The following is a 115,343-nucleotide window of genomic DNA, read 5'->3' on the forward strand; positions in this document are numbered from 1 at the left end:
TTGAAGAAGCGTTTGGATCTGACCGCAGTGCTCTAATGGGTATCGGTGAAACATTGATGGAACGTGCGAAATGGGATGCTTGGGAAAGTTACCAAAATCGCATTACCTACGACGAACAGTAACAAGGTAATTCGTATGAAACAGGTGGCTTTCTTAAATCGTATCACTTTATCTATTCGAGGCGTCGAGCCTGTCATTGTCAGTGCGCGTTCAAGACTGAGAAAGGCAAGTGATTTTAGTGGATTAACCCCGCTTATGGCGGCTTATGTTAATGCTGGAATGGCTGAAGTTTTAAACTAGGGGGAAAAATGGCTTACAAACAATCTGTTTTCGTCTTTACATGTCAGCTTGGGACTCTATCAATTTTTACCTATCTATATTTTACGGGTTTTTTCAGTAGTGGGCATTATGCAGATGCGGCCAAGTATGTTGACTGGTTTTTAACTTTCGGTGTTTTGCCAATGGCGTGGCTGGTGATTGCAGTTCAAGCATGGCAAGTTTACAAAACGAGGGAATATCATGAGTGATTCTTGAAATTCATGTAAGCGACGCCCGGTATTGAACGGGCTGTCGCTTGCATGCTTTAGAGTGTTATCCTAACAATGATGCTAATTTACTAGCAACGCTATCAAGTGTTAACAGCATACCTATCCAACATAACTTGAATGATGTGCTGACAATCAAATCAGGGTGAGTGCAAAGCCAAATTTGTCGCTGTAAAACACTGGCTTTTTTAACAACCAGTTTTACATCTTGCTTAGTTTTTAAATTCAATGCATCAATACCATCATAATCAATACTGATTGCATCCAAGGTTAACCCTTTAACTAAACCACCAGCTCCCATGACGTATCTCAGAATCCATTTACCAGACTCTACATTCCGTATTACGAGTGCCGTTCGACGCTTGTATTTACCCTTCCCTTTTCCAATGTGCATATTATTCAATCGAATTATTGAATGAGTAATACCGCTATCACGCTCTGGTAGGCTTACTACCTTGCTAAACTCTTTATTCATAATTATCTCCTAATAAAACCCTTTCGAGCTTGGTAAATGCTATATTCCGCAACTGCACAATAGCAGTGTCACCCAAGCGGCAGTGACGTTTGTACTTATGTACAAATCTCAACAGCTAAAATTTGCTTAGCTCTTAAGACTCATTTTTGTTTCCCAGAATGGGATGATATATACAACCTAGTAACCGGTTGCTGGGACTATCTTATCGTATCGGATTGGTTGCGCTTCAGTCCAGCGCTGGTATTCAACAATCAAACCTCTGCTGCTATTTTTTATTTGGCTAGGTAAAACCCAATGCTCTCCGGTGTTTGTAACTGCGATAACCAGTGCTTTTTTATCGCGTACCAGACTCATTCTCCTATAGCTAATAACTGACTCTATTATTGTCTGAGCTTGATATCCGATCACATCTGAATCTATTGATTGTTGGATTATGACGCTTTCAAATGCATCTGTAGCCATGGCAAGCTTTGTCATAAATTCAATCATCCCACTTTCTGCCGCAACTATTGCCACTTGTTGTTTTAAGTTCATATTAAAATCCTTTTGCGACTTATTGCTATCACGAAAAAACCGGCAATATTGCCGGTTTTTGGTTCAACGCTTTCTAGCAAGACGTGTATCGCTCAGTTATTTGAGGTTCATCATGCTTTCCAGCCATTGCGATTGATGTTTCAAAGGTACAAGCACGTAATTACTTTCTTTAAGCATTGCTGCTTTTTGATTCGTTTTTAAGGCTTGCTCCGGTGAATAATTAGTGTTCTGCGTATAACTACGCACGCACTCTAAATGTATCACCGTCCAATCGCTGTACTTTAGTGATTCTTCTATATCTGATTCGCTTTTACCTGCGGCCAGCATCCGCGCTCTCGTTTCTTCAACGATTACAGGGTCAACATGACTGACGTACTCGCCTAGTTCGACACGCCGATTGCCAAACTCACAATAATGCTTAACTTCCTCGGCTAAGACGACGGAAGGGGTTGTTATTGAGGTGGCTAGTAATACACGATACAGACAATTTTTTAGTACCACTTTTGTTTTTTCCTTGGTGCTTTCCTTTTCGGAATTTGATTTGTAATTCGCATTCGGTTTGTAAAATGTAGATGTTTGATTTATCAAACATCTATTTCTACAGATAATCCCGTCTTCGCAGTTTGCACATGCCATGAAATTGCCCCTAGCTGAATTTTAATTTACTAGATTGATGCTTAATTTCCATGGAACGCAACACAACATACAGCCGTTCGATTTTAGGCATTCTGTCGAAATTTGCTTTTACTGCGGGACTGAAATTTTGAAGCATTTTGTTTTTATGCTCAACAATCTCATCCCGATGATTATTTTTCCACGCGACACACATCGGACAAATGCTGAGGGATTGTTCGGCCTCGGCACCTTCAGTGAAGTTTTTTTGACAACATACACAAGTATTGATGTTCATAGTTTTCTCCTAAAAATTGCCCTTTCGAGCATTGATGATTGGACCCGCAACTACACTATTGCAGTTATCACCTAAGCGGTGGTGACATTTTCTACTCATTACTTGAGTAAAAATCTGTAATGCCTGAACCAATTATCACAGACGCGAGTAGGCGCATAGGCATTCTATTTGTCTATGTGGTACTTTGTTTCGTTGTTGGATTGACTCAAGCAGGGCGTCAAAGGAGTTGTGTGAAGAGAGCCATGTCTCTGAGCAATAGTATTCATTTAATCGTCTTTTAAGTCAAGTTGACTAGGAATAAAGGCCATATCACGAACGCGATATAATGCCCCAGAGTAACCTCGCCCTTTCGTTTTCGGTTAAACAAAAAGCAGGCTATTACTGCGAACGCTAAAGCAGAGAACGTTTGAGTAAAGCCAAGTGCTATCGAACTAGCCGCCACAAATTCAATATCTCCACCACCGACCATAACGTGTCCTTTATATTTGAACGTAAGTTTATTGGCAGAAGATAAGATCGTATAAGCCGAGATAGCCGACATTAATCCCTCAATCATTGTTGTCTCTACGAGCTGGAAGTGCACTATCAGGATGCAAAACAAAGCAAGAAGCACACTAAATATTGTAGGTATAAGCTGATACTTGAAATCAATGCACCCCACAGTAATGAGTACCGCTGTAACTCCACAAAGTAGCAATAGTTGACTATTACCTACACCATACAGTGCCACTGAAGCCATAACGGTGGCCATTGCTAATTCTAAGATCAAATACCTTGGTGATATTTTTTTTTCACAATAGCCGCATCTACCTTTTAATAATAACCAACTAATAATGGGTATATTATGCCACGCCTTGATTTGCCTGTTGCAGCAGGGTGTTACAGAGCGACCACCAAGGCTAACATCGTTCATTAATTTCTCAGCTTGACTAAGCTGAATTGAATTTGGGTGCATAATCATCATATCTGCGACAGCGTTGTTTGCTAAAATTTTGGGATATCTATAGACAACGACATTCAGGAAGCTTCCGATAAGTGCGCCCCCGATAAAGGCATATATCGCTCTAAGCATTAAGTTATCATTAAATAAACGCCATAATTGATAAGCGGAATCGAACAGTAATGTTTCCATATGAACCCTATTTTGAGAATTACAATCCATCCAATGTAATTCGTCCGATCGGATGTTTAGGTTTGTTATAGCCTTGTGGGTAAGAGATACCTACTTAAGCAACCAATAAGCAAGTCGGGTCTTCCAAGTCATTCTTACACCCCGGCATCCGTAGTTTTTAGCTGAATCATGTTTGTAACGTAAGTGGATAGGTTCAAAGTGGCTTACTATAGATTCAGCTTCTTCGAGTGTAAGTTCGTATTGGTTATAGAATCGCGATTCCTTTATGGTGATATCGTCGGCAGGAATAGTTACAAGACCATTTGGTGATCGGTTAAGTATCACCCATTCGTTGCTTTCAATGAGTTGGTTGTGATGAGGACTCGTAATGAGATTAGAGCTGAACAATACATCTACAGCATCGATATCCAGATCCACGATTATGTCGCCCAAATGAGAATATTCACCGGTACTTTCTGTGAATGAATTTAATACATCCATCTCGAACTCAACTGTTTTATGCCCTAAAAACTTTTTGGCTTGCAAATATCGGAAGAGTGAATGAGCGTAGTTAGAGTTATTATTGTCGCTCCGTTCTTTTATGGAAATGTTACGTCTCAATCTCACGCTTTTTATGTTCATCGATAGTAGTTGTGTTTGAGTGTGTTTATACATCAACCTCACATCATTAATGATCGACTGTAGCTCATGTTCATTTAAAGTTTTCAAAATCAACTTTAGATTACGAATTTTTCCATCAGATAAATATTCGGCTTCAATCCTGTCTTTACAAAAAGGTAAACGATTTACGCCTAAAGCCAATGACACAAAATGAACAAGCAATGCGTACCCATCTGATTTTGAAACATTAAAACCAGTTATTCTATCGGCTTCTGGAATGTCAACATGGACGGCACATCCCATCGTTGCTGCAAGTAATGCATTTTGCACATTGAACTTGCTCACTTTATTTGGCCAGATTTTATGTTGTTTCGTTAATTCTTTCATGTGAACTTACTTCTAAAATTTTACTTTAGTTAAACACATACGTGACCAATTCAAGTATACCGCCAACTCCGATTCTGGGCTTACTTACCCGTTCTTTACCCGTTCTCTGAACCAACATTTTAGAAAAGATGCCCTTGCTTTTGCATTTTCGCTGCTATCTTAGAGAGGTTTAGTTATCACGTATGGAGTTATAGACATGATTTTTCGAGCTTTTACATTGCTAACAATAAGTTACACTCTCTCCGGTTGTGTGATCACTTCGCTTGATGAAGTGGCACAGAGACAGTTCACCAATCAATATCTGGATTTGCGTACTGATAATTCGCAACCGACATCAGTCATTGTTCGTGAAAGTGAATCGCTATACAAAGAACTGAATGATTCGCAAAAGGCAAACTATCAATATGACATAGAAAATTCTCCTTACGCCCGAACCAAAGTTAAGGGTGTCGTCATTAATGGTGATAGCTCCTACCCGTTTGAAATTGAATATCGTATTGAAACTCAAACGTCATACATCCATGGTTATCAACGTTTTGATAAATTTTCGAATCAAGACCGCATTCTGCTTAACTCTGGCCCTGTCTTTGTTCACACTTATTGTAGCCATGTCAATGCTCGACGCATTTCTGACTGGCCCATTACACAGGAAGGTACAGCTTTTGCGGTACTAGAGCCGAACAAATGTTATCAAGCAATAACTAAATTGGATAAACCTCATATGGGGCATGAAATAGTCATTGCTAATGGTGCGTTATCTGAAACGATCTACGAAGATGAAATTGACTGGTGGGGGCAATGCTTTTACGAAACGGTTCTAGAAGAAGTTCCTTGTGAAAGCATTAATGAACAACAAAATAACGGATAGGTACGATAGTGGCCAGCTCAAAAGCGATTATTGCTTGCATTAAACAAACGATAGAGGGTCTCAAGCAAGAGATTCCTCACTATCATCGTCGTGAGTCTCAAATGGCAATGGTTAACGATGTGCGTAATATTCTAACTCGTTCGTTGCCTAGCAATGTCATTGTTTGTGAAGCTGGAGCGAGCCTAGGAAAAACGATGGCTTACCTAATGAGCGCAGTTCCTTGTGCTCAATTGATGAATAAGAAAGTCGTTATATCAACGGCCACTATTGCACTACAAGAGCAGATTGCTCATAAAGACTTGCCATTATTTCAACGGTTATATCCAGCACAGCTAAAAATTTCCTCGATTAAAGGAAGTACGCGGTTTATTTGCAAATCAAAGCTCAACCAGGTGCTCGATCTAGCGAATGATAAATCAGACCTAGGCTCGACATTATTTACAATCCAACCGTCCAGTGATGATTTGTCCATATTGCGCTTAATGGATCAACAATTAGCTAATGGACTCTGGGACGGTGATATCGATTCGTGGGCTGAGTGTGAGTTATCGCATGATATTTGGTCCCATGTTTGTAGTGACTCATACACATGCAATCCATCATCAAGCCAGCATGCGCTATGTCCGTTCCATCGTGAATGGCAGGAGATGGCAGAGGCTGACATTATCGTGACTAACCATTCTTTAGTTGCAATGGATTTAGAATTCGGAGGTGGCGTTTTATTACCAAGCGTAAAAGAGGCCGTGTATGTTTTTGATGAGGCGCATCGGCTTGCTGATATCATTAAAGATTCAACTACCTCCGTCATTTGTATTGATGATTCCGTTTCTCTATTCGATTCTTTGCTTTCATTAACTGATACGCAAATATTTACTCAATCGCTAGTACCATTGATATCACCAGAATTTTTACGCACATTTCGAGTTAACGTCCGTGACGTGTTGTCTATTTTTATTGCTATAAAAGCTTGGTTGGACTCGAGTCAAAACATTCATTTTAACAGAAATCGATTTCATCGCTTCGAAATGGGGGTGCTGCCAAAATCAATTGAGATGCTGTTATCTGAGTTGCAGTTGGCGACTGCGAAGCTATTAAAATCAAATATTACGTTACTCTCAACACACCAAGCCATTTTAAATAACTGTGGGGCGTTAATAGCTTTCAAGGATCGCGTTGCTTCTATCGCGAATGCTGTAGCATTAATGCTTACGACTTACAGACATGGCATGCCTCTGGTTAAATGGGCGGTGTTCGAAAATGGTAAATACACTCTTTCCGTTGCTGACGTTAATATCCGAACCAAACTTAGCAAGTACCTCTGGAAGAATAATAGCGGCATTATATTAACGTCAGCAACGCTAAGGTTTCTCGGTGGTTTTGACAACTTCATCAATTGTTTAGGGCTGAATGAATGTGGAAAGTCCTCCCTCTTTTGTCGTGTTTATCCCTCCCCCTTTGATTACACAAAACATGCGGATCTTGTATTGCCCGATGTGCCTTTTGAACCGACACAAGAAGAATATACTGTCTGGTTGAAACAGAATCTCTTTAGTTACATGAATCAGGCTGTGAGTAGCTTGGTGGTTTTTACCAGTAGAAGCCAAATGCTTTTGATGAGAACTATTCTTGAAAGTGCATGTACAAACAACAATATATTGATTCAATGCCAAGGGGATGACTCAATAGAAATGATGGTGAAAAATCACGCACAGGCGATCTCGAAAGGCTTGAAATCTGTGCTGTTTGGATTGCATTCGATAGCTGATGGTTTGAATTTACAAGGTGAATTGCTCACAAACTTGATCATCGTTCATCTCCCTTTTTATGCGCCAGACTCTCCACTTACTGAGGCTAATGCCGAGTTTGAGCGGCAAATGGGAAATAATCCATTTTTTACAGTAACAATCCCCAGAACCAGTGCGGCTCTTGCTCAGACCGTTGGTCGGCTAATTCGGAGTGAAAGCGATAAAGGGCAATGTGTGATCTTAGATAAACGAATAAGAACGAAAAGGTATGGAGTTCAACTACTCGATGCTTTACCACTGATGCAGAAACGATACTAAAAAGGAAAGCTATATGTCATCAAACACAAACTTAACTTGGAATATTCCCAAAACTATTATTTTTTTCTCCCACAATTTATTTGCTCTTGCGTTCGCTTTTGCACTTTGGTTGTGGGCGTTCGATAAACTTGAGTTAGACGGACTGCTTTTTGTGGCATCATTGATGGCCTTAACAATCGCAGTTTGGGTGCCTATTGTGGGAAGTGCCATCATTGCACTCATTTCATTTGATTACCCTGGCTTGCCTTTTAATGCCGCGCTATTGGCGTTTTTACCAGTGATCATTATCTTTGTGATTGCCACTCTGTACCATAGCAGAATCATTACTGAAGATTAGGATGCGAGTCGCACTAGCTAATGTAAAAATCTAATGACTCGTCATTAACGAATTTGAAATATGAATGCTTTCTTATTGTTGAGATTGATCTTTCTTTTTTTGAACATTAGTGGTGTATTGATGTCTCATTTTTACGAAACGAATGTATACTAACGTTAGCGCCGATTCAGTAACTGTTGCTCATCGGCAACAATAAAATAAAAGATTAAAGTGTATTATGTTATCTCTCGATAAAGCCAGAATGAAACTCGCTACATCCCTGATGGTTCATGCCGTTGTTCAACGTGAAGGTCACGATTGGATTGATTGTTTTCAAGTTGGTGATTTTGATAAACTCGATCTTGAGTATCATTTTTTTCTGCTTGTGAAGCAAAATAAAGTTCCCAATGTAGATTTTACCAATCTCTCAACTAAGCGTTTAGAAAAATTTAAAATGCTATCTCAGCACATGGATTTCGACCTTGGGGCTTTCATTCTCCAAATGTGGGATGGTTTAAAATTAAATGACGTACAACCTGTCAAACGAGCCGGTATCGTTCAAAATGAGCTAAAACGCCTATTTTTTTTAAATTCGACCAACAGCACAAAGTCTAGGCCAAGCTCATTTATGCACTAGGCAAGTTCCTTCAATAAGTGATTTATATTCTTCTAATTTTCTATGTGTCTTAAACTCCGACTCATCTGCTTTGTAGCGCTGTAATGATAGATAATCTAAAGGCAGCAGTGAATTTGTAATAATGATTAGTGGTGAGTGTGACTTCTTTGCTATGTGCCGCTTTTTGTTACCATCATCATAAGCTACAACATATTGTGGATGTAGACGCACATTTGAACGCTTATATATATTTTTAGCGGTGGCCACTTTCAGCTCTTGTTCTTTGATCTGCCAGTCTTCTAGGTTTCTAAAGTAATGCTTAACAAATGCTAAAACCTCTTCTTTGGTCATTTTTTTTAAACCGCTTTGAGATTCACACCACGATGAACGGACGCGATACGTGTTCATGGGTGTGAGAGGTATGAGTCGGTGTAAGGTTTGCATTAGTACATTTGGAAATAATATTGATGTCAGTGACGCTCGCTTTCTCGATTCTGGTTCAATGGCCTTCAGCTTTTTAAAGAATAACTTCCTTAACTGGGAGTTTTTATCTATCAAGCGAGCGATGCTGTAATGCTGATCGTCATTACCGTATAGTTGAACGATCCCTTCATAGCGTTTTGGTAGATTAATAAGGTGATCATTCACATTCTGAGGTTCAATCGCCAATTGAAGCGCTGCGAACGATGATATAAATTCAATTTTTGGCTTTATTTCATCCGGCAACTTAGCTCCACGAGGAAACTGAGGGAGTGATTGCACCGATGTTTTGATGGGCTTTAATTCTTTAAGACGTTGTAAAATCAGTGCGTTACTTTCCTCTATTTCTTGAAAATGACGCTCTAACTCCATTTTTTCTTTCATTGAAACCATAATAAACTCACTAATAATGCTGCCATATTAAAGTATATTCATATTTAAATAACGGTGACAACGTTAATACAAATTGAATTAAATCTTTTGCTTTAGATAACAAAAAAGCTCCGAAAAGGAGCTTTTATTATTGAGTGAGCTGAATCGTTAGTGTTTACGGAAAAATCGTAAGCAACCCAATGCTAATACTGCAAACCAGTTTAATGAGCCACCAGAGCCACCAGAACCACCGCCTGACTCGCCACCACCAGTGTTGCTATCGTCTTTTTGGGGCACTACATAGCTAATCGGGAAGTTAGTGTCGTCCGTATCAGATAGATACAATGTCGCTGATTTCGTTTCAGTCATTGCTTCTTGAGCTGCATTAATCGTTACGGTTATTTCACACGAATCTCCACTAACTAACGTTTGATCGCATCCTGACACACTAAATAAACCGGTGTTATCGACCAGATAAGGCAATAATACCTCATTATTTTGCGTTAAATTCTGCACCGTAAATTTATGAACTTTAACACTATTACTTCCGGCATTAACGTCCAATTTAATCTCTTTTGGTGCGGTAACTTTATTGATCGCTAACTTAATGCTCGGTAAATAATATCCGATGCTCGTAAAGCGCGAGTTCGTGTTGTAATCGGTATCTTTTGCCAACCCAACAACATTGTCAGCATCGTTTAAAACAAGTGGTGTACCAGAATCTCCGTCACTGGCAGTCGCCCCAACAGATGGTGGTGTCGTGGTTAAATAATCCATCGGTTTATAATTACATTGGCTACCATCATTTAAACATAACCCTTGCTCTGCATCCCCTAACGCCACATTGGGAGTATAGATATAATCAGCAACTGAAAATGTTACCACTCCTTTTTGCATAGTTTGAGGTTGTGATTCAGATTCAGTCGCTCCCCAACCTTTGAATACAAGAGCATCATTCGCACCAACCACAAATACACCAGTATTTGGATTGTAAATTGGCGAAATGGCTGCATGGTTCGCTTGTGGTACGCTTTTCGTGAGTTTAATTAACGCGATATCACGATGCCATACGCCTTCTAAATATGAATGTGTTAAAAGTCCATCCATAAAAGACCAATCCCCACCCGCATTGTCATTTTTTACCGCAGCATATTCTTGCAATGCCTCAGCATACGCATCCTGTTCGTCCGAAAGGGTGTCAAGTAGCGGTAAAACTTGGTATGTAGTGTCGATGTGTTTATCACTATAGGTTTGTACGCCTTGATAGACACTAATGGCATTTTCAGCACCATTATCAATGTGCCACTGATATTGGACACTAGAACCATTGTGGCTATATGTGCCAACACAATGCCCTGCTGTAAGAATATACTCACCACCAATCAACAATCCGCCACAAGTGCTCTTAATGCCACTCGGTGAAGGGACTTCAATGCGAACGATGTAATCTTTATATTCGGAAGCTGTAACATCTTCGCCAAATTTCACAGCGTAAGCATTCGCTGAAATGGCAAGTGAAATAGCAGTAATTAGCGTGGTTTTCATGGTAATTCCTTCTTTTTATTTACGTTACTGCTAATGTATCTTAACTTTTTGAAATGCAAGGGCAGTAAGATAATATTTCACACAGTAGTGTATGGGATTTTGTCAATTTTGAACCAAGTTTTTATGATCGATGGTGACTTTTTTGTGAATCTAATCCCATATATTTACTTATCCACAATTTTTGTAGATTAACTGTGCATTGATTGTTGCGGTCTTTTTTATCTATATGATTTACAATGCTTAATTGTTAGAATCATTCTTGACAATGATATCTTCCGAAACAAACCCTAACTGTAGACACTCACACACGTCTAGATTGGAAATTTCACCTTTCATCCAACCATCCAAAAGGGCAAACCAACGTCCTTTATACTGACCTGCACAGGCTTTTTGTTGCAGCTCCGTCCTCGCTTTCGATAGTGCCGATTGATAAAGTTCTTCCGCTTCACTCGATACTTGATGTTGGATTAACTGATAAATATCTAACTGCTTTTGCTCTGGTAGGTTTGCGTAATATGCCATTATAGCGATCTCTTAAAATTCAGTGTTTATTTTGAAGCACTGCTAGATGGGTTGTTAATTCTTGGTGTATAGCCGTACATAGCCCAAACCGACTCGTCAACGAAGATGGGATCTACATGCAATGTTTTTGCATCAAAGTAAGCACCATGTGATTGAATCTTGCCATGACGGTATAAATTCCAAAGAATTTGAGCACCAATTCTTGCTGCAAACTGATTAACACCAAGTTCTTGCCTATTGATAGACTGCTCTGCACTGCACGACTTAATTTCGGCATCATCGTCCGTTAAAGTAGAGTAATCGTAGAGATCGCAAATGTTAGGCAGATATTTAGTCGAACCCATTTCTCCTAACAAGACCTGCCCTTGTGTTGCGTTATTGCCCATATCAAGCCATAGCGTGTGTCCCCTTGGAGTGAGTTTACTCAATTGATAGCGAACCGATGGGCGATCTAAAGCGGTAATAATCAAGTCAAATTGATGGCCGAGCAACTTTTCCACATTGGCGTGTACGGGATAGGAGTGCCAGTGCTTGCCATGCAAGTTATTTGCAGTCCAAACCACCGCCTCTGCTTTATTCACACCCACTTGTGTCGGAAAAAAGGTTTGGCGCGTAATGTTGGCCTCTGTAACCGTTCCACCATCGTAAACATGGACATCTAAACCACACTGTGAATCTAATGCTAGAAGGGTGGTATCCAGACGTATAATCTCCTGCGCCAACGCTGACCCCGTTCCCCCAACACCGATTAGTGCGACTTTAACTGGCTTGCCTAATTTGTGTATCGGTAGTTTGTACATACGAGATCCCTTATTTGTTGTTGCCAATAAAATTATTTAATGTTCCATAAACCGCCAGTTCGCTGACCCTAATTGGTGTTTCGACTTTTGATTGTAGCCACGCATAGTAGTCCGTATTTCCAAGGGATTTTTTCTTACGAAATAGGCCATTAGAATTCATATGTGTTTTAGTAGAGTTGAAATACGCTTCACTTATTTCATCAATATTACCAGTGGTTGGTAACTGACAGGTTCCCAAGCAAATCTTCCCACTTTGATAAACGTTTGGTAGTGGCGCACAGTAAACGCGAGTGTTTACTGTTGGCCGTTTTCCATTGGGAGCAACGCATACTGATAACCGTCCCTGATGATACTTGAAGATAAAAGTACACCACAGAATAGGCTTAGCGAAGGTGCGATTGTTGTGTCGGTAATACAATGGTTGATATTTACTCGGTTTGTATGTCCAAACCATCGTTGATGGTGTGCTCACAAGTATGCGAGGATCTAAAATATCCAAACCGTTACTGTGATTTGCCGTTTTGAGTGCATCTATTAGATCGTCTCGGTTAACCACTCGCGCATTAGATATTTTATTTTGCAAATCAATATCGTATGCGGTCACGAAGGACTCTTTATCGAAATGCTCTACGATAAATGCCTCTCTTCGGTATGTTTTACCAATGAATGCGTTCTCTACGGGTTGAAAGCTAAACATAAATCACCTCTCTGTTGAGTTATTCTGTTTAGCTTAACGTGGGTTCTAGGAATGCAAGTCTCGCCTTAAAATACCTTAACCTCCGATTTGATAATATTATGCTTGATAATGAAATCTTCCTTTACTTCATCTTCGTAACCAATCCATGATAGTGCTTCTAAAATCTGGAAAAGGGCGCGATTTACTCCAACACTGACCAACGTATCTATCGCTTGTAACGGTTTGAGAATTAATCGACTGTCGCATTCTTCCGAAATCATATCGTAATGATTATTGAGTTGAACTTGCACTACTTCGTTAGCAATAACGAAATGGATTGGGTATCCATGAGAAATACAATCAATCGATGAATGATCAAGTGGTCTTATTTGCGATTTGAACCACCGACTCAAGAAGGTTTCATCTTTGGTATCAAGTGCCTTGATTTTTTTGATCTCTGAGATTAACCCCATGAGTTCGTCCTTTAATTCATCGGGTTCGCCCATCCAAAATCATTGATATAGTCTTGCTCAACTAATTCCGTAAAAATCTCTTCCACATCATCGGTGGTATCGAATTTATGTCCTGCATACTCAAGGATGTTATAATAGTCTGGAATTATGTCTAAAATAGCTTCTGTGCTTGCTATCAATAAAGCATGGTCGCTTAATTCAAACAAAGCAGATGTAGATGTTCGAGCTAGTTCGCTTTCCCTTTCGGGTAGCTCTAAACAAGCGGTGTCAACGGCTGTAATATTTAGAGCAAATTCAATACCACAATTAAAATTGGGATTGGTCGAATTATTAATCCCAACTTCCAACGTCCCAAAATCAGAGTTGGAACTTGCTTTAACCATGCTCTGATAAGATATGTAGTCTAAGTTAATCCCGTTATTCACTAACGTGAGAAACAAATCGTCCGTGATTTTTGCTGTTGCTTCACTGATATCTAACTCGACTTTACATTTTATTTGGTTGAGTAGTTTAGTCATAAATGGAGTAAGGTTCTCCAAATCTGACGAATCAAATAGCGCATCAATGTCCGTTCCAAGTCCTAATGAGTCAGCCAGTTGAATTAGTTCAACGAAATGATCTTCTTCAAAGAACTCTGCGGTCAGTGATATTTCACTGACACACTGAATGGACTCTTTAGCTAGTTTGTTGGCCAACTCATTTTTATAGCCATCAAGCATAATGCTTGGCGTTGATCGGCTTGCACTACTCTTTGATTGCAAAGGAATGGATGTAGTCTTTTGGGTTTTGCGACTAATTTTTTCTGCTGCTTGTGCCATTTCTCTGCCCTATCTGCCAAGGTAATAGTGGATTTAGCCATTTGTTTTTGCCGGAATTAGGGGGATCACGTACAAGATAGAGCCATCTTCTTGTGCAATCCCATCTCCAGAGAACATTTGCGTATGGCGCACTTGAGGATTTGTCTTGGCAAGCATTTGGAATGACTGCTCAAATGGCAATGCTGAAAGTGGATCTTCTATTTTTGTTGCACCGATCTGCCAATAGCGAGTTACTACTTTATTTACCATGATTATTCTCCTTAAATACCAAATTCTTCACTAAGATAGCTTTGTGTAGAGCGATCATCGTCATTTGTTCGCTCTGACTCACTCTTAAGCTCTGATCGTGCTGTTGATGTTTCTGCGGTTGCAGATTGCTTGCAATATTGTTTGATTTCCTGTTCAGCTTGGTAAGCCTGTTCTTCACTAAACGTTAGTGCTAATGGGCTTTTACCTTCACCAAAAACCGCAACGTTAATTTGACCATTGGTAGATGTAGTTAAGGTAAGAGATACCGTTTTTAGAGCGATCAGTTCAGTAAGCATAATGTTCTCCATTAAGAGTTATTGTTGATTTGAGTTAATGATAACTGGCTATTAGGAAATGCAAATTTCTACTGCATCTCCCAATAGCTTAAATATCAGTAGTTATACTTCTGTGTGGTGATCGCGGTGGTGTAATAATCAGGTGCAAAATTCGACCAATCGAAAGTGAAGCCCATGATTAATGCAACTTGCACCTCTGTTTTACTATTTAACAGGGCTGCATACTCTTTTTCGCTATGAGCCTCAATGTACGCTTTTTCAAATCCCGATTGCGCTAAGACTTTCTGGCGAATGGTTTTTGTCATGTCTGTTAAACGCTCTACAGTTGGTGTCCACGCTTTGGTCGCTTCGACAGTGAAACTCTCAACATGTTTATTAGCAGCATTAATTAAAGTACGTTCCATGTTCAAACTCTCACGACCACCATTCTGAGTTATGTTCTCAATCGTTTGTAACGTTTCAGTTTCAAGCTGTTGCGGAGACATTGCCATGAATTTAATAATGTTTTTCTCTACATCTTCCCCTGCCTTTTCTTGTGCTTTCAATGCAGCAAGACAAACCGCAAGATGGTATGTTTGAGTGGAAAGTAATAACGGTTTAGCTACTTCCGATAGTGAGGTTTGGGATTCCAACACTAAGCGTTTTGGTGCAACTTCAACTGTGTTCGTAGTCGCTGATTTGGTTTTGGTTGGTGCGGCTTTGGTTGCTATAGAATCTTTCTTTGCTGCATTTTGAGCAATAACAGCCGTTTCTGTTGACTTCGGTCGCTTCGCTTTTTCTACATCAGCAGCGTGTTTTTGAGCACACACAGAATCAAGGCATTGATCTTTTATAATCGCCCCTTGATTCAAACCCTTATCCGATAAAATTGCACAATGCTTTGCACAAGATAGGCAACCATTGTTGTATTGTTCTTCTCCAACGCTGTTTTTGCTTACTACTACTGGATTATCCACTGTTGAAAGCAAAACCACCTTCCCGTATTCCTTTTCCAGTTCGACAATTTGTTCTTCAAAATGCTTTTGCGTTTTTTCTTCAAAGCAAGAAGGATTGGTACAATCCGCACTTTTGGTGTCGTCCATAAACAACGTAGTTTGAACATCAGTATTAAATGGACAAGATACGCAATCTGACTGGCAGAATGTTGCACTATTTAGTGGGCGCTTAACGGCCTTTTTAATCTTGTCATTCAGAATGTTCACTGTCATTTTGTCGCGGATTACCGCAACGACAATGGCGTTTTGTACATCTTCTGGTAAAACCGATAATCTAGCCGCATGTCCCACAGACAAGACAAAACCATTGCTTTGTTTTTTTCCAATCAATGATTGAACGTGATCACTGGCTCGTAGCAATTGAATAGCTCGGTTAAACTTAACTTGCGACCATCCCATTTCACTTGATGCAGCTTTGAGATCACCATTGTGATTTTTGATAATATTTTTCAAAGCCCTCGCTTCATCCATAGCTCCCATAGCTGTACGGTCAATGTTCTCACTAGCACTGAGTTCTATTGCTTCCTGAACAGTCATGTGGCGAACAAGACAAGGTATCTGAGGTAATAGAGCCTCAATTGCAGTTCTGCGCCTTGTGAATCCTGCCACAATCTCAATGCCAGCTTCGACATAGCGACCTGCCACTGGTGTATGCACCCCTTTAACTTTCACAGATGCCAATAATTCGCTGTAATCAGCATCGGAAATTTCACTGCGTGGGTTCTCCCACTCGGTAGGAAGCAATAGTTTATTTGGATCAATGTAGATTAGCGTTGCTTCTTGATCTGCGTATGTGGCTGTGGCTGTAGTCGCTGCTGTATTCATGGTTTGTCCTCTTTAGTTAAGTTGAAACCAGATTAGCGCGAGTTTTAAGAATGCAACCCTTATAAAGAATGGTTAGTACCAATAAAAAAAGACCCAAACTGGATCTTCTTTATTGCCGCTACTAACGATGGGTTAGAGCGATATTAATTTTGCGAGAGCATAAAGGAGTATATCGCCCCCAACGAATGGCTGACATCTGTTACCTTTTGAGCTTGTAAATCAGTAATCAATTGTCGTGTTGATGATTCAGACCATACACCTTTCATTCTAGTGAGGTAATGTAATTTGAAATTAGCCATTGATTGACTTTGAAATAACGCAATATTGAGCTTATGTACAAATTGAATTGCGTCCCTGCTATCTCTATAACTTGAACCACGAAGAACAACATTATCAACTTCGCGTTGTAATATATCGAAGGTCATATGTTTGTCTTGCTCTATGGATCTAATCATACCGCTATCACATACTGACGAAGCTTTCTTTTCAGCAAGCCAATTAATGTGAATTCCTCCCTTACAGTCCACATAATCAACTTCGCCTATTTCTCCAACACCTAGAGGAACTGGATGGGCTAACGTAACAGAAACCAATCTCACCCTAGTTCCGTTCATAAATTGTGCTTTCAATTGCTGCAATTGAAATTCAGATATAAGCATAGAATCCCCCACTAAACTTAATGCGTGGCTGAGCATCATCTAAAGGATTCGTCCCGAATCCAAAGGGTTTGGATTTGGGACGAATTAGTGCTTTTTAAAATAAAAAACAATTAGTTAACCAACATTTGTTATGTTGGGATTTTTGCAATTATTAACCCCATTAAATAACACTATTGGTGTACCTCGGAACCTCTATTAAGCCAAGGCTTTAAATTCGGCCTCGCTAATAACCTTTGCCCCTTTTTTCTGAGCTGCTTGAATTTTACTGTTGCCAACTTTTTCGCCACACACTAAATAATCAGTTTCCCCATTAACGCTTTTCTGAGGAACACAACCTAAAGACTCAGCGTACTGGTTCATTTGTGAACGACTCATACTGCATGTTCCAGTGAACACAACATTTTTCCCTGCTAACGATGATGTTGAAGACGCTGTAACCATTTTTTGCTTAATGATTTCTTCTTTCGTATGAACCAAATTAAAACGACATTCGTTCAGTAGGAATTTCAACGTATCGCTATTTGCTAATTTATCGGCGACACTAACGGATGTAAGACTTCCAAAACCTTCAATTTGAATCAGTTGGTCACTAGAAATTGTTGGTAACGCAGAGATGGAGTGCTCTGCCAGTAATTTTTTGGCGCTGCCTCGCCCTAAATTACTAATACCCAAAGCACCAACTAATAAATAATCATTTAGTGGCTCTGAGCTTACTCGGTCAATTTCAGCAATTAAATTAGCCGCCTGTCCATCACCAAGCCCACAACCGACCAATTGGTGGTGTGTGATTTTCATGACTTTTTCAATACTGTCATAACCATTGTCCACCAACTTTTGAACTGTTTTTCTCCCAAACAGTAGTGCTTTGATTGTGGAGAAAAAATGAATAATTCGGCTTTCGGCACGACCGATGCAATCATCATTGATGCAAAACAACTGATCGCCATCTAATTTAACGACCCCATCGCAGCATGGGCATACCGCAGGAATGTCAATATAAGTGGCAGGAACAATAACTTCATGCAAATACGGAATAACTAAACCTGCTCTATATAGCGTTACAACCGCCCCAACCCCTACCTTTTTGGCTAATATATTACCTACGTGATGTCCAGTGGCCTTGCTTGTCATCGCTCCAGATAGATTAACGGGTTCTACATGAACTGTTGGTGTAATAACGCCACTTCTTCCAACCCCATATGTTACCGCTACCACTGTTGTTTGTACGGCTTCCTCATTCTGCTTTGCTGCTATCTGCCAATTATGATGGTGACTGTTGCTCCCCATTAATTTTTTAATTTCTGGTGATACAACTTCAAAAACAACTCCGTCAATTGGGTATTCGCAATTTCGCAGCTCTAATTCCACTTCTTTATGCTGTTTAGAAAACGCTGTTAGCGGCATTTCAATTGCTTTCATGTCTCTATAAAGCACGAGTTGTACCGCCCCTTCATTAAGTGCTTTCAAAGCGGCCTCGCTGTGATCGTTGGCATTAACAATACCAGCAATAACATTGCGCGGATTAGAGAAATCTTCTGATAGATGTTCGTCAAAGTAGGCTTGTGGCATCACAATCTCACCAACAGCCTCGGTGCTTTCATCGCCAATGATTCTTAGACCTTTGCTCAATAACGTCGTTATATCCGTTCCTACAGCTCCATCTCCTCGCGTGGCGAGTAAAGGTTCGGGGAGGTATTTACATGCTACGCCATCTAATTTACTGGTCGAGCGTATGATTGGATCTGGGATACCGCACTGCTTTGCGGCTTCGCCCACTTTCTTTAGCCAATTAGCGACATCTTCTGCCTTGTATGATTTATTAGTGCTTAGCATGGGAGATTGATGCTTATAAATCTTTCCCGATACAGCCTCGGCTTCCACTTGATGAAGAAATGGGTGGTTAGCATCAATAGCTCGAAGTTGTTCTAACTTTTCATCGTATTGTGCATCATTAATTGTCGGCAGCCCTTTTCGGTACTCCTCGTTGCGCAGGTGAAGCTCTTTAGCCAATGTATCTGCTGCAAGCTTTTTGAGATTTTCTTGAGATAGAAAGTTAAACATAGTGTGCTCCTTATTGGATTTGTAATGTCATCCTATGCGCTTATTTTTAAATGCAAGGCTTTCTTCACGATTACTAAATGATGCTATCGATGATTTGATATGAGTGGGCTTACATTCAAAAAACAGTCACATCGGTGGCTAATGCGATACTGCGTGGGTGTCAATTCGTTCTAACCATGCGGTCGCCATAGCTAAATCCTGATCATTTCGAAAATTGAACACTCGAATTCCATAATTGCTTGCGAGTCGTAAAATGAACTCGAAACTTTTGTTTTTTGTGTCTATGTGAGAGGTGGCTCCATCATCGGTATAGCACAGTAAAAACTCACTATGTTGCTTTAGCTCTTTACCTAAGAGTACATAAACTTGCCTTGCCACAATAAGGCGCTGCTCCGGCTTAAGACGATTAAATCCTTTTAGGTAACGCTTCGCCATTTGCTGTGCCAGTTTTTGGTTTCCGACATAATTGCCTGAGCCAATCCGTTGATCTCCAAATCCATCCCAAGGAAGCATTATTTTAGATTTTTGTTCCGAGCCGGATAAAATTGTAGCTCCCGAAATAAAAGGTTTTTCTACGCTATTCCCCCCTGAACGTTGAACGTATCCCTTGTCAGCTAATGAAGCAGCCACTCTGTACATGACCGTTCTAATTTCCGAAGGGGCTGTAGTGTTGGAAAAAATTGAATAATAGCGATGATCTCTTTTCAAAACGGCATCCTCAGTAACTATTCATGTATCGAAGAACCGCTTCGCAACAAGAGCTGTATGTTGCTTCTCGACCTGTTTCAAAGACAGTTTGATCGTTGACCTTAACGACTAATGTCCCATTTTCTTGTGGCTCAATAACTAGCTTGGCCGTACCGTTTTCTAAAGCAAGAGCGTTAGCCTGTGTGATGATTGATATAATGCTCATGTAAACCTCTGCCTAGTATGTGAATATTCCTCACTAGCGTTACATGACTTAAAAAAATGCAAGGTGATGGCGCAAGGTGATGGCGCAAGAAAAAAGGACTCGCAATGAGTCCTTTGTCTGTTCTAGATAAAAAGATTGGCGATGTCGTGATCAATACAGTTTCTTAGCACTGTAAAGGCCAGCATTGTTTGATAGTAATCCAACGTATCCATGACATGCGTCATATCTGTTGATTTACCTTGCGCTTCCAATTCACCCTCCACCATATCAATAAGTTCCATTGATTGATCTCGATATTGTTGGAAATGCTTACACTCCGAGTTATCTTCGTCAAATTGAATTGTTTCTAGCAAAATGCAGTTTTTATAACGTTGCTTGATTTTTTCAAGATCGTCATAAATCCCGTAAGCGTCCATATACAATTCATGCCCTAGCACCATTAGTTTCACTAAGTAATGAGCCGGTGCGCCTTGTGCATCGTGAATAACGAGGTTATTGCACTCAAAGCGAGAATCTAAACGAAACATATATTCAAAGCCATCCAACAGCACATAGCACGCATGATGTGCGTATGTTTCTTTAAAAATAATATCCCCATCATAATTAATGCAGGTTCTACCATTTTCTATCAGATTGTACAGTTGACTTAAGTACGGTTTGATTTGAGATTCTAACAATGCCATTGCGTCCGTCACGGACGAATGTGTGTTGTTTGCTATTCCTCTCGAAATTTGGCCGTTAAGTTCCAATGTTCTTATAGAAGTGTTTGACACAATTTATCTCCTAAATATTTTCCTTTCGGAAGTTGGTATTGGGAAAGAGAATCAACTCTCTCCCTTATACCGATTACACAACTTAAAGAATAACTTCTACGATAGGGGTAGTGACATAGCCAGTTACCACCCTAACACCTGTATCTCTTACTACGTTAGCAGCTACAAGCGCATCGAGTATTCCTTCGTTTTCGCTATAATCGTGAAGGGCTGTTTCAGACTCCTTAAATTTATAATTAGGGAGGCCAACAGTTACCAACGATATTGGCATACCTGGAAATAGGTCGGTAGTTTCAGGATCTACGGTATCAGCAGCTACCAAATCAATGCGTATCTGTTTGTTTTGATATGTAGATATTTTAACTTCACAATCATATCCTTTGAACGTCAATTTAGTCATTATAGTTCCCCTTTCAAAGTGTTTACTTGTTTTAAAGGAGCCAAAAAATGCAATTGAACGTCCAGTTCTTTCATCTTTGTAGAATCGATGATCGCAACATCAGGTCTTTCTAACATAATCCGATTTGCTTCATCATCACTACTACATACGTGTGATACTTGGTAAATCGTCATGTCGTAAGCCTCAATGTATAGATTAGAAAATGGTTTATCTTTCGTACTCAAATCTGACAACGTTTTAGCATTGTCTCCTGCGTACCGATTTGCCATTAGCTGAATATGATCATGTCCAGGCATCGTTGACACACAAATTCGATTATATTTATCAAATTGATGCTTGTGTGACTCTTCACTTAATGCAAAGTGTGATATCTGGTGAACCTTGCTCATGCTACGCACGAAGTAGCGATTACTAGAGTTTTCAGTTGTAAGTTTCATTGTTATCTCCTTTTAATTTGCTCTTTCGAGCTAAGTAAATATTCCGCGACTGCACGATTGCAGTGCCACTAAAGCGGTAGTGGCGCTTCTGCTCATAGAGCAAGAAATCCATATTAACAATAAAGCAAACGCTCTTTTTGGTGATATGGACTTTCAATGTAAAGCCTACTCAAGATAAATCTTGAGTAGGGCAATGGTGATTAGACTTTCAAATGGCCTATATAACCATCATGAACACCAAATAAAAATAGGTTGGTTTGACTTGAATCGGCAGGCGACCAATTATTAATGTCCAGACCTTTTAGTATGGTTTCCATGTAACCGTTGCCGGTTTCTTTGGCTTCTTCAAGTGCATTACTTTTTAGCCAAGCGTTCATTTTTTTGATGTTCGCTTTTGCATATTTGTAATTTGTTTTAGGGAATGGGGATGTAACGCGCCCAGACTTAGTTCTAAATACGTCACCTTCCAATAAAGGCATTTTTTTCATAGTGTTCATCATTTCTCCTTAATTAACGGCTCTTTCGAGCACTAAACTGGGTATCTTCTTTCCAAGGTTTCGTTATCATCAAAACCAGCACACCAAACAGCGCTTTCATGTGAGAGAGCGTCATATGGATTTGCTTTTCTGCTTTCTCTGCTTTTAGATGCCAGTTCGCCACTTAGATAGATTTTGAAGTAATATTGTTTTTCAACATCTGTTAGTGCTTCTCGCATGTTATTTCTCCTAATCAAGCCCTTTCGAGCTAAGTAAACATCCCGCAACTGCACGATTGCAGTGCCACTTAAGCGGTAGTGGCGCTTCTGCTCAAAGAGCAAAAATTCAGTACTATTCTTTATGTCCGTATTTTAACAGCAATTTCCGAGCTAATGTTCGATCTATATTGGCCTCAATCTCTACAAGAAATGAGGACATCGAAAGAATTGCAGACTCTAACGACGTTTGATCTACAGCTCGTCGATAGTTACGCAATGGATTGTCCACACTAGATAGGTAACATGGGGCTAGTACAAAATAATCATAGCCACTTTCACTACATCTATACTTATTAAGCCAAACAATTGCATCTGTTGGGTTCAAATAAGTGTCATACGTTTTGATAGCTACAGGTGTTATATGGTTATCCACTTGCCAGCCATTTTTGGAAAAATACTCCATAAAAGAGTCTTCTATCTGTGATAGTTCTTGTAACATGGTTATCTCCCAGTAAAGCCCTTTCGAGCGAAGTAAATATCCCGCAACTGCACGATTGCAGTGCCACTTAAGCGGTAGTGGCGTTTCTGCTCAGGGAGCTAGAAATCGTTATTACGAATGCATAGTTAACTGCATTGGTGATAACGACTTTTAAAAACGTTGTGATTGAACTTGGATGGTTTACGTTGATGTAGCTACAGATAGCTTGGTGAGGTGAGAGCTCGAATGGCTCCCACACAAGATATATCTATTGATAAAATCAGTCAAACATAATCACAAGACAGCTCTCATATCTCTATCATCCTCTTCCTCAGTCGTGGTGCCTTTTATTACGATAGACTTCGGCTCTTTACTTGGTTTAATCTTTTGTTTTCTAGGTTTTATATCGGTACTGTTTTTGGGGGAAGTGGATTCACTCTCTCTCGGTTCTTGCTCAGTATCACGAGCATCATCAACAATAATATCGCAATCCCACTTCAGATTTATTTTCTTTCGATGTTGCTTCTGGAGGTAGTTCCCTTTCTGATAGTTAAGCGTCAATTTACCGTTTTCAGACGATAGTGATAAGAGGCATTTTGTTAGGCGCATAATCGATGTTAGTCCTGCACCAGAGGCCATTGTGATTTTTTGATGTCCGTGAATTTCATTTTTATTCACATGATGAACTAACAAGATACTCGCGCCAGAACTTTTAGCTAAACGAGAAAATGTATTTTTAATAATTCGATCATGCGTTACTTCATCGCAATCACCAATGGCTTCGGTAACTGTGTCAATGATCACCAACTCGTAATTCTTAAACAGCATTTCTAGTTGGATTAAATAATGCTCGTGCTCTAGAACCCGTTCGTGAGAGCTGCCCGGTTGAATGACGAACGGGGTGGTTTCAAAAGTGAAATCCAAATACTGATCTAACTGTTCTAAGGTTTTTTTATTTAATGACCGGGCTTTTTCTTTCAACCGTTCGGTCAGTATTGATTCGCCATCCTCGGTACTTACGATGAGCGTCTTGCTTGGAAGTGGATTGGCCGTTAACCCTATTAGCGAAGTGCTACTAGCATTTTCAATAGCGATACTTAGTGCAAGGTGTGACTTTCCTATACTTGGTACAGCAATAAGCATCCCTACATGGCCTTTAAGGAGTCCATGTAAAATATGCTTCGGTTTATCAACCTCGGCAGTTGAGTTGCATAATTTTCCAAATGAAAGGGTTTTAGTATTCACTCTTCATCGCTCCCCACATAAAAGATCTTAATGTCTTCTTCTGATTTCCTAAATTGTACTTGAAAGTCCATTTCGATTTGACTGGCCATTGACAGAATATTTTTCTTTAACAATGCCTTAAATGTTCGGCCAACTTCTGTTGGTATCGATTGAACATACTGATCGACTAACCAATCGAAGCGTTTTCCATGAATGAATTCTGATTTATGAGTTCTCATGTATTTGAGAAAAGATCGAACAGTCGGTTGGCTATAGTTTCTCATCATTTGCTGCTCTAAGCGCAAAAAATACCCATGATCTCTTATGGCCTTAAGTAACCGTCTGTCTGGAACGACAAAAACATGGTTTGTTTTTCGCTCAATCGCCTTACCGTTTTTATTTTTAGAGTGATCATAAAGCAATCTGAAGTCTTCAATGAATCGGATTGGTGCTCTATCTATAATTTCCCCATCATCATCTAATTGACTTGCGGTGATATATGCAGAATGCAATTGGGCTATTCGTCTTTCGATTTTATCGTAAGTATCTCGATGGGGGCGTAATCCCATCTGTGTAGCTAAGTCGTACATGCTCATAGAAAGAACCACTGAGCCGCTATCTAGAACATTAAATGCATCCTGGGGGCTTTTGCTTGGTTCGGCATTGGGAAGTGTTCCATAGATTTCACTCCATGTGAGTTTTTTCCCTTTATTATAGGCTTCGTCGTCAAGAGTTATCATTGTGCCATACGCTAGTAACGTATCTAAGACATCTCTATGTCCTTGTAATAAATAATCTACGAATAGCTCTATTTTGTATTGAGTTCCATAGCTAGAGATCACCTGACTTTCTAGGGGAGTGTTGAAATCGGTCCCACCGTTTTTGGCTATTAGCTCCAAACGGGATTGCATGTAACTGTTCAGTCTTTGGGCTGGGTGAAAAATGGTCAGTCGTGAATAGAGCAGAGATGATATGAAGTTGTTTTTCCGATTTTCCTCTTTCGTCACTCTCAATGATCTGCGTGATTTTTCATTTGATTCTTGATCTGTCACTTTGCAAAACCTTTTTTTAAAACGCACAAAGATAAGTAGTTTATTTTGATTTCCAAAAACGGAGTCAACTGAAAACGATAAAAAACTAATTTTGAGCATTTGATCACATACAGAGGCATGATCCTTTAAGTTATTGATCGCCAGTTGCTGATTTATTGTTGCTACTGATATTTAAGTCAACTATGGCGTAGTTTGGTGAATTAAGGTGGCCATAGTCACCAGATAACTATATATCAAATCATCAGATAACTATACAGCGTTTTAATGCGTTCAACAGATAACTATACTAAAAACAAGAAAAGCAACAGATAACTATATATCAAATCAACAGATAACTATAAAAGTGCAACAGATAACTATAAAAGAGCAACAGATAACTATAAGTAAGCGACAAATAACTATAAAATATCAACAGATAACTATATTTTCAGCGTCACCCTAAGATCTTTAAGACTATAAGATCCAATAGGATCTTGTAGTCTTCTATACACTGCTCTCCACAGGTCGTTTGTGTGCACATAAACATTAGATTGGATTTTAAGAGCATCCAATCCAATGCTTATGCGTTAGTTGTAACCGTGAACATTATGCCAGACCTTAAGGTTTCTATGTCGTTAGCCAAAAAAAACCACCAGCGAACTGGTGGTAAATATGAGATCTACTATCTTTGGAAGGTTTTATTATATTGCCATAGCAAGCCGAGATACTTCTTTAAGCTCACCATGTTTTAGTTTCAATGCCACGTTGATGTTTGATGTTACACGAGCGTTATCAGCGATTCCTTGTTCAATCAAATTACGCTGTTCAAGCCAGTTTGCTACTTCATACCAATCATACAAAGGTGTTTTTGAAATCAAACGTAAGTAAGGTGACGGAAATGTGCCATCACCACGATTACCTTTAGCGAATTTTGATAATGCTGATCTTGTTAGGTTTGAAAGTTCTGCTGCATCTGATAGGCCAACGTATTGACCGGCATCAACGCTTTTTACAGTGAGCCCTACTACCTTGTTAACGTCTTTGATAGCGGAAATTACAGCTTGCTCGTAACTTACTGCTTCACGGTTAAATTCGATTAAGACAGTATTGCCCTTGTTCATTACGGTGCTGTCATCAGCTCCTGATTCATAGATTGAGTTAGTCAATTCTAAAAACACATCGTCATTAATGTTCTTGTCATAACTTGCTACTAACGCAAAATCGTATTCTTTCATATCTCTGCACTCCAATTAATAGCCTTTGAATCGGAGATCTAAACTGGGGATTAATAGAGGCCGCTAAGCGGCCTTTCTTATTAGCAAGAATGGCTATCAACCATTTTCTTTATCTTTTTAGCGTGGTTCGTAGGGTTTTTGGGACTACCGAATATTGCGATCCTGCAATCAACAATTTTATGTGTGCCTTCTGACTTTGTTGTGCAGTACAGAAAACCCACTGTGTGACCATTTCCCTTCGAAACAAACCGCCAGCCTTTATGAATTGCATATTCTATTGCAGCATTCACATCTTTTTTTGAGTGGTACTGTATAGGCATTCCTCCCGTGGATGTTTGTGTTTAGATCTCATTGTCAAAGAACAAATCACTGTTACCAGTGATCGATAGGAAAACTCCCATCTGTCTACAAGTGTAGACATGCAATAAAACCATGTCAACAAATGTAGACAAGTTCTTACGTTACCGTTAAGGGTTGTGGGTGTGCTGATAAATAGACTCAGGCTTTATGTGCGAGCCATTACGCCACTTTACTTGTAGTGCTGACCTACCTCCCCCCAAACACTTAATATTGTCGGTTTTAGGCGTTTGGGGAGCTTTAGTATTAACTAGATATGAGATATTGAGTCGCTATCATTTAGATAAATGAATATGAGCCATACGCCTGAGTTACGCACATTCCTCATTTCTTGTATGCTATGCGCCACTCTAACCTCTCCAAAAGATATACAGGAAATGAAGACCCATAAGACCAAACTGGTTTTGTTGAAATGTCATGGAATCTGTCCTTTAGGTTAGTGACTAATTCCATCGTATCTCGGTTTTTGAAAATGCAAATTAACCCAAATAACAAAAAGCAATAAGATATTGTTTTTAAACAATAAAATGCTAAATTCGTCCCAAATCCAAAGGGTTTGTTTTTGGGACGAATGGCGTTAGGCTGCTTGTTTTTCGTTGGCTAATTCTTTTTCTAGCGCATTAATGTTTTGTTTGAGGCTAACTATATCTAGCTCGTATTTGAATGGCTTTTTAAGCTCGTTATTGATCACTAGCAACTGCGCATTACTATTTTTAATTTTCTGTATTGCTTTGGTGTGGCAATTAGAAACATTGTCCATTGATTCAAATATACGATTTAGCACTTTGCGGCCAGTGCTATTTTCAAAGCTACCGAACTCACAAACGTAATGATTTGCCTTGCCTTTAATTTCAACTTCCCATGATGAAAAATATTGACGGGTAGCTGTGACCTCGAACTCACCAATAGATAATAGTGTTATAGAGAAACCTTTGCTGTATCGATATGAGCTCTTGATAAGTTCTTTTATTTGTTGATTAAACTTGTCGATATTATGGTTTAGAGCCTGACCTTTATAAGTTGCATCGTTGGTTGTTAGGCTGCTCATAGTTGCTGCGTCATGTTCGAAATTCTGCATGTTATTTGTCATATAGTTAATGTTGTTTTCTTGATAATTTTTATCATCTTCCAATCGGAATATCTTTTGTTTGTAGCTGCGTTTTAGCAGAGATAAGCGTTTTAACTCTTGTTGTGAGCGTACCAGTTCTAGCAATCTGCTATCACCGGATACTAATGCTGATAGTGTGGCAAAATCGATTTGTTCATTTTCAGCTTCATATTCTCGCGTATCGAGAGTGCCATTATTGAACTGTGCGATAAAGCGAGCCTTTCTATCTAGTAGGGCCGCAAACCAAGAATCTAATGTCCGTTCTGTGGAGTATGTGATCACTTCAACCTCTGAAATCCAATGGTTGATATACGCTAAGTTTTGTTGACGAATGATCCGCCCAATTCGTTGCTGTAGATCGCCTGGGCGCAAGGGTAAATCTGCGTGATGTTCAGCTACAAGTCTCTCGTTTAAATTCCAACCAGTCCCTAACTTGCTTGTAGAGCCAAGCAATACCTGTATTTTTCCTGCGTTGAAATCGGCTTTAAGCTTGGTTTTTTGAATGTCAGTTTTGTAATCGTGCACAATAGCGACTTTTAGGCCGTGTTCTGTCGTTAGTATGCGTTCTATTTCGTCATAGATAGAAAAGCTGTTTGCTAGCATGTTTTCTATGCTTTGCGCATCCCCGTAGCTTTCAACTTCTTTTTGTGCTTCCTCATTCCCAGAGGCGGCCTTGTCCATCAAGATCTTAAACGATTTTAACTCACTACTTTTATGGCGAGATGGACAGCTTCTATCTGAAAATATTAGCTGTGTACCGTTAAAATGCTTTACCTGTTCATTAATGGCGACCACTTTCTCGCAAATGGCATTTACTACATTGTTAGGGTTGCTTGCTTGAGGTTGAATGTGGCGAATATCTAATGATGTTTTTCTGGCTCTGTCTATGATGGCAAGCATATTGTTTTTCTTGCGATCTATATGTTGAGCGTCAATGACAATACGCTCGAATTCATCATCTTGCTCTTGTGATATTGGCAAGATGATGTTGGTTATTTTGCCGTTCTTTAGTGGTGGCAATGCAGGGCGACCATCAGCGAGACGAGGTAAACGCTCGGCTAGTTGTTCGCTAGATAGTACCTCTGCAAAGGTGCGATAAATCGACAAAAGTTCACTCAAGTTCTGGAAGCGTTTTAGTGTTGTTGTTGATTTTAACGTTCTCCCAGTTGCGGCTAGGCTGTATTCCGTTACTGGTGCTGAAAATTGGCGAATAAATGCATCGACTCTATGTAAGCCTGTGTATTCCAATTCAGGAGCGAACACTTTCAACCATGTTACCGCTTCGGTTATAGAATTGCTTAGAGAGGAACCCGTACCACCCAACACTCGACCACCGATTTTTTGCAGATGTCGTGCTTTCACAAAGAAATCCCATGCTTTTTTCGAGCCCTTGGCCGTCCCCATACCACGGACATTGCTATAGGTTGTGCTGTAAGGTTGATTTTTGAAAATTTGGATTTCATCTACAGCTAAGGTCGTGATGTTGAGATCTTCCCAAGTAATACTATTTAAACGTGGCTTATTCATTATTTGCTCTAGCTCTAGCTCTCGCTTTTCAATTCTGTTTTCAATTTGTTTTATATTGAAATTTTTATCTTCGCATTCATCTAATGAGAGTCTTAAGTTTGCTATTTCCTCTCTTATCAGTTCCATTTCAGTTTCTTTAGGGGTTTCTAATGCCCCAAATGTTGACTCTGGGATGATCAACAAATCAAAATCGGTAGTAACGGCTGTATTTAAAATCGATTCTCGTTTCTCAGCAGACAATTCTGATTCAAGTGTGATCACGTTTGCTGCTGGAAATGTTGAAGACATTGAATTAGAGAATTGAGCAACTAATGCATTAGGCATTGTGATCACTGGCCTTTCTGCCGAACCATATAATCTTTTTAGTATGGAGAACACACCTTGTAATATCAGGGTCTTGCCAGAGCCAACGCAACAGTCAAAGAGTACGTTTGAGTTTTGAACGCCTCGCAGAATTGCGCTTTTTTGATAGTCGAACGGTGTCATAGAGCACCCTTCGAGCGTTAGGTTTTTACTGATTTCACTATAGTCAGGAACAACAAATGAATTGTAAGTTTCGTTGTAAATACGAGTTAACTCTTCACGCCTTTTTGCACCACTCCAGATCCATTCATTGAATTCATTGGTGATCTCTTCAAGTTTGGTATTGGCTTCGGCTGTGGCTTCTTGGTTCACTACTTTTTTGCCATCGGAATCTAGATAAGTAATGGTGATGGGGGTGCCATTCATAGCACTTTCAAGTAATTGATCAAAACTCCGCTTATCTGTTCCCCATGTTGTATTCGAAGCCCCGTAGTAGCCATAGCCACCAGCTTTTACCAACCAACGTTCAGCTTGATACGTCACAATGAAGCTCGCTGTTTTACCCATTAAATTATTAGCGAATTCTTGATAGTATTTTTCTGGAACCCAGTTCGCGCCTAAAGACACGGTAATATCTTCGGCACTCAAATCATCAGGTATAACCTGTTCTAGAGCCGTTATATTTCTTTGATAATCGACATTGTTTTTAGCGATTGCTGCTGCCAGTTTTTGACGAACGTTGCCGCATAAGTATTGGGTTGAGTCTACGTCACGACCGCTTTCTGGATCGATAAAGGTAAGGTTGTTTTCTTCACAGTGATTTCTCGCTTCAACGGTTGTCACTGCCATTAATTCGGCAATACGATCCATTGAAACATCACCAGATTCATTTAAACATACTGAAATAGCTTCTTCGTAAGTGTTAGTGTGCTCTACTGGCGTGAATGGTTTGAATACTCGTTTTGTTAAAATAGCCGCTTTGTTATAACTTTCTTTTACTGACTCTTTGGCGTTGGGAGCAACATAATCAACTTCTAATGCTTTCACTCTTAAATACATTGAGCATTGGCTTAATACTGTTTTGTTGCTCGTTCTTGACAAGGCACCATAAGCTGCGACAAAGCCATTGTGTAGTAAGTTTAACGTTTCTCTGAGTTGTGATAATTTAACACTGCTTTCATTCGCTTGCTCTGCTTCCAATAGTTCTTTTAATGCATCTTTCACATCAATATAAGCTAAGGCTCTACGCTCTTGCCCTTTGTTTTTAAACCCGAGCTCCTTGTACACGGCTGTCTCCTTGCCGTTATCATCTAAGGTGTTTTGTACTCGTTGGTATACGTTGTGGTACTCAGAAAATAATTCATAGATGGCGACATCTGTCGCAGGGGTTATATCTACAATATCGCTGCTAACGTTGAGGGATTTTGCTGTTTTGCGATAACATGGTTTTTTGGTTTGGTTATCCAAGGCCGCATTCAATTCTGCTTCTAAATCGTCACCATCGAAAGCTATCTCGCAGCTATTGAAGCTAAAAGGGTTTGGCGTTGATATTTGCCCTATAACATGCTCTGGGTTATCGATGAAAAATTGATTGATACTAGCTCCGCTAGAGTGGTTGCCAACGTTTAGCCATGTAGGGGCTGTGTTCGCGTTGCGGTTCTTTTGAAAAATAAGGATGTCTACAGGTAGGTTGACCGATTCGGTTTTGAATGCGGAATTAGGTAAACGAACGGCTGCCACGAGATCGGCCATCTCAGCAATTTGACTGCGAGTTTCGTTATTTTTTTTGTCCATAACCCACGTAGAGACGACATAAGCGAGTAATCCACCTTCTTCTAGTTCTGATAGACCTCGAAGAATAAAGTAATTATGAATGCTTTGTTTTCCAAAACGCTGATCGTGAGCTTTGAACGCTCCAAATGGAGGGTTGCTGATAACGAGATTAAACTGTCCAGCATTTGGCAGCTTTGCATGCTCTAAGCGTTGATTGATGTAAATCTTAGCTTCTGGATTGGTGAGTCGCGCAATTTTCCCCACGGTTGGATCTAACTCGACCCCAACAAAGCGGCCTGTAAAGAACGGGTTGGCTAGCTTGATGAATTGACCACTACCACAACTCGGCTCTAGAACTCGGCCCTCTGTGAGTCCTAGTCGGCACACTGAGCGCCACAATGCAGTTACGATGAAATCAGGTGTAAAGTATGAATGAAGTACACCTTTTTTAGCTGTGTTAAATTCTTGCTCTGAGCCAAAGGCGTTTTTTAGATCGTTGTTTCGGTCATGACCAGATTCAAACGCTTTTGCCGCTTTTCCGTAACCAAAGAACCCATTCAAAATGGCAATTTCTTCCGTTGTTGCCGTTCTGCCTTGCTCTTCAATTTTGGACGTTAAGCTAACGGCATTGATTAGTCGATCAATATAGCTTTTGGCTAAATCGAACGCTGGTTGTGCTCGTTTGGTTAGTGGATTTAAAAAACTAAAAATACTTGTACTGTTCATGCTTGCCCCCCTAAGAATTGGTTTAACTTTCTTAGGTTAACGCTGATTTTTTTAATGCAAGGGCAAGCTTGAATGAATGATTTAGAGTGTATCTATTGCATGATCGGGGTGAGAGATTGCCAGTTTTCTAATTTGGTTTTATCAACATTAAAGTCAAACCCCAGCTTTTCGTAAGCGTGTTGCTGCTCTTCGTATTGAGTGAAAATATAGTGATCGCGCACAACGGGGAATTGCGTTCTGAACATCAGATCACCAAAATCAAAGCCATGTTCTTTTTTACGGTAAAACTGCATCCACAATGAGTTGTTGTTGAAAAAATCACGAACATTAAAGAGTTTTAATTTTTCAAGTTGGCTTTTGCTTTTAAACAAGTCTAGAGATTGCCATCTGTGCTTGACTTTAATAACGCCATGCTTAATTAAATGGTCAATGGCCTTGTCTTGGATATTCTCTGCCGCATTGGTAATGGATGTGTTTTGATAATTATGTAGCTGTGCTGATATGAATAACAGCTTGCCATGGTCTTGCTTGGCTTGAATTCTCAGATAGCAATATCCTTCATCGTCCCAATTGGCAGGGAAGTTTAAAGGAACAATTTCGGTATCGTAGTCTTTCAGTATTTCTACGGTTGTCTTCATAGTTTCTCTCTCGTTGCTGTCGATTGTAAAAATAAGAAAGGTGATCATTGAGATCACCTTATCTGTAGATCTATTTATCCGTAATATGGTTTATTGGAGGTTAGTTTCGCTAAGCCCTTTATCACTCGATATGCGGCCCAAAATACGCTCCCAATGATAATGATCTGCGAAAACGGTGTCTTGAAATTCATTCTTCTTCACCATTATCCAGATAAACCCAACAAACCAGAATAAGCCTGTAAATAAGCCGATTCCCATTAATATATAACCGATTAGAGCGTTGGTTTTTGCCTCTGATTCATGCGGTGTTAAAACCGTTGGCATTGATTCTAACGCTGTGTTTTCTGTGTTGCTTCAGACATGTAAACTCCTATGTAATTGCCTGATATTTAAGATGGCTTGGTGCCATCGCTTTTCTAACCTAGCTTTTAATTTTGCATAAAGGTTCGAATTGTTTCCGCTACGGTGGTAACGGCTAAGTAGCAGTTGCTATCGAAAGCGGTTTGCTCCCCGTTTTCTACGTTCTTGTCTGGTTTTGACATTTCTATCGTGTATTTGATTTTCGATAATGCAAGAGGACTAATTTCGTTTATTTCGAAGTTAATGTCTTCATTGGTGAGGCTCATTGATTTAATCGTATGCCCCGATAAATGTTCGACAATTTCTTCTTGGCTGCGATTTTTAAATCTAATTTCGCTGCTGTCGCTGAGGTTTTCTAGCGTACAGTTACCACCGAATGTAAAAGTGTTACTTTCCTCTGTTGTCAGTATTTTTTGTAATTGCTGTGCTGTTGGGGTGTCTGTAGTAAACGGTGTTACCGGAAGTGAGCCGAATGCCTTGCGGAGTATGCTAATGATATCTTCGGCTTGTTTCTTGGTCGCTTCGATACCAATGATTCGACAATCTTCGAGTTTGAGATCGTTAAAGAAAACAACCTTGCAGGAAGTTATTCTAGAGAATGCTTGCTTTGCTAACTCTTTTGTCACGGCCAGCTTTATTTGATCTTTTTCGTCTTTGCTCAGTTTTCTCTCTAACTTCAATTGTGCTTTGACGATTCGGCTTTGTGTCTTGCGTTTTATTTTATCGGAGGGGATTATTTTTTTTTCGGTTTGGTACTCTAGAATTTGGTATCTCCCGTTCTCAACGCTATAGCATAGTAGGCTTGATGGACCTACATTGATAAAGCCGCTTTGACTAAGATCGGTTGAATTACAGGGTTTAAAAGAGGCGTTTTCTTGCAGGTGTCGCTCGATGCTTTCTGTTGATGGGAGAGAAGCGTCTTTATTTAATCGGTATAGAGTCAGCTTTTTAAGCATTGTCGTGTCCTTATTTGACTGTTTAATCCAATAAGGTACTCAGTTCCGAAATAGGGCGCGTTATCGTGCCCTATTAATGGCTTAATTAGTCAGTTGTAAGTAAAGAGACTTTTTGATCACTGAAGCATGCGGCTCAGATGTTTGTGGGGGTAGGCGTGTGAAGAAAGGCGGCGAACCGCCCAATGATTAGTCAATTAGTTAGCGACCACTAAGGAAGCCATTAACCTGTTTAAATAAGCGCCGTTGTGCTCTCTCATAAGTGGTGCTAGTGACAGTGGCTTCTCTTATTGCACGCTTCTCTTCCATCACTTTCGCTGCTGCTGTAAGCGACGTAGGCTCACCAATACAAGGTAGGTCGGCTCTTTTCACATAAAGAGCGTTAACTTTTTCTTTCTGCTCTCTCCACTCATTCAACAGCGGATAGTAAACGTCTTGTCTATCACTGAATTCTGGCGTTCCTGATGCTTCCATCATCCATTGTGCCGTTTTTTCTAACTTAGAGCCCAAGGAAGCAAGCTGTTCTTCCTCCATTTTTAATTGGCTAATAATTGGGTTGATAGCTGTGTCTGTCATAGTTACTTACCGTTGTTTGCCTAACCGATAAGTAAATAATAACAGACATGCCAAATATTCAATGGCATCGCCCGTTGGTTTGCTCTACCAACATGGCCATATCTAAATGAATGGGCGCATCCAGGTTAGGAATTCTCCCAGTAGCGCATATTGCGAGGCCGAATAATGCACAGAAAAACGAATTTAACACATTCGAATCCTCAACTATGTGGTGAGGGATCACCCTTGCTAGGTTCTCAAGGTTGCAGCTGTTACAGGCATTTTGATTGTCTACACAGAATGCAGTGTAACTACTCAGCATATCCTTAATAAATTCTTGCTCATTCAGATACATCAATTCAAATTCAATGATATTAGGCATTGATTTATTTAGACTCTGCCACCCAGAGATGGTTGCTTTTACCGCATTGGAATTCATCATATTCTCTATTTTACTGGATCTGTGTTAATAGACTTGGCTTGCCAAACTGTCTAAGTTGTCCGTTGTTTTTAGCGATCACCGAACGCCAAAATATTTCCAGCTCATTAACGGATTTCTGAGAGGAATAACGCTTAGCCCCCTCGATGAATCCGGCCCCAATCACATAGATGTCACTGCGGTCAAAATCCCCTTTAAATCCGGCTTTATCTATCGTTGCCAGCGCATCACTAGCACTCGGGATATACACGCTACCCTTACGATAAAAACTAAGGCTGTCGCTGTTTTCAAGCATGTCTGAAACCACCAGAACAATTTTTCGTTCGGCATTTGAGCGCGCTACGAGATCCGTTGATAGGTTTAAAATCGTTCCCACCAATTCTGTCTTTGGGTAGCTATCTTGCTCGGTTGGAAAGGCACTGGCCAAGAGTTTATGCGCTGAATTGATGGCTCCACGTTGCTGATTTAAGCAGTGTTCTAGCTTTTTCAGTTTCATGCGGTTCATGCTATTACGTTGCTCTGAAGACAAGCCCGATTCAAATAACCCAGAAAATACGATATCGGTATAATCACCTTGAGCCAGTGCCGAAAACGTAACAATCGTGACTTTATCCCCACTTTGATTAAAGTGCTGCAATTGTTGGTGTACCGATTTTTTTAAGTTGGTGTCCAAGTTCACCGTCTTATCAACAATCACAAAGATCTCTCTGTTAGGCTGACTTGGTTTGTATTCACTCAACTGCGCGTAGTCGTAACAGGATGGAATGTCATTACGTTCACTAGCGTTACCAACGGCTGCAAACGCAGCCATTGTTACCGCCAAAGCGATATTTTTAATCATGAATTTAACCCCATTTCAGTCATCAAACGGGCACGTTGCTCTTCTTCAGTTTCGACAGGCTGCTGTTTAGCGACCCTAGCTTTGTGCTCTTTCAATAATTGGTCTCTCATTTCATCATCGCTTAATGATGATGCTTTGCGAGTTTGCGACTCAATTTCTGCACTTTGTTTAAGGCGATCGAGATTATGACGAGCACGCTCTAACCCTTGATCACGCTCCCACTCTAAAAATTGGTAAAAGCTACGGTCGGTCGCACTTTCGATTAGCTCATTGACCGTTGTCGATTGTGTAATATCCGGCAGTTTCTTAGCCATACGTGCTTGCAAGCGTGTTAATGTTTTTTGAGCGTAATCGGCTACGTTTTCTGCCTTTCTTTCGTAGTAAGCTACGAATTCATCACGAGTCGAAAACTTATGCGTATATTTGTAAGCTTCAGCACTGTGTTTACCTGCAAACCCAAAATTCATTGATACCCACGTTGCGAACGCTTGTAAGAGTAAAAAGAGAATAGCCATAACACCAAACGTTGCCCAACTCCCTTTTTCTGTTGCATCACAGGCTTCATTTTTACCTGCATTCACCGCATCTTGGTTTTGCTCAGCAACAAAGTTAGGTTGCGGTGTCCCATCGCCACTGTATAAGTTATTAAAATCGATGCTACCTTGACTAACCTCACCACCTTGAACAGTACACATCGCATCTTGAGTTTGTGCTGACTCCAAAGCTTTACCACGAATGTAAGTCAGGGTGATGGCAATGATTGATACCACTACCACGGTCGCAACGGACCAGTTATGCTTTTTCGAGGAGGCTCCAAGTTGCAAGCGGTTTAAGCGTTGAATGTAAGCTTTCTCATTTAAGTCACTTGGAGAGTCAATACGGCCAACACGGTCACCTACTTGGGCGGTTAGCTCTTTTACAGGCGTTGTATCAGCTTTCCAAAGCGATCGGATGCTGTTGATAAGCTTATTTCGATGCAGTTCTGCACCCATTGAGTGAGTCACTAACGCCAATGCAACGGCAAAACCGAAAGCAAGAATGTAGGCCATGCCTTGACGGGTATTTTCGGAAGCGGTTAAGTCAATAAAGCCCGACATGGTGTAACTGAACCCCCATGCCTCAAGAAATAATACGATCATCAAACCAATGACCATCAATGTCGTTAATGGTTTACGGCCATCTTCCCCTACAATATCAAGGTGGCGTTTACACTCGTCATAGTAGTCACCTGACTTATGATTTTGCGAATAGTATGGCTTGTAGTCCTGGCAAATTTGACGTTCGGAATGAAACCAACCATTTTGCGTTGTGCTGTTTTTCGCAAGTTGATTTATCTTCCCAAAGAATATGTTGCGGTGACGAAACCCTAACCACCATAACCCCAACGCTTCCCTGTTTTTATGGAGAAATAAAACCACTAAGCCGGTGGCCACGACCGCAACGAGCAACCTTTGCCAGTTCATCAGTAGTGTGTCGAGAATATCCATCATTTTGTCCTTCTTATAATGTTAGTGATAGCTGTAAAGATTTTTGGTAGATATGCCCATTACTTTCATAGAACACATCTACGCGCTTTGTCTCATTCTCTCCCGAGTTATGGAAAAGCAAGTCGGCACAAAGCACTTTGGCATTTTTTTCTTTTGGATAAAGCCGATACAAGACCGCATCCTGACCCTTGACCGTTTGAACTTTCATTGAATATGTGTAATCCGGCTTTTGTTTCGGATCGTGATAGTTCAGTAAAAATGACATGGTTGGATCGGTAGATGCGCGGTAATCGCTTCTTTCAATTTGAACAGGCCCAACAACCACCAGCGTTTCCTTGGTGCCTGCATTCGCTTTACCGAACCACGTTGTTTTAAATAACGCAGGTAAAGAGGCATGCACTGGAGCTGATTTTCCTTTTGATTCCGATTTGCTCGGGGGCGGTGTCGAGGCACATGAGCTCAATGGAGGCATCGCTATCGCTTCATTCACAAGACCAAACCAACGCTCTTCATGATAGACGCCCAATTGTGTCATTAGGTCGGCAGAGGCTTTGTTTTCTACGTATGGATCCCCCTTTAATTTCAAAGGGTTCGTATCACGATGTACGACTTTCTTCTGCGATTTACGTGTGACTTGTGAGCTTTCACTTCTATTGAGGGCTAAGTGACTTGGATTAACTGTGGTTTGAGCAAGTTTCAGGTGTAATACCTTCTGCATGTCCTCATTCGACATCATTTTGATGGGGGTAAGATTAAACGCCTCCACAATTTCAAATCGACGATTTTGCTGTCTACCTTTTGGTGTGGAATTCGGGGCGATCGGCTGTGTTTCTCCAGCACCAATCGATATCAACCCAGTATCATTACCTCGCCAATCAGGTTGGTCGATTTTTGCAGAAAAGACCCACATACTGATTTTGTCTGCGCGTTTTTCGGAAAGCTGTTGGTTGGCATCCTTATCCCCAACCGCATCAGTATGGCCGATCACAATCAAGTTAGATTTTACATCTTTGGTTGACACGAAAGCCTTTAAAAATGTCTCTAAGGCTTCGTAGTTCTCGCGTGTTACTTCGTAGCTGCCTGAACGAAATAAGTCCTGCCTTGGAATGATCGACACGGTAAGACCCAACACATCTTTGTTTTGCCCATCATTAAGATCTTCGATGGTAGATAAATGGATTTGATAGCCTGCCGCTGCAGCCGCTTTCTTGAGTTCTATTTTACGATATTTGATATAGTGCGCTTTTCCGCAAGATTCAATAATGCTACTGCCTACCGCCAGTTCACAATGCCCAATCTTATAGGTCGAAACGTCAGGTGCGCTACTACACCCGACCATCGCGAGTGCTGTAGCAAAAAGTAATGCGCGTTTTATCATGTAACTCCTCACTTAAGGGTGCAACTCCGCGATACGAACGGATTGTCGTTGCCCTGCCATGTTTCTATGTACTTATTTCTTTTGCATTCCCAAGCTTGGGGAGCGTATGTATTGTTCCACGCCTCAAAGAGACGACGATCAGCTGATGATAGCTTGATGTCATAACGCTCAGATATGTACAGCTGGGCTCGAGCGACTACACCACGAGATCGCTCTGGCGGCATCGCTTTGCGAGCTTTGAAATCGATTTGCATTTCACATTGGCCGTAAGTGGCACCTTGAATTCCATTCCATTGGCTAAAGCGGTAATTTGAACGATCGCCATTCACCTCTCCGATTGAGGTGAATAAGTTGTGTGCATCGGCCTCCATTTCCTTAAACTTAGGATCGGTTGCAATGCAGTTCTTGCGACCACCATCTTTCCAACACTGCCTCTGGTTACCCATGGCAAATGCAGTAGTCGCATGCTCAAATTCAATTCGGTTTGCTCTGGTAGGCTGCTTTCGTACTTCATACCCACATGATGTTAGATCTGGAATACCCTTCTTCCCCTTCCAAGTCACATCACAACCACAGTACAACGTTGGCACCGGATTTTGTGCATACCATTTGGCTAACTTCTCTTTGCTAGCGGAAAAAGAAGGTGCTGCTTGAGCCACTGTTGAAAACGTCAGTAGCGTACCGATAATGACTAATAACCGCATTTTTACATATCCTTGTTTCATAATGTATTTCTGATTTGAATTAATTCACACCATCTTTTCGATAGCATGTAACGATCACACTATTGTTGGCCACAACAAATACCCAGTCTGAATTGGATGAGGACCAATACTGGCTGTTATCGCCATACTTTTTAAGCTTCGCTTTCATTACATGTGCCGGTAATGCGACCTGATGTATGGTGGTATTTAATAATCGCTTGATAGCTTTCAATGGAAACGACACTTCTCCATTCGAATGAGCTTTCATTTGATCCACCGCATGAGAAGTTACTTTAACCTCGCCCATGATTCCGTGAACCGGGAGGTGTGTATTGAAATAAAGACTGGACAACTTCAGTGTCATTGTTGGTGTCATCTCGAACCATGCCGGTTGTCGATTATTTACCTCAACGGAACCATTATCGAGAACCATTCGAAGTGATGCACCCAACTGATTTATTTGTGACATCGCACTTCGACGCTGGATGCCCTTCTTGCATTGGCCATGACTGACCGTTATCGAAATGCTAGCACCGCTTAGCAAGCCAAACAGGTTGGCATGTAGCAAAATATGCTGCAATGTGATTAGCTCGGCCCTGGCACGATTAAACTTATCTGTGCTTAAAGGTAATTGGACAAGAAAGGTTTGGTTGAAGTCGGCTTTTTCAGGTTCGCGTATCTTTACACCACAGATATAGCTTCCCGCTTGTGACGCTTCAGTGGTGTACAACTGAACATGGGCATTCATGGGTTTACTCCTTGTTAATCTATTTCCTTCAGATTAACCCCACTTTAAGTAATACAAGCCCTAGTCTGTATGGACACCGTATTCTCTCCAACTCGATTTTCGTGAATCACTGAAAACGCAAGTTACGGCATCTGGTGTGGTAATGATGGGATGTTCGAAGTCACAAAAGATAGCGCTGACAATAACCGGAAGGTTGTTGGCTGTGCCATATGCTTCAGGCAGGAAGAGAAATACATCTTTATTGTTGCATTGCTTACCCGCAAGAGCTGGATTATCCACCCGACAGACCTTTTCTGGAGCCTTTGCTCGCGTGGCCTCTGCCGATGCATTCAAGCTAGGTAATACAATCAAACTGATCAACAACAATCGCTTCATGGAATCTTGATGCCTATTTGGTTTTCGATATCTGCCTTTAATCGAGCAATTGCTTTGCGCTTAATTGATCTCACTTGGTATTTTGTGATGTGGAAGTTTCCTGCAATCTGTTCATGGCTCAAAGCCTCATCGTCGTGAAGTCCAAAGCTGGCAGAAAGTATCCGCTCCTCACTTTCAGAAAGAGAAGTTAATGCAGCGCCTATTGATTGCTCCCTTCGTTCCTGCTCGATGCTCTCAATTATATCTTCGCTAGTGACGAGGGCAGGATCTGCTTTGTTCCATAACCTCTCATTGTCACTATCCATTAGCGAACTGTCGCTGTCGATTAAGTGGTTGTTGTTTTCGTAACGAGGTTGATTTAAATGCTGAATGATAAAACGCAGTTTATTTGAACTGATATTGAGCTCTTTCTGTATGTTGTCGAACTGAGAGGCAGAAAGCTTGTTTATGGTGAGTTCTTGCTCGTTTAAATAAGCATAAAACCGCATAGCGGCATAATGAATGTCTGGTGTCACACGAACGTGATAATTGTTCATCACGCAGTACATCTCTAGGTATTTCTTGATCCAGTGCTCAGCATAGGTGGAAAAGCGGTATCCGAGCGAAGGATTGAATTTTTGAATGGCAGATGATAAGCCAACGTTCGCTTCCGATATCAATTCTTCATATTCAAAATGAGGATATTTTCGGTGATAGCGGTTCGCTACTTTTATCGCAATCCGCAGATTCGACTCAACCAATTTTTGTTGAGTGGCGACGCAGCCCATAATTAACTTTGGATATAACGACTCCTCGACCTCTCTCGATAAGATGCCGTATTGTCCAATTTCACTAAGATATAAAGGCTTAGTCATCGATTGCTGCACGCTGTATTCCTTATTTCTACCGCTCTGTACTGTCTAAGTAACGACCATGAGTATCAATACTACACCATTTACCGCCCTTTTATTGGTATGTGCAATGCTTTGTTGTAAGTATTGTCATCCATATTAATCGTTCGGACCATCCTTTTGAGTGATGATCTGCTTCATCATGACGTGCAACGGTTTACCATTATTTCTAGTCGTTTGGTAAAGAAACCGCTTAACATTACCAGTTCCTTGCAACAATAGCTTGATATCACGCAACACTTACCAGTGTGGCTAATGAATGTTTACCGCCACACCCGTTAACATTACCATCATGAATTACGATAATAACGAACCATCTCTGTTAGATTGATAAACCGCTTGCCCACATTAAGAAAACACAGCGATTGCACAGTAGTCCCTTCCCCATTGTGCCAGGTTGCGTACCACAACAGCGACACGTTGACTCCGTTTGTATCGTCTCGGTTGCAGCTAAATCAACTTGTGGGGCTATCTCCGTAATGTCATCTTTTGGCGGCTCAACCACCCTTACCCACTCATCCCAATTCTCAATGAGCAATTGAAAAACACCTTCAGGCGTATAGTTCTCCCTGTTGGGCTCTAGGCCATAGAGTGCATTGGTCATTTGACGGGTATTGATGCTCAATAGGCAATCCACGTTTCTCGATACCGTGTCCAGACAAAAACCAATGTTGTTTGCAAATGGGATCTCGATAGCTATCGTGTATTCTCCGTCCTCCTGCCTACCTAAGAGATCGATTGTCTCACCAAATGCCCGTTCATCAACCGACCAAACTAAACCGTCTATCACATCAAGATCTACTTGTATCGATGTCAATAAGGACAATTGTTGGCGTAGGATTAATGCCATTGCTGTTACGGGAGAGTAATCACACTCACTTTCGATGCTAGTTTCATCGGTCCTATGTCCAAAATGCCATTGATTGGTATCTCCTTGCCGGGCGCTGACTGGTGTTTTACAGGACAGGCATACACATCGACATGCCGCCCCTCGCTCAACTTGGCGAATACTAACAATATTTCCCGTTTCTACCTCTTCAGCAAAAGGCATCAATACGCTTAATCCCATACTTTCCTCTCGTTCTGTTTTCAATCAAACGACCGCATCATGAAATGACGAAGTGCTAGGCTACGGCTCTGATCTTCTCTTTCAACTCTTTTCGGATTTCTTCCATCTCTCCAGCGCTACCACCGGATGCATCATGAAGGATTGGGAATCTCAGCTTCACTAGCTTGTTTCGGTTGATGTAAGCGAACGCCTGACCTTTTGGTAGTGTCATGATCGTTTCCGGTGAAATGATTGGCTGATGAGCTTCAACTTTGATTGCCGCCTGAGTTCTCGTGCCAAAGAAACCCTCTCCTGGCGATTTACCATCCTCGTTGTCATTACTGAATGTGCTTTTCGGTGTAATAGCTCCACCATCACTTGTTGCTCCACCCACATCTAAGCCCAACACATCTGCCGTTCGAACCATTTCAGTGAGGTATTCGGCTGTATATTGGTTGGCCACTCGCATCATGAATACGTTGTTGAAGTTTCCTAACACAACGTCAGCCTTCGCTTTGTCGCCTAGCTTCGCCTCAATATCCGCTCTGGTTTGTGTGTAAGCCGTGACACGAACCCCTGCTGAGCCAGAACGGTTTAATAATGGAATAAATTCATCACCCATTAGGGATTGGAACTCATCACAGTGCAACCATATCGGTGTAATGTCCTTCGTTGAGGCTCCCGGTATGCCCTTGTTAATACCGTAGTTGTTGATTTCACCCGCTTTAGCCACTAAATCAGCAAAGAATTGATTACCTACGGCCTCTGCGACCAATTCATCCTGCATTGAACTGAAACCAGCGTAAAAAATACCTTTGCGTTGAATGATTTTGTCCCAAGAAAACGTCGGGCGCGTATCTTTCATGTCGTTAAAGTTAGGGGAGATAATGTCGGCTAGCTGTCCCGATGTGAGCTTTGTTAATAACGGTATGAGCGATGCAGTAAGCTTCGATGTATACTGACTGTCCGATTTCATCGTTGCTCGTAAACCTTCAAAATACTGATTCACCAATCTTGGGTTACGTTCATAAAAATCACTCGTTATCTTATCGGTGATAACGGTTGCATAATCCCTCCCCTTCATTGCCCCGATCTTCAATCTTTCTTCAACCATATCGCCTTTCGCGTTCATCTTGAATTTTGGTTTGTTTAAATCCTCATACTCTTCCTTGTAGTTAGGATTATCTCTACGCATCAAGTGTTTACCGTAGCGATTGAATAGACCCTCTAAATTCTCAATGTTTGCTTTCATTGACTTGAAATCCGGCTGTTCACCCATCTCCAACAACGCTGCCGACACATACACCATGAAGTTAAACGCAAAGTCTTTAAATACCTGACCGTCTCCACCTCCTGACATTTGGTTGGCGATTCGACCTGCAATGGCCGTTAAGCGGCTGAAAGACGATATAGCATTGTAACGAGCACTAATTTCTGGCTCACCCAACAAGAAAACGTAAAAGTCTTCCTCTCGATTTAAGCGCTTGGCTTCCGACCACATGATCCCCAATAACTCTAAATCGCCTTTGGGATCAAATACGCCTGCAACACCATTGCGTCTAGCAATGTCTTGCGATATCTGACTTCTCAAAAAGACCGTTTTACCCACCCGACTCTGACCAAACATGATCGTGTGACCCGCCCTGTCATCCAATGGCATAAAAATATCAGTCTCTCGAACAAAGCCTGTCGCATGGTACAAAGGGTTGCCACCTACTGGCGGTAGCGGTTTGTAAATATTCCGTATACTGATATTCAATATCGCAATAGTGAATTCTTGTCTTTTGGATATCGTTGCAATAAAAGCGCCTATGCGCTCTTTTAAGCCCTTATTTACCCCTCGACGTAGCTCAACACTGATTTCATTAGCTCTCAGCTTCTCAACGAAGCTAGGGAGCTCATAGAAGGGTTTTAGGTTCTCTTTCTTGGCATCCCAAACCTTTTGAGCGTCCGAATCCAAATATGCAAAACCTTTACCTATCCACTGAAGCTTATCCGTCCATGGGATTTCATCTGCCTTCAAATGAAATGCGTCTATGACATTCAACGACATTTGATATTTCTTAATGTAAATGAGCGAGTTCAAGCGGTTACCCACTAAAACCAAGAAGATCATACTAAATACAATCAGCCATTTGTCGCTCAAACCAATCCACGGCGCAAACATCCATAAAAACAAAACCGCTACCACCGAATATACAATGGTGCGCCACTCAAATGAGGGGCGTAAGTAACCGTCCAGCGTCCTTTCTGTGCTCATTGAATTGCACCCTCTTGCGTTATGATGATTGGATACACGCTAACACCTAGGTTCTGCAAAAACTGTTTAGCGTCCACTGGCTGCATCTCAATGTCTGGTGCGTACTTCTTGATAGCTAGAAAGTCTGTCATTGAATTTACTTGTGTGACTACAATACCGGCTCGGTGACGACGAATCGCTCCAACATTCAACTTTAACCACTCCAAGGAATAACTATCAGCACCTATCACTGCTATTGGGCGCTGAACCCTTGATGCCTGCTCTGGACTTAACTTTATCAACCGCGATGGCAATTTCGTTGGCTTTAACGTGGTCGTTACTGGGAAAATGCTTCGAAGAGCGGCCTCATGAAGATCTTGCTTGGATATTTCGCCATTCTTAAATCTCTCCAGTTGCGCTAACTCGCTTAACTCTCGTTTACGGTTCTCGCCCACTTCCAATTCATCTTGCCGTATCACCTCCCTTATCGGTTTTGACTCAGATGGATTGCTACCCAAAACCACCATACTAGGCTTGCCTGACTTAAAGTCTCTAAGTACGTTCATGGTGCTAGTGCGCAAAATATGGTTCAGCCTCAGCGCTTCTTGATCTACCAGCACCCCCAACTCTTGCTCGGATATCTCTGGCCTATCATATACGAGCTCTTTTTCTTCCAGTGGCTTTGCCTTAGTTTTCGTTACCACCGTTTTCACAGTGACAACATTTGCTGATGCTAAAATAGGTAGTAACGATAATAACAATGCTGTTGCTGGCTTTTTCATCCCTTCACCCTTTGTTGGTTCTAGATGTCTTCAAGGACTTCTTCTGGTATTCGCCACTTTGGATTAATAGAAACTTCTCTCTAAACTCTCGAGTGTATTTATCGGCATGGCCCTTGCTGTTCGATGGGTTGTGATATCGACCTGCAGCTAAAAACCAATCGCCATATTTGTTGTATTGTTCGATGAGAATTTCTGATGCGATGATGCCGTTTCTGTGGGGATTGCCCAAATCTTCTATCGACTCAGCCCTATGACCATTCCACTTCCAATTTACTTGGAATGGTCCTATGTCAAACGCAGTCTTACCTTCTGACAACAATCTTTTGGCTGCAGTTATCATTGAGTTATAGTCTTCGTATCTAAACGCAACGCCCTTGTAGTTGATTGTGTATGGCCAAGGACTCACCGTGTTGTTATTCATCTTGGAGTTTGACTCTTGTACTGACAGCGCATAAAGAATATCGGCAGGTACACTCGTTGTTTGTGACAGCCATACAAAGTATTTTGGAACCTGAATCGCCTGTATTTCGCTTCCAGTTACAAATTGTGTGCTGCTTACAAATAAACCCGGCACCATCACAAACAAACGCAGTAAATGTCTCACAGCTTAGCCTCGTTAATTGATGTGGATTCTTTTGCTGTTAGTGTCGGTTTTTATGATGTAGTACGGCACCTTTCCACCACCTCGATACTTCTCGACCAATTCATTGTCGAGGGACGCATTTACGCTAATAGCTTTTGACTTCTTGCGCTCATCGGTTACCCCAATGCTTTTAAGAAATGATTCCGCTTGCGCCGCTGTCGAACGAGTAAAGTGAATGTCCAGTTTTGTAGTCGATGGTGCCGTTGCTATCGCTAACGTCGAAAATATCTTGCAGTCGGCATCGCATGCTCCAAGATCGATAAATAAACTTCTTAAAGTGTCTCTGCTATCGGTTAGCTGAGTCGCTAGACCAGTGACCGGTTTTTTTATGCTTGGGTCTGAGCCTGGCACCATTTGATAGATTGCCTTTATAGCCGCTTCTTGAAACGCCAATTCCCTACCTCTTCGAGCTAATTCCAACTCGTTCATGATCTTGGCGTAATGCATTCTCTCAGCTTCAGTCGTTGCGTAGTTACCCAAAACAATGGGAGGGTCTAAATCTGGCGTCCATGTTCCTCTCGGTGTGTATTCAATAATGTATTTGTACTTTGCCCAATCAGCATCATCCAAGTTCCAGTTACTCGCAAGACGCTTATCTTTTTCTGATAAGACTATCTCCAATCCTTCGATCAAATACTGTCTTTCGCTATTGCCGGTTTTACTATCGATAACCTGCGTCTTTTCAACACGAAGCGCTTTGTGCTCGTAACTGTTAGCGACCGTTGCTATCGATAATAAGGATACTGCCAATCCTATCTTGGTTTTTATTCTCATTACTTCACCGTTATCTCTGGATTTGCATGAGGTATTCGCGCCCAGCGTAATCCTTTAGCACGACGCCATCGTTATCTATATTTTTTACAGTGTAATTGCCTAGTCGGTCCTCTTTTATGATTGGCATTGCCCCTGACAAGCCATCAGAGAGTTGGGCTACAAACTGAGAACCAAACTGTGTGATGTTGACCAGTCTTAAATTGCCAACGCTTTTTATTTCCGTTATGGCCGTATCGGTGGTTTCAGTTTTATTGCTAGTGCTCTTTGGCGTTGATTTGGCGCTGGTACTTTTGGTTGCTGCGTCTATTTGGATTTTTGACTTATCCAGTTCGCTGAATTTATTGGCTATACTGTCCAGCAATTTCTTGGTTTCTTGTTTCTGATCGTTTTCGATTTTTTGGATCTTTAATGCCAGCTCTTGGGTGTTCAAACTTGAACTGTCTTTTATTGCTCTTACTTCGTCTTTTAGTTGAAGAATCTCTGCTACTCTCATGCTGGATTTTTCACTATACAATTCAATTTCTTCTTGGAGATCATTGACCTTACGTTCTAATTTACCTTTAAGAGCTTCTTGTTCTTCTTTCATGCTTTCGATGGTTTGTTTGATGTTTAATTCATTTAGCTGTGATGTGATGTCATCAATCTGCAGAGATAGTCTGCTAATTTCTTGTTGGGATGCTGCTGTTATGCTTTGGTTTTTGTCGCTGTTGTTAGTGAAATTAATCAGGTTTGGTAATTTTTGCTCGTTGGTGGTGTATAGGTAGTACCCTGCCCCAATCGTTGCTGTAGATACTAGAATGGCCAGAATTGCTTTAATGATTTTTTTAGGTTTAGTTTTCTTGGATTCGCTATCTGGAATATCTTCATCTATTGCCTGATTTTGGTCTTGTTCTGGCATAACTTCTGCTCCTTGCAGATCTTCATTTGTCACCACCTTTAATTTCCCTTCGGTTTCAGTGATTGATGGATCTTGTTCGTGTTTCTTGATCTTGTTGGTATTCATATTTTCAGCTACCTATTTGTGATTTTCTAATTCTAACGATGCGAGAAGTTTCGTTTATATCGATTGTGTAGCCATTGCCAATAATCACTTCGAGAATCTGTTTAGTCGTAGAGCGAGTGAATGAGCGATTCACTATGGGCAGCTTCTTTGAATACAAAGCCAGAATTTCGTAGCTACTCTCGTTAATGTTTTCGAGTTGATAACCGGACAAGGCCAGCGCAAAATTCATTGCTTGGCCAACGTATTTTATTGAGAATGGGAATTCCAGATTTGTAACTTGAAGTAATGGGTATTTCTGTTCGAATTTCGTGTCTACAACGATTTGTGTATAACCGCCATTCTGATACAAAAGTTCTGATTGAACTTCGTTAGTTTCCGTCCTGGCTATCGCCAAATCAGACAACCCCAAAACCAGCACCCCAGCGATTAATCCGCGTTGATAATTTTTCATGATGATTCCTTTTTGGTTCACTGTTATTTAGTAACCAAATCCACCCGCCACACCACCACGACAAGCAACCACTTTCAGGGCACAAAAAGATAAGCTATACAATCACCTGCCAGCAGGCGCTTATATAGCTTATCTTTTATATATTTATATATAGTGAAAATCGGGACTCCAAACCCTCCCAGAGAAACGTTGACCGGGTTAGGGATAACCGCATTTTGGGTTAGGGTTAAAACTAATTTCGGGTTAGGTTTTTACGACTTTCGTGGTGAAGGAAAACTGTTTTTGGGTGAGGTTTTTTGTGGGTGTTTGAATCTTTTGTGTGCGAGTGAGGGTAATGAAGTTTATGTTAATACTGGAGCATTTAACAATAAAAAGCCCCTTTTCACGATGTGTCGTGGGGGCTTTTTATTGGGTTTGATTAGGTGAAGTTGTTTTTTAACATACTTAAAATTTCATCATTAATAATGCCATTTTTCCAATCGTTAATTGCTGGTGCTGTCGATGCCCTGTTTTGTAAAAAAAGAACCTCTTGGCTCAGATTTACACGTTCATTTATGCCAAAAGCAATGGCTACCCTCGCTGTGTTTTGGGCGAGATCTACGCGTGTTATCGATGTTGGTTTCCAAGCGTTTATCAGTCCAAGTGTGCGTCTAAATGCTCGCTTTGCATCACTCCACTCGTCATTGTACGTCTCTCTATTAATGACATTAAACTTGTCTGCAAGGTGTAGGTAATACATGTAATTATCGAGTTCTTTAGTTAACCATAGAAAACTATAAGCCAATCGATTATTGAACGAAACTTTGCATTCAGATGTGTGGCCGTTGTCTGGAAACTCAATGCTCGATGATGCCATTTTTAGGTTGCTACTAATCAAGTTCCTGATGTTCTCTTGCTTGCTTTTATACATATCACCTAACGTTTCAATTCCGTTTTCTATATCTAAAAGCATTTGGTCTGCAAATGGATCATCGTTTCTTATTGCATTAAAAAGCGGGGCTAATTTTGTATCAAACCAATCTACACCAATAACAAATTTGTTCTTGTCTTTTGTGTCGGCATTCTTGATTGAAAAGAGCATTTTAGGAGCTACTTTGGTATAAAATCTGATTGTTACATATGTCTGGGATGGTTTGTTTTCTACCATCGTTCCTGCAACATCCATTGGAGCGCCATGTTCAAATGGTGTGTTTGAAATTTCTTTTACAGATTTGTTTTTACTGTTCATGTTAATCCTAGCCTCGAATGTTTATTGCATTAACGATGTTTTCTAAAACGTCATTGTTTAAGTGTCTAATCTCAAGGTTTCCATGTAACGCAAACGCTACCAATGCACTCGTTATGGGGTAGGTTTTATTGGAGTTTTCAAGAATAGAATCTAGCTCTTTTAGAGAGTTGTGAATTCTGAAATTATCAACAGCCCTGTTGCTTTTGGTCTGTGTTTTTCCGCTGCCAATAAAGCTGTGTTTAGATTTTTCTAGCTGTATAGATGGAGCTAAAATCGCACGTAATTTGGGTGCATTTCTTCGTGAGATATTCATCTCCGCTTTTATCATTGTGCGCTGCTCGAAGCTGATATTTAGAGCTTCTACTTGTACGATTAATCGATATTTATCTAACGTTTTCTGGATTATATCTTGACCGAATTTTGTTTCTGAAACCGCACGAAGAGTTGTTACATCATCAAGATCTTTTGCGTTTTTATTTACTTCTGATGCCGCTTCAATTAGGACAATGAATAACTTCATAAACTCAATTTCTGACGCACATTCTTTTGATAGATTAAACCATTCCATCAACATAGGAATACGCTCTTTTTCTGGTTTTGAAGCAATAGAATTGATCGCCACTATGTCTGATTGAACTGCATCATCTATCGCTGAATTAATTAGTAATTCGTAGCTAAATTGATGTGACTTAACTCGCATGCTCACCCCCTATGTAATGCTGGCATTTTTTTATGAAAATACGTGTTTCGTGCATGTCCTCTAGCACCAATCCAGCATTCGAGGAGTGAATTTCTGTCAATACTTTCTCTATATCCATTGAGCTGTGAATTACCTTTGCTAAGAGGATTTCCGCACTCTCCAGTTCATGTAAATTTTCTTTCATATCTTTCAAATACAGGCTCCAAAAATTAGCGGGCCTTGTATTGTGAATAACGTGTCGGCTTACTCGTATTAGCTTTCGCCAAGCCATGTTATTTCGTATGGTTATGCTCATGACTCATCTCTCATTAGTCGTAGATTTGCGTTAGCTAGCGATGTGGAAACGAAGGCATATAGCTCATCCTTCGGGTTGGATAGACGGCACATTTCTTGGTGTATTTGCCCGACCTCACTACCCTCAGAGGCTCGTGTTAATGCCACACCAATAATGGAGGCAAGTAGGTTGATATAGTCAGCGGATAATACGCTTCTACTGTCAATTTCCATTTGGTGGTTTCGGCTATAGCTTTTTAGTTCCTCGGCGTGTAATGGAGGAATTAGTCGTGAGTAATCGATAAAGGATGTTATTTGTAACTTAATGAGAATGGCGAAATGTCTTTCTAGCCTTTCAAGTAGATCGGCACTTGATACGCTGTCATTTTGCTCAATGATTGAATCAAATTGACCAGAATGAAATTCATTGCTCCCCAGGGTGCTTTTACAATATAGCAAGCTACTTAAATGTTGTTTGTAGCTGATGTTTTTCAGGCCAAGTTTTGCAGCAATAAAGGCACCACATTGGCTATTTTTAAGCTCAAGTGCGATTGTTCGGATGGCCCGGTAGTTATCAAATGGCTCTTCAAGCGCATTTATAGCGCAGTTCTTAACTCGTCTTGTGTAATGAGCGCAGTTATGAGCATAGGAAAGCGTGGTTAAGTCATGCTTTACCGTCTTTGGATCGTCAACCATTCGAAGTGCATTCATGTAATCTAATGCATTTGTGATTGCCATTTCTTTAACCTTTTTAAATTATTCGACGTTCAAAGTAGCAAAATGCCCGTACACTATGACTGTGAGAAATGCTCTATTATGAGCTCGGTTGGTACACCCTTGGAGTTTAGCTCTGCCTTGCATTGCTCTATTAACATCTGATATGCCTTGCGTTGTTTTTGTTCTTGCTCGCGCTCTGAAATAATTTCTTTGATCGCGGAGGAGAATGTTTTTTCTAGTTTGACGTATTCGCGCTCTGGTAGAGCTTTTAAAATTCGTTTTAGGTTCGTTTTCGTGCCAATTATATTTATAAAGTGTTGCTGCTTTTCAGTCAGTTCATGCTTCATAATCTTTCCTATTTGTGGTGAGTTACATGCAAAAAAGCTTATTTAGAAGTATATTTTCGTTTGGAAAATCGGGGTCAAAAAAAAATGATGATTCGACCGCTGTATTGCCTAGAAATATCGAGAAACACGATAATGGTTTGGTTACCAACCGCCCTGCTCCTATAAGTCAGAATGGTCATTTTTTTGAAGATGCACGTTCAATTTTGTCTAGTGAAAAATGCCAATATTTGGTCTCTCAAATCAAAGAGGTTTGCGGGCTTTCTGATGAATTATTTGAGCGTTACTACTTGCCAGCTATCCACTCTTACTCTGTGCTGTGTCAAGATATTGGAGCATCTGAACGATATCATCATGCACAGCGTTATGGTTTGATTGAGCACTCTCTGGAGGTTGCGGTATATGCGATGCGCAAATGCCAAGGAAGTGTTTATTTCCCAGACAGACAAATAGAGTCAATACAGTGGTTAGAGCGTGTATTTATGTATTGCGTTTTCATCGGTGGCTTGTTGCATGATTCTGGGAAAATATTGACCGATGTTCGGTGGTATATCAAAGCCAAGTCCGGTGAGTGGGAACAGTGGAGCCCTTTAATTCATGTCACGCCAAGTGAAGGCGAGCGTGTTGAGTTTAAAACTGTTCGGAATCGCAATAAAAAAAATGCGAACGTTTATCTTAAGCATTCACATGAACTGTTTTCAACTTCATTTTTGTCTTCAGTTGTACCATTGCAAGGGCTGGAATGGGTTTTTCAATATAGTGAAGAGTATTGTGCGGAACTTTTTATTCATCTAATCCATACCATTGCTTCTGACTATGATAATGGCTCGGACATCGGTGCTAGTGTTAAGGCTGCTGATATGCTTTCCACGGAGGACGCTGTGAAAGCCTTCCACCAAAATAGTGGCGCGACCAATTATGTCGATTTAGAAGACCCTAATCTTTCCATTCATGAAGCCTATAATCACGTATTTCGTTCCATCTTTGAGAATCCGAGCTATTACAATTTGAATTGCAATCAAGCTGCTATGGGTAAATTCTCACACATAGAGCGATTTGGTAATTTGATTTTTGTTTCAGCAAAAAGTGTTTTGCCAATAGCTAATAAATACCTTAAAGAAAAGAATGTTAGCATTCCCAATGCTCAGTCGGCTTATCTATTACTAGCTGACAATGGCGTTACTCTTAACGCCCCAAGCGGTGATACGCTATGGTGGGTTGAGTTTTTTTCCAGGAACAACAACAACAAAACTCGCGAGATTAGTTACCTAGTATTTGATGCAACAAAGTACAAGACTGTCCAAATTGAGGATGTGCGTTCGTATGGTGTCGAGGTTAATATTTCAGATAAAAGCTTGCATGCAGATGCTCTAAACTTCGAAAAAGAAGCCTACCCTGAAATTTACAGATTGCTTCATGAGGTTCCATTTGAGCTTAAAATTAAACAAAAGAACGCCCCAACTGAATCAACCGAATCAACTGAATCAACTCAAATACGAGATATATCAACGGACAAGGATCAAAAATCAATATGTCCAATTCCCCCACTGGTTAATTCAGAAGATTTAACCCATAACCAAGCGCGGTCAAAGCCGCCTGTAATGGCTATGGAGAAGCGAACTGCAGTTAAAATCCCATCTCGAAGCAATGGAAACAATGCAGAGTCGTCCAATAACGTGGGCGGCACAGTTAGCGCTGATAGTGACGCTAACCAGCGTAAGTCGCAAGGCAAAAAACAGAGTAAAGCGATAGATAAAAAGAAAGCCCCGAGTGATTATGAGTCTCTGACAGATAAAGGTTTTGCGGTTGCTCTTGGAGGGTTAAGTGCTGGCCGAACACCGAAGAATCAAGGGGTAACCAAACGACCATCGGTTACCGTTGAACCACAATCGAGTTCGAGCGATGGGTTAAAGGTTGAAGATCGGAAAGTTGAAATATGTTTTATGCCAACGGACGATAACTCCGCTCCAGATGAGACGCCATTTGGCCCCGTTAAAATAGTTCATTTGCCGAAAGAAATCTCTTTTAGTGATGATGAACTATCGAGACGTTCCGCAAAGAAAATGATAATTGGTCGTCCGTTCTGGTTGTCTCATTTATCGACAGACCTTCTGGGATCTCCACAAGTTCAGAAACACTCTCATTTGATGGTGTCTATGTATATACCGTACTTAGAGGGGTTATTTGAATCTCAAGCGATCAGTTGGAATACTCCCAAATCAACAGTATTCATGACTAAATTCGGTTTGTTCTTCAAGACTCCTGAGTTTTTCGATTTATTTTCGGATTCTATAAAGGGGGCTATGTTGGAGGTGTTTAGTTGCAATGATTACGTTTTGGCGTTAAATGGGGAAAAGCATTTAATCTCTTTCAATGATTTAGGTTCAGGCGAGATATTGACAGGAGTGTTGCTGGCAATGAACCCCCCAAAAGTGGAAGGTGAATTTATAACAAACTACCCAAGCCTATCGTTAATAGAGCCTGTCTGAATACAAAAGAGGCGCAAGCCTCTTTTTTATCTTAAAACAAATCTTCTTTGTGAATGTTAATTTCATTCAATAATGCATGAAGGTCATCTAATCCGGCTTGTGCCTTTCTTTTAACAAATTGCGCAGTTAGTCTGCATTGCTCAGCTCGTTGATTCAGTTCGTTTGCTATTTCTTCTGGTGACAGATCTTTGAGGTAGATTCCATATAAAATGCTTATTTTATCTTCATCGATGAATTGACTTAGATCGGAAATTTTTTGTAATGCTTTTTCATAACAGTAGCGTTTTTCTAAGCTCATCTCATGAAAATCAGAATCCAAATTGTCAATTAAATCCTCAAAAGTTGCAGAACTACTTACTTTTGATGGTGATGCCTGCTGGTTGTTAGAGGTGGCAGTTTCATGGCTAGAGATGAGATTTATCCAATGTGATTTGGGTTTTTTTACAACCTCAAGAGCTGCGTTTTGGTCGTATATAGCGTGCTTCAAGCAAGTTTTACAATAACGAATCGCATCAACTGGACTCAAATTCTTCTCATTTAACACATCAACCAGTGTAAAAAGTTTGACCCTAAGAGCTTGCTGTAATTCTTTGACATCATCTTCGCAATGAGTTATGCCATATGTAGATATTCTTTGTGAAATGTAAACCCTTAGCTCACTTTCAAGCCATTGGTATGTGATGCAAGCCGTTTGCGTTGTCATTGTAAACTTGGTTCCCGTTCAGTGAGGTTTGTGTGTTTTTATTGGTTAATGGGAATACCTCAGTATTCAGGTGTTACTTCTAGTTGCCACATCACTTAGTTAAAGCCGCCCACATTATAATGTGAGTCTGATTCCATAATGTGATTAATTATTCTACATACAGTAATGGATAAATCAAAGAAAACTGCTGCTAAAAAATGCGATATTCAGGTTTATTTGATAAATGTCATCATAAGTAGCACTTATATGTCCAACCTTGTTGAGTTAATTTGATTAAGTTAATTTCCCACTTGGTTTGAATTGTGGTGTTTTCCTGTTGATTGATGTCATTTCAATAGTGTGGACATATAAGCATAGTAAATGCTTTTCCTTTATACGGCACTTCATCTATTGATGAAGTGCCGTTAGTTGTTGTTAAATTATGGATTGATAATTAGGAGATGTGTTGATTATTGGTAAGACGATTGATTTTTCGTTTTCCTCAATAACCAGCTCATTATCAGATGTTGGTTCTTCGTACGGCTCGTTACTGTAATGCATCACTTCATCGCTAGCTGTCATGTATTCATTGACAATGGCCAGTTCTGAGTGAGGTTCTAACTCATTATCTGTCGCTAATTGGCTTTCATTCGCAACCTGTTGACCTTTGCTAGATTGATATTCTTTCACATCATCTAGCGCTTTCTGGAACAGATTAACGACAGAAACCTTTATCGGGTTACCATGTCCATCACGCTTAGCATCCCCTCTGCTATCTGTCTGAAATATGCCTTTTCGGATGCATGTTGGCACCGCCATGTTTGCATCATCCTCTCGAGAGCTCTTTAATTTAAGCTCGCTTTCGAGTAGTTTGGCCTGTTTCATCTTGATAGTTTTTATGGAGGCTGTAGCTTGATAGAAATGTGAATCGTAAGCGTCAGCTGCCTGTTTAATCATTGATGATCGCGCTTCTTTTTGCTTCATCGCTGATTTAAACCGGTTTTTTTTGGCTTTACTCTGCTTGGTGGATTTGTAGCCCAATGCTGCATTTTTAAACCAAAAGTGCACTGCTTTGGCAATTGTTACTGCCAACCGAATAGGACTTGAAGCCAGCCAAGATATGAACTTCATAACGTGAGCGAGCATTTTGAGTATTCCTGAAAAGACATACTTTAGTGAATCCGATAGGCCCGCCACTATATGCCCCATCATTTTAGGAATTGCCAAAATTAACCCCATAGCAAGAACCCACATAACCAATGTTCCCATAATCATTTTCTCCTTGTTTACCCTTTCGAGTTGAGTGTAAGTATTTCGAACTGCACAATTGCAGCATCACCTAATCGATGGTGATCTTTGTACTTAGTGTACAAATCTTGTTGAGCATCAATGGAGATGCAGAAAAGTAAAGGGAGCTATGAGCGATAGTTATTATTTTTCATGTGGTTAGCATTAACTTCGCATAACTTAATTCATGGCACAAATATCTATTTGTTCTATGAGTAAGTATTTGTCGCCTTTCGGTCATGAAAAACCAGCATAGTTAAAGTATACGTCCAACTACGCTGACCTATTAGAGATGTGGTTATCGTGCACAGAAAAGTGCGAGTGCTTAACATTCTAACACCGCTACAAATTATTTAAAGAATTTTCCATTTCAAGGCTTGCATTGTGTCATTGTGTGTTAATTTTTATATTGCTTAGTGGAAATCATGCAGCATATTTTATTTTTGTGTTTTGTGTTTTGTGTTTTGTGGAGGGATGTATGGTTGATTTGTGGTCTTCATTGGTGGCTGACTATGGCTACATTGATATATTTTTGGCGAGCATCTTTACATTGCTTTTGTGGTCGATTGTTACTCGTTTTATTCCTGATAACTCATTAGGTTGGAGTTGGGCTTCGATAGGGATATATTTGAAGGGTATCATTATTAGCAATTGTATGGACAAGAAATAAAGGCCACTTGATTATTAGTGGCCTTTATTTGGTAAATGTGGCTGCTAGAGCCAGGTCTTTTCGACTTGTTAAGACCCTTTCGGGCATGCTGTTAGTAGCGTCCACCTTTCCTGCGAAAGTGCTATCTGAGGACTGATAGCTTCATAGCGTGTGGCTATAAAATCACTTTAAGTATAGATCTTAATTATTAATATTCTATATCTTTTAATTCTTAGAGCTCTGGAAATTAAACTTTACTGGTGTGTTAGTCTTGTTAGGTTCTTTTGACTCTTTTTTTGCAAATTCAAGCCCATAGCCCTTCGATTGCATCTCTTCTAGCTGTTCCTTTTTGATGCGCTTCTTCATTCCTATCATGTGGTAAATTTCACTTGAGCCGTCCTTGGTTGGTTTAATGGGGAAAGCTGTATGGGTCTGAGGGTCGTATAGTAAAAAGCATTTATCTCCGAACTTGCGTCTGATTTTGTCTAAATATGAATCATTTTCATAGATAACCTGTGTAGCTGATTTAACCATTTTGCTAACACTATCAAATGCTCTCGGTTCAAATTGCTCTTTTGTTTCCATTTGATAGCGAGTCCATGGGTTGGACATTACCTCTTCAACACTTCGGTAGTTAATGATTACTTCACCTATTGAAGTGAAAACCGTTTCTGCTGAGCGGATATCTAGCTCTTGCGCACTGTTGTAGTAATCAAAACTTGCTCCAGGCTCTAAGTGCGGTTTTACCCATTCAGGGTCCAGTTCTTCAACAAATGATGCGCCATAGAGATAACCAGCGGCTGTCGTTGTCATGTTTGATATCGCGTCATAGTCAGTGAAGAATTGTTGGTCCACATTTTTACGATGTAAGTGTTTAACTGCATCTGGTTGGCTTAATTTGAACAGTAATTGATCTCTTCGAATTGTCATTACCATGCCATCATCGCTGTACGTAAAACCAAATACATTGACACCACTGTTGGCGACTAAGTGTTTAGCTGCGATAGCCTCTGCATAGGCCAATAAATATGCTTTTGACTTCGCAATGTATTTTTCTGATGTGTAATCAGGGATTTTTATCTTAAGTTGGCCCACGCCATTTTTGAGCAAATTCAGATCGTGTTTGTATTTGCGCTTGTTAAAGTAATGGGCAAGATCGAGGTTAAAATTAACAGTCCATATGATGTTAACGATTGTTTCGCCTGCTCCTTCGGTTATTTGGTTCAGGTCTGTATATAAATTGACGATATGTTGCTGCATGGATTTATCTCCTTGTTGTGGATATCCTGCCGGATGGATCATTTTAAACGACTCTCTTGGAAAGTAGTTTAAAATGGGGAGCTATCACTAGCACCCATTAATTAGTCTACGCGACTTTTGAAAACTCACGCCATTTTTTGGCTATTTCAGGAAAACCACTCTCGCCAAGTTCATTAAGAACATCTAGCCAGTCGATGGACTTCCTTCCATTTAGTTCTATTGGTGGAGTTAGGCGAATTACAGCAACGCCAAATTCTTCTATCAATCGCTTTTCAGCGTCGATAGCTGCCAACTCACCTGTTTTTGAAAGATCTTTATCTTCAAAAATGAACACCAGTTTGGTGCCAAATTTAGGTATGTAGTTTTTTAAGCCACCCGCATTGATTGTGCAATCCATTGGCATGTCTGTAACCTGTTTTACTGCAAGTACAGTTTCCAGACCCTCACCAATACCAACCACTTCACTTGGGGGATCGATGTGACAATAACACCCTGTCACCTCCAAACCATACCCACCAGGCATCATTTTTTTCACTTCAAATCCAGCTAAATGAAATGAGGCTTTGTTGCCATCATTATCAATGAATATTCGGTGAATTCGACGTGCTTGGCCATCATGCGTTCTTACCATAATAAGAATGCAAGGATGGTTCCCCATGTTGGCCATTGTCGGTTCGCCATCTCTATAACGAAATTCTTTGAATGAAGGATGCGCTTGGCAATACTTCAATAAATGTTCCCGTTCCATTTTATCTTCTTCATTAACATCTTCCGATGAGTGCGATAAAGGAATATAAAATGGCATGCAAGGATGAAACTTAACATTCCCTTTCATTAGGGTTTGCAAGCTTGTTATTCCTCTCTTGGCAAAATACTTCGCTACGGGTAAAGCTCTTTCGTCATTTAGATATAAAGCTTCTGACCAAGTAGTGTTCATCGCTTTACGATTTTGCTTGGCTTCCAATAACTCCGATTGGCTTGGACCTTTAGGTACATACTGCGTAACCTTGCGTTCGGATGGTTTATAATTGGGATCGTTTTCAAATCCAATTAATTGCTTGATTTCTTTTTTTGCAGATGGGAAATCCCAACCGTTAAAATTCATCACGCTATCCATTCCGCTATAACGCTTTTGGCACTTATAACAGTAACCCGCACCATGTTCATCAGCATCTTTGAAAAGCTCAAAATTACCTTTTGATTTCCAAAGTTGATGTCCTGAGCATTTCGAATCCGGGCAGATATCGAGCCTTTTCTCTTTTCTTGTGCCGATATAATCGATTGCTCCTACGAGCGGAGTAAATGCCCGTAGAATGTTTAACCAACCATAGCTGGCGCATGCTTGAGTAAATTGTTCGTTTTCTGCTGTGTAGTCTTTTTCCATTGTTCTCTCCTTTAAAGTTCCTCTTTCGAGGTTAAGAGGGCGACAAGCGCCCAATTGTTAGATAACCTCTTTGGCCACACGGATTAACTCATTGGGTAATAAATCGAATTTTTCAACTTTGAGCCATCGATTGATACCATAAACATAATCCAATATAGGTGCTGCTATTATTGCTCCCCGTCCAACACCAAGACAAATAACAGTTATGCCATTGCGTTCTAGTGTTTCAACCATTTCTTTAGCTGCTTTTGGTGAATCAGGTTGCCCATCGGTAATCATGACGACAATCTTTTTCTTGCCTTGCATTCTAAATAATGAGTGAGCAGAGCACCAATAAGCTTGTGCGGCTGGCGTTCCTCCATCAGCTCTTAGCGATGCTATCTTGGCTTTTACTAAGTTATCAAATCGTTCATTGTGGTTTTTCAGCTCTACTATAGCGTCATCACTGACCCCGAAAGCATACGCTGAAGTATTTGCACCTTCGATTCTATCTAAGCAATCTAGCAGTGCATAAGTCGCGATTTTTACATCCTCAATATTAACCCCCATAGAGCCGCTTGAGTCTGCAAGTACCACCAAGTCGCAATCAACTGTGTCTCGTTCGCGCCATTTACGTTTAAAGATCCTCATATCACCTACAAGTAGGCGGTGTGATTTACCTTTCGCTAATCTGCGACCCTTTTTGGTTACCATTTTCTGGTTCCGAGTTTGATCTTCGATTAGTCGCAACAGGCCGTGTCTCAATGAGATTGTTGTCTGGATTGCCATGCTTTCAAAGCATTCTAATGTCTTGTTCGTGACATTAGGCTCCATGGTTTCGCCAGTACCAACGTTGTACATCTCTACTTCAGATAGTTTATCTTTTGCGTTATCTTCTGATAAGAAAGCGGCCACCATTTTACCGGTGTCACTTTCGCCCAAGTCAACCTGCGTTGCTTGAATAAACTCTTTCAATAACGCTTTACCAGTATTGGATATTGAGCTGTTTACTGATTGTTCATTGCCTTCATCAGAAGACTCAGCGTCTTGACTTTCACCTTCATCAGAAGACTCAGCATCTTGACTTTCACCTTCATCAGAAGACTCAGCATCTTGACTTTCACCTTCATCAGAAGACTCAGCGTCTTGACTTTCACCTTCATCAGAAGACTTAGTATCTTGACTTTCACCTTCGTCAGAAGACTTAGGATCTGCGTCGTGATTATCATTAAGGTACTCATAAATTTCTATTGCTAGTTCGGCACTTTCCACTGTGTTTCTTAAGGTTAGTGTTTTATTTAACAATGAAATTAGCCCTTCCATAAATGACGAGCCCAATTCGCAAAACAAGAACTGTTCTATGGCTATTAGGTTATCATCCCAGTTAGGGTAATTATTGAGTTTACCTCGGATATAATGAAAGCAATATATGCTGAGAATACCGTCAATATCCGCTAATGGTTCACTGTCTTTGAAGCGTAAGATGTGATTAGCTAACGCATGAAAATATTTCACTGCACCGGGAAACAGTTCAATAAACAGCTTCTCGATGCGGGTATCTTCAATCACATTGATTAGGTGTGCTACGACTGGCTTGAACGTGTCGAGTTCAACAGAAAAATCGGTGAACCGTATATGACTAGCTTCGTGCGCACAATACCCCCACGTTAAATCCAGAAATTCTGGTTTTGGTTTGGGAATGTTGATTACTTTACCGTTAGTGGATGCTTTACCGCGATTATTAACCACAATCTCACACCCAAACTCTTCAGCGTAAACGCCCGACATTATCACGATTGATTTTGCTAGGTTTCTCTCTTTCATTGTTATCTCCTTGATTAACGCCCTTTCGAGCTTAAGTTGTTGCCCCTTGCCCATTCATGAATGGGTAGCACTTTTAAAAGGGGATGCTATTTTTAGCTGATTAGCTAAATTATTAAAGACACAAGAATTTGTGGTAATATTCTGGGCCATATACACCTTGACAGGCCGTTTCATTAAAATTCCAATTACTACAATTTGTCGGTCCTGGCACAAAGACCGCAGTTCCTTTTTTGTGACAGGTTTGACCTTCTGTAACTTTGCTTTCTACAGCACCGGAAGGTTTATCATCAACCTTACCGACTCCTAAGTATGTGAGTGCTTGTGTTTGATTATTTATTGCATTATTTATACTAGCATTTAACCCTGTAGTCCCCCCCAAGCTGCCATTCGCTCTTGACACATTTATTGCCGGAGTACCAGATGCATTATCTAAGTTTATAGACGTAGGCTTGCCGCTGGCACCGTTGAGGCTTATATTGGGGGTCCACGTACCACCTAAACTGTTGGTTTGATAGCCAGGGTTATCATTTGACTGGGTGTAATCGTCCTTAACTTGCGCTAGGCGCTTGGCGTTGCTGGACTTTTGGAGGTCAGCGACACTCGCTGATGCATGACTGAACACCAAAGAAACGCAGAGTGCTGATATTAACTGTTTTTTAAATTTAGCCATCATCTATATCCGATTTTATTTTTAGGTACGCAAAAACCCCATTCAAAGATAATGGGGGAAAGTAAAAACAGGTAGATGAGCATAAGACATGCGTGTGTTTGAGATTATAACGATGTTTGGTTTTTATTTCATCAATTATTTAGGACGACCGATAGAGCCCGGCGAGACGACATCAAATACTTTATTACCATTTTTTCGGCAGCACCTAAATGGCCTATAAATTTTAAAAATTGCGGCTTTATTACCATTTTGTTCACTAAACTTTGCAGTTAATTCATCTTCTTCTATCAAGGCTTGGTGTGATAAAGCGCCCTTATACCATGCTTCATTGGCATTGTATCTAGTACATCGTTCCCCTTTATATGGATAGACCATATCAAGTTTAAATGATTTCGCATCTTGAGGGGTTTGGTACTGCGGGCCAGTAAAGCTACTAGAAGCATATTGTGGTAATGGGTTGAAAATATGTAAACCAGCCAGTCCAGAGAAGGTTGCTCGATTTTCTGCCGCGATATTGGTACCTCTAATGGCTGATACAACGGAAGTTCTGAACCGGTCAACAGATTCGACATATCCTGTACGGGGCATTGTGCTCCCATACCCACGACCAATGTCATTCCATTCTAAATATTTACTCTGATATAACCCCATCAAAATCACTTCGGATGTTGCTAACCATCGCCATGAAAATTGATCTAAGCTGGAATTAAAATATGTAAGCGCAGGTATGGTTGGTGATTTGCAATAGCCAACTAAGCCGATCAGTGAGCCGCCGATAGCATCAAAGAATTGGCGCTCTATATTTCCTGAAACTTGGACATCTGAATACAAATAGCGTGTTTTTTTTGTCGGTACGGTTTGCCCTTCTGCATCCTCTAACACCGAGCTGATTGCATCAGTGAGAAGGCTAGATCCTAGAGCTCTATTTATTTTCCACATGTAGGGATACATCATCGCAACATCACTCTCGGTATCATTCGAAGATGGTAATACGGTATTACTTGGCACGTTGGTGATGTCTTCGGTTGGCGCTTGTGGGATAACTTCAGCATGAACATCTCGAACGAAGTGTTCCACCGCAAGTGCAAATGTGTATTTCGGACCAAACATCGTCCATCTTACTGATAAACAAGAACCAACCACGGAATACTCCATGCAGTCCATTAAAGTCCCAAGATCGCCATAGTCGTTCTCAAAAGCGTAGCTATATTCGTCACCAAGATTCCAAGCATCTCGTTGTTTTAGATTATCAGCGATCCCTCCCTGCAATGAATTCATGCTTCCGTCTTGGGTTTCTAGTTTAGGTGTACTCGCCTTCCCATTAGCCCCTTGTTGTGTAAGGCCCATGACACTTTGAGCCATATCTTTCCACTCGCCCAAAGAGCTTGCAATATCGATACTCTGGCTTACCTCTGTGATTTTTTCTAACCCAACATCAAGAGAGGCGTGCGTTAGTGTAGATGCTGTCATGCCCCCTAAGATCAGCAATAAATTCAGTTTCATGCTATTTATCTTCTCTAGTCTTAAGGTAAAGATCTATAGATTCATCAACGGATAAGCCATAGGTGATGTATTTGTCATTGATGACAACTGCGGGTATTCGCTTTAGTTGGTAAAGTTTAGCTAAGCCAATTCCCATTTCTGAGCGCATCATTTCTGGCGCATAAGCTTTTAATCTTGGCGCGATATTTTTTTGAACGTATTCGTTTCGTTCGCTTTCTGTTTTATCTAGCATTGATGATGGGAATGATTTTTCAAAGTGTTCAAGTATGTTTTGTGAATAATCGACATGGAAAACATCAAATTGGGCACCTTTTGATGCTTTTATTGCTTGAGCAACCGCACCATCGTTTGTGGTTATTGTAGTAAACCAAACTACTTTTGTTGGCCAGGAATTCATTTGAGCTGACATTATTGAGCTACTAAAAAAGCACAGTGCTAGGCAACAGAAAGTTTTCATCTCCACTCCTAGAACAATTCTGGTTTATCTAGTGTCAAAATAACTTCGACTCGACGGTTACACTCCCGGCCTTTTTCTGTTTTGTTTGTGCATAGGGGCACTTCTTCGCCTTCGGAATGCGTACTTAATCTAAACTGATTAACATTGTTAGATAGCAGAACCTTTTCTACGGAAATGGCTCGGTTCAAGCCTAATGTCATATTGCTTTGCGAGTTGCCAACATTATCCGTATGTCCATATATTGAAATAGTAGATTCTGGATAGGTATTTAAGAAATCAGCGAAAACCGCTAATTGATCTTTCATTGGTCTTCGTAAATCAAATTTTCCGGTTTGGAAACCATAATCGCTAGGGATCATAATCCTAATTTCACTATTATGGCGCTTGGTTATAGTAAGGTTATGGAAAATTCCTTTGAGCATGATGTATTGATTATCAATGTATTCATGAGGGGAATATGTTGATATTGATTTTGCATTTACAGGCAGGCAAAAAAATAGGCTTGCAAAAATAATGATCGTTTTTTTCATTGTTAGATATCCTTGTAGTTCAATTTGCCTTCAATTCCGCGAGCTTTGTCCATTCGGTTGGCCATTTCATATACAGCCTCAAGTTCATCATCCGTCTCGATTTCTTGCATCAATTGTCGTCGTTCTGCTTTTTCTGAGCTATCTGTCATTGCAACCGCTAATAATAGAGATGGAGGGCTGATGCGGAATAAAATACGATGCTGCTTGGTCAACGCGACACCTTCGGTATAGCAGCGATCTAATTTACGAGTGCTGATCAACAGATGAACGTCTTCATCCGTTAGGTTTTTAATTTCCTTTACTATCTTAGCCTCTTCTAATCCAAAATTTAGGCAGTAAAACCATTCGATATTATTTAATATTTTTTTACTTTCACCGGCCAAATCCGCTAAATCCTGAGTAGCGAACCATGGTATATGGCCTAGTTTGCGAGCGGTTTTTACGACTTTGGTTAGAACCCTGCCCAACATGTTATTGTTGAGTAATAAGTGAGCTTCATCAGTTATTGATACGATATCTCGCTCATCGAACTGATAAGCTTCTGACATGCTATTGATGTGCTGCATTAATGATAAGAAGGCAACGTTCAGTTGTGATACGTTGCTATCTTGAGATAGTAATCCAAGGTTAAATACGGTGACATCAGTATCTGGCCAGCTATCTCCAGCAGTATTAAATAAAGTGTGGTTGATACCGGAAGTGAAACTATCCAATGATAAAGCCATATCCTTTAGCATATTACGCTTGAATTCGGATAAATCTCGTTCGGCATCATTGGCAAATATGGTGAATGTATCAATAATGTCACTAACAATGGTCGGGCAGGCTTTGCCTAGTCCTTTTTCGAAACCTTTAGTCCGTTGTCGCTTAGCTGTTTCTACCAGTGCCTGACGTACAAGCGATCGATCTGCTCGAGTGTAGCGTTCAAACTCAACTTGCTCTGAGCCTGTGATCATCAGCATTAGCAGCAACTCTAGCTCACCTAAAATATCCGCTTCTTTTGATACCTTACTCTCATCATCGTTAATGTCAGAGTCATCTTCATCAGCTTCAAAGTTTTGAATGAGATCGGATTCATCTAATGTGGTGTTATCTAGTATTTTGTCAATATTGGCAAATGGCGCTAATGCAGGAGCACTTTCTGGCATTACTTTGAGGTAGTTGACGGTTAAGCCTTTCTTCTCCCAATCTTTAGCGGCCATAGAGAATGAATCACCATATTCAATGATAAACATTCGTGGGCGTTTCATGGCCATGATTGAGTAAACTAACTGTGTTATCGTTACGGACTTACCCGCACCAGATGGTCCAGAAATAAAACCAAAGCTATTATTCGATTTATCTTTTTTGGACATTGGATCGAAAAAAACTGGTGCACCACCTCGGTTAAAGAATGATAAACATGGATTGCCAGTCCCCTCTCCACGCCCAAAAGCAAAACACAAGTTTGCGCTGTGTTGAGCCCACATGCTTCTGAGATACATTCCTTTGTCTTTTTCTGGTCGAAAGTTCATTGGTAAATGATTGATGAAAGCGTCGAGTGATAGGCCATCAACAGCGTCTTTATAGACCATGATGTTATTGTTATTAAGTGTTGAAATAGCGACTCTTTGGTTTTCACCTAATTCATCTAGGTTCTGTCCTCGAACATACACCCCCATGGTGACCATGACTTTTTTGTAATCATTTTGTAAATAATTATCGAGAACTTTGAGGTTTTTTGCGGTTTTCTTGGATTCATTATTACTTCCATTGGCACTTTTCTTTGTCTTGGCAAATCGCTTTTCAAACTGAGTTTGAGGGGTTATTACAGTGGTTTTGGTTATGATGGAATTACCAGGCAGTGAATCCATGGCGCAAAATGTGGTCACGCCATTTCCTTCACCTTGTGATACCTCACCACTTAATGCGCCAATGCGTGGTTTTTTTCTTAGTCCACCAAAACGTAAGAATCGTGTCGGTGCTCCATTGAAATACCAGCAGTTATCATCAACGTCTGATTTGGGTGGCTCGGAAAGTAAAGCCTCACACAGCGAATCTCCAATGAGTAGATCACCATCTACATCGCACATTCGTTCGTAATATTCTTCTTTATTTTCGAAACAATTCAGCTCTGGGTTTGGGTTAAAAAATCGAAATAACCAGCTAAATAGATCCACTTCATCGTCTATCTGGCAGCGAATATTAGCTTGACGGAACTTAACAACGAGATCTTTCGCTATTTCACTGATTTCCATTATCGGATCGTGTCTTGCGCCATTAATTTTACGGATGTCCGATGCGCCCTGACGACGATAGATAATGAATTTTGTACGCGGGGTTTTGAATCGCCAAGGTCTTCTGGTCACTTCTGTATCTTCGTATAAACCCTCGTCTTTGGCTATGGTGCGATAATGCCGCTCCATAAGTTTGATATACTCTTCCGTGAACTTGGAGCCTCTTGCGTGAGGGAGAACGTAAGACCGCATTTTATCGATGATTCTTTCTACTGAATTATCTTCGTATGTGAATTCTTGAATCACCCACTGCCCATCATGAACATCACGCTCTTCAAAATCCCGATAGATGTCCTCGATTGAATCACGAATCGCAGCTAAGCTTTCACCTGTTTTACCTTCTGTGGATATTGGCTCAATTGTAAATACGACAGCTCGGGAGATTAGATCTTCAAGAATGAATGTTTGTGATTCAGGATCGTAACCAGCATAAGGCAGTTTTGATGCAAAACTAGGAATATTCAATGTGTACATTTGTTCCAGTTCGTTTTGACTGAAAAGCTTATCAGTGCTAAATGCTTGTTGTACTTTTGCTATACCGTTAAGAACAAAATTCATTGACGATCTCCTAGATTAAGCTCTCCTGGTAAAGCGTACTCATCTTTGTCATACATTTGGAATTCTGTCATCCATGCAGGGATCGGCATTCTGCCATCTTTTGAGAGTGTCGGAGCGAAATAGATATAAATAGTTGGATTGGGTAGCTTTCGAAATGTTGGGCGCTCATTTAGCCTGTTTTGCTGATATGCGTCTAGGGATAATTCCGCACCATTTGCCGGACGACTTACCACCAGCTTTGCCGTTTGATGTGCGCCAGATGCACCAGTTCCATGCCTGTCATAAACATCTTTCATCGATAACTCTGAAGGGGGGATTATTTGCTCTTTTTTGCCAACGGTCGTCCCACAACCTGCGATGAGCAGTATTGAAGCAATAACGGCTACCTTTACCATTGTAGGTACTCCTGTGCATTGTCTTGGTGATACAGTTTTCGACCGTCTAATTCATAGTCAATTTTGAGAGTCTTCTCTATGTTGATAACTAACTCATTACCTGTGCTGACGTACACTACATCAAAGGCATTTTGCTGACGTTCCGCATACCACTTTGTAATTTCACTAGCCCCACTCTCAAAGCCGTCTCCTAATGCTTTTTGAGCGCTATCATTGACGACGGAAACTGTAACTCCATCCGTGTTTGTCGAGGTTGTTACTGCGGATTGAGCTAGAGAAGAGGCAAAACTTGACAAGGCCGTTAATCCTCCTTGTTTGGTGATATAGTCAGGGAAATTCGTTATATATTGTCCCGAGATGCAAGGCACACCATCTTTGTCCGAAATATATCCCAATGTTCCAGAGTCGCTTTCTTTGGCGTCAATGACTCGGACGGTTCCATCCATGAAGGTGAATGTAACTTGGTCGATATCCCCGCGAGCGCATTCCAAAGTAAAGTCACCTTCAGCATCACCACTAACCACCATTGAGTCTAAGTTGGGTATGTAAAGCCCATTAGTTGCCAAATTTTGGCCACCGACCAGAACTTTGAAGCGAAATGGATTGGTTAACTGATTGTTGATGGGCACTCGCCCCAGTATGGCAGACATGCTTACACTACCAAAAAAGGTAGAGTTTGCCGGGACCGTATAGATTGGCACTGAAGTAATTTTATTATCTTCACCGAGACCTGTATTCAAACCTAAGTTGTTACTGATTGTATTAGGCTCATCATTTGCATCTTTACGTTTGTTTGTATCAGGAAATGAGGCGACAACACTGCCATCATCGTTGGTCACTTGAATAAGGTCATCTTGTTGAATCCAGACGATGTTGTTATTGCTTTGACTGCCAATTGGTTGAACATTGGCATCAACTGAGCCATAACCTGTCACTTCATTAGCCGGTTGGATGAATTGATCTAAGATTACATTGCCAGTTTTTCCAATCGGTGCGGTATCGACTCTTTCGTTGTTCGAATCGATTGGTGTAATGTCGGTTGGTTTTATATCACCGTCAATGAAGGCTGGAGGCTGTGATTCCTTGGATTTTAGTGTTTGTATTTGTGAATACAGATCTTCATATCTTGTTTCGAGCAAACTGTAACGAAGATCTAAGGCGTTATCATTGCTCTGATGCTTTTTATTTTGAATCTCTGATTTTAATTCTTCAACTTTATCTTCTAGAGCCGAAACCTTTAATTTGGTCTGTGAGTCTCTGGCCACCAGCGTCTTTAGTGTGCTGTTCGTATTATTCAATGGGTCACCACTAGAAGGTAATTGACTATCCAGTGATTCATTCATTTGTGCTAATTGTTCATCAATACTTTGTGGTGTTTCATCATCTTTAAAAATGATGTAGAGCCCACCGAGGATAATGATGATGGCTATCCCTGTGTTTAGGCTTAATTTCATTGAGCGCTCCACTGTACGTTTCTATCCATTGAAAACGTCACATATTATTAAAATGCGCTTTTTAGCTGCCCTATTTCTGGTATCGATTTATTTAGGCAATAAAAAACCCCGACCTAAACTAGATTGAGGGTTTTGTGTCGGAGAGTAATAAGTTTGACACAAAATTATTCATCTCTTACATTTTGTTTAGGTGTCAGCTAGCTTTCAGATGGCATATACACCGTCATCTGTCATCGGTTTCTCCGTGACAAGGTAGAGTATAGTAGATTGAGCATCGCTCCCCTTTGGTCCCACATCTAGGTGTTGGGAAGAGGCGGCTATAAAATTAGGATATATGTCTCTGTGGATAATTTTTTGGTTATCTGATGTTCTATTAGTGATTAGTATGGCGGTTAGCGTATATTTTGATGTTCGGTATTGTTTTATTGGTTTGAGATCAAAAAGGGATGCCGATCTGCCCATAAAGAGAATATCCAAGCGAAGTTGTTTTTTTATCAGACTCTCAACTACTGGCTTGGTAAGGTTTTTCAGTCTAGGTGGTGCATAAAAATCATGACTTGCGTATTGTATTAGCTCTTTAATCGTAACTGTCGATGATTGAGCTAAGCGTGCTTGTTGTAACTCATCTTTCGATTTTTCGGCTTCTTTCGTGATAATCCTTACCATTTCTGATGGGGCTTCATCTTTAGTTTCTACAGCAAACAAGTCAATATAAACAAGCTCATTTGTTTCCTCTAGTCTCACCTTAATCCTTGTGGCTGGGAACTGCGCGATAGGCGTGATATACAACACACCGGCTGCTGCCGAGAGGCGCAATCTGGAATGTAATTTTTCTGGGATGCCTAGGCTGATATTATCAGGGAACTCAATAATTTTTTCCTTGTTTACTTCCAGACGGATCTTTAGCGGCCTTTTATCCCAAACCAACATTTCGGTAGCGAATGAGGATGTGGCGAGGATAGACAATGCAAACAGTAAACATATCTTGTGTATCAATATCTTCATCGATTACAACTCCGTAATTTCCTTTGGATGACCTTCGAATCCGGTAATGATGATTCCTAGGGGGTTTTGGTCGTAGTTGGTTTCTATTCTTTCGACTTTGAGTGGGTATCTAACTTTTACGTTCTGAACTCGCTCACCAAGAAAGAAATCTTCAATAACAACATCGATAAGTACAATCCATGATTGGTTCTTGCTTTGTTCTATCACTCGCTTATCAAAATTGAACATAGTCCCAGGAACGAGAGTGATGCGACGACGACGATCAAGCTCTCCTTTTAAATCCATATCCTTATACTGTACTTCTAGCTGTTCACGGAAGCGATCGCTAAAGTAGTAACGATATGCATCTAGATTGGCTATCGCGTCTTTCTTGCCATCTTTAATCCATGTATTTAATTCTATCCATAAGTAGGATGTATCGGAGAGGATTCTCGATTTAGGAATATCTCCGATATTCATAATGGCTCCGTTTGCAGTATTGGGTGGAATGTAAACGGTAATCTTATCGGGAGCCTTAATGAGAGCGTAGAGCGAAAGACAAAGAGCTACGGATAGCATCAGTATCGTAATCCTTAGTGACACGATATGATTGGAATGTTCTTGCAGCATGGATACCATTTTTTTTGGCAGTTTTACGCCGTTCATTTAGTTTTCCTATTGTCTCTCCCGGTATGCCAATGCGTTGTGCCGACAAATCCGAACTTAAGTTTGACACCCAAGATTCCTCTGAATTGAATATGACGCTTTAGATCAACCCATAACATATAACTAGGACGCCCCTGTTTAGCGATGTATGCTCGATGAGAGCCTGCGGATGTAATTATTCCGCTAAGCACTACACTGCCAACTATGCCAAATGCATAGTGGCCGAGCATAAATTCACCGATAGGGATGAAAATCAAAGCAGAACCAATCATGGTTATCATAAAGCAGGTTATTAGTTCTTGATGCGTAAACCCACCAATGGCCGGAGCCTCGTAATCCAGAGAATCCAACACCACATCAATTGTTCGTTCGTCTCTTTCTGACATACGTTAAACTACAAAATCTTTTCTGCTTGAGTAAGCAAAACGATGCCAACCACAGCAACAGCTAAGCCACCAACGGCAACACCAGTAAGGTCGGCCCATTCCTTTTTACCTTTGTGGATTTCCCAGAAGGTTTTTACCATTGCCGCTGCAACCGCGATCAATAGACCTGCCCCAAAAATTTGAGCGACGAGCTCTATTCCAGATTTACTAAACTCTCGCCCCATTTCGATATAATCTCCCTTGTCGGCACCTTGAGATGGCGCGGAAGTAGGAAGTTTCGCATAGACTTGTTCGGTAAATAAAATTGCACCAAGTAAAATTTTCTGTTTGATTTTTTTCATAAATCCTCGGGGTCATAAACTGAGTAAAACGATAAATGCTGTGATAATGGTTAGTAATCTAGCGCTTAAGATTACCGCTTCTTTATTGGTGATCTGCGATTTGACCAATGCTGCATCGTAAATGCCAGCTAATGCCCATGCCGTAAAAATCAAGCTGATGGCTGCTGCTACTCCTTTTATCAAAAAGGCTAGATTTTGCCATGAGCCACTGCCAATCACGTCGTTAAAGGCCACCTCTGGCGTTTTTGTATTTGGATCGGGAGCAAATACTTGAGCTAGGGCTGGAGTTGTTATGATCATCATAACCACACCTAGGGCCATAAAAGCCAACCAAAATTTGTTTATCTTGTTTGTCATTTAGCCTCCACCTGTTGAGTGTCAATATCTAAAGTAATGCTTCTATATTCTTCAAGTGGAGCGTCTAAATGATGTTTTAGTTTTTTTACAATCTCTGCCGCATCTCTTTGTACCGCTCGGTAATTCAGAGTAATCCTATGGTTTGGATCTGCAGCATCTTCAGCATCGATCAAGAGCGTTTGATTTAAGATTTCGAGTTGCTGAATATATCGTTCCAAGAATTCCCTTTCTTCCCAGACTCCAGCCATTGCACTTGTTGCAAAAAAACAGAGTCCAAAAGTGATCAGATATTTGTACATTCGCCATACACCATTTCTTTGTATTCTCCCTATAGAAGAAATACACCTTCGATACCAATCAATTAGAACTGCCCTATTACTGGCATCACTACCAGTATTTCTTATAAGACGCGACGACATTACGTGTAAAGAAAGCCGTGACCAGCGCACTTGGTAGCATGACAACCCCCGCTTCTAACGTATTAGGAATGGCCACATATAAAAATAAAACGGTGTATGAGCTACTTTTGAATGCAAGAAACCACCACTCAATTTTGTCTTGTGAGTCTCGAGCACCTTTATACGTGTTGATTTTTCTCTCAACAGTACCGTCCACAAAACCCGCCCCAATAACTACCAAGCATGGAATAACCATTGAAATTATGGACAGTAATTTAGCAAACCAAGTAAACGTGACGATAATCCAAATTGACATGAGATCTGGGATCGCAAGAAGAACACTTACTGCGATATTTTGTATTGTAGCGAGGTGGTTATCGTTGTTTTGAGGTTGTAGCTTTTGAGCTATTGTGTCGGTGAACAGTTGGGTTCGACTAACAATCGTTGGGATATCAAGGAACGTTAATACGCTTTTTTCGGTATATTCCATTATATGGTTACCACCCAACCACTCACCGGTATTTTTAAATGCAGTGATGGTTTGATAGCGCTCTAAACTACGATTCATTGCATCGTCGTGGATGAAATACAAACCGAATTCAATCAATAGGCACATTCCACCAGCCACGATAGATACACTGATTATTTTGAGAAGAATTCCTATCAAAAAAGAAACAACCGGCAGTTTCACTGAAGACTTCCGGCCTTTCCCTTTGGATTCAGGTTGTTTGGTGCTTTCGCTCATTGTGCCGCCTAGTTAGCGTATGCCGCTAATATTTGCTTAGGCGTTAGATATCCCTCAAATGGATACCCTTTAATGAAAAATGCTGGGGTTCCACCTACGCCTAAAGCGCGGCCTGCTTTAAAATGCTCTTGAACAACTGGCGATATTTCACTTCCGGCAATGTATTCACCTTTAAAAGCGGCTTGCAACAGCATGTATGGGGCTGTACTTTCCGCTATTGTTGACATCGTTTTTGCTGTCGTATCGGTCAGGCCATATCTAGGATACAGCATGAACTCTATCGTGATCCCGGCTTGTGTGTAATCATCTATATTTTCATGGACTTTTTGACACCAACCACAGCTAATGTCAGTAAACATTTGAACAACGGCTTTTTCATTTTCGGCTTTGTGTACAATTTTGTTGGGGATGGTATCGATATAACGCTTGAAGTCGGCTTGGCTGACGAGACTTAAGCTGTTATCTGTTAATTTTAGAGGGGTAGCACCAGTTAAGAACACTCCCTTTTCTTTATCAACGTAGATAACACCTTGGTTGGTGATTAGTGTTGTTAGATTCAAAGAGCTTAACTCAGCGTTTTGGGAGCTCTGATAGACCTCCACCCCTTCTGAGTTTAAATATTGCTCTATGTCACTCGCTAATGCACTATTTGCCGTGAGCGTGAAAAGACCCGCAATGACTAGGCTATGAAAAATCGCACCATGTCGCATAACCGACTACTCCTTGATAAAAATATGTTCTCGTACCCGAGCTGTTTTCTGCTGTTGAACGGAAATAGACTTTCCAGTTGGCACCGCTATTAACATCCCATGCCGCAAAGTTTTTGACGTTATATTGCAAGTCAGTCGTACCTAACGATACCGTCCAGACTTGTATTTGAGGTGAGTATCCAACTGGGCAAGAAGGTTTGGTGATCGTCTTCCCACTTGAATTTGTGACGATTGTCGAACCCATTTTTATGCTACCAGTGAGCGCGGTTCTATCTGTAACACCTTTGAAGCTAATATCATCGACATCATTGATATATTTGACGTTATTGAGGTCGAAATTGCCATAATCCCAATCATTCGTCATTTTTGTCGTGCCATCTCTTCGCACTAAATTGTCTTGCGCGATGCTTGAGCCAGGGCGAGTGAACTGCATGGTGACATTGCCCGATGCATCTTCCGTATAACTCGGTAATTGGCTAATTTCCTTTCTAATTATCATCTGTTTTTTTAGCGGCTGAATTCCCGCCAATGAGAATGTAATTCGAAAAGCTGGATAGTTATCGGCAGGATCGATAAATGGAGCGATCGTCATTAATTGATCGGCATTTCCGGTGGTCACCCATGGTAACTTTACTAAGCTGATGCACTGACCTGCATTTTCTTGAGCTATTGTGCAGTCATTTAAATAACCTTGGCTAATCAGCGCGGTGGCATCTGCTGGATAAGTTGCTATTGATGTTGGAGGTGTGCCGACAGTAATCCCATCAATATATGCTCTTTGCATCGCTTCGTGTACGGTGTTAATGCGCTTAACGGCTGTTTTGGCTATTAATTCATATTGCCAAACTCTCGCTGCCTTAGCGATCATAATGGAGATAACAATCAATATCACCAGAGCCATCAATGTTGCCAGAAGCGCATCTCCACTCTGCTTTCTCGTTTTGTATATCATCGTTATCCTTGGCAATGTGTTGATGTCATATTCTGCAATACAATATTGGAGTTGTTACGACTGAAATATTGCTCAAAGCGAATGTTGTTTGACGTTATGGAGGCTGTATTGGGTAGATTGAATAGCGATCTAGCATCGTAGTGTGGAATGGCAACAGAGATAATCATGAGCTCGACCCTTCCTGTAGTTGAATTAGCTCCATAACTCAACAAAGCACTACTGCTATCAAAGAAATTAGCCTCCAAGTACCGACTGTCTAGCATCCCTTTTACAACTAACTGCATAGGGGTTATAGGTGGAGGAATGACGTTATAGCAACGCGTCGTTGTGTTTACATAGTCGTAATAATAGGCTTGCATGGCAATAAAACTGTCTGACTGAAATTCTTCAATTTGGGCAGTTCTGATTGCCGATTTTGTTAATTTCGCTCCTGCATTGGCGGTAATCAAAACCAGTGTGATGATAACAACAAGGCTAGCGGTGACCCCTATCGCAGTGATACCGCTTTGCCTTTTGATTCCGATGCGTCTCACAGGCATTAGTTTTAACTACAATGTGAGTGTTAGAGTGGTGCCTGCGACCGTAACAGTGCTACAGCCAGTGACAGAGGTACATTGATCTGCCGTCATTCCCGCCAAGCCATCTGCAATTTCATTTACTCGAGCGGCTGGCAAATTCGTAATTTTCAGTGACTTCAAAGAAACGTTGCTAGCGGGAGCTAGTTCAAAACTACCACCAAATGCATTGGTATTGGCACCCGTACCACCAGCGCCACCACACGTTGTCGCCCCTACAGATTGCTGACCTACCGCACATACAGCGGTCATACTAAGACCCGTAAAGTTACTTTTTAGCCCTTTCCATGTATCTGCTCCAGAGCTTATCTCGGTTACCTGATTGGTAAGTCTCCATTTTTTCAATCGGAACATACCTTCTTGAAATACACTTGTCAGAACAATGGATACGAGAATTAAAATAATAAAACCCAAGGTAATTTCTACCCAAGTAAGCCCTTTTTTACGATTGAGCGCTAATGCTAGAACTGATTTTTTTGACATGTTTAAACTCCGAATTTGTTTGTCACTTATCTAACTAACTCATCCGTTTTTATGAGTTAGTTGATGTGCCCTTTTAATGGTCTTTACATGGTATTAATGCTTAACACCAAGAAAACTACGGCAGAAAAGAATCCAAGTAGAGATGAATAAAGCAATACAAGAAACCCTGTCGTGGTGATGGAATTGATTTTATCTATTTGACGTTTAAGCTTTAGATTATGCTCATTTGCTGAGGCTTGTAATCTGTCACCGACAGTGCTTGCGCCACTAGCGCGTTTTAGGCGGTTGTTTTCTCTAGCGTCGATTAAACCGGTATCTAAAATGTAGCCAATATTACCTTTACCAACGTTATTGGTTACATTTGATTCCATTAAGGCTAGGTGGTATCGACAATAACGAGTAGTCCTCCCCTTTAAGAATTGAAGCATCTTTAATGTAGATAGGTTGGCATTTAGCAAGGTAGCCATTGTTGATAATGTTGCACCGGCACTCATGAGTCGGTATTGCTTAAAAAATGGGATCATGTCAATTCGATTCCGAATTGGCCCATGAACAAAATTAACGACCACATAGACGACTATTGGTAGGGATAGAGTTCCCAATATTATCGCTATTGAGTTTTCGTACAAAAATTGACTGTAGTGGTAGTACATTTGCGAAATAGAAGGCCATCGGCCGAGCGGTGTCATCATCGTTAACTGGGAAAAAACATAGTTTCCGATAGCGCCCGTAGCAAGGAAAACACACAGAAGCTTTACGCCAGGAATGATGAATGCTTTAAGTAATTTCCCTATCAATCCTTCACTCGCCTCTAGCGCTTCTTTTGCTCGAAGAAAACCAGAGGCGAGGTCGTGAGACTCCTCCCCTGCTTTAATGGTTTGAAGGGTGATTTCACTGACGATACCTTCAAAGGCGGTATATATTGGCTTGGTGTTCCGAATGGCGTAGTACATTCTTTTACCAACTAACTTTTCGATTGGTTGTCCAAATTCTGACAAATCTAGGGCCACGTCGATAATCGCCATATCACCCGACAATAGGTTGGCTATATCTTCTAAAAGATTTATTTTGTCAGATACGGCTGTGAATTTTATGCTTAGATTCTCAAGAAAAGATAACTTCATCGCTGCCTCACAGTACCGACATTTCTTTATAAATGGTCCCGAATTCCTCTTTAACCAGCCCATCTACTTCTTCGATTACCGAACGATAATCAACAATCCCGGCTAGCAATTTTAATTCAGCGTGCTCCCTGATAGATGGCCACCCCTGCTCTATAAGATAATTTTTCCATTCGTTTAATCGCAAATCTCTGATAAATTCGCGCCCTTTATCGTCAACAAGGATCAGTTCGAACAATGCGGTTCGACCTTTCTCACCTCGCCCATTACATTCGTCACACATCTCTCCAGTTGCATTCCTATACGCCACGTCATCAACAGATTTCCTCTGTTGCTCACTTATCGTATTTACCGCGTCATAAGCCGCTTTCAAGCTTGGATCTTGGGCAAATTTTTGTGGCGCATCTTTATGAGAGATTTTGCATTTAGGGCAAAGCTTTCTTACTAAGCGTTGATGCGCTAAAGCGGTTAGTATTCCTGGTGCTGCGAGTTGAGTGATTGGAACGTTTAATTGTTCGGCTACGGTCGTAATTGTTGCTATTGCAGAGTTGCAGTGGATCGTACCAACCATCACTTGACCGGTGGATGCTAAGCGCATAAAGCATGCTGCTGCTCCCTTAGTTCGAACCTCCCCAAAATACAATACGTTTGTATCGTGACGTAAGAGAACGGCCCCATATACTTCAAAGGTTTTTGTGTGTTGTTTTGACTTAGGGTCGATATAACTTTCGTTTATTGAAGTAGCAAAGTGGTTTCGCCCAGAACGATGAAACTCAACGGGATCTTCTAAGGAGTGGACTACCTTAGAGTCTTCAATGGTATTTAGTGCGCAGTTGATAGTCGTTGTCTTACCTGAACCTGTTGGCCCACTCACCAATATTGCACCTTGAGCGGCATTCACTACGTGAGTGAATCCTCTCACATGGCCCTTCGACAATCCAAGCTCGCTGAGCTTTGGTAGTTGGCCAGAGCCGGTATCTAGATTTCGGATTGTAATCTTTGCACCATCATCAAGAGGGATTTGGCTAAAACGCCATTTAATTGATTTGGTAATTTTGATGGGTGTTCCACTAGATTGGACGTGGTTTACTGCCACGTCCATTTTAAAGGTTTCATCTATCTGTGCATTTAAAGAGTATTGTTGTTGTTTTCCTAGCGCCATAACAGCACCAGCACCAATGTTTCTACCGTAATCGATAGACTGATCTTCAATCATTTTTGAAAACCGACCATCAAGACGATGGTTAACTTGGGTTATGGCTTTATCTTCAATCAGCTTTAAATGGATATCTGAAATGCCACCATTAGCCGCGAGTTCTAGCAATCGTTTTAGTTGTAAGAGGGATTCCGTTGTCTCTGTATTGTTATGTTGTGACGATTGTGTGTTGTCCATTTTGATATTTTGAACAGCATCCTCAACCAGACTCTTATCTACATGGATAATTTGAGGTTCAATACCAAAGTATTTGCCACCAAATGCAGTTTGGCTTTCCTTAAACTTCTCAATTACGTCATCATAATCACCGTCTTGGTACGTGCATAGATTACCATCAGTATTGAAAAAACAGTCGCTACGTTCAGATAGAATATTGCGAAGAGCCTCGTCTAGCTTAATACCCTCAATGTATTCCATCGATTATTCCTCCACCACGCCATCTACGCTAAAACCCGTGTGCCCAATGGTTCGCGTGACATTGCCTTTGATAAGTGTCATGGTGACTGCATCTGGCTTTATTGAGTCGAAACGAAAATCGCCAACCCTAGCCCCTTGAGTTGCCTTGATTAATTGGCCATCAATTCTTACCCATGCGTTTGTCTTGTCACTCTCAACAATGATTGATGCTACTTTGACTCGAGAAAATGAATCTTCTATCTGAGAGTCAGTGATCCCCGAAGCAAGCAAGGTTGGCTTAACGGTTTCAAACTCAGTAAAACCTTGATCTACGCTTGGCGTTTGATTTGCATAGTTAATCGACTGAGATGATGAAGGTGCATTATTGACAGGGGCACTTGATACTCCATTTTGTTGATTCTTTAGGGCGCTATTCTCATTTTTTAATTTTGTCAGCAGGTTGCTTCGCATTAATTGGATGATCTCTTTATCTTGCTCCGTTAATACTAAGCTCCTTTTTACGCCTCTTGGAACAGGCTCAGGTTCAATAATTGCTTTCACAATATTGCCGTTTGCATCGGTTGTTTCTAGAGTCTCAAAGGCAGTGTTCGTTCTTGGTGCTGCGTTTGATGCAATGTCTACCGTTTCTATTCTATTGGTTTGGATTGGAACCAAGTCAATGCTTTGAGATTGTCTGTTTCTTGCTTGATCTGCAACAGCCATTGCTATTTGTTGATTTGGGTTTGTTGAAATTTCAGGAGATTCATAAAAAAACTGATAGTACCCGGCCCCTAGCGTAATAAAGAATAGTACGGCTATAAGTGGTAATTTTTTTTTGTCTGAGTCAGAAAGTGCCATTATTTATCTCCCTACGATGGTTACAGTTATATCTATGTTGATTTTTCCAAGAGAGCTGTCCAGTGGACGAATCGTTAACTCATCAATGAAAATTGGGCGGTCATACATCGTGTGTGCGAAAATATCCAAGTAAGCTAAAGAGACATCTTCCAATGTAATGTTCATTTTTTGTTTTGTGTAAAGAGGGGCGATGAATGCTTTATTTGACTTCACCTTTGCCCCCATAACTATCATTTCATCCATAAAGGAATCGCGTTCCTGAACAAAGTCGCCAATATCTTTTGTCCATCTAAACCAATCATTCGTCTGTATTGGGAAGATAAAACTCGCTTGTTGACCATCGATAGTTATGAATTCTCCGTTCGCATCTTCTTTGCGAAATTGTTTGAGTGCTTGAGTTTGACCATTCGAGTTCTCTATCTCAGCGACTAATTGCCCATTTGTTAACGTTATGGCGTCAATGCTCCAGCCAATTGGCAGCTTAAATGCCGCCAATGTCATGGCTATCAGTGATTGATGTATGTTGTGGTACTCCACAGCGTGACTAATGTTTTGTTTGTATTCGTGATATTTATCCATCTTAATCGTAATGATTTTTTTTTGCGGCGGCGGCGGCGGTGCTGAGCTTTGTTCTGGCCACAACAACCAAAGCAAAAATACCAACGCAATAGCCCCTCCACCTATTGCAAGCGTTTTTTTTCTTTGGATCGATTCTAGGTCAGTTAATCGATGGGGTGTTTCTTGTAATTCAGGAGTGGTTAGTTCATTAATTTGATAATGCGTAATGCCACTGCGAGCTTCAAACAAAGAGCCTTCCGTTGTGAATATGGGCTTATTATTAAACTCAAGTTCACTTACTTGCTCTTCTAGGAGTACATCAATTCTAGTGATCAACCAGCCTTTAACGGTCATTAGCGTGAATGTTTTATGATTTTCACGCAGCAATAGATAGTAATTGCCACCAGTAATAGAATTAGCATGCGCTTCTTCTATCTTATCCGCATAAACCTGAGCGGTGATTACACCAGTTTCATTAGAGCTGAATCTCGTTAGTCGCTCATTTTTAATTAGGACATAATCGTATTTTGCGGCATTTGCATGTCGCATTAGTTGTAAGTTGTCTTTTTCACTCCGAGAAGTAAGCGACGCCACCTGAACCGTTATACTTAGCATACGACCCCTTACTTGTTGTAAGTGATTTTTCTTGGTGTAAGCAACACTAAGGTATCTATCACTTTGTTTGAGCCTGCATTACCAGTAGGGACATCTAAATAACTATTTTGTACTGATTCGTTTGTTTCTTGTCGCATGTGAGTGACGATTATTGTGTTGTTATACTCATAAGCACCACTAATATTGAACCTTGATTGGCGGGTTCGAGGTGAGCGAATTGTAACGCCATTGATCTCTTGATCATCCCACTTCAACAATTTTGATAGGACGCCATTGAGCTTTAAATAAACCTTGTCACGTTGGATGGATGGAATCGCTAGCATTTTGACTCCATCACGAACCTCTGCCGTTTCAATGGATGTCGTCGGTATATCGCTGTCAGCACCCTCATATTTTGTTGTTGTTGTTGCTATGTAAGATTGGATAGCACTAAGGTCAATTTCTTGGACCATATGGTTACTGGCTTTTACTTTTTGAGAAGTACGGACACTGACTTTACCTGTCACACGAAGAGCGTTGATCATAGCTGTTGTGCCATCCCACGCTCCTTTTGTTGCCGTGTATACCAAACCTACACCTTGTAGGGCATCGGAGAAGCTAGGGGTTTTTACACCTAACGAAATATTTCCGCTTCCCGCAGCTCTCTTCAGTTGAGCGTCAATGCCAAATTCTGTTCCATCATCAGCTTGATATTCAATTACAGCAATTTCTAATTCTACCGATTGAGATAGAACATCGACCATTCCTTGAACGTAATCGTCGATTAAAAGCATCATTGCTGGAGATGTTCTTACCACTATTGATGAAACTGCTTCAATTTTTTCAGCATAACCCAACGTTTCTTGCTCTGCTGTTGAGGTGGTTAATTGACCGCGATCGCTGTCTCCAGTCGTAATGTTGGCTTCACCATTGAGAATTTTATTGATGCCTTTATAGATTTGATCTGTGAGATTGTATTTATCGACAGCTGTACTTGCGTATTGACCATCGCTTCCACCGGTTTTGGATATTTCACCGCCTAGTGCTTCGCTAGCTGATGCACTTGAACCACTAGAGCCATCTGACCCCAATTGAAATGAATTATCCCCCGCAGTTGTTGGTAACACGTATGTTTTGGTTGTGAATTTATCAACCATTATTTTGTCTTCTGTTGCGGTAAATCCATAGTTTGACGTTAAGGCCAGAATGTTTAGAGCCTCTTTCTTTGTACCCTCAAAGGTCGCGCTGATCGCTTTATTTGGATCAACAGCAAACCCGTACTCCAATTTGACGTTTTGGCTTACAACATCTTTTAAAACGATCGATAGGGGCATGTTTTTAGCTATGATTTTTGTATTTTCTTCATACCAAGTTGGATCTGTACTCACCACTATCTCTTCAACTGACTGAGGTGGACGGTCGAGAACTATGACTTTTTGATATTTTTCTTTATCAAGCTGTTCGGTAATTTTCGCGCCATCCACTTCAGTCACTCGTTTGAAGTCATCATGTCGAGTTGCTGTTGTACATCCGACAATTGCAACTAACAGAGCAGTAAATGTAATAATTTTTAACTTTGCCATTTGTTGCTATTCCTCTGTTAATACGTAGGTAGTGCGTGTGGACGGTACAACTGCCCCTCTTAAACGAGGAAAGTCTGTAAGTAATGTTTCGATTGCTTGTTTTACATTCCCTTCTTCGGTAACTATTGGGTATGGGAATGAAACCTTGTAATCCTTGGCCAAATAGTGTTCTTTAGTCGCCTTCCATCCGTATGCATTTGTAAGTCTGAGGAAGTTGTCTCGTAGAGAACCTTCAGCCACTGAAAACATATAAGTTGGTTGTTTAGTGGTGGTTAGTATCGCTTCTTTTTTAATTTCATTTAGTCGCAAATAAAGGTTGAGATTTTTTTTGCTTTCATCAGAAATCCAACCTTCTCTTTCATTCTTCTTGTTAGCTATTGCTTGTGCCAGAGCTAAGTCCATTAATTGAGTTGCAACTGCTTCGAACTGGCCATAGAAATCTTGGCTAGAAGTGACGAGCTGACTTAATACTTTGGTTTCATCGCCATTAATTAATTTCCCAACTTTTTCATAGCCTTCAGCAGCTAACCATCGGAAGATCACTTGCTCGTAGGTTTCACTTTCATATGCACTATGAAATTTCTTTACCTGGTCGGGGTTGCTGCCAGTAATTCGAATTGAGGGCGGTTTACCTATAATGGTCGCTGTTTTCGATTCATGATCGAGAATTAATTGATAGCCAAGTTCTGATTTGGCCACTTCGCTTAACCAATCTTGATTTCGAGCATTCATCGTTGCGTTTTCTAGCAACGCTTTACTGGCCTTATCAAATTGAGAGTATTTAACACTATCTTTATCAACTTTCTGTTCGAGGGCTCGATTCGCATTTTTATCTAATGATTTGATTAATGGGGAATAACCCTCTCGGTCTAGCCAACGAACCAATACTGCGCCATAGGTTTCACCAGCAAAGATCTCAAAGGCTTTCGTTGTTGAATTTTGATCTATCGATGTGGTTTGTATGGCGACACCGTTATGCGAAGGTAGCGTATTAGGCGTTTGAGCCATGACCTTTGACGGCTCTTTGGACTTTTTCTCGATAGGCTTCACCGTATTACCCTTCGGAACCACGTTGCTGCTTAAACTCGCATTGTCTTGAGGCGCATCTGACTCGGTGAGCTTGTCGATTTGCGGTTGGTTCATAGCTCCATTCTTTGCCATAGGCTTTGGAGTTTCTGTGTTGCTACATCCGAAGATCAAGCTCGCAAGCATTGTGGCTAAAATGGTTGTTTTGGTTTGCATCATTATGCTTTTCTCCCGCGCACTATGATTCGTTTCGTTGAGTCAATGACCTCAATATCTAGTGGGTATTGTTGGATAACGGTTTCCATCGATGATTTCGCGTACTGAGTGAGTACCGTCGTGTAAGGGGTAAATATTTGGTAATCTTTCGCTTTGTATTCCAAGGTGTAACCATAAAAAGACGCAATTCTCGCAAGGTTTAATCGAGTTGTGGTTGCTTCAACATCAAAACTTCTCACAACTTCATTTTTACTGAATGGATGCAAAATTAACTTGTTTGTAGTTACCTCATGTACTGCCGTTACCGTTACATGACTATTTTGACGAATCAGTTCTTCATTGATAAATTTGGTGATCACGCTCATGGGTGTTCCACCTACAACAAAATCTGTCTTTGGGATTTTTTGAAGCAAAAAATTCTCATGTGCAGTATCTTTGAAGTACCACACCACACCATCAAAATTGGCGTGATTAGCCCAAGCGTCGATTGTGTCCTTTACAGAAAAATCCTTGTAATAGTGGTATTCCAATGCTCCCTGCTTCTTGACTAGCTCTAAGTCATTAGCTTTTTCAATTTCTTTGCGCTGAGCTTCAGAACGGTCAAACTTTGGAGTGAATATGTGTGGTTGCTGTAATCGTTCATTTAGAGAAAATGGATAGATGGTAACTGCGTTATTTTTTTCATCGTAAATAGGTAACAGACCGGAACGGTCAAATAGCTCTAAAAATGCAGACTGTGGGTCACTGAAATTAAGATTGATACGCTTAGATCGTAATTGTTGGTACTCGTATGGATTGAGCTCTTGCGTCCATTCTACAAATTCGATTCCTAGCTCATCAGCTAATTTATTTGCGGCTGTTAGGGTTTGAGAACCTGCTAGCACTCGGAGTTGAGCGAATTCTACCGTGGGGAATTCCATTGGTATTGACTCGCCAATCAATGGTGTATTGGTGTTGGCTACTTCTTCGTTTTTACTATCCGTGGATGTAGTAGTGGCACATCCGGTTAATATGCCCCCCACCAAATACAACAACGCTAATTTCTTCATCGACCATTATCCTTGTGTTTCTTCCACTAGATAACAACGATTCGTAAACTCAGCGATAACTTAACTGCCCTAAAAATGGTCAAGTGGTTCTTTGTGTTGGCACGTTGGATAGTTAGTGCAACCAATGAACGCTTTACTCCTCCCTTTTCCTTTTATGATCCTCATTTGAGATCTACATCGAGAACATTGCTTGTAGAAAAGCTTTCCGACCAAATCTCCGAATATTTTTTCACAAGATTGGCATTTCCAGAAAAAACCATTTTTACCTTTTATTCTAATCGCTGACTGCTTGCAAAGTGGGCATGTCGCTGTCGGTCTTTCCGCTTCCGTACTTGAGCCTTGTGTTTTCATTCCTTGCGGGATAGCTAATCCACTAATTTTCACCTTATTGACTTCCGCACTAATAAATTCATCAACTACAGACCAAAATTGCTCCACGGTCATCTGCTTTTGTTCTATCTGTTTGAAATAATGAGACCAAATTGCTGTCGTGTTGGGTGACGTTAAGCTAACTGGAAGAAGATCGAATAAAAGCTCCCCTTCTGGAGTTGGTAATATTTTTGCTTTTGCGATTGGGCCTTTACGATCAAGAAATCCCTTATCAAACAATCCTTTTAATATACTGTCTCGAGTTGCCGCTGTACCAATGCCACCCAATTCATCACCGCCCGCATCTTTATCGAGCATCCATTTTTTTAACCTTTCATCTTCGATATATTTAGCGGTTGATTTTAGATCTCGAAGCAAACTAGCAGTTGTGTAGTCTCCCGGTGGTTTTGTTTCTTGTGTCTGAGCCATAACCAAAGAGTTTGGATAGATTTGTCCTGCAACCAATGCTTCAATCGCAATATCATCATCTTCATTGTCATCATTCACTTCAGACTCAAGGTCATTTCTAAATACAACGCTCCATCCGTATTGAACGACCTTTTGTACTTTGCCCTTAAACTCATGATGCACGCCTTGGTCATTGATTACATCGATGATGTAATCGGTCACTTGCCGTTCGCGTTTCTCTATGAATTGAATTAAGTAATTCCTTGCAATTAAGAGAAAAACTGCCTTTAGCTTATCAGGCATTTCTTCCCACCCCTCAGTGGAGCCAGTCGGTATGATAGCTCCATGCGCTCCGGTCTTACTGCTATTGAATGCCCTGGATTTGATTTGATGATTTGTTAGTTCCACTAGCCCAGAAAAAAGGTCTAATTGTCCCAAATTGCCAATAACTTCTGGGGCATCATTGAAACTTTCGTCAGGGATGTATCTGCAGTCTGAGCGGTTATAGGTGATCGCGTAATACGGAGCCTCACGAAGCTTTTGTGTTAAAGCTAGGCATTCATCGGGGGGGATACCGTATAGGCTTGCCGCATCACTTTGGAGCGCTAGTAAGTCATATGGTAATGGAGGGCTGTCGTGAGTGATTTTTGTGCTAATTGATTTAAGGACAGCGTTCTGACCTGATAACGACCTAGCTAACTGGACAGCTTGAGATTCATTGTTGATGCGGCCCTTTTCGTCAACCTCGTACATATGATTTTCGGGTAAAGTATACCGCCCTTTAAGCTCCCCGACTTGGGTGTTAAACGTACCAACAATGTTGTAATAGGTCATTTTTATATGTGATTTTCGTAAGCGCGTTCTCCTCACAACTAAACCTAATACTGCTGATTGCACTCGACCTACGGTAAATAGTTGTTTTAATCCTTGTGATTGGGCTTGGCACGTCATTAATCGAGATAGGTTATACCCCACTCGCTGATCAGCAACAGCTCGGCTTTTTTCCGTAAGATATAGACCTTGATAGTCGCTATTATTTTGTACATTGTTTAGCGCTTTGGCTATTTTGACCGGGTTATTATCATTGATTAGCAATCTTTTAATGTTTGCCGTGGGAATGCCCATGTATTCAAAAATTTCGTCAGCGATGGCTTGCCCTGCGGCATCGATATCTGTTGCGCAATATATTGTGGTTGCTTTGCGTATAAGTCGCATTACCGTATTGAGCTGAGCTTGAGTCTTTGGATTTGGTTTGTATTCAACACCCCAACTCATAGGGAGTTGATCTATAGACCACTTTTTATATCTCTCATCGATATCTTCTGGATCTTTCAGTGAGAGTAAATGACCAATACACCAAGTTACGATCGTATTTTGGCCGCAATCAATATACCCTTTATGTTTTACCGAGTTGGGGTTTATTACATTGGCTAAATGAGTCCCTACTTCCGGCTTTTCCGTCAAATATAATTCCACATCACTACCCTTTCTAGTTTGCTCTATTTAGTAACGAATGGGTTATGCGCGATGTTACGTTTCACTGCACTTTATCTGGTATCAAGAAACACTTAAGGCAGATAAGTAAGCATTAAAGCGTCCTCATGGCTTAATTCATAAGCTGCCACCAGCTCTTTTCTATTGTCTTTTGTGGAAATTACCGAAAATTTGTTGGGTGTTAAGTATCGAATTTCTATGCTTTCAATATCAAAAGCGTCGATATCCATTGAGTACACGTTTAGCTTGTTAACATTGAGGTTCTGGTGCTCGCTTTCTAAAATAAACTCTAGGCGAGTTTTAGCGTAATTGGTGATCTCTTCGAATAGAGAAAGTTTATCTTCAATGGCCACGATATACTGATTGTTCTTGGATTTTTTTATCACGCATAGTTCTTTCCAGCGCTCAGTTGCCGAACCAAAAACAAAAACAGGCTGGCTCAGGTACTCAATGGCTAATTCGGCCTGGTATCTTGTCATACAGATAATGCCTCGAACATTCAGGACTTCTTGTACCTGCTTCTCTATGAATATAGGCATGCCGGTTAAACCGTATTGGTTTGCGGTAATGGTGTACAACATTTTTGATTCCTTAGCTCAATGCTTTCATAAGTTAGGATACGATCATATTGTAAATTGGAACCCATAAAAAAACCGGAATAAACATTGTTTATTCCGGTCTGGTTTTAAGTGTATTGTGCTAAAAACTCAGGTGCTGTCAACGGAACATTAATAACTTCAATCTTTGTTCGGCATCGAGAGATGCAGTCAGAAATGAACTTTATTCGTGTTGGGTTTCCATTCTTAAGTTTTAGTTCTCGCAGTGTAGCTGTTAAATTATTAAATAGGCTATTTTGCAGTATTTCAGTGCGTACACCTAGCGTTTTGGCGCAGCTTTGAACGGTTAAGTCGTAGTCATAGTCTTCACTAAAACACCAAACTAAACATTCATCAATGCCACTTAACGATGAATTATGCCTACGCAAAATATCAAAGGCATCTTTGACCATTTTAATGTGTAGGAGCTCAAGATCTGCAGCGCTCCAGTTAACAAATTCAGATTCTAAAAGCCATTCCTTGTACTCATCAGGAAAGTCTTCAGGAAAAAGAAGCATCATTAAATCGTTATTAACAGTGCTTTTCTTTACTGATTTTTTGCGTACTGATTTTCTAGGTGTCTTCTCTGTGTTGCATTGTATGTCAACATTTAATGTTAGCTGATTCATGGTTATCTCCTAATTTAAAACCCTTTCGAGTCGTGATGTAACTTAAGTAAATTGGTTTTTATCTTCTAAGATTTAGCCTGTCGGCTTTGTTTATATACCGCACCCACTCGTTTGTGGGGTCACTTTGACGGTGGTGACGTTTCTGCTCTAAGGGCAAAAATTTGGTTGATGCTTTTGGTGTGTGGTCAATTATCACAAAACACGCACATCTAAGCAATGTAACGACCTTAAACCACTAGGACTAGCCAAGCTAGAAACCTAGTGGTTTATCATCTAAATAAGTTCATCCAATGTTTTCAAACACTCTGGAAGGTATTTTAATACGAAATACTCAACTTCTGGATGATCTGGATTTTTCCGTCGATTGTCTAACTCGATTGTTAACTTCTTAATAACATCCGAAAACTCTCGATTGCCATCGTTGTACTCTCCAGACGCTTTAATGAACATAGACAAGTAATCTGCCGTTTTGACAATAAAACGTTCGCTATCGCTATTACTTCTTTGGTTGATCATAGGAGTAATATAATCACGAATCATTTCATCAGACTCAGTATTTAGCAATGAGTTTTCAATGCTTTCCTCAATCTTTTTTATCATCGAAGTCAGTTCTGGATTGGCGTATTTCAATGGTGAAGGTAGATCGGATAATCCGGCAGCTTCCTGAGCCTCATGCATTACGGCCAATGTACAAACTCGCTCAGGATTTACATCCATGGAGAATCGTACCTTGGCTATTACTGCTAGTTTATAAGCAATAACTGCCACCTCAAAGCTGTGTTGAGCTACGGTTTCATTTCTGAATGTATGCATCAATGGCCAGCGTGTTAGGTTGCGTGAGCGTAGTAGCCATGCGACTAACGTATTCTTTTTATGGGTAAACATTGTTTTCTCCTTTTTTAAATGCCCTGTCGAGCTGAGTAAATATCCCGCAACTACGCGATAGCAGTTGTCACCTTAGCGGTGGTGACGTTTCGCTCTAAGAGCAAATCCTGATTAGAAATTTTATTTTCGAATCAAGACTTTTGACTTGGTGAATTGCACACCTTCAAATGAAGATGTGCAATTTGGTTACAGTGGAATGGTTATTTGCTTGCTTGCAAGTTCATAAGATGCGATGTCATGTAAAGTCCTATTTGGTGAAGACTTACGTGATTTGGATTGAGTTTGTAAATCCATTGCTTCAACAATAGAGTCAACCCCCAATAAATCGTTTTCATATTCGCTTTCAAGTTCAAGTTTATATTTCTGTGAAAGTATTTTCCGATGCTCATCATCACTTATAGAGTTGGACTGTAAAAACTCATCCACACTCATAAGTTTCGTTTCGCCATCTACGTCCTCTGTTTGTGGGCGAAGCGATTGCATCAATTTATAGATGTAATCATGGCGACGAGCGATGTGTTCATAGCGGAGTAAATCAGCTTTTCTCATCTGAATCCAACCATGATGTATTGCAGCACGACACACCTCTTGATGGCTTACATGATTGAGCTCGTAATAATGATCACGAACACAATTTATGTATGACCATCCAGAAGCTGGAGTTATCGTTAGCTCATCTGCATGCTCAACATTGAGCTCTTCCATGCGTCTTCCGACAGGAATCATTGCAACCAATAAGCCTTCGCACTCCTCATCATGCGGTAAAGCACTTGATACATCAAACCATCGACGTTGCGGAATGCTAATCCGAGGAGATTTGGGGATAGATGGTGTATGGTATCTGTAACCCAACTCTCTAATCTCGATCCAGTCTTTCGCTGCTGCCGACGCTTCGTTGAAATCACGCTGTAGAGACCATGCAAAGTCAATGAGCAATATGTCGTCATAAGTGACAAATTGGAACATTGGTCCACACAGCAAGCGATTGTGCTCAGTATGCGGGATTTGGTTTGCGTACCATTTCGCTTCATGCTCACGAGCTCTGTCAAGCTCTATAGCATCAATGGTGATGAGATAGCGGAGTAATTCCCGCTTAGTTCTAGAGAAAATAGTCAGGCACCACTTTCATATGCTTTGCTGGACTTATATTTCGTCCACGAAAATCACGCCTGCTCATGTCAAATCTAATACTAATAAGAAATTCACGAAATTTAAGTAAGGGGTTCATAAAGCCATACTTCTCTTCATCTTCCTTTACCATACTTTCCAAGCTCTTATCTCTATCTCCAGATACGGTGCACCATGCACAACCAAATCTGCTCCCACATGCCTTTTTCGATGAACCATCGATTAAAACAGCACACTGGCCATCGTTGGCATCCCTGTAAAGCCCAACAAGCTCATCAAAGTCATTTCGAAAGGTTCGAAACAACTTTGGCGGTGACGTTTCAGTGCCACTGCAGCCAGTTATTAGCTCCCAGACATCATCTAAATACCAGTCGGCTATGATCGAGTAGGTTTTTCTACCATCAATATCAACAATGGCTAACTCACTCATCTGGTACTTATGCATTGATTCCTTTCTTGCTTGACTCTCTTCATACCTAGAGCCAACAAGTGATACGATTTGATTACCAGTCTCCCGTTCCAAATCGCGAACCTTCCGCTGCATTGGGATGATTTTTTCGTCAACGCTGCAATCGTTCGATTGTCCTGGGAACCGAGGTAATTTACCTCGACCCAAGCAAGTCCAAGTCCAACGACCACTAACGCTAGGCTCAACCTGAATAACCTCTACAGGTAGTTTGTTGATTGCAATAAAAACCTGTATGTCAATCAACGCCCCTGCCAAATAATTATCAATCATTGGCATTTCTCTGCGAGTATTCGAGTTCATAATGTAGCAGCTCGGTATATTTGGTATACCCGCTTCAACTAATCTCTTTAATGCCTCAAGCATTAAAATGACCACACACGAGCTGTCTTTCCACCGCTGTATGTACTCAGAAGTGAGATTCCTGATTTGGCTAGTACCGAAATACGCTCAATAGCAACTTCCCATTTTTCACTGTTTTGTTCCATGATTATCTCCTTTAAATATGCCCTTTCGAGCTAGGTAAATGTCCCGCGACTGCACAATTGCCGTTGTCACCTTAGCGGTGGTGACGCTTCTTACTCGGTGAGTAAAAATCCGCAAAGAAAAAGCTTAATTTTTTCTTTGAAGACTCAAATAAAGCGCCTTACCCGAAGGTAAGGGCGACTTTAAAATGGTTAGTTAAGCAAAGTACGATTCATCTTCATATTGATCGTCCCGTGATATAGCATCGAACAAAGTGAGTGCTTGTTGACGTTGGTTTTGTATTACTCGATTCTCTATCTTATCGAGGTCTTTCCGATTTCTGATTGCGGAAATTCGATAAGACGGTTTACCAATGCTCGTGAATTTAGCTCGTTCTTCATCAGTAATTTCAACCCCTTTACTTGCAAGAAATTCATCGTAAAGAAATGATTTTTTGCCTTTTACGGTGGTTATCTTTACTCCGTGAAGTGAGAGTTGCTTAAACTCACTCGCGATCCCCGTCAGTTTTTCAGCTAGTTCCTTTTTTTCGGTGCTAACTTCTTTCAAGCGTTTTCGAAGGTCTGATTCTTCTTTTTGTAGCTCAAAAAACGTAATCGTTTCCTGATCCCACTGAATCAGCTCTTTTTCGCCTGGTTCGTAGTAATCCATGTTTGGATCTTTTTCCGGTGCTGTTGCGTTTTGAATGTTCTGAGTGAAGAAACGATCTACGCTGTCAAATATTGATGTCTGTATATCTAAATCTTTAACGACTCTATATATTTTTAACGTGTTATTTTCTTCAAAGTAGAACACCAAATATCCGTAAGGAGCATCCAGCAAGCCCATTTGGTAGTGGAGTTGCGGCAAATGCATTAGAGCCAATTTTGACTTCAGTCCATTTTCGATTAAATCATCGAAATGTGTCAGACAAGGACATTTGATTTCAGTTGGAATGCTCTCTCCATTAATGAGAGCAACCCCATCAAATGATACCTTTCTCCACGGATAGACATCATCCTCAGCACAGTACACATTTAACTTTACACCGAGCTTCATTTCTATCGACTTCCTAACTAAAGGTTCGAAGAAATTACCACGACGAACATGAGGGTTTCTTGATAAGTCTGTAGGGGTTTTAATGCCAAGTTTCTCGGCCCACAACTCCCATCTCGATTTATATTCAGATACCCCCATAATCACAGGAACATCGGAGCTACCAATACCGAATGATCTCCAATCCTCCCACTCTTGGGTTCCTTGATTTAGCGTGTTTACTTTTAGCATTGTTATCTCCTTAACTAGCCCTTTCGAGCTCTAGTTGTGAACAAACCTTACGTGCCGCGCTATTCATCACTTTCAATTTATCCTCAGATAAACACAAACCAGCATGGATTAGCGGCAGAGGCTGTTTTAATTCAAAAGCTATCAATTGATAGGCTTCATCTTCACTTACATAACATTTACAGATTTCTCTAATCAAATGGTGAAATTCCCGTCTAAGCTTTCTCACAGCAAAGGGGGCCGGTAAAGATACAGGGAAACCATGTTGATCGGAGCGACCTATGTAATGACAATGATCACAAAGATAACTACCATCATTTCCGAGCTTGTATTCACCACCGCAATGACACGGATATATCTGAGAAAACACTTTTGCTGGCAAGTTCTCTAATTGAGAAATAGCTAAGCTCGCAGTGTATTCTAGCTGCTTTACGTGCTCTGACGGGGCGTTTATCCTGCTAACCGCTTGGATAATATCGCTCGATGTTAAGAGTGTTGATTGCTTTTGTCCTACAGCTAAAAATATCACTTCCGCGTAATCTCGCAGACGACGATATTCTTGAGAGTATCGGGAGCTACCAACGCTGCGACCAAGCTCCTTATACTTATCTATAATGAGCTTGGCGAATCGTCTTTTTTCTCGGTTATACATACTTATCTCCTTGTTTATTGCCCTTTCGGGCGCGTTAATGTGTGGTGATGATCTTTATAGCCAAGCGGAAAATAAGTAAGAAACCTCTGGTATCCCCTTATCTCGACTAAGCCCATCCATCGGTGTGATGTTTTCAGATATCCACTTTGTCATCCACATGCCTCGATCCCAATCGTCACACTGCGTCAAGCCGTCTAAGATGCTTTCCCCCGTATATACATATTGTTTTTTAGCAAGTTGGAGCAATGCTTCATCTTTCGTTTTAAAGCATTCATGATAGCGAGGCCCATCTTTATCGAAAAATGACAGCCTAAATTTATAGCCATTATTCTTCATTTTTAGACAGGGTTCGGGTAGAAAGCAAGCAACCTGCCCATCCTGGTTAAGCGCTTCAAAGTAACCATCTGGGTACTGGCTAACCAACTCACTTTCTGCTTGGTGACGCTTATAGCTGATAGCTAAACGCTCCCAATGCTTTGTGGTTAACTTAGCTTCGGTAAAGTTGCCGACATTAACATTATGAATCGCAAACAATGGCCTACGTTTTAACCACTGCTTGAAATTTTTCTCATTACAATTCACGATCCCTTCATAGAAAAAATAATCTTTTTCAGGTTCTAGTGATTGCGATTCCTTAAAATCGGAAAATGTTACTACTCGATTGTCAATCAAGCTCTGACTTCTCATTGTTATCTCCATGTAAATTATCCTTTCGGACAAGTTGTTTTATGTTCCGCAACTGCGCAAAAGCAGTGGATACCTCAGCGGTGGTTCCCTTCACTCGATAGAGTAAATCTAAATAGGTAAACGTAATGCTTACCTATTTAGACTAAAACTGCCCAACCGAAGTTAGGGCAGTTTATTATATTAAGTATAACGATGGGCTAGGTAGCCTATGGCCATTAAGCCAAATAACACCGTTAGAAATGCAAAATCATGCATTTCAATTGCTGGATTGGACCAGAACATATTTATCTCCTTATTAAACATTCCTTTCGGAACTAAACTTGATCTATGAATTTTCAAGCTTTTGAACTTGCTGATCGAACCATTTTAAGGCGTAAGCATCTTTGATGATGCAGCGCTTTTTCTTTAGGCTCTCGATCGTCAACCGGCCTTTATCTGCAAGAGCTAGATATGGCTTGATGATTTGCAAAACTGTTCTATTTACATAGACCTCTTCAAAAACTTCCACTTGAGGTTCAGCTTTGGCTTCCACTTGAGGTTCAGCTTTGGCTTCCACTTGAGGTTCAGCTTTGGCTTCCACTTGAGGTTCAGCTTTGGCTTCCACTTGAGGTTCGGCTTTGGCTTCCACTTGAGGTTCGGCTTTGGCTTCCACTTCGGTATCACCTTCGATGTCAATTGATTCGAGGTCTATATTTAGAGCCCTTGTCTGCTTGACTGATGGGAATGAAGCATCCACCTTTAGTGGTTTATCATGCTCTTTATTGCGGTACATTTCGGCTTGAGCTTTTGTTGCTAGAGCTTCATATTCTCGCGTTATGTCGCTAATAATATCGCTATCCGATAGCGCATTAATACTAACCATTTGACGTAATGCTTGAATAAAAGCCACATGTCGCAACATTCGGGCAGGTCGAGTCCAACTAGGAAGATGGTGAAGTGCATTTTGAAACACTTCGAGAAAATACTCCCTAGCTGTTGATGTGCCCTTGTCCTTGTGAACTAGAGTGCATTCGATCCATGCTGGCACCTGATATTCAACACCATTGATCTCCACTATTTCGGATGCATCCGAGTAAAGGTAAGTTCTCTGGGTAATATTTTCGGAGGTGGCGATTTTCATCCAACCATCCATAGTTGCCATTACTTTTAGATCCCCGAACGGAGTTATACAGCCATAAATTTCATTGTTAAATGGATTTAGACCTGTTTCCAACGCCACTGTCACAACTTGTGTACGAAGGTAGTTCGTAACCGTTATGCCACGATCTATTATGTCGCGAAAGAATGTCCCATCTAGGTAGTTAAATGCTGACACAATATCAATCTCTTGATTTTCATTAAGAAATCCATACTTTTCAGCAAACTCATCGTGCAACTTCTGTTGGACATCAACAGAGCGTAGTGCTGCCTTGCGTCTTGCGTCGATAGGCTCACTCGAAGCAGCATGCGATTTTTGGGGGGTGCTCATTTTTATCTCCTTGTCATATTGCCCTTTCGAGCTGTAGTGTGTGTGGTAATTCCTGAACAGTATCAGGTTGACTTTCATACCTGTCATATTTTGCTTACGCAAAAAACAAAAAAAGCCAAATGGTAAAGTAGTCTTACCGTTTAGCTTTAGTTTGTGTGAGAGTTCTCTCTTGTCTTTCTAAGATACATTAATGCACAAACCTTTTCCACTAAAGGTTTGGTTATAATTAAGGCTACAAACCATGTAGCCTTAATTGTGTCGTTTTCTATGAGTGCAACTGAGATTTAAAATTTTCGCTTCGCTCCTCGCATGGCAATTTGATTGGTCGGTATTTGGGGTTAAATTTAGCATTGTTCGACGCCTTAATGCCGTAGGTTCGACATAAAAATGGCCACATGGACGGCACCGACGCCATTAACATTTGCCGGAGAGTGTCTTCATGACGTACACTTGGATTATGCATAGTGATTACCTCTGATTTGGTAGATTGTTGTGTGACAGACCTCGTGAGCTGCCCGGCTGTTCGAGGTCTTTTTTTAGCTGTTGTCTGAATCCTCAGAAAATAGCTGCCTTATGAATTGTTCGAGTTTTTCTAGCTTGTGTTCCGGTTGGTTATCAAACTCATAATAGACCTTAGCTTTACCAGACCGTTTTTTTGTTATTGCCATCTTCTTATTGGCGAATTCAAGTATGTCTGTTTTATGCGGTACTTTTGCTTTGGGTTTGCGGCCAATGATCGCTTGTTTTAACAAAGCAAGACGGTCTTTATTGTTCATGGCCAGTTCGCTGTTTTTAAGCCATTCAGACTCTAATCCTTTGTATTTCAAAACAACCTTATTGGTAGCAATTGTTATTTCATGATTAACTTTTTCATCATACTGGCTTCGCAATAAATCATTATCCGCACCTGCACTTTTTGATGCTCGGAATTTACCGATGTCTTGCTTTACCTTTTTTTCAATTTGATCAGATAGCTTTGCTATATCTTGGTATGTCTTAACACTACAACTATTGTAATCTGGGAATAGTTCCATGATTGGTGTAGGGATTTTAGCTGCTTTAAGCTTTCTTCGTACCAACTCTGATTCTTCGCCTACGTGATCTGCCAATTGTTCAACAGTTTCAAAGGCATTTGTTATTTTAATGTCAAGAAGAACGCGACCTTCTTCTCTATCGGAGAGGTTCTTTGTTAATCGCGATATGTCTGCTAGATATTTTGCATCTCTCATGCTGATAGGCTCACGAGCCACATATATCCGATAGCTAGATTCCGTTAAAATACAGGCCATTCTTCGTCGCGAGCTATCAAACACTAAAACTTTATCGCTGTTTTCACTGTATGCTCCAACACCAGGATATGTATTTTCGCCATCTCGTTCGATGGTTTCAATAATATCGCTAAGGGCTACTCTATCTAAGGAGCCTTGATCGCGTCCGTTGGCAGGGTGAATATCTGTTTTGGCTTCAATTTCTGTCCGACCAGTAAATACTAATAGGTCGCAGGCAATTCTACGGCCATCTTTGAGTTTGAAGTCATACGTTCCAGACGAGCTAAGGCCAATTGCTTTTAGTATCTCCGAGTCATCAACACCTTCCGGTTTTTTTGCTAGATTTCTGCGAACATTCGAAAATAAACTCTCTTGATCGCTAATCCACTTCTGAGCCTTCCTTTCCTCATTTTGTTGTTTGATTTGTGATGTCGGTTCTTCTTTGAGGTTATTGGCAAAAATGGCATCTAATGGATTGATGTTAGTCATTACTCTTCCTCACATTGAAGTTGTGAAAACACCAGACTAGCGATTTCTTCATACAATGAGCTTGCATGCTCTAACGAATCTCTTACGTTGCGGCTGGTATGATTCATTAACTGTATTGGTAGGTTATTTTCTGATGCATCTTCATACACTTTTGACTCGAAAATCATTGTTGAAAAGCATCTTGCTAGTGTTTTGATCTTTAATGAGCGATTGTAAATCGATTTCGGCTTCTTGGTATTCTTGGTGATTAGCGTGATGATGTCATTAAAGCCTTTAGCATCACTAGGCATCATCGTAGAAAGAATGACTTTAACGCTCTCTAAATATTCAACATATGCATTAACATCTTGCTGACGCCCAGTGACTGGGATTACAAGCATGGTTCCTGCATAATATAGGGTGTAGAGCATCATATCGGTTGCGGGATTACTATCGATAATAATCAAATCAAAATCAGAGCGTAATGGTTCAATGATTACGTCGTTATATACAGAGATAACTTGATCTTTTGATATCCCCCTAGCCAACGCCCCTGCCAAATAAACGTTTAAGTGTTTACAATCGCCAAAGGAAGGAAGCAACGAAACGTCATCAGCGTGAGTTGTTACGATAATCTCTGCTAGAATGGCTTTATATTCCGCTTGTTTTTCTGGAGATAAGCGAATATCTCTGCTTAATTCAACGTTGGTGGTAAGCAATCGAAGTAGGTTGTGTAGTGGCTTTGTGTATTTTGGCGCTAATTTATGACGCAAAGAACCTTGTGGATCGGTGTCTATAAGTAGAGTTCTTGGGCGATTTTTTAGGTCAAATGATGATTGGGTTGCCAAAGTTTCAGCGACCGTTGACTTTCCAATCCCACCCTTGGCGTCATGTATTAGTAATACTGGAACTTCAAAATCATCATCTCGCAAATCAGAAATCGATTTCTTTTCAAAAAATCGCATGATTTCAATCGCATCACTACGATTAACATCTAGAGCATTATTGCCTTTTCTTGGAAATTTGAAGCCATTTTGTTCTTCAAATTTATTTAAACCCGTCTTGAAAATAGCTTCCGTTACACCTAGTTGTAGTGCCAACTCTTTTGCGTTAAATGCAGGTGTTTTAAGTGGTAGCTTATCCAGAGATAGACTAATACCCGCACTCTTTAGAGGTAGCACTTTCGCTAGCTGTTCATCTAGAAAGTCGCAGTTGTTTTCGATGCTCTTGGACATGTTTTGCTCCTATAAGTTTATTGCTTACAGAATACATAACTCGCACCTTTTTTGCAAACAATTAGCAAAAAGGTACGACAGTAAGCAAAAAGGTCGTTACCTTGAGGATTGCATGGGTGAATCTTTAGCTAAATTGGACCCCATGCTTAATTTAGTCCCATATTGGGTTATGGCGGTACACTTGTGTTATTGCTCTTTTTATTGGAAGTTAACTCGTGAATTTGAATTTAATTGAATCAATGCTGAAGAACTCTGATTTTTATCCCGTATATCAACCAATCGTTCGGCTTGCTGATAGTTCAGTTCACTCATTTGAAATCCTTACTCGTTGGAATACGGATCAGATGTCGTGTAGCGTTGAGAAACTTTTTAGTGCGATTGACTCCAAATTGGGACGAGATATATCGTTGCTAGTTTTTTCAAAGGCTCTGGATTCTTTCCAGCACAGTCCTACTGCACTTAATGTTAATTTTTCCTCTCTTCACTTGCTGTGTAACGACACTATTTCACGCATTACGCAGCTAATAAATTACTTCAATTACCCTTCACATCTAATCACCATCGAAGTGACTGAGGTGCATTCGACCTTCGTTATGGAGCAATTAGCGACCGTTCTTTGTTCGCTTAATAGCTTTGGCATCCGAACATCTCTTGATGATTTTGGTGCTCAAGCATCGTCTTACGATCGGCTTTTTTCTATTCCATTCAATCAGGTAAAAATTGACCGATTTTTCATAAAAAACATCGAGGTCGATTCTTTAAAACAAGAATTGCTTCGCCACTTCGTTTCATTTATTCCTAAGTTCGATTGTGAAATTGTCGCAGAAGGTGTTGAGTCTACGTTAGAGTCACAATATTTGATGGAACTGGGAATTGATCTAGCTCAAGGGTATCTCTTTGCCAAACCTCAGCCATTTCACTTATTAAAAAGTGAGCCATGGAAAACCAGATTACTCCATGACTCACTCAGCGTTTTGTAATAATGGTTAAGTGTTAGTGGTTATGTCCTATGGTGTTTGTTTGATGCCCATAGGAATTTGGGGTGTTAATGCCAATATCATCATTATCATTACTGCCATTACCGCTAGAGCCTCGAATTCCGGCCTCTGCGCCTTTTTGTCCAAGTGACGCTAAAGCTTCTCCACCCGTTTGTCCAACAACTGCCGCCCCTGCAATCAGAGTCATAAATGATGATCCAGCGATATTACCTACCATCTGAACTAACATGATCCAAATAATTGGTATGATGTATACAAACATTGCTGATGTTGTCGCGATCAGATACATCTGCATGTCAGTGCCGGACTTAATGTTACTTGCATGAGTGACGATGGACTCTGAATAATCAGAAAGTGATAACAAGATCGTCTCTAAGTGGGTAGCTAGATTTAGCCAAAATGGGGTTAGGGATATTGAGAAGTAAAGTAATACCCAGTTATAAAGAAATTTTCCTGAGTATCCAGATAATACAGTTAGTATTGGCAATGCGCCTATAAGTATTGTTTGAACCATAACCACCAATAGTGGCCCTATTAGAGCAACGGCATGTGCTTTTCCTGATTCAACCAAATTAGAATAAATAGCCCCTATAGTTACCATTGCATTAGTGATAGATTGAGTAACGCTAGTGTTAGTCTCCTCGATACTGCGATTGTTGCCAGTAGTAATTTCAGAAATGAAATTATTGATGATACCAATGTTAGTGGGAGCAATTGTCGGGATAGAGAATCCAAATATTGAATTGTCGCCGCTGCTTTTTGATGGAGTGTCCCATTTATTGCTGCCATTTTTTAAAGCGTCGTTATAGACAACCATGATTAAATCGTGCTTAACATGTGATGCCGTGGCCTTACCATTGAATAGCTTTACATACGAAAGCATCTTTTCAGCATGCTCAGTAAAATTATCTTGAGCGAGTACGTCATCTTCTATTTTTTTGTATAGATCTTTCCCTGCCAAAGAGCAATTCATCGTTTGCCCTACCTTTGACTGCTCAAACCATGTATTAGGAATCGTTATAGTGATCGGGGCTTTCCCCTCTCCAGGAATAAGCATACCATCGTAAGCTGTCAACATTAGGCTAGCTTCGGAATCAAATGGTGGCGGGTAGAAACTCCAACCATTCAAATTATCAGATGAAACCCGGATCGTTTTTTGTTGAGCCAGTGCTTCTCTAGCATCAGATACCGCCAATGAGTGACACTGATTTTCAAATGCAACTATGGACCGATAAACACTCTCAGACTGCGGGGCTTGGCTATCTACGAACTGCGACACTTCTTTTTTTGAGGCACCTTGCGTACAAGCCATTCCTGCTATTAGTGCAGAGTTCACACCTGTCGAAACAGTGTGAACCAAACCTGTCATTATCGATGGCGACGCCCCATTAAACCCTAAAGCTTTTAGAACGGTTTCGCTTGATTGTTCGATATCTGTTAGATTATTACTCGTTAACGATGGATTCGTCATGCACGAATATTGTCGATACGACATATCCAACCGGTTATTCACTGGCATAACCACCAGCACAATAGTAATCAGCATTGGCCAAAATGCTTTTTCTACTGATTTGACCGCTAAAACAGCAGGGGAGCCCTCATCCAAGCCTTGGGCTCTTGCTTCCATGAAGGCCATAACGAAAATGATAATAAATGGGAAAAAAATCAAACCGAGTCCATTAAAAATATCCCATGCACTATCAGAAATAACCGCCCCTAGTGGTAATAAAAACAAACCACTCACATCATTAGTAACTAGATTCATTTTTATCCACCCACTTGTCTTTTGCTTGAACCACCACCACCGCTCATTCCTCTTGTTGCTTGTTTTGTCATCTGGGTTCCAGCGCGAGCAGCAGCTACACCATTAACAGTAAATAACCCCACAATGAACGGCCCTAGGTTTAATCCTGCGAGCACACAAACAGCGGTCCAACTAACTAATACAACCACCGGGCTACTCATCGCCATGTAATGCAGAGCTAGTCCACTGTTTTTTAGAGATACACCATAAGCACTATCGGAAATCATCCACAGAACATCTGAGATTAGATAAGCTACATTTAGCATGTAATAGCTCATTGCTAGATAGAAATGCACAAAGATGATATTGCCAGCCATTTTCCATGAAAACCCGGCCAGTAAAAAAAGGAATGGCGTGGCAATGTAAACAACCGTAGTAATAACGGTAATGAACATAGGTATGATGGCATATAAATTGGTGCGCTCAGTCGCCTTCTCAAATATCGCAACTCCCATCCCTAAATTAACCAATCGCTCTTTCATGTACGTTTTAGTTTCACCTTCAGTCATAAAGCTCGTAACACCGTCCAGTAGCATGTTCCATGACTCTGACAAAAAATTAGATTCAACAGGGTTTTTTTCTTGGATGATCGATCGTTTACCTACAACCGCATCAATATAAGCTTGATGTAAGTAAGCCTCCTTTACTTCGTTTTTGGTGATAAAGTGTTTAGCTCCATCATCGCTCATGATTGGGAACATTGATTTGGATAAAAATATACGTTCAATAGCATCAGCATGCTCTTGGTTTTTGGTGAACTCCAATTCCATTACGTCTTTGAAATCTTTGGCTGCATCGTAACAATTAATGATGAGTTTATTGGTTGTATTTTCCAGACCAACTAAATTTGTAAGGTAATTGAATGTGGAGTTTGTTGATTCGGGATCGTAATTGTTGGGTTTGTATTGATTTTTGATTGGCCCAACATACTCTGGAGATTTTATACTTATAGTAAGCGGCCTCTGGGATGGATGATTAGCACTCCCCTCATACGCCATTCTTAAATTATTACCAAAAAAGAAATTACCGGATTTGCTATATGGGTCGGCTATCTTTGTTGTCCCATTATTAATACCATCAGCAATTCTTTGTTGGCCAACGCTGTAGCAGGCTTGTGAAAACTGCTTGAGGTTATCAATCAGCGCTTCATTATTTATATTAATAAACGACTTATCGACCTCAGCTTGAATAGCTGACGTACTTCTCCCACAAGGTAACTGACTGGACAGTGATTCAGAAACCCCAACCGTAGAGTTATTTACTAAGCCGATCGCCAATGGAAGCCTTGCTCTATTATTCGACAACTCAAGCCCGACTTGCTGCAGTTTTGGCTCTAGGTTATAAAGTGGCTCCAATGCGGTATTGCCGCCATTTATTCCGCATTGAAATTTAGTGAATTTGACATCTGATTCTGAATTGCCGAATGGTATAACAAAAATAACCATCAGTATAAACATTGACCAAAAGCCATTTTCTACGCATTTTACGGCTAACACTGCAGGAGAACCCTCATCAAGACCTTGAGCTCTTGCCTCCAAGAATGCCATAATAAAAAGCGCGATGAATGGAATGAATACAAGCCCTAACCCATTCAGAACATCAAAAACCCTTTCTGAAAGATTGATCGCGTAGGGGATTAGGACTTGTCCCCAGGGATCTTGAACCGCAATCATTATTGAGCACCTAAAGGCTTGTCAGAAGATCGCGTTTTTTGGGCTGATAGCAATCTTTCGATATACATTTTGGAGCGATAGTTATTGACTTTGGAGTGGTTATTTAAGTTATCTTCTTCCACCTGAAGCGTTTCGATTAAAAGGTCCACTTCTTTGTTGAGGCCAGCATCTTGAATGTCTTTATCCCCAGATGCAGATATTAAACTTTTCCGGATCTCCCCCATAAGGTGGTTAGCTTGCACATAGGCAACGTCATATGCCCATCCAGAAACGTAGGTATTAAAAACCTCAACATCTCTATCTAGCGATGCCAAGTTCCTAAAATAATTAGCGTCTACTCTGATTGATGTACTAAATCCAACTGATTCATACTCTTCACTTGTAATGGTTCGAATACTTTTACTTGAAAGTTTTACAATCTTTTGGGCAATAATTTGCTGTTTTAAGGCAATCCACGCTTGAATGCCGTAGCTATTGAGATCGATACTGTCACAGCCTTTACATATAGATATGTATTTATTGCCTAATATAATCGTTGCTGCAGTATTCAGCTCCCCGATAGTTGGTGTGATGAGTTTTAGTGTTTCGCTAATATTTGGTAGCTCTGATGTCGAATTTGCGTTTTTATAAAAATTCGTGCACTCATCTCTCGTCAATCCACGATAAATACACCAACCATATTTTACGGTATTGTCGATGAGATCTATTGGTGGTTGATTTTTTCCACCGAGTTTCTTGCCAAAAATTGTAAATCCATCTTCAGCCGCTGCGTCCAAACCCGATTTAATCAACTCTTCAACTCTGATGTTGTTCCAATCATTCTCCAGTGCTGTTTCGGCATTTAGCTCAACAATTTTATTGAGTTTTGTTTTTCTTTGCATCTCGCTTAAGGGGCCACCTACATGTTCCACCAGCGATTCAGCTATCGCACTACACGACCCCATAGCGCTTAGATAGTCATTTATCCCGAGATCTATGCCTTCTTGAATTAACTGATAGAGGTTAGGGTTGGATTTTGAAATGTATAATGACGCTAAAAAGATAGCGCCATCTTTTGAAGCGAGTTGCTTAACTATGGTTTCGAAATTTTCGTAGATTTTTTTTAGAGTGCCATCGGTGAAGGCGTTGGTGATGGATAGACCAACATTACCTTTGCAAGATGTCGGCATAGTCACTTTACCCGATAGCAATGTGAGTGGGGGTAAAGGAATATTAATGGGTTCTGATGGCGGTGCAGCAGCTGAAAAAAACAGCTTCATGTCTGTTTTGTCTGCTTCGCTTAATGTTAGCGCGGATGCGCCCGTGGACATTGTACCTGCACAGATAAATGCCAAAATTGACTTTGATATTTTCATAATTATCTAGCTAACCGCGTGGCTCTATTCAAGAGTGTCTTCATGTAGATAATTGTCGCTTATCTTTAAATCAACATTTCAAGCTGCCCTATTAGTGGTACTCGATAAACAAAAAAGCCACCCCTTTTGGAGTGGCTTTTGATTAACGATTTCGACGCCTTAATAATGCTTTTCGATAAATTGCGTAAGCTGTTTGGCGTGTTACATAAAATTGTGGGTTATTAAACATCATTCCCTCCTTACGCGCTATCAAAGGCAGTGTTAAATTCTGATTGAGTTAAGTGGATACCTAATCCCAATAGTTCTAACCTAGCCTTTGCTCGCGCTTGCGTGATTGGTAACTGTTCTTTGTGTTTTTTTATTAATGGTAAAATTTGTTTATCACATCTCGTACTTCTAAATCGAACTAATGTTGTGTTTTTCACCATATTTAAGTTAGTGATAAATACCGTTCCTTTAGTAGCACCGCATGGATTCAACTTAACCCCGAAAACTTCAATTGCAATAGCTTGTAGCTTTTCATTTGAGGCGTTCTGGCATTCTTCATTAATCACAGATATCAGCTGTTCACGAGTTAGTTTGACTTGTTCAATTACCATATTTATCTCCTATACACTCCCTTTCGAGAGCCCTAGATCTTGCGACCTAGGGGTAAGCTATCTTAGATTCGAACCGGCATCACCACCTGAACACCTGAAGGATTTTCAGCTTCAATGATGGTTGCTGCTGTACCTCCGTCATTAAAACCTAAAACAACGCTTGGGCCGACCATGGCGTTTAATGCTGAAACTAAATATTCAAGATTAAACCCAATATCGATATTGGCTATGTTGTTACCCGCAACCTCTATTTCGTCTTCGTAACTACCAAGGTCATTACTAGCCGAAATACCACAAGTGTTATTTTTGAACGACAACTTCCCGCCCCGAAACTTTGGATTCGTCATCGGCATTGCCGATTTTAACGATTCCATCAGTTCATCTTTGCGAAACGTTACATTCGATTTCGTGCTCATTGGAACTACTCTGCGCCAATCAGGATAAGAGGCATCAATAACTTTTGAGTTTAGATATGCTCCTGTGCTGAGTTTGATCCTAATTGATGTTCTGGAGAATTTTAAGCAAACGTCTTCATCGGGCGATAATTTTAAAATTCCCTCAATGTAACTCACCGCATCATTCGATAAAATGATTTGATGTTGTTCATATCGAAGTGCTCGATATGAGCATTTGCTTATTGACAGCCTATGCCCATCAGTACCAATAGATCGTAATACCCCAGTTTCATCTGAATTAAGGCAGACTCCATTAAGGTAGTATCGGATGTCACCCTTTGCTGCTGCTGCTTTTGATATTCGAAGAATGCGTTCAAAATCTTTCACCTTAATGGACATCTCGTTCATTTCAGCTTCTGGATCTAATTCATTAGTTGATGGGGTTAACTGAGTAAGTTTTAATTCAGTTTTCAATCTACCAGCGCTAATGGTTAACGTATTTTTCTTATCTAGGCATAGCTCTAGCTCACTAAACCGCTTCGCAATATTATGAACAATCCCTTTAAAGGCTTCATAATTTACTTGGAAAGTTAGCGATTCAGTGCTGTCACAACCGACGATCATTGATTGCTTTTCAATATTCAAACCATACCGCATGAGGACGCACTGACCGGGCGTCACCATAACGTAAGCCTGGTCTATAAAAAACGTTGTTTGATCATAACCATGCTCGTTAATCGAAATGAAATTAACAGCGTTTAGCAGTCCCATTGTATCGATCTTAATTTTCATATTTATCTCCTTCATACATAGCCCTTTCGAGCAAAATAGTTTTTGTTGGGTTGTGGCCAGTGCCATGTAACTTTAACCCTAGTTACTGCTAACTCCGTAGAGTAAACATACCGATGCAAAGGCATGAGTATATTCACTCGTTCCCTTAAAAAGTAGAGTGGCCCAGTAACGGGACCACTCTTTCTTTGCTTAATCTTCTGCGAAATACTCGTCAATATTAAGATCAACGCTATTGGATAAAGAATCATCTATGAACTCTTCATCCACAAAAAAGCCACTATCAATACCTAAAAATGAAGGTACTGTGCTTAATACAGAATCAGTCCCCTCATATTCTTCGACAATTATTTTTGTTCCAACCTCTGATAACAACTGTTCATCGTTATTCATTGGTAATGAGGAATCAGTCTCTTCCGAGTCATCTAATGAAGATGTTTCATCTTGCAGTGGACTATCGATAACTACACCGGTTAATTCATCTGGGGTAGTTAAGAGTTTTAATGTTGTCAAAACAATTGAAGTTTCTTTATCGTATGCCTTGTTGCTCGCTACTGACGAAGGTAATTGAGCAATGGTTTGTTCGATTAATCGTGCTGCATCTTCAAGCACTGATGTTAAAAACATAAATCGAACACAATAATCACGCATCTCTTCCAGTTTTAATCGCGTAAAACGAGTTATCCGAGGTCGAGTGTTGTTATTTTTTGCTACTTTCATCAAGTCACGATCGTAATCTCTTGCTAGACGAGACATGCCATCAATAGCACTAAGACTAATACCAGAGATGATATCTTCTTGCGCCTCAATGACCATGCCGATTTGCATTTGAATATGCGATTTATCATAAGCATTGGTTAACACAATCTGACCGAAGCCTTCTCTCAGTTCTTCCGCTTGTCGCGCAAACTCCTGGAGCAAGCTATCGTATTTTCTTAAAAGTTCCGCTTTAATCGCTTCTCGCTCTTCCTGCTTTTCTTTTAAGTGCTTGTGTACTTCTTGATAAATTTCCGTTGGAACAGCCCAAGTACCAAAGGAACCAAATCTAACCCCCATTTTATCGAGGTATGTATAGATTTGATCTTTGTTGTTTCTGAGTAGTTTCGGATACGTTTTTTCAAACACAGACTTTCGTCCAAGAGTGGCCAGCTCAGCTTCGAGATCTTTTTCTAAACCGATCTCTGAATATTTCAGCGACTTTTTAAAATCAGAACCAGAAATATCTACTTTGATTAACGCAAGACCTTGCGACTTCAAAGCATCACTGACACTACTCATTTCCAAGTTATTCGTATTAGACATAGTATTTTCTCCTAATTAATGGCTCTTTCGAGCTAGAGTTGGCACCCAAACGGTGCCAACGATTATGTTGCAAGTTACACGCTCATTGAATCATCGAAAATCTGAAGGACATCATCCTTTTCATCAGCGCTAATGCCGTTAACGAAAGAGATTTTAAATGCATCTCTCAATATTTCTCTCTGAAGTGAACCTGTAGCGCCAAGAAAAAACTCATTCATGGCGATAACCTTAGCAATCCAACGTTTTAATGATCGGGTTGATATGGTGCATTCTAGTGTTGCCATTGACGCTTGCGATTTCATCGATTGTTCATGTGCTTTACGGATGCGCATCGCTACCGTAAGCATTACATCGACTACAGTCGAGTAAGCCTGAACTATCTGGGGTTCGGTTAAACTCCCTTTTATTTGAGGGTGTTTTTTGACCTGTAAAACCGCATACTCAGTGAGTAATTTTTTTTCCTTTTCCGGGGCTAGATAATGTTTTTCTAGCATCTGAAATCGGTCATTCACTGATGCATCACCAGAGCCACTTGATACGAATGATGAACTGCCCGTACCGGTATTATTGGTATTGGCCGTAAGGCAGCAGCGCCATTTATCGTGTGCTGTTACCTGTTCACCCGTAATTTCGATGGTAAATCGACGATTATCCATTACTTCATTCAGCATTTTTTGCTGACGAGTCGGTAAGAGATCGTATTCGTCAATGAGTATTGTCCAGCCATTTCTCATAGCTTGAACTAACAAGCCATCATGAAACCGCATACCACCAGTTTCAGTAGGAAGCATTTGACCACCAAGATCGATGACTTCACTATCCTCTCCCAAAATGATGCGCACAACAGGTAAACCAAGGCGAGCGTGTAGCTGATCTACAGTCGAAGATTTACCCGTACCATGCATACCGTAGAAATAAGGTACGGAACCAATTCCTTTAAGTATGTAAGGAAGTACATGTACGATTTCGAGTAAATCAAACTCATACATCTCATCAATTTTCGGTACTAATGGGTGCTTAAACACCTCATCCGTTCCAGGTAGCAAATAAATACGATGAGGGATCGCGGTATTTAGGTAAGGTATTTCTTTTGCTTTATCTTCCATATGAAATAATTTCGCTATGGTTGAACTTGCCAAAACATACTCTAACTCAATACCATCAATTTCATCTTTAAAACGTGTTGGCTTTTGTGACATGATTTTTCTCCTAAAAATTGCCCTTTCGAGCTATCGATGTAAATAATCCGCATCTGCACAATTGCAGTGTCACCTAAGCGGTGGTGACGTTTTCTGCTCAAAGAGCAAGAAATCTGAATAGGTAAATCCTTGACTTATCTATTTAGACTTAGAGTAAAGAGAGGCTAAAGCCTCTCTTATTTTCTCCTAATAAACTACCTCTTTCGAGTCGATTCTAAGCGCAAGGTTGCTTACGAATGATATGGCGTAAAACATAGGTTTTAGCTTGTTCGTAATTACATTTTGCTTCCTGTAATGCATCGTGTGCATGCATGTCTCGTTGAGTCATGTAATTAAAACGAGCGTTACGCAGGTGAGCATGGCTATTTCGCAATACTTTTTTTGCTGACTTGTAGACTTTTTCAAAATCATCTCCAATAACAACTGAAGTTTTCGTTAACCACGCGTTCAAGAAACATTTTCCGTTAGTAAACATCGTTTTCTCCTTTTAAATACCCTTTCGAGTAGCTGAATGTAAGCGTTCCGCAACTGCACAATTGCAGTATCACCTAGGCGGTGGTGACGTTTTCTGCTCAGAGAGCAAGAAATCTTCATTGGTAAAATTTAATGGCATAAATGCTCAGTATTTTATCAATGAAGACTACAAATAGGAGGTTAATGTTCACGAGAAGTGAGAGAGAAGTGATAGTAAGCTGATGCTTGCGTTCTCACATATTAGCCAGTGTGGGTATAGATTGCAATATCAACATATCTATTGGACAACCCAAATGTTATCGGCTTGGCGAATAAAATGCCCTATGAATGGTTATTGTATTTAGTTAACACACACTCATTGAGCGTTAACAGAGTATAAACCTTATGTAATGGATAATGCCAATGTACTCATATGCAATGCTAAAACCACACTTTGAAGCTATTGGGAGGGTATCTATACTGTCGATGTTTGGAGAAAGAGGGATTTTTATTAATGGGGTGATGTGTGCGTTAATCGCTAAAGATGTCGTTTATCTTCGCACAAACTCTAAAACGGAATCTTATTTCACTCTTCAGGGGTGTCCATCTTATTCTTTCTGTAAGAAGAACCATGCAAATCCGGTGAAAACTCGATATTACCAACTCCCTAAAGAAACTAATAAGCTTGATTGGTATGTCAGGGATGCATACGACTTTGCTGTTTTAGATAAGGAGGCAACAAAATCTAGACTAAGAGATCAAGCTAACATGTCCGTTTCGATCGAACGAAAACTAGCTAGCATTGGAATACTGACATTCTCAGATCTACGTCATAAGGGAGCAGTAGCCGCTTACCTCGAACTCAAAAAACGCAACCCTGATTATTCGGAACAAATTTTGTATAAACTCCAAGGCGCAATTTTGGGCGTTCATTATTCATTACTGAATGAGCGAGACATTGATGCGCTTAATCATCAAATCGAAGCAACACAGGCCGCTTAGTGTCTTGTTTTGATGTTCATTTTGGATAAGGGTAATTCGGGTGTGTATCGAGTGATTGAAGCTATTTTATCAATCTTGATGGCAAGCACCTTTGTAACCACAATTGTTGCAGTTTTGGTTACGTGAGAATTTAGGTTTACACCCCCGATGCTTAATCCGACGTGCGATTTTGTGTAAATGTGCGATTTGTGCGTATATGGAACGTGTTGATTTTTCTAACTCGAAATGCCTAACATCCTGTCCGGTAACGATATACCCCTCTCTTATGTTGTAGTGACTTCTCACTGCAACCACACTCGCAAGAAATTGGTTAATATCGGATTGTTTTACTTTGCCAACCCGTGATTTATATTCAACTATGGCATACTTATTCCACCATATTTTGTAGATGAAGTCAGGCTTCGCACTCAGTTCGTACTTGTGGCTTACGAACACTTTGGCCATTGGGCTATCATCGCAATACACCAACTTCCCACGAAAACCAAATTGATTCATAGGTAATGGATAGACAGCAAAATAAATGCGCGAGAGCAAAGCAATGGACAAGCGAAACGCTAGCACACAAGAAAGTGTTCCAATTAAGATCTCCAACCAATAGGCTTGAAGTTGATTGATGATTTCTTGCATTTATTGACTCACCCCAATCAAGCGTAACAGCCAGCGCCATATTCTATAAAGTAGAGATTGTTGTTTCGCATCCTTTTGAACGGATATCGCCAGTTCCTTATGGGCTATATTCCCTCTCATTCTCTGTGACTGATTGAGATAAGAACTTTTTGTGCCATTGCATTGGTGATAAAAAGCCGTTTCACAGAAAGTAACAGCCCCAATTTCTGAGGCTGACACATAACGATTTCGCTTGTTAAATTTTTTGCTCATCTAGGCGTATACCATTTCTCACTACCAATATCGATTGATATCTTCCCATAACTCATCAGGGTCGGTTTCATATGTTATCGTTGCACTGGTCAGTGTCTGCAAATAGCTATCGCTATCCACCATTAAACCAATAATCGATAAGTCATTAGAGATCTCATTTGAACATCCCATATCGCTAGTCAACACACCATCATTATTCCACATACAATCATACTGTTGGCTATTAGCATTGAATCGCTTGGTTTTAGTTATTTTTCCAGTCGTTATCACCGTCTGTTTGATTCCGTCCCCTTCAAAATCATTTACCGCTTCAACCAAACTGAATTGCGGTTCTTTCGTCCACTCTTGCTTTGTGATCTTGCCACCTTCAGCCCATTGTGTCTGCCAACGGCCCTCTTTTTCTAGGCGAGCAGTTTTTGTTGATAGCGTCTGATTAAGGTTGGTGTAATACAGAATGGAATGTACCCCATCTTTCTCAATAGGTTGACCGAACTCAAACCATGAGTACATCGTCCCCGATAATAGCTGTACCACTTTTGCAGCAGAACACTCGCTGTGAGGTACGATTTGGCCGCTATCGGTATAACCTATTAATGTATTGTTAGCGCTTGATGTTAGGTTTACGCTGCGGAAACCCGTTTCGCCTGGCTGGATTTTTGAATTTTCTACGGTAGTACATAACGTGGCAGTTTTTTCTTGATGGTCAGAGCTCTTGCATGCGCTCAACAATGCAAGAGAGAGCATTGCTACGGTTGAAGTTATACCTTTCATTTTATTATCCCATTGCGATTAAATTAGAATCACCCTAACGCACTTAACGAAAATGCAAACAAACTATTGGCACTTTCGTTAAATGATTAATAAGCAATGGGAGCCGAAGCTCTCCATTGCCCATATTTATGACTAATTGTATGTTTTGCCTGCTTTAAATCGCTAGGCTACATAAAAATCCATTTTCTCCTTGTTCTTAGCTTTCGCTTGCTTGGTAGTTATCAATGTAAATATGAAAACCACCAACCGCTGTGTTTTCAAAGGTATTTTTAGGGACTCTTTCAATTATTGCGTCATGTCGTTTTAGAAAATCATTAAACTCCCGAACCGCTTTAATATGGGTGTTATCTAATGCGGATTCCGACAAGATCATCGAAATTTCCCCACCGGGTTTCAAAAACGTCAAACAATGCATGAAGTGTTGAATATCTACTCGGTTTCCCCATGGGGGGTTACCAACAACAGCATCAACACGTCCACCGATATCACTTGGATTCATATCTAAAAAATCCAGCTCGAAAGGCTTGTATCCCTTATCTGCCAGTTTTTTAGCATTTGTAGACCAAAGTTCATTCACGATCGGCTCAATACCTCTATTTCTCACCTCATCAGCGATAGCACCCTCACCAGCATGTGGTTCAAATATTATTGCTTGTGGTGATTGGCAGCATTTTAAAATACCAACAACTCGTTCACTCCAAAACCTAGGTGTGCCAAAAAAGGCAAACTCTTTATGCATGGCTCGAACACGGTTACCAAGGATTAATTCCGCAACAACAGCTGTCGCGGAGCGATCTGAAAAATCAAATCCATTTTCGCGATAACGCCCACCAGCCTCTACCAATAGTGATTTAATTCTCACGTAATGATTGAGTTTTTGGTTTGGTAAATTAACTCGGTCATCACCAATAATCAGCAACTGAGACAGTTCGCTGTTTAACGAAGAGTCTTGCTGCGTTTTCGGTGCTAACGTTTTAATTGACGGTTTTATTGTTGCTTCATCAACGATTAACTGCCGAATATCATCAGGGATAGAGTGGCCATCAATAAATGCCACCGTAAATCCACCAATAATAAGCTCATACTTAACCAAGAGACGCATTACACCATGAGGATCACCCACTAACTCAAGTCGATATCGCTCCCCGATTATGTGCTCTTTAACGATTTGTTGAAATTCATCGGTGAGATCAATGGGTAATGCTTTAAATCCCACAGTACGAATTCGATTCGTTAAAGAGGATTTAAACACATCATGAAACGGAAATAGATCAAACGCATCCGTTGCACAATAACGATAGCCATGTAAAGACTCTATATAGCCTTCTGATGCCACGCGCTGTAGTGACTTTTTAATGGAGTCATTATTGAACTCTTCAATAATGACGCATTTATCCTTACGACGCAGAGTCAAACAAATTCGCCCTTCGATTTCTTCAATTGCAAATGCAGCCAGTTGAAATTTGTCAAAGCGCAGATGTCTGTCCATCTCAAAGACACCAAAAATGGTTTGATCCCCAACCTTGATCGGCATAGCTTTCCACCCATTGCCATAGACATGGGACTCCGATGACAAGGAACGAAACACGTTACCAGACATCACACCATCTCGTTTATGCCGAAGCATCGACATTGAATTTGAGTATCGCTCTTTAGGTTGTACGTGAATGTTAAGTTGATAATCCACTGACCATAAATCAAGTTGTAAACTCATATTTTCTCCTAATAAAGTCCTTTCGAACCAAGTTCTGTTTATGTTTCCGCACTGCACAATTGCAGTCGCTACCCAAGCGGTGGTAACGGTTTTACTCTATGAGTAAAAATCTTTATTGGGAGTGCTTTTCCAATAAAGACTTAAACATAGTGAAAGCAGGAGCTCTCACTATGTTTGGGTTATCTTATTGCTATTGTCTTTTCAAACAGTATTTAAAGTGGCCACAAGGTCTTGTCGCTTCACAATATTTGAATTGAAACACCAAAATGGCTTTCAAACCATTGCCAGATTTCAAATCGGTTAGTACCAGCTTGAAATCCCTGCCATTTCGACAAGATTTCATCATTGTCATTAACGTGCGTGTTTCCCAAATCTTTCCAAAGCTGTCTAGCCATTGATAGTTTCGCTGTTTCCGATTCTTGATAGGCTAAAACTTTATCCACAACCAATGTTAACGGTTGCGAATCATCAGCGATCACTTCAAAAAAATCGTCCCCAATTCGCAAAAACCATGCAGCAAAGTTTGAACCTATGCCATCAGGCACATGCACCACTTCCACTTCATTATCTATAATTTGCTTGGTCGATAATGCCATGTTAGACATGCTAGAAAAGCGGTGGGCGGCACACGTTTTGATCATGCATTGATGATCGGTATGGTTAGCCATGTTATCTCCTTAAATGTCCCTTTCGGGTATTGGTAAATTTATTTTCGATGCTGCACTACTGCAGTTCGCCCCTAGTCGAATAGGCGATTTCTATGCCTAAGCATAAAATCTTGCATAGCTAAACAATAAGCGCTTAGCTATGCATTAAATGAGGCATTTCTAGGTATCAAGAGGTGTTCACGGCAACGTGAGAGTAGAGGCTAAAGTTGATAGCTTAGTGATAATATCAGTATTTTGATGTAGATGAAATGATGCGAGACCCCATCCACTAAATGTTATTTCAAATCTAAAATGCCTACCCTTCCCATGTATGACAATATCCCTAAATTATGTTTATTGGCGTTCATTAGAGCTTTCTTTGCCTTGCTGTAAGCCGCTAGCTTTCCGTAACGATCAATTGATGCCAATACACTTCTAGTCTTTTTGGTGCCTTCACCATATACAACCCATTTTGCGATGTAATATGGCTTGGTCCTATCTGGCTCTAATTTGGTTGGCCTGGGCTTATGGATAACCTTTGGCTCCAATGAATGAGGTAGCCTTGTAAAGACCTCTGGTTGTCTCAATACAATCTTCCAATACTTCCCCCACATGTCAAACCCATGCCTATTACGCAGAGCAACAGCTTTACGAAGTCCTTTTGATTTACCGCACTTTAAATATCCAACAGACATATGGAGGACACTATCATCGGGGCAATGAATATGGATTTTGTATGCTGTATTGGTTTCGGAAATGAAACGATGCCCTGTATTTGTCTCGTAATTACTTTTTTTAATCATTTTCTATAACACTTATATTCAGTGTTGACGTAGATGAAACACCAACCACGACTAATTACCATATCATCAATCAGTAGCCTTACAACACCACGAATGAGACCGCTAGTTTCTGATTTGCAACGCTGCCAGGCTATAAGTCCATGGCATTTTCGAACAATACAGCAGAATATTACAATGCAATATCTATGATTTTATGGGTTTCTTATTTATTTTGCGGGTAACCAACTCGGCATCACCGATTTGGTGGTTACATGAACGTTGGTGACGCTTAGTTACCGTGTTCGAGCTATCAACTCAATGTGTACAAGATGAAGACATTGCAAGGCTATCACCACTCAGCCATAAACATGTGAATATGCTGGGGCATTATTCATTTACATTGGCCGAACAGGTTTTAAATGGTGAGTTAAGACCGCTTAAACAGCCGTCAGATCAGGATGATTTTGCTTAGCGTACGTTTTCGTTCCATTGGGCTTCAAACCCCGTACAAGGGCATTTCTGCAGCCTACTATCTAAGTTGACTGGAGAAATACCCCGGCAAGCGAGGTATGAGTATTTAAAGCAATATATGATTCTTCATCATGGTCGATGGCAGAAAGGTAATCTATTCCCCACAACCAGCAGGGCAGCAATCCCGATCAATACCATGTCTACAATAGTTGTCATTATTACTTTCAAACATTGTTTCTGCATGTCTTTGTTGAGGTTCAACAAAACCATGTTCTTTCGCAAGTTTGAAAACTTGAGTTTTGACATGCTGAGGCAAACCATCTACCAATTTATCGATACTATCGTTATATCTTTCTTCAAAAAGCTCATATATCAAACCACAGCCCTTGTGGGCTAGTTCGGCTAAATGAGAGACTTCTTTTGGATAGTTTTTTTCAGGTAATGAGCCATGAACTGAGGCGTAATTAATGAGATCTTCTAGTGTCCAGAAAATCCCATGTATAGCGCTGCCACAAATCAGGTCATCACGCCCCGAGGCATCGATTACTGCACGAATACAATCATAAATATCCGATAAGTAAAGAGATAGATCGCCAGATATGAACTCAGGAACTAAAGCATCATTGGAGGTAGT

At 40.6% G+C, this 115,343-nt stretch carries 120 protein-coding genes (1 of these 120 running past the window's edge); 10 read left to right on the plus strand and 110 right to left on the minus strand.

The genetic code is table 11. From position 1 onward, the window contains the following. Nucleotides 1–135: 135 nt before the first annotated feature. Nucleotides 136–300 (plus strand): hypothetical protein, encoded by a 165-nt coding sequence (locus EYW48_RS06645; RefSeq protein WP_277432031.1) that lies wholly within the window; start codon nucleotides 136–138, stop codon nucleotides 298–300. Between the two features lie 8 nt (nucleotides 301–308). Next, entirely contained in the window at nucleotides 309–527 is a 219-nt protein-coding gene (locus tag EYW48_RS06650) for a hypothetical protein (RefSeq protein ID WP_277432032.1), read from the plus strand. Nucleotides 528–591: 64 nt separating this feature from the next. Here EYW48_RS06650 and EYW48_RS06655 read toward each other — a convergent pair whose 3' ends face one another. The 6 genes from EYW48_RS06655 to EYW48_RS06680 form a co-directional block, all read right to left on the minus strand. Continuing rightward, the gene (locus EYW48_RS06655; RefSeq protein ID WP_277432033.1) at nucleotides 592–1,020 is read right to left on the minus strand and encodes a hypothetical protein; all 429 of its coding nucleotides are present in this window, start codon (nucleotides 1,018–1,020) and stop codon (nucleotides 592–594) included. A gap of 177 nt (nucleotides 1,021–1,197) precedes the next feature. After that, on the minus strand, nucleotides 1,198–1,554 hold the full coding sequence (locus EYW48_RS06660; RefSeq protein ID WP_277432034.1) for a hypothetical protein: 357 nt from the start codon (nucleotides 1,552–1,554) through the stop codon (nucleotides 1,198–1,200). 96 nt (nucleotides 1,555–1,650) lie between these two features. Further along, on the minus strand, nucleotides 1,651–2,055 hold the full coding sequence (locus EYW48_RS06665; RefSeq protein WP_277432035.1) for a hypothetical protein: 405 nt from the start codon (nucleotides 2,053–2,055) through the stop codon (nucleotides 1,651–1,653). Between the two features lie 145 nt (nucleotides 2,056–2,200). Next, nucleotides 2,201–2,464, minus strand: coding sequence for a hypothetical protein (locus tag EYW48_RS06670; RefSeq protein ID WP_277432036.1), 264 nt, complete (start codon nucleotides 2,462–2,464; stop codon nucleotides 2,201–2,203). Nucleotides 2,465–2,741: 277 nt separating this feature from the next. Next, nucleotides 2,742–3,596, minus strand: coding sequence for an A24 family peptidase (locus tag EYW48_RS06675; RefSeq protein ID WP_277432037.1), 855 nt, complete (start codon nucleotides 3,594–3,596; stop codon nucleotides 2,742–2,744). Nucleotides 3,597–3,686: 90 nt separating this feature from the next. Next, a complete protein-coding gene (locus EYW48_RS06680) occupies nucleotides 3,687–4,583 on the minus strand; it encodes a hypothetical protein (protein WP_277432038.1) in 897 nt (298 codons plus the stop codon). 196 nt (nucleotides 4,584–4,779) lie between these two features. Between EYW48_RS06680 and EYW48_RS06685 the strand changes: the two genes are divergently transcribed. The 4 genes from EYW48_RS06685 to EYW48_RS06700 all read left to right on the plus strand — a co-directional run bounded on the left by EYW48_RS06685 (nucleotide 4,780) and on the right by EYW48_RS06700 (nucleotide 8,467). Further along, nucleotides 4,780–5,451 carry a hypothetical protein gene (locus tag EYW48_RS06685; protein WP_277432039.1) on the plus strand — a complete coding sequence of 224 codons (672 nt, stop codon included), beginning with the start codon at nucleotides 4,780–4,782 and terminating at the stop codon, nucleotides 5,449–5,451. A 233-nt stretch (nucleotides 5,452–5,684) separates the two neighbouring features. Beyond that, nucleotides 5,685–7,514, plus strand: a complete 1,830-nt coding sequence (locus EYW48_RS06690) for a helicase C-terminal domain-containing protein (protein ID WP_277432040.1) — start codon at nucleotides 5,685–5,687, stop codon at nucleotides 7,512–7,514. 13 nt (nucleotides 7,515–7,527) lie between these two features. Continuing rightward, nucleotides 7,528–7,851, plus strand: coding sequence for a hypothetical protein (locus EYW48_RS06695; protein WP_277432041.1), 324 nt, complete (start codon nucleotides 7,528–7,530; stop codon nucleotides 7,849–7,851). A gap of 217 nt (nucleotides 7,852–8,068) precedes the next feature. After that, a complete protein-coding gene (locus tag EYW48_RS06700) occupies nucleotides 8,069–8,467 on the plus strand; it encodes a hypothetical protein (protein ID WP_277432042.1) in 399 nt (132 codons plus the stop codon). Here the strand turns inward: EYW48_RS06700 and EYW48_RS06705 are convergent. From EYW48_RS06705 to EYW48_RS06935, 47 genes are all read right to left on the minus strand, one after another. Further along, on the minus strand, nucleotides 8,453–9,310 hold the full coding sequence (locus tag EYW48_RS06705) for a DNA replication terminus site-binding protein (protein WP_277432043.1): 858 nt from the start codon (nucleotides 9,308–9,310) through the stop codon (nucleotides 8,453–8,455). The genes EYW48_RS06700 and EYW48_RS06705 overlap by 15 nt on opposite strands. A gap of 156 nt (nucleotides 9,311–9,466) precedes the next feature. Then, entirely contained in the window at nucleotides 9,467–10,843 is a 1,377-nt protein-coding gene (locus EYW48_RS06710) for a trypsin-like serine protease (protein ID WP_277432044.1), read from the minus strand. 240 nt (nucleotides 10,844–11,083) lie between these two features. Next, nucleotides 11,084–11,365 carry a hypothetical protein gene (locus EYW48_RS06715; protein WP_277432045.1) on the minus strand — a complete coding sequence of 94 codons (282 nt, stop codon included), beginning with the start codon at nucleotides 11,363–11,365 and terminating at the stop codon, nucleotides 11,084–11,086. A 26-nt stretch (nucleotides 11,366–11,391) separates the two neighbouring features. Further along, entirely contained in the window at nucleotides 11,392–12,165 is a 774-nt protein-coding gene (locus EYW48_RS06720) for a PRTRC system ThiF family protein (protein ID WP_277432046.1), read from the minus strand. A 10-nt stretch (nucleotides 12,166–12,175) separates the two neighbouring features. After that, entirely contained in the window at nucleotides 12,176–12,862 is a 687-nt protein-coding gene (locus EYW48_RS06725) for a hypothetical protein (RefSeq protein WP_277432047.1), read from the minus strand. 65 nt (nucleotides 12,863–12,927) lie between these two features. Next, nucleotides 12,928–13,314 (minus strand): hypothetical protein, encoded by a 387-nt coding sequence (locus EYW48_RS06730; protein WP_277432048.1) that lies wholly within the window; start codon nucleotides 13,312–13,314, stop codon nucleotides 12,928–12,930. Nucleotides 13,315–13,325: 11 nt separating this feature from the next. Beyond that, nucleotides 13,326–14,132, minus strand: a complete 807-nt coding sequence (locus EYW48_RS06735) for a hypothetical protein (RefSeq protein WP_277432049.1) — start codon at nucleotides 14,130–14,132, stop codon at nucleotides 13,326–13,328. 33 nt (nucleotides 14,133–14,165) lie between these two features. Beyond that, nucleotides 14,166–14,381: a hypothetical protein gene (locus EYW48_RS06740; RefSeq protein ID WP_277432050.1), complete on the minus strand. Its 216-nt coding sequence runs from the start codon at nucleotides 14,379–14,381 to the stop codon at nucleotides 14,166–14,168. A gap of 11 nt (nucleotides 14,382–14,392) precedes the next feature. Next, nucleotides 14,393–14,677 carry a hypothetical protein gene (locus EYW48_RS06745; protein WP_277432051.1) on the minus strand — a complete coding sequence of 95 codons (285 nt, stop codon included), beginning with the start codon at nucleotides 14,675–14,677 and terminating at the stop codon, nucleotides 14,393–14,395. A gap of 95 nt (nucleotides 14,678–14,772) precedes the next feature. Then, the gene (locus EYW48_RS06750) at nucleotides 14,773–16,497 is read right to left on the minus strand and encodes a ParB/RepB/Spo0J family partition protein (protein ID WP_277432052.1); all 1,725 of its coding nucleotides are present in this window, start codon (nucleotides 16,495–16,497) and stop codon (nucleotides 14,773–14,775) included. Nucleotides 16,498–16,640: 143 nt separating this feature from the next. Beyond that, complete coding sequence (locus EYW48_RS06755; protein WP_277432053.1) at nucleotides 16,641–17,195, minus strand: DUF4314 domain-containing protein; 555 nt, start codon at nucleotides 17,193–17,195, stop codon at nucleotides 16,641–16,643. A 156-nt stretch (nucleotides 17,196–17,351) separates the two neighbouring features. Further along, entirely contained in the window at nucleotides 17,352–19,217 is a 1,866-nt protein-coding gene (locus tag EYW48_RS06760) for a BRCT domain-containing protein (protein ID WP_277432054.1), read from the minus strand. Between the two features lie 138 nt (nucleotides 19,218–19,355). Next, the gene (locus EYW48_RS06765) at nucleotides 19,356–19,925 is read right to left on the minus strand and encodes a hypothetical protein (RefSeq protein ID WP_277432055.1); all 570 of its coding nucleotides are present in this window, start codon (nucleotides 19,923–19,925) and stop codon (nucleotides 19,356–19,358) included. Nucleotides 19,926–19,935: 10 nt separating this feature from the next. Continuing rightward, nucleotides 19,936–20,130, minus strand: coding sequence for a hypothetical protein (locus EYW48_RS06770; protein ID WP_277432056.1), 195 nt, complete (start codon nucleotides 20,128–20,130; stop codon nucleotides 19,936–19,938). Between the two features lie 122 nt (nucleotides 20,131–20,252). Beyond that, nucleotides 20,253–20,903 carry a hypothetical protein gene (locus EYW48_RS06775; RefSeq protein WP_277432057.1) on the minus strand — a complete coding sequence of 217 codons (651 nt, stop codon included), beginning with the start codon at nucleotides 20,901–20,903 and terminating at the stop codon, nucleotides 20,253–20,255. A gap of 82 nt (nucleotides 20,904–20,985) precedes the next feature. Next, the gene (locus EYW48_RS06780) at nucleotides 20,986–21,303 is read right to left on the minus strand and encodes a hypothetical protein (RefSeq protein WP_277432058.1); all 318 of its coding nucleotides are present in this window, start codon (nucleotides 21,301–21,303) and stop codon (nucleotides 20,986–20,988) included. Next, entirely contained in the window at nucleotides 21,303–21,740 is a 438-nt protein-coding gene (locus EYW48_RS06785) for a hypothetical protein (protein WP_277432059.1), read from the minus strand. Before EYW48_RS06785 ends, EYW48_RS06780 begins: the two co-directional genes overlap by 1 nt. A gap of 200 nt (nucleotides 21,741–21,940) precedes the next feature. Beyond that, nucleotides 21,941–22,228, minus strand: coding sequence for a hypothetical protein (locus EYW48_RS06790; protein WP_277432060.1), 288 nt, complete (start codon nucleotides 22,226–22,228; stop codon nucleotides 21,941–21,943). A gap of 41 nt (nucleotides 22,229–22,269) precedes the next feature. Continuing rightward, complete coding sequence (locus EYW48_RS06795; protein ID WP_277432061.1) at nucleotides 22,270–22,455, minus strand: hypothetical protein; 186 nt, start codon at nucleotides 22,453–22,455, stop codon at nucleotides 22,270–22,272. A gap of 112 nt (nucleotides 22,456–22,567) precedes the next feature. After that, complete coding sequence (locus EYW48_RS06800) at nucleotides 22,568–22,933, minus strand: hypothetical protein (protein ID WP_277432062.1); 366 nt, start codon at nucleotides 22,931–22,933, stop codon at nucleotides 22,568–22,570. A gap of 273 nt (nucleotides 22,934–23,206) precedes the next feature. Then, entirely contained in the window at nucleotides 23,207–24,157 is a 951-nt protein-coding gene (locus EYW48_RS06805; protein WP_277432063.1) for an AAA family ATPase, read from the minus strand. Continuing rightward, nucleotides 24,154–25,287, minus strand: coding sequence for a DNA mismatch repair protein (locus tag EYW48_RS06810; protein ID WP_277432064.1), 1,134 nt, complete (start codon nucleotides 25,285–25,287; stop codon nucleotides 24,154–24,156). The genes EYW48_RS06805 and EYW48_RS06810 overlap by 4 nt, the downstream gene beginning before the upstream one ends. 581 nt (nucleotides 25,288–25,868) lie before the next feature. Then, nucleotides 25,869–26,402 (minus strand): hypothetical protein, encoded by a 534-nt coding sequence (locus EYW48_RS06815; RefSeq protein ID WP_277432065.1) that lies wholly within the window; start codon nucleotides 26,400–26,402, stop codon nucleotides 25,869–25,871. A 934-nt stretch (nucleotides 26,403–27,336) separates the two neighbouring features. Next, nucleotides 27,337–32,196: an N-6 DNA methylase gene (locus EYW48_RS06820; protein ID WP_277432066.1), complete on the minus strand. Its 4,860-nt coding sequence runs from the start codon at nucleotides 32,194–32,196 to the stop codon at nucleotides 27,337–27,339. A 92-nt stretch (nucleotides 32,197–32,288) separates the two neighbouring features. After that, entirely contained in the window at nucleotides 32,289–32,834 is a 546-nt protein-coding gene (locus tag EYW48_RS06825; RefSeq protein ID WP_277432067.1) for a hypothetical protein, read from the minus strand. 90 nt (nucleotides 32,835–32,924) lie between these two features. After that, a complete protein-coding gene (locus EYW48_RS06830) occupies nucleotides 32,925–33,158 on the minus strand; it encodes a hypothetical protein (RefSeq protein WP_277432068.1) in 234 nt (77 codons plus the stop codon). Nucleotides 33,159–33,262: 104 nt separating this feature from the next. Further along, entirely contained in the window at nucleotides 33,263–34,150 is an 888-nt protein-coding gene (gene rdgC, locus EYW48_RS06835; RefSeq protein ID WP_277432069.1) for a recombination-associated protein RdgC, read from the minus strand. 198 nt (nucleotides 34,151–34,348) lie between these two features. Further along, complete coding sequence (locus EYW48_RS06840) at nucleotides 34,349–34,723, minus strand: hypothetical protein (RefSeq protein ID WP_277432070.1); 375 nt, start codon at nucleotides 34,721–34,723, stop codon at nucleotides 34,349–34,351. A 431-nt stretch (nucleotides 34,724–35,154) separates the two neighbouring features. After that, the gene (locus tag EYW48_RS06845; RefSeq protein WP_277432071.1) at nucleotides 35,155–35,982 is read right to left on the minus strand and encodes a hypothetical protein; all 828 of its coding nucleotides are present in this window, start codon (nucleotides 35,980–35,982) and stop codon (nucleotides 35,155–35,157) included. Then, nucleotides 35,979–37,472, minus strand: coding sequence for a hypothetical protein (locus tag EYW48_RS06850; protein ID WP_277432072.1), 1,494 nt, complete (start codon nucleotides 37,470–37,472; stop codon nucleotides 35,979–35,981). The genes EYW48_RS06845 and EYW48_RS06850 overlap by 4 nt, the downstream gene beginning before the upstream one ends. 10 nt (nucleotides 37,473–37,482) lie before the next feature. Beyond that, complete coding sequence (locus tag EYW48_RS06855; protein ID WP_277432073.1) at nucleotides 37,483–38,847, minus strand: OmpA family protein; 1,365 nt, start codon at nucleotides 38,845–38,847, stop codon at nucleotides 37,483–37,485. Nucleotides 38,848–38,855: 8 nt separating this feature from the next. Continuing rightward, on the minus strand, nucleotides 38,856–39,551 hold the full coding sequence (locus tag EYW48_RS06860) for an endonuclease (protein WP_277432074.1): 696 nt from the start codon (nucleotides 39,549–39,551) through the stop codon (nucleotides 38,856–38,858). A gap of 40 nt (nucleotides 39,552–39,591) precedes the next feature. Further along, nucleotides 39,592–40,299, minus strand: a complete 708-nt coding sequence (locus EYW48_RS06865) for a hypothetical protein (RefSeq protein ID WP_277432075.1) — start codon at nucleotides 40,297–40,299, stop codon at nucleotides 39,592–39,594. A gap of 60 nt (nucleotides 40,300–40,359) precedes the next feature. Then, entirely contained in the window at nucleotides 40,360–40,674 is a 315-nt protein-coding gene (locus tag EYW48_RS06870) for a hypothetical protein (RefSeq protein ID WP_277432076.1), read from the minus strand. Continuing rightward, nucleotides 40,671–41,540, minus strand: a complete 870-nt coding sequence (locus EYW48_RS06875) for a sigma-70 family RNA polymerase sigma factor (protein ID WP_277432077.1) — start codon at nucleotides 41,538–41,540, stop codon at nucleotides 40,671–40,673. Before EYW48_RS06875 ends, EYW48_RS06870 begins: the two co-directional genes overlap by 4 nt. 346 nt (nucleotides 41,541–41,886) lie before the next feature. After that, nucleotides 41,887–42,633 (minus strand): hypothetical protein, encoded by a 747-nt coding sequence (locus EYW48_RS06880; RefSeq protein WP_277432078.1) that lies wholly within the window; start codon nucleotides 42,631–42,633, stop codon nucleotides 41,887–41,889. Between the two features lie 55 nt (nucleotides 42,634–42,688). Continuing rightward, nucleotides 42,689–44,872, minus strand: coding sequence for a conjugative transfer system coupling protein TraD (traD, locus tag EYW48_RS06885; protein WP_277432079.1), 2,184 nt, complete (start codon nucleotides 44,870–44,872; stop codon nucleotides 42,689–42,691). Beyond that, nucleotides 44,869–45,633, minus strand: coding sequence for a PFL_4695 family integrating conjugative element protein (locus EYW48_RS06890; RefSeq protein ID WP_277432080.1), 765 nt, complete (start codon nucleotides 45,631–45,633; stop codon nucleotides 44,869–44,871). The genes traD and EYW48_RS06890 overlap by 4 nt, the downstream gene beginning before the upstream one ends. Nucleotides 45,634–45,637: 4 nt before the next feature. Continuing rightward, nucleotides 45,638–46,237, minus strand: coding sequence for a transglycosylase SLT domain-containing protein (locus EYW48_RS06895; RefSeq protein WP_277432081.1), 600 nt, complete (start codon nucleotides 46,235–46,237; stop codon nucleotides 45,638–45,640). 12 nt (nucleotides 46,238–46,249) lie between these two features. Beyond that, a complete protein-coding gene (locus tag EYW48_RS06900; protein WP_277432082.1) occupies nucleotides 46,250–47,050 on the minus strand; it encodes a hypothetical protein in 801 nt (266 codons plus the stop codon). Between the two features lie 10 nt (nucleotides 47,051–47,060). Next, nucleotides 47,061–48,053: a hypothetical protein gene (locus EYW48_RS06905; RefSeq protein ID WP_277432083.1), complete on the minus strand. Its 993-nt coding sequence runs from the start codon at nucleotides 48,051–48,053 to the stop codon at nucleotides 47,061–47,063. 4 nt (nucleotides 48,054–48,057) lie between these two features. Further along, on the minus strand, nucleotides 48,058–48,504 hold the full coding sequence (locus EYW48_RS06910) for a hypothetical protein (RefSeq protein WP_277432084.1): 447 nt from the start codon (nucleotides 48,502–48,504) through the stop codon (nucleotides 48,058–48,060). A gap of 418 nt (nucleotides 48,505–48,922) precedes the next feature. After that, nucleotides 48,923–49,732 carry an AcaB family transcriptional regulator gene (locus EYW48_RS06915; protein WP_277432085.1) on the minus strand — a complete coding sequence of 270 codons (810 nt, stop codon included), beginning with the start codon at nucleotides 49,730–49,732 and terminating at the stop codon, nucleotides 48,923–48,925. A 7-nt stretch (nucleotides 49,733–49,739) separates the two neighbouring features. After that, nucleotides 49,740–50,432: a hypothetical protein gene (locus EYW48_RS06920; protein WP_277432086.1), complete on the minus strand. Its 693-nt coding sequence runs from the start codon at nucleotides 50,430–50,432 to the stop codon at nucleotides 49,740–49,742. Continuing rightward, nucleotides 50,422–50,625, minus strand: coding sequence for a hypothetical protein (locus EYW48_RS06925; RefSeq protein ID WP_277432087.1), 204 nt, complete (start codon nucleotides 50,623–50,625; stop codon nucleotides 50,422–50,424). Before EYW48_RS06925 ends, EYW48_RS06920 begins: the two co-directional genes overlap by 11 nt. Before the next feature lie 98 nt (nucleotides 50,626–50,723). Further along, complete coding sequence (locus tag EYW48_RS06930; RefSeq protein WP_277432088.1) at nucleotides 50,724–51,443, minus strand: hypothetical protein; 720 nt, start codon at nucleotides 51,441–51,443, stop codon at nucleotides 50,724–50,726. Between the two features lie 53 nt (nucleotides 51,444–51,496). Further along, nucleotides 51,497–51,769: a hypothetical protein gene (locus tag EYW48_RS06935; protein ID WP_277432089.1), complete on the minus strand. Its 273-nt coding sequence runs from the start codon at nucleotides 51,767–51,769 to the stop codon at nucleotides 51,497–51,499. A 26-nt stretch (nucleotides 51,770–51,795) separates the two neighbouring features. Between EYW48_RS06935 and EYW48_RS06940 the strand changes: the two genes are divergently transcribed. Next, nucleotides 51,796–54,255: a TraI domain-containing protein gene (locus tag EYW48_RS06940; RefSeq protein ID WP_277432090.1), complete on the plus strand. Its 2,460-nt coding sequence runs from the start codon at nucleotides 51,796–51,798 to the stop codon at nucleotides 54,253–54,255. Between the two features lie 31 nt (nucleotides 54,256–54,286). Here the strand turns inward: EYW48_RS06940 and EYW48_RS06945 are convergent, their stop codons facing one another. Together EYW48_RS06945 and EYW48_RS06950 are read right to left on the minus strand one after the other, a co-directional pair. Beyond that, complete coding sequence (locus EYW48_RS06945) at nucleotides 54,287–54,958, minus strand: hypothetical protein (protein ID WP_277432091.1); 672 nt, start codon at nucleotides 54,956–54,958, stop codon at nucleotides 54,287–54,289. Nucleotides 54,959–55,372: 414 nt separating this feature from the next. After that, nucleotides 55,373–56,206: a hypothetical protein gene (locus tag EYW48_RS06950; RefSeq protein ID WP_277432092.1), complete on the minus strand. Its 834-nt coding sequence runs from the start codon at nucleotides 56,204–56,206 to the stop codon at nucleotides 55,373–55,375. 496 nt (nucleotides 56,207–56,702) lie between these two features. On the opposite strand from EYW48_RS06950, the gene EYW48_RS06955 reads away from it, so the two are divergent. Then, nucleotides 56,703–56,894 carry a hypothetical protein gene (locus EYW48_RS06955; protein WP_277432093.1) on the plus strand — a complete coding sequence of 64 codons (192 nt, stop codon included), beginning with the start codon at nucleotides 56,703–56,705 and terminating at the stop codon, nucleotides 56,892–56,894. Nucleotides 56,895–57,098: 204 nt separating this feature from the next. Here EYW48_RS06955 and EYW48_RS06960 read toward each other — a convergent pair whose 3' ends face one another. The 41 genes from EYW48_RS06960 to EYW48_RS07160 all read right to left on the minus strand — a co-directional run bounded on the left by EYW48_RS06960 (nucleotide 57,099) and on the right by EYW48_RS07160 (nucleotide 97,876). After that, nucleotides 57,099–58,133 carry a hypothetical protein gene (locus EYW48_RS06960; protein WP_277432094.1) on the minus strand — a complete coding sequence of 345 codons (1,035 nt, stop codon included), beginning with the start codon at nucleotides 58,131–58,133 and terminating at the stop codon, nucleotides 57,099–57,101. 106 nt (nucleotides 58,134–58,239) lie between these two features. Then, complete coding sequence (locus EYW48_RS06965) at nucleotides 58,240–59,517, minus strand: toprim domain-containing protein (RefSeq protein ID WP_277432095.1); 1,278 nt, start codon at nucleotides 59,515–59,517, stop codon at nucleotides 58,240–58,242. 57 nt (nucleotides 59,518–59,574) lie between these two features. Continuing rightward, nucleotides 59,575–61,320, minus strand: coding sequence for a VWA domain-containing protein (locus EYW48_RS06970; RefSeq protein ID WP_277432096.1), 1,746 nt, complete (start codon nucleotides 61,318–61,320; stop codon nucleotides 59,575–59,577). Between the two features lie 112 nt (nucleotides 61,321–61,432). Continuing rightward, complete coding sequence (locus tag EYW48_RS06975; protein ID WP_277432097.1) at nucleotides 61,433–61,993, minus strand: hypothetical protein; 561 nt, start codon at nucleotides 61,991–61,993, stop codon at nucleotides 61,433–61,435. 132 nt (nucleotides 61,994–62,125) lie between these two features. Further along, complete coding sequence (locus EYW48_RS06980) at nucleotides 62,126–63,493, minus strand: hypothetical protein (protein WP_277432098.1); 1,368 nt, start codon at nucleotides 63,491–63,493, stop codon at nucleotides 62,126–62,128. 1 nt (nucleotide 63,494) lies between these two features. Continuing rightward, nucleotides 63,495–63,902 (minus strand): DUF1525 domain-containing protein, encoded by a 408-nt coding sequence (locus EYW48_RS06985; protein ID WP_277432099.1) that lies wholly within the window; start codon nucleotides 63,900–63,902, stop codon nucleotides 63,495–63,497. Nucleotides 63,903–63,958: 56 nt separating this feature from the next. Then, a complete protein-coding gene (locus EYW48_RS06990; protein WP_277432100.1) occupies nucleotides 63,959–64,480 on the minus strand; it encodes an OmpA family protein in 522 nt (173 codons plus the stop codon). A 2-nt stretch (nucleotides 64,481–64,482) separates the two neighbouring features. Beyond that, nucleotides 64,483–67,314 carry a conjugative transfer ATPase gene (locus tag EYW48_RS06995; RefSeq protein WP_277432101.1) on the minus strand — a complete coding sequence of 944 codons (2,832 nt, stop codon included), beginning with the start codon at nucleotides 67,312–67,314 and terminating at the stop codon, nucleotides 64,483–64,485. After that, entirely contained in the window at nucleotides 67,311–67,709 is a 399-nt protein-coding gene (locus EYW48_RS07000) for a hypothetical protein (protein ID WP_277432102.1), read from the minus strand. Before EYW48_RS07000 ends, EYW48_RS06995 begins: the two co-directional genes overlap by 4 nt. Then, complete coding sequence (locus tag EYW48_RS07005) at nucleotides 67,703–69,163, minus strand: TIGR03752 family integrating conjugative element protein (protein WP_277432103.1); 1,461 nt, start codon at nucleotides 69,161–69,163, stop codon at nucleotides 67,703–67,705. Before EYW48_RS07005 ends, EYW48_RS07000 begins: the two co-directional genes overlap by 7 nt. A gap of 204 nt (nucleotides 69,164–69,367) precedes the next feature. Then, a complete protein-coding gene (locus EYW48_RS07010) occupies nucleotides 69,368–70,168 on the minus strand; it encodes a TIGR03749 family integrating conjugative element protein (RefSeq protein WP_277432104.1) in 801 nt (266 codons plus the stop codon). Between the two features lie 3 nt (nucleotides 70,169–70,171). After that, the gene (locus tag EYW48_RS07015; protein WP_346780431.1) at nucleotides 70,172–70,813 is read right to left on the minus strand and encodes a PFL_4703 family integrating conjugative element protein; all 642 of its coding nucleotides are present in this window, start codon (nucleotides 70,811–70,813) and stop codon (nucleotides 70,172–70,174) included. Next, entirely contained in the window at nucleotides 70,810–71,199 is a 390-nt protein-coding gene (locus EYW48_RS07020; protein ID WP_277432105.1) for a DUF3487 family protein, read from the minus strand. The genes EYW48_RS07015 and EYW48_RS07020 overlap by 4 nt, the downstream gene beginning before the upstream one ends. Before the next feature lie 8 nt (nucleotides 71,200–71,207). Then, the gene (locus tag EYW48_RS07025) at nucleotides 71,208–71,540 is read right to left on the minus strand and encodes a TIGR03745 family integrating conjugative element membrane protein (RefSeq protein ID WP_277432106.1); all 333 of its coding nucleotides are present in this window, start codon (nucleotides 71,538–71,540) and stop codon (nucleotides 71,208–71,210) included. A 12-nt stretch (nucleotides 71,541–71,552) separates the two neighbouring features. Then, nucleotides 71,553–71,843, minus strand: coding sequence for a hypothetical protein (locus EYW48_RS07030; RefSeq protein WP_277432107.1), 291 nt, complete (start codon nucleotides 71,841–71,843; stop codon nucleotides 71,553–71,555). A gap of 50 nt (nucleotides 71,844–71,893) precedes the next feature. After that, nucleotides 71,894–72,196, minus strand: coding sequence for an RAQPRD family integrative conjugative element protein (locus tag EYW48_RS07035; RefSeq protein WP_277432108.1), 303 nt, complete (start codon nucleotides 72,194–72,196; stop codon nucleotides 71,894–71,896). Between the two features lie 88 nt (nucleotides 72,197–72,284). Next, a complete protein-coding gene (locus tag EYW48_RS07040; RefSeq protein ID WP_277432109.1) occupies nucleotides 72,285–73,040 on the minus strand; it encodes a DUF4400 domain-containing protein in 756 nt (251 codons plus the stop codon). Nucleotides 73,041–73,048: 8 nt separating this feature from the next. Beyond that, nucleotides 73,049–73,750 carry a thioredoxin fold domain-containing protein gene (locus tag EYW48_RS07045; RefSeq protein WP_277432110.1) on the minus strand — a complete coding sequence of 234 codons (702 nt, stop codon included), beginning with the start codon at nucleotides 73,748–73,750 and terminating at the stop codon, nucleotides 73,049–73,051. After that, nucleotides 73,725–74,702: a hypothetical protein gene (locus tag EYW48_RS07050; protein WP_277432111.1), complete on the minus strand. Its 978-nt coding sequence runs from the start codon at nucleotides 74,700–74,702 to the stop codon at nucleotides 73,725–73,727. The genes EYW48_RS07045 and EYW48_RS07050 overlap by 26 nt, the downstream gene beginning before the upstream one ends. Nucleotides 74,703–74,704: 2 nt before the next feature. Next, nucleotides 74,705–75,241 (minus strand): hypothetical protein, encoded by a 537-nt coding sequence (locus tag EYW48_RS07055; RefSeq protein ID WP_277432112.1) that lies wholly within the window; start codon nucleotides 75,239–75,241, stop codon nucleotides 74,705–74,707. Nucleotides 75,242–75,250: 9 nt separating this feature from the next. After that, complete coding sequence (locus EYW48_RS07060) at nucleotides 75,251–75,760, minus strand: hypothetical protein (RefSeq protein WP_277432113.1); 510 nt, start codon at nucleotides 75,758–75,760, stop codon at nucleotides 75,251–75,253. 83 nt (nucleotides 75,761–75,843) lie between these two features. Then, nucleotides 75,844–76,884, minus strand: coding sequence for a hypothetical protein (locus EYW48_RS07065; protein ID WP_277432114.1), 1,041 nt, complete (start codon nucleotides 76,882–76,884; stop codon nucleotides 75,844–75,846). A 7-nt stretch (nucleotides 76,885–76,891) separates the two neighbouring features. Further along, on the minus strand, nucleotides 76,892–78,514 hold the full coding sequence (locus tag EYW48_RS07070) for an ATPase, T2SS/T4P/T4SS family (protein WP_277432115.1): 1,623 nt from the start codon (nucleotides 78,512–78,514) through the stop codon (nucleotides 76,892–76,894). Nucleotides 78,515–78,517: 3 nt separating this feature from the next. Next, nucleotides 78,518–79,351 carry a hypothetical protein gene (locus tag EYW48_RS07075; RefSeq protein WP_277432116.1) on the minus strand — a complete coding sequence of 278 codons (834 nt, stop codon included), beginning with the start codon at nucleotides 79,349–79,351 and terminating at the stop codon, nucleotides 78,518–78,520. 3 nt (nucleotides 79,352–79,354) lie between these two features. Beyond that, on the minus strand, nucleotides 79,355–80,524 hold the full coding sequence (locus tag EYW48_RS07080; protein WP_277432117.1) for a hypothetical protein: 1,170 nt from the start codon (nucleotides 80,522–80,524) through the stop codon (nucleotides 79,355–79,357). An 8-nt stretch (nucleotides 80,525–80,532) separates the two neighbouring features. Next, entirely contained in the window at nucleotides 80,533–82,086 is a 1,554-nt protein-coding gene (locus tag EYW48_RS07085) for a hypothetical protein (protein ID WP_277432118.1), read from the minus strand. A 6-nt stretch (nucleotides 82,087–82,092) separates the two neighbouring features. After that, nucleotides 82,093–83,331 (minus strand): hypothetical protein, encoded by a 1,239-nt coding sequence (locus tag EYW48_RS07090; RefSeq protein WP_277432119.1) that lies wholly within the window; start codon nucleotides 83,329–83,331, stop codon nucleotides 82,093–82,095. Next, entirely contained in the window at nucleotides 83,331–84,377 is a 1,047-nt protein-coding gene (locus tag EYW48_RS07095; RefSeq protein ID WP_277432120.1) for a hypothetical protein, read from the minus strand. Before EYW48_RS07095 ends, EYW48_RS07090 begins: the two co-directional genes overlap by 1 nt. Nucleotides 84,378–84,446: 69 nt before the next feature. Beyond that, nucleotides 84,447–86,630 carry a DNA topoisomerase gene (locus EYW48_RS07100; RefSeq protein ID WP_277432121.1) on the minus strand — a complete coding sequence of 728 codons (2,184 nt, stop codon included), beginning with the start codon at nucleotides 86,628–86,630 and terminating at the stop codon, nucleotides 84,447–84,449. Nucleotides 86,631–86,722: 92 nt separating this feature from the next. Further along, nucleotides 86,723–87,229, minus strand: coding sequence for a hypothetical protein (locus EYW48_RS07105; RefSeq protein WP_277432122.1), 507 nt, complete (start codon nucleotides 87,227–87,229; stop codon nucleotides 86,723–86,725). Nucleotides 87,230–87,333: 104 nt separating this feature from the next. Then, nucleotides 87,334–87,873 (minus strand): hypothetical protein, encoded by a 540-nt coding sequence (locus EYW48_RS07110; RefSeq protein ID WP_277432123.1) that lies wholly within the window; start codon nucleotides 87,871–87,873, stop codon nucleotides 87,334–87,336. Between the two features lie 273 nt (nucleotides 87,874–88,146). Then, nucleotides 88,147–88,758, minus strand: a complete 612-nt coding sequence (gene yfbR, locus EYW48_RS07115) for a 5'-deoxynucleotidase (protein ID WP_277432124.1) — start codon at nucleotides 88,756–88,758, stop codon at nucleotides 88,147–88,149. Nucleotides 88,759–88,944: 186 nt separating this feature from the next. After that, complete coding sequence (locus EYW48_RS07120; protein WP_277432125.1) at nucleotides 88,945–89,724, minus strand: hypothetical protein; 780 nt, start codon at nucleotides 89,722–89,724, stop codon at nucleotides 88,945–88,947. A 133-nt stretch (nucleotides 89,725–89,857) separates the two neighbouring features. Beyond that, nucleotides 89,858–90,730, minus strand: a complete 873-nt coding sequence (locus tag EYW48_RS07125; protein ID WP_277432126.1) for a hypothetical protein — start codon at nucleotides 90,728–90,730, stop codon at nucleotides 89,858–89,860. Beyond that, nucleotides 90,718–90,840: a hypothetical protein gene (locus tag EYW48_RS07130; protein WP_277432127.1), complete on the minus strand. Its 123-nt coding sequence runs from the start codon at nucleotides 90,838–90,840 to the stop codon at nucleotides 90,718–90,720. Before EYW48_RS07130 ends, EYW48_RS07125 begins: the two co-directional genes overlap by 13 nt. A gap of 193 nt (nucleotides 90,841–91,033) precedes the next feature. Further along, nucleotides 91,034–92,101: a lambda-exonuclease family protein gene (locus EYW48_RS07135; protein ID WP_277432128.1), complete on the minus strand. Its 1,068-nt coding sequence runs from the start codon at nucleotides 92,099–92,101 to the stop codon at nucleotides 91,034–91,036. Between the two features lie 10 nt (nucleotides 92,102–92,111). After that, a complete protein-coding gene (locus EYW48_RS07140) occupies nucleotides 92,112–92,750 on the minus strand; it encodes a hypothetical protein (RefSeq protein WP_277432129.1) in 639 nt (212 codons plus the stop codon). A 54-nt stretch (nucleotides 92,751–92,804) separates the two neighbouring features. Further along, on the minus strand, nucleotides 92,805–93,437 hold the full coding sequence (locus EYW48_RS07145; protein WP_277432130.1) for a hypothetical protein: 633 nt from the start codon (nucleotides 93,435–93,437) through the stop codon (nucleotides 92,805–92,807). 325 nt (nucleotides 93,438–93,762) lie between these two features. Beyond that, nucleotides 93,763–94,905 carry a hypothetical protein gene (locus EYW48_RS07150; RefSeq protein ID WP_277432131.1) on the minus strand — a complete coding sequence of 381 codons (1,143 nt, stop codon included), beginning with the start codon at nucleotides 94,903–94,905 and terminating at the stop codon, nucleotides 93,763–93,765. Nucleotides 94,906–95,441: 536 nt separating this feature from the next. Continuing rightward, the gene (locus EYW48_RS07155; RefSeq protein WP_277432132.1) at nucleotides 95,442–96,662 is read right to left on the minus strand and encodes a hypothetical protein; all 1,221 of its coding nucleotides are present in this window, start codon (nucleotides 96,660–96,662) and stop codon (nucleotides 95,442–95,444) included. Further along, the gene (locus EYW48_RS07160; RefSeq protein ID WP_277432133.1) at nucleotides 96,662–97,876 is read right to left on the minus strand and encodes a ParA family protein; all 1,215 of its coding nucleotides are present in this window, start codon (nucleotides 97,874–97,876) and stop codon (nucleotides 96,662–96,664) included. The genes EYW48_RS07155 and EYW48_RS07160 overlap by 1 nt, the downstream gene beginning before the upstream one ends. Before the next feature lie 215 nt (nucleotides 97,877–98,091). Between EYW48_RS07160 and EYW48_RS07165 the strand changes: the two genes are divergently transcribed. Then, nucleotides 98,092–98,856: an EAL domain-containing protein gene (locus tag EYW48_RS07165; RefSeq protein WP_277432134.1), complete on the plus strand. Its 765-nt coding sequence runs from the start codon at nucleotides 98,092–98,094 to the stop codon at nucleotides 98,854–98,856. 13 nt (nucleotides 98,857–98,869) lie between these two features. On the opposite strand, the gene EYW48_RS07170 is transcribed toward EYW48_RS07165, so the two are convergent. From EYW48_RS07170 to EYW48_RS07205, 8 genes are all read right to left on the minus strand, one after another. Beyond that, nucleotides 98,870–100,639 carry a conjugal transfer protein TraG N-terminal domain-containing protein gene (locus EYW48_RS07170; RefSeq protein WP_277432135.1) on the minus strand — a complete coding sequence of 590 codons (1,770 nt, stop codon included), beginning with the start codon at nucleotides 100,637–100,639 and terminating at the stop codon, nucleotides 98,870–98,872. Between the two features lie 2 nt (nucleotides 100,640–100,641). Beyond that, complete coding sequence (locus EYW48_RS07175) at nucleotides 100,642–102,351, minus strand: conjugal transfer protein TraG N-terminal domain-containing protein (RefSeq protein WP_277432136.1); 1,710 nt, start codon at nucleotides 102,349–102,351, stop codon at nucleotides 100,642–100,644. Then, a complete protein-coding gene (locus EYW48_RS07180) occupies nucleotides 102,351–103,706 on the minus strand; it encodes a hypothetical protein (RefSeq protein WP_277432137.1) in 1,356 nt (451 codons plus the stop codon). The genes EYW48_RS07175 and EYW48_RS07180 overlap by 1 nt, the downstream gene beginning before the upstream one ends. A gap of 239 nt (nucleotides 103,707–103,945) precedes the next feature. Further along, nucleotides 103,946–104,305, minus strand: a complete 360-nt coding sequence (locus EYW48_RS07185) for a hypothetical protein (RefSeq protein ID WP_277432138.1) — start codon at nucleotides 104,303–104,305, stop codon at nucleotides 103,946–103,948. Nucleotides 104,306–104,367: 62 nt separating this feature from the next. Then, complete coding sequence (gene dnaN / locus EYW48_RS07190) at nucleotides 104,368–105,492, minus strand: DNA polymerase III subunit beta (protein WP_277432139.1); 1,125 nt, start codon at nucleotides 105,490–105,492, stop codon at nucleotides 104,368–104,370. 189 nt (nucleotides 105,493–105,681) lie between these two features. Beyond that, on the minus strand, nucleotides 105,682–106,791 hold the full coding sequence (locus tag EYW48_RS07195; protein ID WP_277432140.1) for a DUF3150 domain-containing protein: 1,110 nt from the start codon (nucleotides 106,789–106,791) through the stop codon (nucleotides 105,682–105,684). A 74-nt stretch (nucleotides 106,792–106,865) separates the two neighbouring features. Next, nucleotides 106,866–107,990 carry an AAA family ATPase gene (locus EYW48_RS07200; protein WP_277432141.1) on the minus strand — a complete coding sequence of 375 codons (1,125 nt, stop codon included), beginning with the start codon at nucleotides 107,988–107,990 and terminating at the stop codon, nucleotides 106,866–106,868. 214 nt (nucleotides 107,991–108,204) lie between these two features. Next, nucleotides 108,205–108,465, minus strand: coding sequence for a hypothetical protein (locus EYW48_RS07205; RefSeq protein WP_277432142.1), 261 nt, complete (start codon nucleotides 108,463–108,465; stop codon nucleotides 108,205–108,207). A gap of 401 nt (nucleotides 108,466–108,866) precedes the next feature. Here EYW48_RS07205 and EYW48_RS07210 point away from each other — a divergent pair, with 401 nt between their 5' ends. After that, nucleotides 108,867–109,445: a TfoX/Sxy family DNA transformation protein gene (locus tag EYW48_RS07210; RefSeq protein WP_277432143.1), complete on the plus strand. Its 579-nt coding sequence runs from the start codon at nucleotides 108,867–108,869 to the stop codon at nucleotides 109,443–109,445. Nucleotides 109,446–109,514: 69 nt separating this feature from the next. Here the strand turns inward: EYW48_RS07210 and EYW48_RS07215 are convergent, their stop codons facing one another. From EYW48_RS07215 to EYW48_RS07240, 6 genes are all read right to left on the minus strand, one after another. After that, complete coding sequence (locus EYW48_RS07215) at nucleotides 109,515–110,072, minus strand: hypothetical protein (RefSeq protein ID WP_277432144.1); 558 nt, start codon at nucleotides 110,070–110,072, stop codon at nucleotides 109,515–109,517. 273 nt (nucleotides 110,073–110,345) lie between these two features. After that, a complete protein-coding gene (locus EYW48_RS07220) occupies nucleotides 110,346–111,095 on the minus strand; it encodes a hypothetical protein (RefSeq protein ID WP_277432145.1) in 750 nt (249 codons plus the stop codon). Between the two features lie 196 nt (nucleotides 111,096–111,291). Next, nucleotides 111,292–112,809 carry a hypothetical protein gene (locus tag EYW48_RS07225; RefSeq protein ID WP_277432146.1) on the minus strand — a complete coding sequence of 506 codons (1,518 nt, stop codon included), beginning with the start codon at nucleotides 112,807–112,809 and terminating at the stop codon, nucleotides 111,292–111,294. A gap of 239 nt (nucleotides 112,810–113,048) precedes the next feature. Continuing rightward, nucleotides 113,049–113,477 (minus strand): hypothetical protein, encoded by a 429-nt coding sequence (locus tag EYW48_RS07230; RefSeq protein ID WP_277432147.1) that lies wholly within the window; start codon nucleotides 113,475–113,477, stop codon nucleotides 113,049–113,051. A 275-nt stretch (nucleotides 113,478–113,752) separates the two neighbouring features. After that, nucleotides 113,753–114,256: a Fe3+-citrate ABC transporter substrate-binding protein gene (locus tag EYW48_RS07235; protein WP_277432200.1), complete on the minus strand. Its 504-nt coding sequence runs from the start codon at nucleotides 114,254–114,256 to the stop codon at nucleotides 113,753–113,755. Between the two features lie 607 nt (nucleotides 114,257–114,863). Beyond that, nucleotides 114,864–115,343, minus strand: partial view of a hypothetical protein gene (locus EYW48_RS07240; protein ID WP_277432148.1) — the 3' portion only. The gene runs 72 nt beyond the window's last position; only the last 480 of its 552 coding nucleotides appear in the window; its start codon lies off the right edge, out of view — the gene reads right to left on this strand; it ends in the stop codon at nucleotides 114,864–114,866.

Source organism: Vibrio sp. 1180_3, from assembly GCF_029478545.1.
Classification (GTDB): domain Bacteria; phylum Pseudomonadota; class Gammaproteobacteria; order Enterobacterales; family Vibrionaceae; genus Vibrio; species Vibrio aestuarianus.

What these genes read in the sequence shown, in the direction of transcription:
- EYW48_RS06645 (WP_277432031.1), top strand. Translation starts at nt 136, where the DNA reads ATGAAACAGGTGGCTTTCTTAAATCGTATCACTTTATCTATTCGAGGC.
- EYW48_RS06650 (WP_277432032.1), top strand. Translation starts at nt 309, where the DNA reads ATGGCTTACAAACAATCTGTTTTCGTCTTTACATGTCAGCTTGGGACT.
- EYW48_RS06655 (WP_277432033.1), bottom strand. Translation starts at nt 1,020, where the DNA reads ATGAATAAAGAGTTTAGCAAGGTAGTAAGCCTACCAGAGCGTGATAGC.
- EYW48_RS06660 (WP_277432034.1), bottom strand. Translation starts at nt 1,554, where the DNA reads ATGAACTTAAAACAACAAGTGGCAATAGTTGCGGCAGAAAGTGGGATG.
- EYW48_RS06670 (WP_277432036.1), bottom strand. Translation starts at nt 2,464, where the DNA reads ATGAACATCAATACTTGTGTATGTTGTCAAAAAAACTTCACTGAAGGT.
- EYW48_RS06675 (WP_277432037.1), bottom strand. Translation starts at nt 3,596, where the DNA reads ATGGAAACATTACTGTTCGATTCCGCTTATCAATTATGGCGTTTATTT.
- EYW48_RS06680 (WP_277432038.1), bottom strand. Translation starts at nt 4,583, where the DNA reads ATGAAAGAATTAACGAAACAACATAAAATCTGGCCAAATAAAGTGAGC.
- EYW48_RS06685 (WP_277432039.1), top strand. Translation starts at nt 4,780, where the DNA reads ATGATTTTTCGAGCTTTTACATTGCTAACAATAAGTTACACTCTCTCC.
- EYW48_RS06690 (WP_277432040.1), top strand. Translation starts at nt 5,685, where the DNA reads ATGAATAAGAAAGTCGTTATATCAACGGCCACTATTGCACTACAAGAG.
- EYW48_RS06695 (WP_277432041.1), top strand. Translation starts at nt 7,528, where the DNA reads ATGTCATCAAACACAAACTTAACTTGGAATATTCCCAAAACTATTATT.
- EYW48_RS06700 (WP_277432042.1), top strand. Translation starts at nt 8,069, where the DNA reads ATGTTATCTCTCGATAAAGCCAGAATGAAACTCGCTACATCCCTGATG.
- EYW48_RS06705 (WP_277432043.1), bottom strand. Translation starts at nt 9,310, where the DNA reads ATGAAAGAAAAAATGGAGTTAGAGCGTCATTTTCAAGAAATAGAGGAA.
- EYW48_RS06710 (WP_277432044.1), bottom strand. Translation starts at nt 10,843, where the DNA reads ATGAAAACCACGCTAATTACTGCTATTTCACTTGCCATTTCAGCGAAT.
- EYW48_RS06715 (WP_277432045.1), bottom strand. Translation starts at nt 11,365, where the DNA reads ATGGCATATTACGCAAACCTACCAGAGCAAAAGCAGTTAGATATTTAT.
- EYW48_RS06720 (WP_277432046.1), bottom strand. Translation starts at nt 12,165, where the DNA reads ATGTACAAACTACCGATACACAAATTAGGCAAGCCAGTTAAAGTCGCA.
- EYW48_RS06725 (WP_277432047.1), bottom strand. Translation starts at nt 12,862, where the DNA reads ATGTTTAGCTTTCAACCCGTAGAGAACGCATTCATTGGTAAAACATAC.
- EYW48_RS06730 (WP_277432048.1), bottom strand. Translation starts at nt 13,314, where the DNA reads ATGGGGTTAATCTCAGAGATCAAAAAAATCAAGGCACTTGATACCAAA.
- EYW48_RS06735 (WP_277432049.1), bottom strand. Translation starts at nt 14,132, where the DNA reads ATGGCACAAGCAGCAGAAAAAATTAGTCGCAAAACCCAAAAGACTACA.
- EYW48_RS06740 (WP_277432050.1), bottom strand. Translation starts at nt 14,381, where the DNA reads ATGGTAAATAAAGTAGTAACTCGCTATTGGCAGATCGGTGCAACAAAA.
- EYW48_RS06745 (WP_277432051.1), bottom strand. Translation starts at nt 14,677, where the DNA reads ATGCTTACTGAACTGATCGCTCTAAAAACGGTATCTCTTACCTTAACT.
- EYW48_RS06750 (WP_277432052.1), bottom strand. Translation starts at nt 16,497, where the DNA reads ATGAATACAGCAGCGACTACAGCCACAGCCACATACGCAGATCAAGAA.
- EYW48_RS06755 (WP_277432053.1), bottom strand. Translation starts at nt 17,195, where the DNA reads ATGATGCTCAGCCACGCATTAAGTTTAGTGGGGGATTCTATGCTTATA.
- EYW48_RS06760 (WP_277432054.1), bottom strand. Translation starts at nt 19,217, where the DNA reads ATGTTTAACTTTCTATCTCAAGAAAATCTCAAAAAGCTTGCAGCAGAT.
- EYW48_RS06770 (WP_277432056.1), bottom strand. Translation starts at nt 20,130, where the DNA reads ATGAGCATTATATCAATCATCACACAGGCTAACGCTCTTGCTTTAGAA.
- EYW48_RS06780 (WP_277432058.1), bottom strand. Translation starts at nt 21,303, where the DNA reads ATGACTAAATTGACGTTCAAAGGATATGATTGTGAAGTTAAAATATCT.
- EYW48_RS06785 (WP_277432059.1), bottom strand. Translation starts at nt 21,740, where the DNA reads ATGAAACTTACAACTGAAAACTCTAGTAATCGCTACTTCGTGCGTAGC.
- EYW48_RS06790 (WP_277432060.1), bottom strand. Translation starts at nt 22,228, where the DNA reads ATGAAAAAAATGCCTTTATTGGAAGGTGACGTATTTAGAACTAAGTCT.
- EYW48_RS06795 (WP_277432061.1), bottom strand. Translation starts at nt 22,455, where the DNA reads ATGCGAGAAGCACTAACAGATGTTGAAAAACAATATTACTTCAAAATC.
- EYW48_RS06800 (WP_277432062.1), bottom strand. Translation starts at nt 22,933, where the DNA reads ATGTTACAAGAACTATCACAGATAGAAGACTCTTTTATGGAGTATTTT.
- EYW48_RS06810 (WP_277432064.1), bottom strand. Translation starts at nt 25,287, where the DNA reads ATGCTCAAAATTAGTTTTTTATCGTTTTCAGTTGACTCCGTTTTTGGA.
- EYW48_RS06815 (WP_277432065.1), bottom strand. Translation starts at nt 26,402, where the DNA reads ATGAAAGAATACGATTTTGCGTTAGTAGCAAGTTATGACAAGAACATT.
- EYW48_RS06820 (WP_277432066.1), bottom strand. Translation starts at nt 32,196, where the DNA reads ATGAACAGTACAAGTATTTTTAGTTTTTTAAATCCACTAACCAAACGA.
- EYW48_RS06825 (WP_277432067.1), bottom strand. Translation starts at nt 32,834, where the DNA reads ATGAAGACAACCGTAGAAATACTGAAAGACTACGATACCGAAATTGTT.
- EYW48_RS06830 (WP_277432068.1), bottom strand. Translation starts at nt 33,158, where the DNA reads ATGCCAACGGTTTTAACACCGCATGAATCAGAGGCAAAAACCAACGCT.
- rdgC (WP_277432069.1), bottom strand. Translation starts at nt 34,150, where the DNA reads ATGCTTAAAAAGCTGACTCTATACCGATTAAATAAAGACGCTTCTCTC.
- EYW48_RS06840 (WP_277432070.1), bottom strand. Translation starts at nt 34,723, where the DNA reads ATGACAGACACAGCTATCAACCCAATTATTAGCCAATTAAAAATGGAG.
- EYW48_RS06845 (WP_277432071.1), bottom strand. Translation starts at nt 35,982, where the DNA reads ATGATTAAAAATATCGCTTTGGCGGTAACAATGGCTGCGTTTGCAGCC.
- EYW48_RS06850 (WP_277432072.1), bottom strand. Translation starts at nt 37,472, where the DNA reads ATGATGGATATTCTCGACACACTACTGATGAACTGGCAAAGGTTGCTC.
- EYW48_RS06855 (WP_277432073.1), bottom strand. Translation starts at nt 38,847, where the DNA reads ATGATAAAACGCGCATTACTTTTTGCTACAGCACTCGCGATGGTCGGG.
- EYW48_RS06860 (WP_277432074.1), bottom strand. Translation starts at nt 39,551, where the DNA reads ATGCGGTTATTAGTCATTATCGGTACGCTACTGACGTTTTCAACAGTG.
- EYW48_RS06865 (WP_277432075.1), bottom strand. Translation starts at nt 40,299, where the DNA reads ATGAATGCCCATGTTCAGTTGTACACCACTGAAGCGTCACAAGCGGGA.
- EYW48_RS06870 (WP_277432076.1), bottom strand. Translation starts at nt 40,674, where the DNA reads ATGAAGCGATTGTTGTTGATCAGTTTGATTGTATTACCTAGCTTGAAT.
- EYW48_RS06880 (WP_277432078.1), bottom strand. Translation starts at nt 42,633, where the DNA reads ATGGGATTAAGCGTATTGATGCCTTTTGCTGAAGAGGTAGAAACGGGA.
- traD (WP_277432079.1), bottom strand. Translation starts at nt 44,872, where the DNA reads ATGAGCACAGAAAGGACGCTGGACGGTTACTTACGCCCCTCATTTGAG.
- EYW48_RS06890 (WP_277432080.1), bottom strand. Translation starts at nt 45,633, where the DNA reads ATGAAAAAGCCAGCAACAGCATTGTTATTATCGTTACTACCTATTTTA.
- EYW48_RS06900 (WP_277432082.1), bottom strand. Translation starts at nt 47,050, where the DNA reads ATGAGAATAAAAACCAAGATAGGATTGGCAGTATCCTTATTATCGATA.
- EYW48_RS06905 (WP_277432083.1), bottom strand. Translation starts at nt 48,053, where the DNA reads ATGAATACCAACAAGATCAAGAAACACGAACAAGATCCATCAATCACT.
- EYW48_RS06910 (WP_277432084.1), bottom strand. Translation starts at nt 48,504, where the DNA reads ATGAAAAATTATCAACGCGGATTAATCGCTGGGGTGCTGGTTTTGGGG.
- EYW48_RS06915 (WP_277432085.1), bottom strand. Translation starts at nt 49,732, where the DNA reads ATGAACAGTAAAAACAAATCTGTAAAAGAAATTTCAAACACACCATTT.
- EYW48_RS06920 (WP_277432086.1), bottom strand. Translation starts at nt 50,432, where the DNA reads ATGCGAGTTAAGTCACATCAATTTAGCTACGAATTACTAATTAATTCA.
- EYW48_RS06930 (WP_277432088.1), bottom strand. Translation starts at nt 51,443, where the DNA reads ATGGCAATCACAAATGCATTAGATTACATGAATGCACTTCGAATGGTT.
- EYW48_RS06935 (WP_277432089.1), bottom strand. Translation starts at nt 51,769, where the DNA reads ATGAAGCATGAACTGACTGAAAAGCAGCAACACTTTATAAATATAATT.
- EYW48_RS06940 (WP_277432090.1), top strand. Translation starts at nt 51,796, where the DNA reads ATGCAAAAAAGCTTATTTAGAAGTATATTTTCGTTTGGAAAATCGGGG.
- EYW48_RS06945 (WP_277432091.1), bottom strand. Translation starts at nt 54,958, where the DNA reads ATGACAACGCAAACGGCTTGCATCACATACCAATGGCTTGAAAGTGAG.
- EYW48_RS06950 (WP_277432092.1), bottom strand. Translation starts at nt 56,206, where the DNA reads ATGGGAACATTGGTTATGTGGGTTCTTGCTATGGGGTTAATTTTGGCA.
- EYW48_RS06955 (WP_277432093.1), top strand. Translation starts at nt 56,703, where the DNA reads ATGGTTGATTTGTGGTCTTCATTGGTGGCTGACTATGGCTACATTGAT.
- EYW48_RS06960 (WP_277432094.1), bottom strand. Translation starts at nt 58,133, where the DNA reads ATGCAGCAACATATCGTCAATTTATATACAGACCTGAACCAAATAACC.
- EYW48_RS06965 (WP_277432095.1), bottom strand. Translation starts at nt 59,517, where the DNA reads ATGGAAAAAGACTACACAGCAGAAAACGAACAATTTACTCAAGCATGC.
- EYW48_RS06970 (WP_277432096.1), bottom strand. Translation starts at nt 61,320, where the DNA reads ATGAAAGAGAGAAACCTAGCAAAATCAATCGTGATAATGTCGGGCGTT.
- EYW48_RS06975 (WP_277432097.1), bottom strand. Translation starts at nt 61,993, where the DNA reads ATGATGGCTAAATTTAAAAAACAGTTAATATCAGCACTCTGCGTTTCT.
- EYW48_RS06980 (WP_277432098.1), bottom strand. Translation starts at nt 63,493, where the DNA reads ATGAAACTGAATTTATTGCTGATCTTAGGGGGCATGACAGCATCTACA.
- EYW48_RS06985 (WP_277432099.1), bottom strand. Translation starts at nt 63,902, where the DNA reads ATGTCAGCTCAAATGAATTCCTGGCCAACAAAAGTAGTTTGGTTTACT.
- EYW48_RS06990 (WP_277432100.1), bottom strand. Translation starts at nt 64,480, where the DNA reads ATGAAAAAAACGATCATTATTTTTGCAAGCCTATTTTTTTGCCTGCCT.
- EYW48_RS06995 (WP_277432101.1), bottom strand. Translation starts at nt 67,314, where the DNA reads ATGAATTTTGTTCTTAACGGTATAGCAAAAGTACAACAAGCATTTAGC.
- EYW48_RS07000 (WP_277432102.1), bottom strand. Translation starts at nt 67,709, where the DNA reads ATGGTAAAGGTAGCCGTTATTGCTTCAATACTGCTCATCGCAGGTTGT.
- EYW48_RS07005 (WP_277432103.1), bottom strand. Translation starts at nt 69,163, where the DNA reads ATGAAATTAAGCCTAAACACAGGGATAGCCATCATCATTATCCTCGGT.
- EYW48_RS07010 (WP_277432104.1), bottom strand. Translation starts at nt 70,168, where the DNA reads ATGAAGATATTGATACACAAGATATGTTTACTGTTTGCATTGTCTATC.
- EYW48_RS07015 (WP_346780431.1), bottom strand. Translation starts at nt 70,813, where the DNA reads ATGAACGGCGTAAAACTGCCAAAAAAAATGGTATCCATGCTGCAAGAA.
- EYW48_RS07020 (WP_277432105.1), bottom strand. Translation starts at nt 71,199, where the DNA reads ATGTCAGAAAGAGACGAACGAACAATTGATGTGGTGTTGGATTCTCTG.
- EYW48_RS07025 (WP_277432106.1), bottom strand. Translation starts at nt 71,540, where the DNA reads ATGAAAAAAATCAAACAGAAAATTTTACTTGGTGCAATTTTATTTACC.
- EYW48_RS07030 (WP_277432107.1), bottom strand. Translation starts at nt 71,843, where the DNA reads ATGATGATCATAACAACTCCAGCCCTAGCTCAAGTATTTGCTCCCGAT.
- EYW48_RS07035 (WP_277432108.1), bottom strand. Translation starts at nt 72,196, where the DNA reads ATGTACAAATATCTGATCACTTTTGGACTCTGTTTTTTTGCAACAAGT.
- EYW48_RS07040 (WP_277432109.1), bottom strand. Translation starts at nt 73,040, where the DNA reads ATGAGCGAAAGCACCAAACAACCTGAATCCAAAGGGAAAGGCCGGAAG.
- EYW48_RS07045 (WP_277432110.1), bottom strand. Translation starts at nt 73,750, where the DNA reads ATGCGACATGGTGCGATTTTTCATAGCCTAGTCATTGCGGGTCTTTTC.
- EYW48_RS07050 (WP_277432111.1), bottom strand. Translation starts at nt 74,702, where the DNA reads ATGATATACAAAACGAGAAAGCAGAGTGGAGATGCGCTTCTGGCAACA.
- EYW48_RS07055 (WP_277432112.1), bottom strand. Translation starts at nt 75,241, where the DNA reads ATGCCTGTGAGACGCATCGGAATCAAAAGGCAAAGCGGTATCACTGCG.
- EYW48_RS07060 (WP_277432113.1), bottom strand. Translation starts at nt 75,760, where the DNA reads ATGTCAAAAAAATCAGTTCTAGCATTAGCGCTCAATCGTAAAAAAGGG.
- EYW48_RS07065 (WP_277432114.1), bottom strand. Translation starts at nt 76,884, where the DNA reads ATGAAGTTATCTTTTCTTGAGAATCTAAGCATAAAATTCACAGCCGTA.
- EYW48_RS07070 (WP_277432115.1), bottom strand. Translation starts at nt 78,514, where the DNA reads ATGGAATACATTGAGGGTATTAAGCTAGACGAGGCTCTTCGCAATATT.
- EYW48_RS07075 (WP_277432116.1), bottom strand. Translation starts at nt 79,351, where the DNA reads ATGGCACTTTCTGACTCAGACAAAAAAAAATTACCACTTATAGCCGTA.
- EYW48_RS07080 (WP_277432117.1), bottom strand. Translation starts at nt 80,524, where the DNA reads ATGCTAAGTATAACGGTTCAGGTGGCGTCGCTTACTTCTCGGAGTGAA.
- EYW48_RS07085 (WP_277432118.1), bottom strand. Translation starts at nt 82,086, where the DNA reads ATGGCAAAGTTAAAAATTATTACATTTACTGCTCTGTTAGTTGCAATT.
- EYW48_RS07090 (WP_277432119.1), bottom strand. Translation starts at nt 83,331, where the DNA reads ATGATGCAAACCAAAACAACCATTTTAGCCACAATGCTTGCGAGCTTG.
- EYW48_RS07095 (WP_277432120.1), bottom strand. Translation starts at nt 84,377, where the DNA reads ATGAAGAAATTAGCGTTGTTGTATTTGGTGGGGGGCATATTAACCGGA.
- EYW48_RS07105 (WP_277432122.1), bottom strand. Translation starts at nt 87,229, where the DNA reads ATGTTGTACACCATTACCGCAAACCAATACGGTTTAACCGGCATGCCT.
- EYW48_RS07110 (WP_277432123.1), bottom strand. Translation starts at nt 87,873, where the DNA reads ATGAATCAGCTAACATTAAATGTTGACATACAATGCAACACAGAGAAG.
- yfbR (WP_277432124.1), bottom strand. Translation starts at nt 88,758, where the DNA reads ATGTTTACCCATAAAAAGAATACGTTAGTCGCATGGCTACTACGCTCA.
- EYW48_RS07120 (WP_277432125.1), bottom strand. Translation starts at nt 89,724, where the DNA reads ATGTTCCAATTTGTCACTTATGACGACATATTGCTCATTGACTTTGCA.
- EYW48_RS07130 (WP_277432127.1), bottom strand. Translation starts at nt 90,840, where the DNA reads ATGGAACAAAACAGTGAAAAATGGGAAGTTGCTATTGAGCGTATTTCG.
- EYW48_RS07135 (WP_277432128.1), bottom strand. Translation starts at nt 92,101, where the DNA reads ATGCTAAAAGTAAACACGCTAAATCAAGGAACCCAAGAGTGGGAGGAT.
- EYW48_RS07140 (WP_277432129.1), bottom strand. Translation starts at nt 92,750, where the DNA reads ATGTATAACCGAGAAAAAAGACGATTCGCCAAGCTCATTATAGATAAG.
- EYW48_RS07145 (WP_277432130.1), bottom strand. Translation starts at nt 93,437, where the DNA reads ATGAGAAGTCAGAGCTTGATTGACAATCGAGTAGTAACATTTTCCGAT.
- EYW48_RS07150 (WP_277432131.1), bottom strand. Translation starts at nt 94,905, where the DNA reads ATGAGCACCCCCCAAAAATCGCATGCTGCTTCGAGTGAGCCTATCGAC.
- EYW48_RS07155 (WP_277432132.1), bottom strand. Translation starts at nt 96,662, where the DNA reads ATGACTAACATCAATCCATTAGATGCCATTTTTGCCAATAACCTCAAA.
- EYW48_RS07160 (WP_277432133.1), bottom strand. Translation starts at nt 97,876, where the DNA reads ATGTCCAAGAGCATCGAAAACAACTGCGACTTTCTAGATGAACAGCTA.
- EYW48_RS07170 (WP_277432135.1), bottom strand. Translation starts at nt 100,639, where the DNA reads ATGAATCTAGTTACTAATGATGTGAGTGGTTTGTTTTTATTACCACTA.
- EYW48_RS07175 (WP_277432136.1), bottom strand. Translation starts at nt 102,351, where the DNA reads ATGATTGCGGTTCAAGATCCCTGGGGACAAGTCCTAATCCCCTACGCG.
- EYW48_RS07180 (WP_277432137.1), bottom strand. Translation starts at nt 103,706, where the DNA reads ATGAAAATATCAAAGTCAATTTTGGCATTTATCTGTGCAGGTACAATG.
- EYW48_RS07185 (WP_277432138.1), bottom strand. Translation starts at nt 104,305, where the DNA reads ATGGTAATTGAACAAGTCAAACTAACTCGTGAACAGCTGATATCTGTG.
- dnaN (WP_277432139.1), bottom strand. Translation starts at nt 105,492, where the DNA reads ATGAAAATTAAGATCGATACAATGGGACTGCTAAACGCTGTTAATTTC.
- EYW48_RS07195 (WP_277432140.1), bottom strand. Translation starts at nt 106,791, where the DNA reads ATGTCTAATACGAATAACTTGGAAATGAGTAGTGTCAGTGATGCTTTG.
- EYW48_RS07200 (WP_277432141.1), bottom strand. Translation starts at nt 107,990, where the DNA reads ATGTCACAAAAGCCAACACGTTTTAAAGATGAAATTGATGGTATTGAG.
- EYW48_RS07205 (WP_277432142.1), bottom strand. Translation starts at nt 108,465, where the DNA reads ATGTTTACTAACGGAAAATGTTTCTTGAACGCGTGGTTAACGAAAACT.
- EYW48_RS07210 (WP_277432143.1), top strand. Translation starts at nt 108,867, where the DNA reads ATGTACTCATATGCAATGCTAAAACCACACTTTGAAGCTATTGGGAGG.
- EYW48_RS07215 (WP_277432144.1), bottom strand. Translation starts at nt 110,072, where the DNA reads ATGCAAGAAATCATCAATCAACTTCAAGCCTATTGGTTGGAGATCTTA.
- EYW48_RS07220 (WP_277432145.1), bottom strand. Translation starts at nt 111,095, where the DNA reads ATGAAAGGTATAACTTCAACCGTAGCAATGCTCTCTCTTGCATTGTTG.
- EYW48_RS07225 (WP_277432146.1), bottom strand. Translation starts at nt 112,809, where the DNA reads ATGAGTTTACAACTTGATTTATGGTCAGTGGATTATCAACTTAACATT.
- EYW48_RS07230 (WP_277432147.1), bottom strand. Translation starts at nt 113,477, where the DNA reads ATGGCTAACCATACCGATCATCAATGCATGATCAAAACGTGTGCCGCC.